Below are 114671 nucleotides of genomic sequence, written 5' to 3'. Positions count from 1 at the left end.
GCGCTGCTGGCGGTTGCCGATGAGAACTCCTCACTGATCATCAGCGGTAACGGTGACGTGATTCAGCCGGAAAATGACCTGATTGCCATCGGTTCCGGCGGGCCTTACGCCCAGGCAGCCGCCCGCGCGCTGCTGGAGAACACGGAGATGGGTGCGCACGATATCGTAGCCAAAGCGCTGAATATCGCCGGTGATATCTGCATCTACACCAACCACAACATTAACTACGAAGAATTACCGTCTAAGGCGTAAGGACCAAAACCATGTCTGAGATGACTCCACGCGAGATTGTCAGCGAGCTTAACCGCTTCATCATCGGCCAGGACGGCGCCAAAAAAGCGGTCGCCATTGCGCTGCGTAACCGCTGGCGCCGCATGCAGCTTGACGAAGAGCTGCGCCATGAAGTGACCCCAAAAAATATCCTGATGATCGGCCCGACCGGCGTCGGTAAAACCGAAATCGCCCGCCGTCTGGCGAAGCTGGCCAATGCGCCGTTCATCAAAGTTGAAGCCACTAAATTCACCGAAGTGGGCTATGTCGGGAAAGAAGTGGATTCGATTATTCGCGATCTGACGGACTCCGCCATCAAGATGGTGCGCAGCCAGGCGATCGAGAAAAACAAATACCGCGCTGAAGAGATGGCAGAAGATCGCATTCTGGATGTGCTGATCCCGCCAGCGAAAAACAACTGGGGGCAGCCGGAGCAGAGCGCTGAGCCGTCCGCTGCGCGCCAGTCGTTCCGCAAAAAACTGCGCGAAGGCCAGCTGGATGACAAAGAGATTGAGATCGATCTGGCTGCTGCACCGATGGGCGTTGAAATCATGGCGCCTCCGGGCATGGAAGAGATGACCAGCCAGCTGCAGTCGATGTTCCAGAACCTCGGCGGCCAGAAGCAGAAACCGCGTAAGCTGAAAATCAAAGACGCGATGAAGCTGCTGATTGAAGAAGAAGCGGCCAAGCTGGTGAACCCGGAAGAGCTGAAGCAGGACGCCATCGACGCGGTTGAACAGCACGGTATCGTGTTCATCGACGAAATCGACAAAATCTGTAAGCGCGGCGGCCAGTCGTCGGGCCCGGATGTGTCACGTGAGGGCGTACAGCGCGATCTGCTGCCATTGGTGGAAGGCTGCACCGTGTCCACCAAACACGGCATGGTCAAAACCGACCATATCCTGTTTATCGCCTCCGGCGCGTTCCAGGTGGCCAGCCCGTCGGATCTGATTCCGGAGCTGCAGGGTCGTCTGCCGATTCGCGTTGAGCTGCAGGCGCTGACGGTCAATGATTTCGAACGCATCCTGACCGAGCCGAACGCGTCCGTGACAGTACAGTACAAAGCGCTGATGGGCACCGAAGGCGTTAACGTTGAATTCACTGAAGACGGCATCCGTCGCATCGCCGAAGCGGCGTGGCAGGTGAACGAAACCACCGAGAATATCGGTGCACGTCGTCTGCACACCGTGCTGGAGCGTCTGATGGAAGATATCTCCTACGACGCCAGCGATCGCCACGGCGAATCGATCACCATCGATGCCGAATATGTTGGTCAGCATCTGGATGAACTGGTGGCCGACGAAGATCTCAGCCGCTTCATTCTGTAATTCCAGTCAATACCCAGCCTTGCGCTGGGTATTTTTTTGCCCGCCCGCCCGCTGCACCCGATTATCCCGTTGCCTCTGTTGTCGCTGCGCTGCAAAAGCGGGCGGATTTGATGTATCCTTTGCCTGTTTTCCTTAATGAGTTTTCCCAATGAAAGAACAAGAAAAAGCCGAGATTAAACGTCTCAGCGACCAGCTGGACGCGCTGAATCGCAAAGAACCGCAGCTGCTTGAAGCGGGCGATGCCGAAAAGCTTGGCGCGCTGCTGAAAGAGAAAGAGACGCTGGTGCAGGAAATTGAACGTCTGCGCAACGTGCGCGAAGAGAAGCTGAGCAAAGAAGCCCAGCAGCTGAAAAAGCTGCCGTTCAGCCGTGAAATCACCAAAAAAGAGCAGGCGAACATGGGCGCGCTGAAGAAAAGCGTGCGCGGCCTGGTGGTGGTACACCCGATGACCGCGCTGGGACGCGAGATGGGGCTGAAGGTGATGACCGGCTACGCGAAGCAGCCATTCTGATTACCGTTACGCGGCGTGGGCCACGTCGCGTTCTGCCCCGGCAGCCTGCAGCACCTGCTGCGCCAGCGTATCCAGCAAGGCATAGCGGCGGCGATACTCCGCGCGCTTCTTGCTGGCAATCTCTTCCAGATCTTTACGTGCCATGCTCAGCGGCAGCGTAAACAGCTCATCACCCCGCATTTCCCCGCCCAGTGACAGCCAGAACTCGCTATAGCTGGCAAAGAATTTATCACCTTTGCTATGACGGTAGCGCAGGCTGCGGAAAACATGGGTGGTATCGCCGACGGCGGTAATGGCCTGTACGCCGCACTGTGCCGCCAGAATAAATACCGCTTCCATCAGCAGACGCTTAGGAAATACGCCGTGCGCGGCTTTGGTGGCATCGCGAATAACGTCACTGGAAATATGTTTCCGCGGCCCCTGCAAGCCCCCAATTAATAGCGTGCGCTGCTGCTGTTCCTGAATAATAGAGAATGACAGCGAGGCCAGCGTCATATCCTGATAATTAAGCAGCAGCGTAATTTCCCCTTCCCGGTCGTAATGGCCGGAGCAGCAATAAATCGCAAACTGCTCCTCGTTTTTGCCGGTGAAACGGGCAAGGAGATTACCGCTCGGGCTCAGCAGCAACTGGCGCAGCTGATTATTCGCCAGCTTATCCATCAATTGATAATGATCGAGAATCGCCTGCGCACGCTGCGCCACGCTGAAACCTGCGCGCAAATACGGGCGATGCGGCTTAGCCGGCAGTAAGCCCTGGCTGTTTAACAGCTGCGGCAGAAAAGAGAGTTTGGCCAGCTGATGGAGATAATTAAAGGTGGTCAGTGGAAATACCGCTGACCTTAAGGCAAATTTCAGGCGAAATTGCTGGCTATTCCACAGCTTATTTGGCCGCAGCTTTCCACTGACTAAAGGTATAAACAGCGCGGCCGACGAAACGGAGTCCGGCTCAGAATGTGTAATAATAGACATGATTATTTTTACGTCGCGAGATAACTGAAGGCTACTGTATGCCCCAAATTATCAACGGCGCGTTAATAACCACTTTAGCCTGGTCATGACGTGGAGTTTGTTGAGCTGCGGTTTAGGATGGCGATAAAAAACCGGTGCACGCAGGCACCGGTTATTCACATAGCGTAAGCCAGAACTTATTTTGCCGAGGCGAAACGTGCCGCTGCTTCGTCCCAGTTCACCACGTTCCAGAACGCTTTGATGTAGTCAGGGCGCTTGTTCTGATACTTCAGATAGTAAGCGTGCTCCCACACATCCAGACCGATGATTGGGAAACCAGACACGCCAGCGATGGCTTCGCCCATCAGCGGGTTGTCTTGGTTAGCGGTTGAAACGACCGCCAGCTTGTCGCCTTTTTTCACCAGCCACGCCCAGCCAGAGCCAAAACGGGTCGCGGCCGCTTTCTCGAACTCTTCCTGGAATTTCTCAACGCTACCGAAATCTTTTTCGATTGCTGCTTTCAGGTCGCCCTGCAGCGTGGTGCCGGTTTTCAGGCCTTTCCAGAACAGGCTGTGGTTAGCGTGGCCACCAGCGTTGTTACGCAGTGGGCCTTTTTTGTCTGCTGGCAGCTGATCCAGTTTGGTGATCAGTTCATCAACCGGCAGGTTTGCGAATTCGGTACCTTCCAGCGCCGCGTTGGCGTTGTTAACGTAGGTCTGGTGATGTTTAGTGTGATGGATTTCCATCGTCTGCTTGTCGAAGTGCGGTTCCAGTGCGTCGTAGGCGTACGGCAGGGATGGCAGTGAATAACTCATGTTCTTCCTCTCCATTTAGTGTTTGGCAGCACAACCTTGCTGGTGTGCCGCATAAGCAGTCGGATCATTATAGTTAAAATCATGATCCGGAAAAGGGTTATCAATGCCTTAGTAATGATAAGGATTTGATCAATCTGGCAAAAGGTGCGCACACACGGCTACACCTTGTGGGTGCTGGCGCGCAGCTTAAGCTGCACCGGCAGCTCGTTGATGGCAGGCGGCTCGTCGCCGTTGAGTGCCGCCAGCAGGCGTTTACCGGCCATGCGCCCCATCTCCTCGTACGGCAGCACAATGCTGGTCAGCGGCGGCGAACATACCGCTGCCAGCGGGCCACCGCCGATGCTGGCAATCGCCAGCTGGCTGGGCACCGAGACGCCCGCCGCGTGACAGGCCATGATGGCGCCGCACGCCACTTCATCGCTGGTACAGATCAGGACGTCGAGTTCCGGCCAGGTGAGACGGATCTCTGCCAGCAGGCTGTGGCCGGCGGCAAAGGTGGGCATTTTTGGTGAGGTCACTACGCGGTGCGGTGCCAGATTCAGCGCCAGCATCCCGCTGTGCCAGCCATTGAGCAGCTGACGGAAAATAGTGCTGTGCGTTTGTGTGCACAGCAGGCCGGGATGGCGATAGCCGCGCTCCACCAGGCTGTTTACCAGCTGACGAATGGCTTTCGCATAGTCCACGCCGATGCTGATGCCGGCAGAATCCTGATGCACGCCGCCGATGTCCATCACCGGCAGACCGGAGTTGCTCAGCAGGCGCTGCGCTTCGGCGGCATTATCGAAATTGAAGTGCACCATTGCGGCCGGGTTGTAAGAGAGCAGCATCTCAATCAGCTCGCTCTCCTCCGCCGCCGAGTGATTGGCTTCGGCCAGCATCATGTTATAGCCCTGCGGCCGCAGCACCTCCTGCAGTGCCTCTGACACAATCGCGCTGCCCGGCGTCGCAAATGAGGGTACCACCATGGTGATCAGCCGCGACGAGGCTGACGCCAGGTTACGCGCCTGCACGTTGGGCACATAGGCCAGTTCCGCGACGGCCGCGTCGATCCTTGCGCGAATTTCGGGCGACACTTTCTCCGGCATACGCAAAGCGCGCGACGCCGTCATGGCGCTGACACCGACCAAACGGGCAACATCGGCCAGCGTGCTTTTGCCGGTACTGCGCCGTCGTTTTTCTGTCATGCGTTCTCCTGTCTCTACCCTGCTGGTTCCGGGTAGCGCTCGATTTATCCGCACGCAGCTTAAAACCAAAAGCAAATTGGTGCCATGTTAAAAACCACAGAATCGGGCATGTCTCATTGGCTGCGTGATTTTCGCTGGCCTGAGCATGTCACCCCGGCCTCAGCGTGACAAACCGCGCGCGGAAAAATGTTATCGCTAACACACTTTTTAACATCATTCGTGTTAGCGCTAACTTTTGCGAGCAACATCACAGAACCCAGGCGATAAAATCACCTACAGTGCACCGCATCGACGAATAAACAGGAATTACTGATGCTCACTCAATGGCTGACACCGCAACATATCCGGGTAATAGACGACGTTAGCGACTGGCAGGAAGCGGTGCGTTTATCGGCCGAGCCGCTGCTGGCGGAGGGGGCAATTACCCCGGCTTATCTGGATGCGATCTTTACCTCGCATGCTGAGCTGGGTCCCTATTATGTGCTGGCGCCGGGTCTGGCGATGCCACATGCGCGTCCGGAACAGGGTGCGCGCAAAAACGGCCTGTCGCTGCTGCATGTAAAACAAGGCGTGAATTTTGCCGCCGAAGAAAACGACCCGGTATTTGTCGTTATTATGCTGTGCGCCCTGTCTGGCGACGATCATATTCAGATGATCACCGCGCTGGCTGAGGTGTTCAGCGACGAATCCCGCCTGCAGCAGTTGCTGTCGGCATCGACCCTGCCAGCGATTGAAGCTGTCATTAAAGATTAATCACCAGAGAAACCTGAAAATGAAAAAAGTACTGATTGTGTGTGGAAACGGTTTAGGCAGCAGCTTCATTGTGGAAATGAACGTGAAGAAAATTATTAAGGAGCTGGGTAAAGAGGCTGAAGTGGGTCATACCGATTTAACCTCTGCCAAATCTGAGCAGGCCGATATTATCATCAGCGCTAAAGATATCGCTGACCAGCTGTCGAGCCACAGCGCACAGGTATTTGGCCTGAGCAATTTACTGGATAACGCCAGAATCAAAGAAATTCTCGCCGACAACCTGTAATTGACCCGACGAAATTTACTCACACGGAGTAATTTATGCTGCAGTTTATAATTAAGGATGTTCTTGGAACACCCGCTATACTTGTCGGCCTTTTTTCCCTGATTGGTTTATTACTGCAAAAGAAACCGGTATCCGATGTGATTTCCGGTACGCTAAAAACCATCATGGGTTTTGTTATTCTTATCGCCGGGGCCAACTTAATTGCGGCCACCCTGACCATCTTCAGCCAGCTATTCGAGCACTCGTTCAATATTCAGGGCGTAGTGCCGAATACTGATGCAATGGCCGCGCTGGCACAGAAAAACTACGGTACCGAAACCGCGATGATCATGGTGTTCGGTATGCTGGTGAATATTGTGCTGGCGCGCATCACGCCGCTGAAATACATCTTCCTGACCGGGCACCATACGCTGTATATGTCGGCGATGCTGGCGGTGATCCTGTCAGTGGGCGGCGTGCACGGCTTCTGGCTGGTGCTGATCGGCTCGCTGATTCTCGGCACCATGATGGTGGTATGTCCGGCGATTCTGCAGCCGTTCACCCGCAAAATCACCAACTCGGACGACCTGGCGCTGGGCCACTTTGGCTCCACCGGCTACCTGCTGTCGGCGCTGGTCGGCAAAGCGGTGGGCAAAGGCAGCCCGTCGATTGAAGAGCTGAAAGTACCGAAAACCCTCAACTTCCTGCGCGACTCGTCCGTGGCAATTTCGCTAACCATGATGATTCTGTTTGTCGCGCTGGTGCTGGTCGCCGGTAAAGAGTTTACCGAAAGCCAGGTGAGCGGCGGCCAGAACTTCATCGTCTTTGCCATTATCCAGTCGATCACCTTTGCTGCGGGCGTTTACATCATTCTTGCCGGTGTACGCATGGTGATTGCCGAGATCGTCCCGGCGTTCAAAGGCATCGCCGATAAACTGGTGCCAAACGCTAAACCGGCGCTGGATTGCCCGACGGTCTTCCCGTTCGCGCCGAACGCCGTGATCATCGGCTTCCTGTGCAGCTTCGCCGCCGGTCTGATCAGCATGTTCCTGTGCCCGCTGTTCGGTCTGAGCGTGATTGTGCCGGGCCTGGTGCCGCACTTCTTCTGCGGCGCGACCGCTGGCGTCTACGGCAACATCACCGGCGGACGGCGCGGTGCCATCATCGGTTCCTTTGTCCAGGGGCTGCTGATCTCCTTCCTGCCCGCCATTCTGCTGCCGCTGATGGGTGACCTTGGCTTCGCGTCCACCACCTTTGGTGATGCGGACTTCGGTATCGTCGGCATTGTGCTCGGCCATATTATTTCGTTCTTCCATTGATGTCACAGACAGCGCCTGCGGGCGCTGTTTGCGTAATGAGGAAATCAGCATGAACGCCCGCTTTTCACCGTCCCTGATGTGCATGGATTTGACCCGCTTCCGCGAGCAGATCGAAGCGATGAACGCCAGCGCCTCGTTCTATCATGTCGATATTATGGATGGCAGCTATGTTAAGAATATTACGCTGTCGCCATTCTTTATTGAGAACCTGCGTAAAATTACCGATGTGCCGATTGATGTGCATTTAATGGTGAACCACCCGGAAGATATTATTCCGATGTGCATTGACGCCGGCGCGGATATTATCAGTTTCCATCCGGAGACGGCGAATAACAAAATTTTTCGCCTGCTGACGCAAATTAAAGAGGCTGGTCGTCGCTGCGGCGTGGTGCTGAATCCGGCGACGCCAGCCGACAGCATTCGTGAATATGCGCATCTGCTGGATAAAGTGACGGTGATGTCAGTCGATCCCGGTTTCGCCGGACAGAAATTTATTCCGGAAACGCTGAACAAAATTCGCCAGCTGATCGCCATGCGGGAAACGCACGGTTATCACTATCTGACCGAAATCGATGGGTCGTGCAATGCGCGCACCTTTAAGCAGATTGCCGCCTCGGGCGTCGACGTGTTTATTGTCGGCACCTCCGGCCTGTTCAATCTCGATGATGATGTGGCACAGGCGTGGCAGAAGATGGAGCAGATTTTTGCCCAGGAAACTGCCGCAGCGTGATGTCCTTTCACGCCCTGCCAGATGCGCATCAACGCGCGTCTGGCACATTATGCTGAAGGGTCGCCATTCATGGCGACCTGATATCTGAATAATTAACGCCCCAGCTCCGTCAGCGACTTATCCAGTGCTCCCACCAGCCAGTCGATATCACCGCTCTGGAACGCCAGCGGCGGACGCAGTTTCAGCACGTTGCCGTACGGCCCGGCCACCGACGTCAGCACATGGTGATCGCGCAGCTTCTCGATCAAATCCAGCGCCAGCGCTTTGTCCGGCGTCTTACTGCTGCGATCCTGCACCAGCTCAAACCCGATAAACAGCCCGGCACCGCGCACATCACCAATGCAGTCATGGCGATCCATCAGCTTCTGCAGCTCCGCCAGCAGCTGTGCGCCGACCACACGGCTATGCTCCTGCAGCCCCTCTTCCTGAATCACCGTCAGCACCGCCTGCGCAGCGGCCATCGCCACCGGGTTGCCGCCGAAGGTATTGAAATAAGGGATCTCGTCGCTGAACGCGGCCAGCACGTCGCTTTTCGCCAGCAGGCCGGAAACCGGAATACCGTTGCCCATCGGCTTACCGGTGGTGACCACATCCGGCACCACGCCGTGACGGGCAAAGCCCCAGAAGGCATCGCCGGTGCGGGCAAAGCCGGGCTGCACTTCATCAGCGATAAAAATGCCGCCGTTAGCATGCACCACATCCACCGCTTGCTGCAGGAATCCGCGCGGATTAGGCAGCACGCCGTCGGAGGAGAAGATCGAGTCGGCGAGGAAACCGGCGAATTTAATGCCGTGCGCTTTCATGTCATCAATCTGCTGCTGTATCTGATCGGCGAACCATGCCCCGAGGTCGGGCGCATCGACACGATAAGCATCCGGCGGTGGCACCAGGCGGGTGGTCGCGGCCAGCGGCTGACCGCTACCCAGCGCCGGTGACGCGCCAGAGGTCAAATCACTGGTACCGTGGTACGCCTCCTGCGAGACAATAATACCGGTGCCACCGCTCCAGGCGCGCGCCACGCGAATCGCCAAATCGTTGGCTTCTGAGCCGGTACACATATACATGGCGCGATCGATGGCTTCCGGCGTGGTCGCCAGCAACGCTTCGCTGTAGTCAAGAATGCGCTCGTGCAGATAACGCGTGTGCGTGTTCAGCATCTTCATCTGCTGACTCACCGCCTCAATGACCGCCGGATGGCAGTGGCCGATGCTCGCCACATTGTTATACACATCCAGATATTTATTACCCGCCGCATCCCACAAATACTGCCCTTCGCCGCGCACCAGATGCACCGGCTTGCGATAAAACAGACGATACGATTCGCCCAGCACTTTGCTGCGCTTGTCCGTCAGAGTGCGGGTGGCCGGATCCAGCGCGTCGGCGTGTTCGGCGCGAAAACTGTTGGTATCCATGATGGTGGAACGTGTAACCATGGTAACTCCCGTTGCGAAGGTGAAAGGGGGTGTTTGCAGCCTGATCTCTGCGAACATCATGCCTGCTTTAGTGAAAAATGCAACCAAATACACAAATACAACCAAATACACATGACGCCACGATGACACTCAGGTAAGCTTAGGCCCAGCTTCGCTCTGCCACAGGGAAACGTCATGCTGCAGGAAACCCGTTTACATCGCATCCGCGCGCTGCTGAGCACGCAACATCAGCTCAGCACTGAACGCATCATCAAAGAGCTGGGTATTTCGCGGGAAACGGCACGGCGCGATATCATTTCGCTTGAGGCGCAGGGGCTGGCGCGCCGCGTACATGGCGGTCTGGTGGCGCTGGAGAGCCCGCCGGAGCCACCGCTGCAGGTGCGCCGTAACGCACAGGCCAGAGAGAAACGCGCGATTGCCGCCGCGGCGGTACAACATCTGCAGCCCGGCCAGACGCTGTTCCTCGATGCCGGCACCACCACCACGCTGCTGGCAGAAGAGCTGCGCACCATGTCCGGCCTGACCATCATCACCAACAGTCTGCAGGCGGCACTGGCGCTCACCGCGGCCGAAGAGCATGAAACCCTGAATAACCAGGTGCTGCTGCTGGGCGGCATGATGATGGCCGGCGCGCAGCAGACGCGGGGAGAAATGACGGTGGGGGAAATTTATCGATATCGCGCCGACGTGGCGCTGCTGTCACCGGTCGGCATCGACGCCCGAAACGGCGCCAGCAGTTTCCATCCGCATGAAGCCGCCATCGCGCACGCCATGGTACAGCAGGCCAGCCGCACCCTGCTGCTGGCGGATCACAGCAAACTCGGCGTGATCAGCCGTACCCAGTACGCCCCTGTCGGCGATATCGATCTGTTGATTTGCGACGGCGGCGCGGCAAAGCCCGGTGCGCTCAGCGCTCTGCAGCAGGCGTTAGCGGTGCAGGTGGTGTAAGGAACTGCCCGATGCACGGTCACCGTACCGACGGCACGGTGACCTCATCGATTATGGCTGAACCAGCGTGTGGATTTTTTGGCTTATTTTCTCAACCAGCCGTCCGTCATTTTTAAAAACAAACTCATCGGAAAATATCTGATGGCCGTTACTGTAGCCAGGTGACCACAGCTGATTATTTTTCAATGAGTCCTGATAGATGCCAACCAGGGCTTTATTATAAGCCGCCGAGATATGCACCACGGCGGTATCGGGAGTAATCACGCAATCACTTTTCTTAACCGCAGCGAAAGCGTGATACAGCGAGGGAACGCGGTATAACTTCGCGGGGTACAGCGACGCCTGTTCCAGCGCGCCTTTGTGATCGAGCACCACGATATTGGTGGCCGCATTATGCCTGACAATCGCCCCGATTAGCTCATTCAGCTGCTGCTCAGAGAGGTCACGATCGGCATGACTGGCATAAATATTGATTAAAATATTGTGCTCATCAGCGGAAAACATGCCGGACTGGTGAATTTCGGCATCAATGCGCTCAGGGTAAAATATTTCATAATTCAGCCCATCAACCGTCTCAACCTGAAGATAGTCAAGAACCGCACGATAGATATTTTTAACGTGGTTATTAAGGTGATCGAACTGAATGTTGATATCGTAGGGTTTAAGCCAGCCAGGCTTGTTGAAACCCAGCGTCATTTTAGGATTGATATCGGCAATCATTTTGGGCATATACAGCGCGGTTTGCCAGATAGCCGTATCGATCAATAAATCGTAAGCATTGTCTCTCAGGAGGGTAACGACCTCACTCCCGATGGCGGTGTCATATTTATCGCGCTGATGACAATCGCTGAAACTGTCCGAGAGATAGATGTTGTGAATATACGGGTTATGTCGGAAAAGGCTCTCATTCTCCTTTACCGCCAGAATATCTACACGATATCCGGCTTCAAACAGCGCTCTGAGAAAACACGTAGAAACGATGGCATCGCCGATTTTACCTTCATTGCGAACCAGCAGAATGGATTTGATATCCTGTCTATTCGGCTTGTGGCATGAAGACTTTTTCCATTTCCTTGCTGCAAAATAAAGATCAAGAGAGTATTTAATCTCTTTCTTTAAATAATTACGCCTGCGATTCAGCTGCCGCAGCTTTTTAATTAAAGCCATAATGAATATATTATTATTGATTGAGACGTTAATGATAGCGCATCAACTTCTTCATTCCTATCGAAAAGAATGTCACATTAAAAACTATTGCATGCATATTATTTAGCAGGCTAACCAGAAAAAGCGCAGCGTAATAAAAGATTGCCTGACACCTCCCGGTACGCTGCACGCCGTGAACGATGAAATTCCCGGCATGTATCGCACATCAACCGTTAATCAGACGCTGCGGATGGCTGTACACCGTGGCGCGTCCCGGTTTAGAAAAACCGACCAGCGTCAGGTTACAGCGCTCGGCCACTTCAACGGCCAGCTGGGTGGCGGCCGAGACGGCAAACAGGATCTCTACGCCGCACATGGCAGATTTTTGCACCATCTCATAGCTGGCGCGGCTGGAAACCAGCACCGCGCCCTGCTGCCAGTGCTGCTGGCTGCGCTGACCCAGCAGCTTATCCAGCGCCACGTGGCGACCCACGTCTTCGCAGCAGCCCTGCAGTTCGCCCTGCGGCGACATCCACGCGGCGGCGTGCGTGCAGCCGGTCAGATTGCCGATGGGCTGGAAATCGCGCAGCTGTGCCAGCCCGTTATCGAGGCAGGCCAGATCGAAGGTCTGCGTAAACGGCAGCGGCTGCACCGGCTTGCCGATTTGATCCAGCTGCTCCACCCCGCATACGCCGCAACCGGTGCGGCCCGCCATGGCGCGACGCTGCGCCTTCAGCGCCATAAAACGCCGGCTGGAGAGTTCGATCTGCACTTCGAACCCATTGCAGCCCGGCACCACATCCATGCCATAGATCTCGCCGGGTTGCTCAATAATGCCTTCAGAGAGCGAAAAACCGAGCGCAAAAGCCTGCAGATTATCCGGCGTCGCCATCATCACCACGTGTGAAATACCGTTGTAGACCAGCGCCACCGGCACTTCCTGCGCCAGCCAGTCGCTTTCCGCTTCGGTAATCGCGTGGCGCTGCCATACGGTGGTCTGGCTCAGTCCTGCGATCTCATTCACATTCTGGTTACTTTTTTGCTGTTTCGCTTTCACTTCTCTCGTCTCGCATAACAACCACATTAAAGTAGTGGTAATATCAGGTCGCTTTTGACGCAATCCTGCGTGGAGCCATTCTGAACCCCGGCTCCATCCAGCGCAAAAAAATTATTACAGCAATGTCGACTCAAGGATTACCCATGAACGTCAGCCGAAGAAAATTCTTCAAGATCTGCGCTGGCGGTATGGCAGGAACCACGGCAGCACTGCTCGGCTTTACGCCGGAAGCCGCGCTGGCGGAAACACGGCAGTATAAGTTGCTGCGTGCCCGCGAAACCCGTAATACCTGCACTTACTGCTCAGTCGGCTGTGGCCTGTTAATGTACAGCCTCGGCGATGGCGCGAAAAACGCCAAAGAGACCATTTTCCACATCGAAGGGGATCCGGACCATCCGGTGAGCCGCGGCGCGCTCTGTCCGAAAGGCGCGGGCCTGCTTGATTTTGTCCACAGCGACAGCCGTCTGAAATATCCGGAATACCGTGCGCCAGGCTCCGACAAATGGCAGCGCATCAGCTGGGATGACGCCTTTACGCGCATCGCGCAGCTGATGAAAGCCGATCGCGACGCCAACTTTATCGCGCAGAACGCCGCCGGCGTGACGGTAAACCGCTGGCTCTCTACCGGCATGCTGTGCGCTTCGGCCTCCAGCAACGAAACCGGCTACTTAACGCAAAAATTTACCCGATCGCTCGGTATGCTGGCGGTCGACAACCAGGCACGCGTCTGACACGGACCAACGGTAGCAAGTCTTGCTCCAACATTTGGTCGCGGTGCGATGACCAACCACTGGGTCGACATCCGTAATGCCAATCTGGTTGTGGTGATGGGCGGAAACGCTGCTGAGGCGCATCCGGTCGGTTTCCGCTGGGCGATGGAAGCCAAAATTCACAACAAAGCCAAACTGATTGTTATCGATCCGCGCTTCACGCGCACGGCATCGGTGGCAGACTTTTACACGCCTATCCGCCCCGGCACCGACATTGCCTTCCTGTCGGGTGTGCTGCTGTGGCTGCTGCAGAATGACAAAATCCAGCATGAATATGTGCAGGCGTATACCAATGCCAGCCTGATTGTGCGGGAGGATTACCATTTCGACGATGGCCTGTTCAGCGGCTACGACGAAGCCAATCGCAAATATGACAAAACCAGCTGGAACTACGAGCTGGGCGACGACGGCTTTGCCAAACGCGATGACAGCCTGAGCCATCCGCGCTGCGTCTGGAATCTGCTGAAGCAGCACGTCAGCCGTTATACGCCGGAAATGGTCGAGCGCATCTGCGGCACGCCAAAGGCGGATTTCCTGCACGTCTGTGAGCTGATTGGTGAAACCAGCGCGCGCGACCGCACCACCTCGTTCCTGTATGCACTGGGCTGGACACAGCACTCGGTCGGGGCGCAGAACATTCGCACCATGGCGATGATTCAGCTGCTGCTGGGCAATATGGGGATGGCCGGCGGCGGCGTCAATGCGCTGCGCGGACACTCCAATATTCAGGGTCTGACCGATCTCGGCCTGCTGTCGCAAAGCCTGCCGGGCTATATGACGCTGCCGTCAGAAAAACAGACCGATCTCACCAGCTATCTGGCGGCAAACACGCCGAAGCCGACGCTGCCGGGCCAGGTGAATTACTGGGGCAACTACCCGAAATTCTTCGTCAGCATGATGAAAGCCTTCTTTGGCGATAAAGCGCAGGCGGAGAACAGCTGGGGCTTTGACTGGCTGCCGAAGTGGGACAAAGGCTACGACGTGCTGCAGTACTTCGAGATGATGTCGCAGGGCAAGGTCAACGGCTATCTGTGCCAGGGCTTTAACCCGGTGGCGTCGTTCCCGAACAAGCGCAAAGTGATTGATTCGCTGTCGAAGCTGAAGTTCCTCGTCACCATCGACCCGCTCAACACCGAAACTTCGACCTTCTGGCAAAACCACGGCGAGTTTAACGATGTCGATCCGGCGCAGATTCAGACCGAAGTGTTCCGTCTGCCGTCGACCTGCTTTGCCGAGGAGAACGGCTCAATCGTCAACTCCGGCCGCTGGCTGCAGTGGCACTGGAAAGGTCAGGATGCGCCGGGCGAAGCGCTCAACGACGGTGAAATTCTCTCCGGTATCTATCTGCGTCTGCGTGAGATGTATGCGCGCGAAGGCGGTGCACAGCCAGAGCCGGTGCTGAACATGACCTGGAACTACCTGACGCCCGACAATCCGGCCTCGGAAGAGGTGGCGATGGAGAGCAACGGCAAGGCGCTGGCGGACATCTACGATGACAAAGGCACGCTGCTGGTGAAAAAAGGCCAGCAGCTCAGCACTTTTGCCCATCTGAAAGATGACGGCAGCACCAGCAGCGGCTGCTGGATTTTCGCCGGTAGCTGGACACCGGACGGTAACCAGATGGCGCGCCGCGATAACACCGATCCGAGCGGGCTGGGTAATACGCTGAACTGGAGCTGGGCGTGGCCGCTGAACCGCCGCATCCTGTATAACCGCGCCTCCGCCGACCCGCAGGGCAACCCGTGGGATCCGAAACGCCAGATCCTCAAATGGGATGGCAGCAAGTGGGGCGGTATGGATATTCCGGACTACAGCACGGCCGCGCCGGGCAGTAACGTCGGGCCGTTTATCATGCAGCCGGAAGGCATGGGCCGCCTGTTTGCCATCGACAAAATGGCAGAAGGACCGTTCCCGGAGCACTACGAGCCGTTTGAAACGCCGCTCGGCACCAACCCGCTGCATCCTGACGTGGTCTCCAACCCGGCCGCGCGCGTGTTCAAAGACGATCTGGCGGCGATGGGCAAAGCGGAGCAGTTCCCGTATGTCGGCACCACGTATCGTCTGACCGAGCATTTCCACTACTGGACCAAACACGCGTTGCTTAACGCCATCGCGCAGCCGGAACAGTTTGTGGAGATTGGCGAGAAGCTGGCGAACAAGCTCGGCATCGTCCAGGGCGATACGGTGAAAGTGAGCTCCAACCGCGGCTATATCAAAGCCAAAGCGGTGGTCACCAAGCGCCTGCGTCCGCTCAACGTCGATGGCAAAACTGTCGATACCATTGGCATCCCGATTCACTGGGGCTATCAGGGCGTGGCGAAAAAAGGCTTCATCGCCAACACCCTGACGCCATTTGTCGGTGACGCCAACACGCAAACGCCGGAGTTTAAGGCGTTCCTGGTTAACGTCGAGAAGGTGTAACGGAGAACGAAGATGGCTTATCAATCGCAAGACATTATCCGCCGCTCCGCCACCAATGGTTTCACGCCTGCCCCGCAGGCGCGTGACCATCAGCAGGAAGTGGCGAAACTGATCGACGTCACCACCTGCATCGGCTGTAAGGCGTGTCAGGTCGCGTGTTCAGAGTGGAACGACATCCGCGACGAGGTCGGTCACAACGTCGGGGTGTATGACAACCCGGCGGATTTGACCGCCAAATCCTGGACAGTGATGCGTTTCTCGGAGGTCGAGGAGAACGGCAAGCTGGAGTGGCTGATCCGCAAGGATGGCTGCATGCACTGCGCCGATCCCGGCTGCCTGAAAGCCTGCCCGTCAGAAGGCGCGATTATTCAGTACGCAAACGGGATCGTCGATTTTCAGTCGGAACAGTGCATTGGCTGCGGCTACTGCATCGCCGGCTGTCCGTTTGACGTGCCGCGGCTGAATAAAGACGACAACCGCGTGTATAAATGCACGCTGTGCGTCGATCGCGTTAACGTCGGTCAGGAACCGGCGTGCGTGAAAACCTGTCCGACCGGGGCGATTCACTTCGGCAGCAAAAGCGATATGCAGCAGCTGGCTGCCGATCGCGTCGCCGAGCTGAACACGCGCGGCTATGCCAACGCCGGGCTGTACGATCCGGCTGGCGTCGGCGGCACGCACGTCATGTACGTGCTGCACCACGCCGACAAACCGCAGCTGTATCACGGCCTGCCGGCCAACCCGAGCATCAGCCCGGCGGTCACCTTCTGGAAAGGCGTCTGGAAACCGCTGGCTGCTATCGGCTTTGCCGCCACCTTCGCCGCCGCGGTGTTCCACTACGTTGGCGTCGGTCCGAACCGGGTGGAAGAGGACGACGACGAAAACCTGCATGAAAAAGAGGAGCGCGAATGATGAAAAAGCGCGATCGTCTGGTGCGCTACAGCGCGCCGGAACGCATCAATCACTGGATTGTCGCGTTCTGTTTTGTGTTTGCCGCGCTCAGCGGACTGGGTTTCTTTTTCCCGTCGTTTAACTGGCTGATGCACGTGCTCGGCACGCCGCAGCTGGCGCGTATCCTGCACCCGTTCGTCGGCGTGGTGATGTTTGCAGCCTTTATTATCATGTTCTTACGCTACTGGAAGCACAATCTTATCCAGCGCGAAGATCTGGTATGGGCGAAAAATATCCGCAAAATCGTGCGTAATGAAGAGGTGGGCGATACCGGGAAATACAACTTCGGGCAGAAGTGTGTGTTCTGGGCTGCTATCATCAGCTTAGTCTTGCTACTGGCGAGCGGAATTGTCATCTGGCGCCCCTGGTTCGCCGGGTACTTCACCATTCCGCTGATTCGCGCCGCGCTGGTGGTGCATTCGGTCTCGGCTGTGGCACTGATCATGACGATTATGGTGCATATTTATGCCGCCCTGTGGGTGAAAGGCACCATTACCGCCATGGTTGAGGGCTGGGTACCGGCCGCGTGGGCGAAGAAACATCACCCACGCTGGTATCGCGAGCAGCGCCAACGCCAAACACAACAGGAAAAACGTCCCTGATGAGTATTCGCATCATCCCGCAGGAGCAGCTGGAGAAGAGCGAAAAGAACACGGCGGAGCAAGTTCCGCCGTTACTTTTCCCCCGGCTGAAAAATCTCTACAGCCGCCGTGCGGCGCGGTTGCGTGATCTGGCGGCGAAAAATCCGCTGGGCGACTACCTGCGTTTTGCCGCGGTGATCGCGCAGGCCCAGGAAATCGTGCTGTATGACCATCCGCTGCAGATCGATCTGCATCAGCGGCTGGCCGAGAGCGCGCAGCAGGGCAAACCGCCGCTGGATATCCACACTTACCCGCGCGATGTGCACTGGCAGCGGCTGCTGCATTCGCTGATCGCCGAGCTGAAGCCAGAGATGAGCGGCCAGGCGCTGGCGGTGCTGGAGAATCTGGAGAAGGCCTCGTCCACCGAGCTGGAAACCCTTGCCAGCGCGCTGCTGGAAGGCGAATTCGCCCAGGTCAGCAGTGATAAAGCCCCGTTCATCTGGGCGGCGCTGTCAATTTACTGGGCGCAGATGGCGGCGATGATCCCCGGCAAAGCGCGGGCCGAATATGGCGAGCACCGTCAGTTCTGCCCGGTGTGTGCCAGTGTGCCGGTCGCCAGCGTGGTGCACATGGACGTTGGCCAGCAGGGTCTGCGCTATCTGCACTGTAATCTGTGCGAAAGCGAGTGGTACGTGGTGCGCAGCAAGTGCTCGAACTGCGAGCAAACGCGCGATCTGCATTACTGGTCGCTGGACAGCGAGCAGGCCGCCGTGAAAGCCGAAAGCTGTGGCGACTGCGGTACCTACCTGAAGATGCTATACCAGGAGAAAGATCCGGCGCTGGAACCGGTGGCCGACGATCTCGCCTCGCTGGTGCTGGATGCCCGCATGGAGCAGGAAGGATTCGCGCGCAGCAGCCTGAATCCGTTTATGTTTCCCGGGGATTGATGCAGTAAATTTACTCATTCTGCGATTTGTAGCGGCGCGATTTATCGCGCGGTTTTGCACCATCAAACCCTGCGCGATAAATCGCGCCGCTACAATGTGGAGCCTGGCATTTATCGCAACGGAGACATCTGATGAAACTGATTGGCAGCTATACCAGCCCGTTTGTGCGCAAAATCTCAGTGATCCTGCTGGAAAAGGGCCTGGTGTTTGAATTCGTCAACCACTCTCCGTGGGAGCCTGACAGCCACGTCCCGCAGTACAATCCGCTGGGTAAAGTGCCGGCCTTCATTGATGACCAGCAGCTGACCTGGTTTGACTCCTCAATTATTGCTCAGGTGATTGAGCTGCGTGGCGATGCGCCTGCCCTGCTGCCCGACGACGCACTGCGCGCCCTGCAGATCCGCCAGCTGGAGAAGCTGGCCGACGGCATCAATGATGCGGCGGTGATGATCGTGCGCGAACAGATGCGTCCCGGCGATCGGCAATCGGAAGAGGTGCTGCTACGTAATCGCGAGAAAATCGCGCGCGGCCTCGACGCGCTGGAAACCGCCGCCGCACAGGGCGAGTTGCTCAACAGCGGCACGCTCAACCTCGCCGATATCGCTACCGGCTGCACCCTGGGCTATCTCAATTTTCGCCGCGTGCTGCCCAACTGGTGCGTCAATCGCCCGGCGCTGGTTAAACTGGCAGAAACGCTGTTCGAGCGGGAAAGCTTTGCCCGTACGGTTCCGCCCACCCACTAAGTGATGTGATGAAAGCCCTCTACAGTCAGCTCCCTGCCATCGACAGCCTGCTGCGCGATCCGGCGCTGCAGCCGCTGCTGGCACAATCCGGTACCGCCTTTATCACGCGTCAGCTGCGCGGCATGCAGCAGGAGGCGCGCGACCACATTCAGCAACATCAATCGTTACCGCACTGGCACGCCAGCTGGCCGGATGAAGCGCTGCGCCGCGCGCAGCAGCAGCAGCAAAGCGCGCTGCGCCCGGTGTTTAACCTGACCGGCACCGTGCTGCACACCAATCTGGGGCGCGCGCAGCTCAGCGATCGCGCAATCGCGGCGGTCAGCGCCTGCTTGCGCCAGCCGGTAACGCTGGAGTATGCGCTGGACGACGCGGCGCGCGGCCATCGCGATCGCGCAGTCAGCGCACTGCTGTGCGAGCTAACCGGCGCCGAAGCTGCCTGTGTCGTCAATAACAACGCCGCTGCGGTGCTGCTGATGCTGGCCAGCCTGGCAGCGGGCCGCGACGTGATTATGTCGCGCGGCGAACTGGTGGAGATCGGCGGCGCATTCCGTATCCCTGACGTGATGCGCCAGGCAGGCTGCCGTCTTATCGAAGTCGGTACCACCAATCGCACCCATCTGAAGGATTATCGCGGCGCCATCGGCGAGGGTAGCGGCCTGCTGATGAAGGTACATACCAGTAATTACCAGATTCAGGGCTTTACCCATGCCGTGTCTGAAGCCGAGCTGGTGCAGTTAGGCGACGCGCACGGCCTGCCGGTGATCAGCGATCTCGGCAGCGGTTCGCTGGTGGATATGACGGCGTACGGATTGCCGCCTGAACCGATGCCGCAGCAGCTGATTGCGGCCGGCGTGAGCCTGGTGAGTTTCTCCGGTGACAAACTGCTGGGTGGCCCGCAGGCCGGGATTATCGTCGGCAAAAAAGCGCTGATTGACCAGCTGCAACAGCATCCGCTGAAGCGCGCACTGCGCGTCGATAAAATGACGCTGGCGGCACTGGAAGCCACGCTGCAGCTCTACCGTCAGCCGGAAACCCTGCACGAGGCGCTGCCAACACTGCGCCTGCTGACGCGCAGCGCGCACGATATTCTGCAACAGGCTGAACGTCTGATGCCGGCGCTGGAGCACGCCTTCAGCGCCGATTTTTCGCTGGCGATCGCCGCCTGTTCCTCGCAAATTGGCAGCGGTTCGCTGCCGGTCGAACGTCTGCCCAGCTTTGCTATCACCTTCACGCCACGCGACGGTCACGGCAGCCAGCTCAACGCCCTGGCGCAGCGCTGGCGCCAGCTGGCACGCCCGGTGATTGGTCGCCTGCAGGAGGGCAAACTGTGGCTGGATTTACGCTGCCTTGATGACGAAGCCGCCCTGATACGGACCTTAGTACCATGATTATTGCCACGGCCGGACATGTAGATCACGGTAAAACTGCGCTGTTGCAGGCCCTGACCGGTATTGATGCCGATCGCCTGCCGGAAGAGAAACGGCGCGGCATGACCATCGATCTCGGTTATGCCTACTGGCCGCAGCCCGATGGCCGCACGCTGGGCTTCATTGATGTGCCTGGCCATGAAAAATTTCTCGCCAACATGCTGGCCGGCATCGGCGGCATCCATCATGCGCTGCTGGTGGTGGCCTGTGACGATGGCGTGATGCCGCAGACGCGTGAGCATTTACAGCTGCTGAGCCTCGCCGGACAGCCGCCGCTGAGCGTGGCGCTGACCAAAGCCGACCGCGTTGACGCCGCACGCATCGCGGAGGTGCAGCAGCAGGTCGCGCAGCTCACGCAGCAGCTCGGCTGGCCAGCGGCAGCGCAGTTTGTTACCAGCAGCCATACGCAGCAGGGCATTGAAACGCTGCGCCAGCACCTCAGCAGCCTGAACGCACCGGCGTTTGAGCCTGGTCGCCGTTTCCGCCTCGCCATCGACCGCGCTTTCACGCTGAAAGGCACCGGGCTGGTGGTCACCGGCACCGCGCTGAGCGGTGAAGTCAGGGTGGGCGACACGCTGTGGCTCAGCAGCCTGAACCTGCCGCTGCGCGTGCGGGCGCTGCATGCGCAGAACCAGCCGGTGACGCGCGCCCAGGCGGGCGAGCGCATCGCGCTGAATATCGTCGGTGACGTAGAGAAAGCACAGATTACGCGCGGCGACTGGCTGCTGGCGCAGCCACGTCCCGCCGGCACGCAGCGGCTGATCGTTGCACTGAGCCTGCTGCAACCGCTGAAAACGGCCTCACAGCCGGTGCATCTGCATCACGCGGCCAGCCACGTCACCGGCCGCTTAACGCAGCTCACGGACGATGTGGCTGAACTGGTGCTCAGCCAGCCGCTGTGGCTGGCGGAAAACGATCGGATAATTATTCGCGACAGCAATGCGCAGCACACGCTGGGCGGCGGACGCGTACTGCTGTGCGACAGCAAAAAGCGCGGTAAACGCCAGCCGGACTATCTGCAGTGGCTACAGCAGCTGGCCGCGGCGCGCGATGACAGCGCCAGCCTGCAGGCGCATCTGGCGTATCAACCGGCCGCGTATGACGAGCTCGGCTGGGCGCGTCAGCTCACTGCGCCGGCGCTCGACGCGCTGCTGCTTCCACTGGATCCGGTGCGGCTGGGGACCAGCCTGATGAGCGACACCATGGCCAGCGCCTGGCAGCAGCGTTTACGGGAAGCGCTGAGCGCCTTCCACCAGCAGCATCCGGAGCTGCCGGGCATCGGCCACGATCACCTGCGCCGTGTGGCGCTGCCGCATGCGCCGGCACCGCTGGTGCCGGGATTAATCGACCAGATGCTGGCACAAGGCGAGCTGCGGCAGAAACAGGGCTGGCTGCACCTGCCCGACTTCGCGCCGCGCTTTAATCCACAGGAAGCCACGCTGTGGCAGCAGGTCGAGCCGCTGTTCAGCGACCAGCCGCTGTGGGTGCGCGACATTGCCGATGCGCTGCAGCAGGATGAAGAGCAGATTCGCGGTTTATTGCTCACCGCGGCGCGTCTCGGACATATCACAGCGATCGTGCGCGATCGCTACTACCGCAGCGCGCAGATCCAGATCTTCGCCGATCTGATTCGTCAGCGCGCGGCCGCCGGAGGCAGCACCAGCGCCGCCGACTTCCGCAACCAGCTGGGTACCGGTCGCAAAGTCGCGGTGCAGATTCTGGAATTCTTTGACCGCAGCGGCTTTACCCGCCGTCGCGGTAACGATCACCTGCTGCGCGACGCGCGCCTGTTCACCTCTTCTGCCGCCTGAAACAAAAAAAGGGACGATTGCTCGTCCCTTCGGTTCACTTCTGCCCATCGCTTACTGCAGCAGCGAAATGTCCGCCACCTGCAGGAACAGCTCGCGCAATTGCGCCAGCAGCGTCAGGCGATTGACACGCACCGCGTCGTCATCGGCATTCACCATAACGTTATCGAAGAAGTTATCCACCGCTTCGCGCAGCTGCGCCAGCTCAACCAGAGCATCCTGATAGCGGCCTTCCGCAAAGTACGGCTGCAGTTTGTCGCCCAGCGCGGTGACAAAGGTCGCCAGCTGAATTTCAGCGTTCTCTTTCAGCAGGGACGCCTGCACGCTGTCGTTCAGGGTTTCGGTGGCTTTCGCCAGGATATTCGACACGCGCTTGTTAGCCGCCGCCAGCGCCGAAGCCGCTTCCAGCGTACGGAAGTGCGAAACCGCCTTCATACGTGCATCGAAATCGGCCGGACGGGTTGGACGACGCGCCAGCACCGCCTGAATGGTGTCAACGCTGTGGCCCTCTTCCTGATACCAGGCGCGGAAACGACCCAGCATGAAGTCGATGACATCATCAACCACGTTGGCGTTGCTCAGCTTGCTGCCGTACAGGCGCACCGCTTCTTCCGTCAGGGTTTGCAGATCGAGCGGCAGGTTCTTCTCAACGATGATACGCAGCACGCCCAGCGCGGCACGACGCAGCGCAAACGGGTCTTTATCGCCTTTCGGATGCTGTCCGATGCCGAAGATACCGGCCAGGGTATCCATTTTATCGGCAATCGCCACGGCGCAGGCCACCGGGCTGGACGGCAGATCGTCACCGGCGAAACGCGGCTGGTACTGCTCGTTAAGTGCAACTGCCACATCTTCCGCTTCACCATCGTGGCGCGCGTAGTGCATGCCCATCACACCCTGGGTGTCGGTGAACTCGAACACCATATTGGTCATCAGGTCGCACTTCGACAGCAGGCCAGCGCGCGTGGCGTGATTGACATCAGCGCCAATCTGCGCGGCAATCCAGCCGGCCAGCGCCTGAATACGGTCGGTTTTGTCACGCAGCGTACCCAGCTCTTTCTGGAACAGCACGGTTTCCAGACGCGGCAGGTTATCTTCCAGACGCTTTTTGCGGTCGGTGTTGAAGAAGAACTCGGCATCGGCCAGACGCGGACGCACCACTTTTTCATTACCGGCAATGATCTGCTGCGGATCGCGCGATTCAATGTTGGTGACGAAGATGAAGTTGGGCAGCAGCTGGCCATCTTCCGCGTAAACCGGGAAGTACTTCTGATCCCCTTTCATGGTGTACACCAGCGCTTCAGCCGGTACCGCGAGGAACTTCTCTTCAAACTTCGCCGTCAGCACCACCGGCCACTCCACCAGCGAAGCCACCTCTTCCAGCAGGCTGTCGCTCAGGTCGGCTTTACCGCCCAGCTGCTGCGCGGCGGCTTCGGCATCGGCTTTGATTTTGGCTTTACGCGTGGCGTAATCGGCGATCACTTTACCGCGCTCCTGCAGCAGCTGCGGATATTGATCGGCATTATCCAGCGTCAACTCCGGCTCGCCCATGAAGCGGTGGCCGCGAATGACGCGATCGGACTGAATACCGAGGATGGTGGCCGGAATCAGCTCATCACCCAGCAGCAGCGTCACGGTGTGCACCGGACGCACGAACTGCACGTCGCTGGCGCCCCAGCGCATCAGTTTTGGAATCGGCAGCTTGCTCAGCGCGGTCGCGACCATCGCCGGCAGCAGCGCCTGCGCGCTTTCGCCTTTTACCGCAGCACGATGCACCAGCCACTCGCCTTTGTCAGTGCTGAGACGCTCAGCCTGCTCTACGGTGATGCCGTTGCCACGTGCCCAGCCTTCTGCCGCTTTAGTCGGCTTGCCTTCGGCATCAAATGCCGCAGCGACGGCCGGGCCGCGCTTTTCTACTTCGCGATCGGGCTGTGCGGCCGCCAGCTGTGCCACCTTCAGCGCCAGACGACGCGGTGCCGCAAACCAGCTGACGTCGCCATGCGCCAGACCGGCGCTGTCGAGCTCAGCGGTAAAGTGCGCAGCAAAGGCTTCTGCCAGGCTGCGCAGGGCTTTCGGAGGCAACTCTTCGGTGCCAATTTCCACCAGGAAAGTTTTATCGGTCATGGCTGCCTCTTACTTATTACGGTTGCACATAGGGAAGCCGAGCGCCTCGCGGGAGGCATAATAGGCTTCCGCCACGGCTTTCGTCAGGGTGCGGATACGCAGGATATAGCGCTGGCGCTCGGTGACCGAGATCGCCTTGCGCGCATCAAGCAGGTTGAAGCTGTGCGCGGCTTTGAGAATGCGCTCATAAGCCGGCAGCGGCAGCGGTTTCTCCAGCGCCAGCAGCTGCTGTGCCTCTTTTTCATACTGCTCGAAGCAGCTGAACAGGAAATCGACGTCGGCGTACTCAAAGTTGTAGGTCGACTGCTCCACTTCGTTCTGGTGGAACACGTCACCGTAGGTAGTTTTGCCGAACGCGCCGTCGCTCCAGGTGAGATCGTACACGCTGTCCACGCCCTGGATGTACATCGCCAGGCGCTCCAGACCGTAGGTGATCTCGCCGGTCACCGGCTTACACTCCAGGCCGCCGACCTGCTGGAAGTAGGTGAACTGCGTGACTTCCATGCCGTTCAGCCACACTTCCCAGCCGAGACCCCAGGCACCCAGCGTCGGGTTTTCCCAGTTATCTTCGACGAAGCGAATGTCATGCACGCCAGGGTCGATACCGAGCTCTTTCAGCGATCCGAGGTACAGCTCCTGAAGGTTGTCCGGGTTCGGCTTAATCACCACCTGGAACTGGTAGTAGTGCTGTAAACGGTTCGGGTTTTCACCGTAGCGGCCATCGGTGGGACGGCGCGATGGCTGCACGTAGGCGCTCGCCATTGGCTCTGGCCCGAGAGCACGCAGGCAAGTCATAGGGTGAGAAGTGCCAGCGCCCACTTCCATGTCCAGCGGCTGGACGATGGTGCAGCCCTGACGCGCCCAGTAATCCTGCAAGGTCAGGATCAGGCCCTGAAAGGTCTTGGTATCAAACTTTTGCATGTTGAATTCGCACGCGATACGGGTGGATTTAAAAAGAGTGCGACAGTATACCCTTTGACCGCGCATTGTGCAGCCGGAAATCCTGGCGCAGGCGGCCACGGTTGTGCGGCGGTTAACAGAGAGCTCCGAAATCCAGGCTGCGGGGGTTGTTGGCCCGCTGTGCACTGGCTACCCTTCTTCGCACGGAGTACGCACGAGGAAGCCATGTCGCAAAAAATCTGCTGGATTGATAACTTACGCGCGGTCGCCTGTCTGATGGTGATCGTCATTCACACCACCACCTGGTACATCACCGGACCGATGGCTGTCACCGGACCCAGTTGGGACGTCGCCAATCTGCTTAACTCGGCTTCGCGCGTCTGCGTGCCGCTGTTCTTCATGATTTCCGGTTATCTGTTCTTTGGCGAACGCAGCGCGCAGGGCCGCCATCTGCTGCGCATTGTGCTGTGCCTGCTGTTCTACAGCGCCGTCGCGCTGGCCTACATCACCTGGCTGACGCCAATCAGCGAAGGCCGCTCACTGCTCAAGCTGTTGCAGAAGCCGGTGTTCTACCATCTGTGGTTCTTCTTCGCCATTATCGGCATCTACCTGCTGTCTCCGCTGATTCAGGTGAAAAACGTGCCGCCGCGCTATGTGGCGCTGCTGGTGCTGGTCCTCGCGGTGATCGCCAATCCGAACACCGTCAGCCAGTCGCTGGGGCCGTTCCACTGGCTGCCGGTCAATCTGTATGTCAGCGGCGACTCGATTTACTACCTGCTGTACGCGCTGCTTGGACGGGCGATTGGCGTGATGGATACCGACAGGCGCGGCATCAGCTGGCTGGCCGGGCTGAGTTTTATCGCCTGCGTCATCGGTATCGCGCTCGGCACCAGACAGATGCTGAAGATTAACGGCGCGTTTAATGACACCTGGTATCTTTACTGTGGCCCACTGGTGTTTATCGCGGCGATAAGCCTGCTGGTGCTGTTTAAAAATGTGCTGAACCACCGGCCGCTGCCGCTGCTGGCAACCATTTCACGCTATTCGCTGCCGATTTATGGTTTCCATGCGCTGTTCATTCACTATCTGCGTACCCATCATTACGACGATATGTCGCGGCCGTGGCTCGATCTGCCGTGGGTCTTTGGCGTAACCCTGCTGGGCAGTCTGCTGCTGGCGATGTTGCTGAAACGCGTGGACAAGTATCATCTGGTGAGCTGATCGTCCCAGCGCTGCCGGGCGCGGCGCAGCTGGCGTGCCGAGGAGAAGCCGGCGGCCAGCGCCGCTTTTTCCGCCGCTTCCCCCTGCTGCTGGCGCTGGCGCGCAATCACCAGCCGCAGCTGCTCGTGATATTCCCGCACGCTGATACCCAGATGCTGGCGAAACAGGCGCGTCAGATGGCGCTCGCTGACGTGGGCACGTTCGGCCAGCGCGCCCAGCGACCAGTCATGTTCCGGATGTGCAATCATCGCGTCCTGCGCGCGATGAATCGCCGGATGCAGATGATTACGATAACGCAGCCATGGCGACAGTTGCGGATCGTCACCCGAGCGGCGGAACCACACCACCATCTCCCGCGCCACCGTCAGCGCCTGCCGCGCGCCGCACAGACGGTTGATCAGGTGCAGCGCCAGATCGATACCCGCAGTAATCCCCGCGCTGGTCCAGATGCCGGCATCTTCCACAAACACACGGTTGTCTTTCACCAGCGCAGCCGGCGCGGCGGCTTTCAGGCGCGGCAACACATCATGGTGCGTGGTGCACTGTACGCCATCCAGCAGACCAGCCTGCGCGGAGAGCAGCGCGCCGGAGCAAATACACACGAGGGTAATGCGCCGCGTATGAATCGCGCTGCGTTGCTGGCGCAGCCAGTCGCGCGCCTGCCCGGCAGCCCCGGTATCGAACCAGATGCGGGAATCGAACACGCCGGGCACAATCAGCAGACTGTTATCGGGTAGCGTGGCGGGCAGCGGTGCAATATCAGCAATGGTCATGCCGGTCGAGCAGGTGACGCTCGCCTGCGGGCCGATGTAGTGCAGCGCAAAATGTCCGCCCGCCAGCTGCAGCGTCTCTGCCGGCCCGGTGAGGTCGAGCGCCATGACGCCCGGCAGGACAAGAAAATAGACGGGCTGCGGCATGGTGGGTTCCTCAGGCGATGAAGGGTAACGATGGGCGAAGATGCGCAGCCAAATCCGGCCACGTATCTTCAGCGATTCTTCCCATCATACCCGACTCTGTTCACGCCTTGCGACCTCATCCGGCCATGCGTCAGCCAAATCAGGACATCAGTGGTAACAACTGCTGGTATAGCTGCGCAAAGCGCGCACGGCGCGGCTGATAAGCCTGATGCTGCGCGGCGTCCGGCTGATGGCGCTGCACTAACGCCGGTGCCGGCCATTCGCTGGCCGGTTCCACTGCCAGCTGCGCCAGACGTGCGGCACCGAGCGCCGGCCCCACCTCGCCGCCGTGACAATAATCCAGCGTCAGTCCGCTGATGTCCGCCAGCATCTGCCGCCAGTACGCGCTGCGCGCACCGCCGCCAATCAGCATCACCGTGTTGGGCAGTACGCCACACTCATGCACCGCATCCATGCCTTCCGCCAGCGCAAAGCCCACACCTTCCAGCACCGCGCGCGCCAGTTCCGGCCGGCCGTGCTGGTGCGTCAGGCCAAAGAAAGCCCCCTGTGCCTGCGGATTATTGTGCGGCGTGCGCTCGCCGGAAAGGTAAGGCAAAAACCACACAGGCGTGGCCTGCGCGCTGGCGCGTTCAGCTTCGGCCAGCAGGTGCGGCACATCATCACAGCCGGTCAGCGCAGCGGCCCAGTCCAGACAGGCGGCGGCACTCAGCATCACCGACATCAGATGCCAGCGCTGCGGCAGCGCATGACAGAAACTGTGCACGGCGCGTTGCGGATTGCTGAGATAGCCTTCGCTCACCAGAAAATAGACGCCGGAGGTGCCGAGCGACAGCATGCCCTGTCCTGGCTCAACCATGCCAACGCCGACGGCGCCAGCCGCATTGTCGCCGCCGCCGGCCACCAGCGGCACCGGCTCCATCCCCCAGCGTGCCGCAATTTCCGCCAGCAGCGTGCCGGTAATCTGGTTGCCTTCAAACAACTGCGGCATGTGGCTGCGGTTCAGCCCGCACGCCGCCAGCATTGCATCGCTCCAGTCGCGCTGTGCCACATCCAGCCACATCGTTCCGGCCGCATCTGACATATCGGTGGCGAAATCGCCGCTCATCCGCCAGCGCAGATAATCTTTCGGCAGCAGCACTTTTGCTACCTGCGCAAATATCGCCGGTTCATGCTGCTGCACCCACAACAATTTGGGCGCGGTAAAACCCGGCATCATCAGGTTGCCGGTAATCTGACGCGACGACGGCACGCGCTGCTCCAGCTCGTGACACTGCGCGCTACTGCGCCCGTCGTTCCACAATATCGCCGGACGCAGCACCTGATGCGCGGCGTCCAGCAGCGTCGCGCCGTGCATCTGGCCGCTAAAACCGATGGCGCTGACGTGGCGTAAATCGTGCTGCTGCGCCAGCGCCTGCATGGCACTATCGGTGGCCTGCCACCAGCTTTCGGGATCCTGTTCGCTCCATAGCGGCTGCGGACGCGTCACCTGCAGCGGCGCGCTGGCCGTTGCCTGAACCTGGCCGTGCGCATCCAGCAGCGCCACTTTGACGCCGGAGGTGCCTAAATCGATCCCGATAACCATGCTTCGCTCCCGATGGATTAGAAATTATACAGATAGTGATTCACCAGATTTTCCAGCTGCTCCTGGCGTCCGCTGCGATGCTGCGGATTGAGTTGCTGTTGCTGAGCATGCGCCGCCAGCGAGGCAAGAGAAAACTCACCTTTCAGAATTTGCTGGCCGAACTCACCATTCCAGCCGCTATAGCGCTGCGCCACGCGCTTATCCAGCTCACCATCGCTCACCATACGTGCCGCCACTTTCAGCGCCAGCGCCATGGTATCCATCGCGCCGATGTGGCCATAAAACAGATCATATTTGTCGGTGCTCTGGCGTCGTACTTTGGCATCAAAGTTTAAGCCGCCGGTGGTGAACCCGCCCGCTTTGAGGATTTCGTACATCACCAGCGCGTTTTCTTCGACGCTGTTCGGGAACTGGTCGGTATCCCAGCCGCACTGGCTGTCACCGCGGTTGGCATCGACCGAACCGAAGATGCCCAGTGCAATCGCCGTCGCAATTTCATGATGGAAAGAGTGACCCGCCAGCGTGGCATGGTTGGCTTCCACATTCACTTTGATCTCTTTTTCCAGGCCAAACTGCCGGAGGAAACCGTAGACCGTCGCGACATCAAAATCGTACTGGTGTTTAGTCGGTTCCTGTGGCTTCGGCTCAATCAGCAACATCCCCTGGAAACCGATTTTATGCTTGTGCTCCACCACCATCTGCATGAAGCGCCCGATCTGCTCGCGCTCCTGCCGCAAATCGGTATTCAGCAGCGTCTCGTATCCTTCGCGTCCGCCCCATAGCACATAGTTTTCACCGCCCAGCGTCTGCGTCGCCTGCATCGCGCTGCACACCTGGCTGGCTGCCCAGGCGAAAATTTCCGGATCCGGGCTGGTCGCCGCGCCGGCCGCATAGCGGGGATGCGTAAAGCAGTTCGCGGTGCCCCACAGCAATCTGACGCCGGTTTCCTGCTGTTTTTCCAGCAGCTTATCGGTCATTACCGCCAGGTTTTCCCGGTAGCTGCGCAGCGAATCACCTTCCGGTGACACATCGACATCATGGAAGCAGTAATAAGGCACGTTGAGTTTGTAAAAGAACTCGAACGCGACATCCGCTTTGAGCTTCGCCAGCTGCAGCGCATCGCCATTTTTCTGCCACGGGCGATCAAAGGCCCCCACGCCGAACATATCCGCCCCGTTCCAGCAGAACGTGTGCCAGTAACAGGCGGCAAAACGCAGGTGTTCCGCCATGGTTTTACCCAGAATCACTTCCTGCGGATTGTAATGACGAAACGCCAGTGCGTTAGTGGTATTGGCCCCTTCATAACCAACGCGCTCAAGCTGGTCGAAATAAGCGTGCATGTTGTGCTCCTTAGCATCAGACCCGAATGGTCAGCAGTGAAGCGTTATTTTGCGGAGGCGTAAGCGTTCAGCTCAATTACGATATTTCACACTGAACTTAAGATAATTATTATTTGTGCGGCAGCTCGCAAATCCATGTATTTAATTACATCGCGTACCGGCGCGCAGCGCCGCTGCAAGATTTAACATATGGCCGCGTAAAATTTCGATCGCGCTCAAAGAATCACAAATAAACAAAAAAACGTAATAGCAGGATAAAAATCAGTAATTGATGTTGTTCACGTCGCGGGGCAACAATTCATCCGCCCTGGTTCATAGCCTTACAACGACAATAGCCTCAACCTACAGGATGACCATGATGAAAATGAGACACACGCTGTTAGCCCTCAGCGCTGCACTGGCCCTGTTCAGCCACGCCGGGCTGGCGAAAGAAGTGAAAATCGGTATGGCGATCGATGATTTACGTCTGGAACGCTGGCAGAAAGACCGGGACATTTTTGTCAGCCAGGCGGAAAAGTCTGGGGCCAAAGTATTTGTCCAGTCGGCCAACGGCAATGAAGAGACGCAAATCTCGCAGATTGAAAATATGATCAACCGCGGTGTCGATGTGCTGGTCATCATTCCTTATAACGGTCAGGTATTGAGTAATGTGGTGGCCGAAGCGAAACGCGAAGGCATTAAAGTTCTCGCTTATGACCGCATGATTAATAATGCCGACATCGATTTTTATATCTCGTTTGATAATGAAAAAGTCGGCGAACTGCAGGCCGAAAGTCTGGTTAAACAGGTACCTAAAGGGAACTACTTTTTGATGGGCGGATCGCCGGTGGATAATAACGCGCGTCTGTTCCGTGCCGGCCAGATGAAAGTGTTAAAACCTTACATCGATAACGGCAGCATCAAAGTGGTGGGCGATCAGTGGGTTGATGCCTGGCTGCCAGAGAATGCGCTGAAAATCATGGAAAACGCGCTGACCGCTAACAGCAACCACATTGATGCCGTCGTTGCCTCCAACGATGCCACCGCCGGTGGGGCCATTCAGGCGCTGAGCGCGCAGGGACTGGCGGGCAAAGTCGCCATTTCCGGTCAGGATGCCGATCTCGCCGCCATCAAACGCATCATGAACGGCACGCAAACCATGACGGTGTACAAACCCATCACCGAACTCGCCACCGAAGCGGCAAAAATTGCGGTGGAACTGGGCGATGGCAAAACGCCCGCCAGCAACAGCAAGCTGAATAATGGCCTGAAAGAGGTGCCGTCGCGCCTGCTGAAGCCGATTCCGGTCAACAAAGACAACATCGAAAGCACCGTAGTGAAAGACGGCTTCCATAAACAGAGCGAACTCTAAGCGCCTGAAACGCGAAGGAGCAGATCGATGCTGCTGGAAATGAACAACATCACCAAGCGCTTCGGCGCGGTGAAAGCGCTGGACGCCGTCAGCCTGCGGCTCGAAGCCGGTGAAGTCATGTCGCTGTGCGGTGAGAACGGCTCGGGCAAATCGACGCTGATGAAAGTGCTGTGCGGGCTTTACCCGCACGGCGAATTTGACGGCGAAATTCGCTTTGCCGGCGATCGCATCGAGGCGCAAACCATTCGCGACACCGAGCGCAAAGGCATTGTGATTATTCATCAGGAGCTGGCGCTGGTGCGGCAGCTTACGGTCATGGAGAACATTTTCCTCGGTGCCGAGCTGGGTCGCTTCGGTATGGTCGATGATGAAACCATGACGCTGCGCTGCCAGCAGCTGCTGGAGCGGGTCAAACTTAACGTTTCGCCTGCCACTAAGGTTGGCGAGCTCGGCCTCGGCCAGCAGCAGCTGGTAGAGATCGCGCGGGCGCTGAATAAGCAGGTGCGATTGCTAATCCTTGATGAGCCGACCTCGTCGCTCACCGAACAGGAAACCGAAGTGCTGCTTGGGATTATCACTAACCTGCGCGAGCACGGTATTGCCTGCATCTACATCTCCCACAAGCTTAATGAGGTCAAAGCGATTTCGGACACCATCTGTGTGATCCGCGATGGTCAGCACATCGCCACGCGGCCAGCAGCCGGGCTGAGTGAAGATGACATCATCACGATGATGGTGGGCCGCGAGCTCACCGCGCTCTATCCGCACCAGCCGCACGAGATCGGCGAAACGGTGCTGAAAGTGGAAAACCTTACCGCCTGGCATCCGGTCAACCGCCACGTGCGCCGCGTCAATAATGTGTCGTTCAGCCTGAAGCGCGGCGAAATTCTCGGTATTGCCGGGCTGGTGGGCGCAGGACGCACCGAAACGGTCCAGTGCCTGTTTGGTGTCTGGCCCGGTCGCTGGCAGGGCGAAATCTGGATTGATGGCCAGCAGGTGAAGATCGACGATTGCCGGGCAGCGATTGCGCACGGCATCGCCATGGTGCCGGAGGACCGGAAAAAAGATGGCATCGTGCCACTGATGGGCGTGGGGAAAAACATCACGCTGGCCGCGCTGGATCAATACAGCCATCGCTTCTCCACGCTGGATGAAGCCCAGGAGCAGCAGGCGATCAACGATGCTATCCGCCGTCTGCGTGTCAAAACCTCCTCACCCGAGCTGGCGATTGGCCGACTCAGCGGGGGCAATCAGCAAAAAGCGATCCTCGCCAAATGCCTGCTGCTCAATCCGCGCATTTTGATTCTGGACGAACCGACGCGCGGCATCGACGTCGGCGCTCGCCAGGAGATCTATCTGCTGATTAACGCGCTGGTGCAGCAGGGCATCGCGGTGATTGTTATCTCCTCCGAACTGCCTGAAGTGCTGGGTCTGAGTGACCGCGTATTGGTGATGCACGAAGGGCAAATCAAAGCCGATCTGATTAACGACAACCTGACTCAGGAGCAGGTCATGGAAGCTGCCCTGCGGAGCGAACATTATGCTTAAAACTGAAAGTAGCCAGAGCCTGTCCGGTACCCCGGGCAAGCCAGCGCCGGGCAAGTTTCCGCGCTTCAATCTGCAGGTGCTGGTGATGCTGGGAGCGATTGTGCTTATCGCTCTGTTCTTCACCTGGACCACCGACGGTGCCTGGCTTAGCCCACGCAACGTCTCTAACCTGCTGCGCCAGACCGCCATCACCGGCATCCTCGCGGTGGGCATGGTGTTTGTCATTATCTCGGCGGAGATCGACCTTTCCGTCGGTTCGATGATGGGCCTGCTGGGCGGTGCCGCGGCCATCTTTGACGTTTGGCTCGGCTGGCCGCTGCCGCTGACCATCGTGGTAACGCTGGTGCTTGGCCTGTTGCTGGGCACCTGGAATGGCTGGTGGGTCGCGTACCGTAAGGTGCCCTCGTTCATCGTCACGCTGGCGGGCATGCTGGCGTTTCGCGGCATTCTGGTTGGTATTACCGATGGCACCACCGTTGCGCCAACGACGCCGGCGATGTCGCAGATCGGGCAAAGCTATTTGCCCGGCGGCGTCGGCTTTGGCTTCGGCTTCGCCGGTCTGGCACTGTTTATTCTCTGGCAATGGCGGCGGCGGCTGCGTCGCCAGCAGCTGGGGTTATCACAACCGGCCGCCAGCGGCACGGTGGCACGCCAGGCGATTACCGCTGTTCTGGTGCTGGGTGCCATCTGGTTACTGAACGATTACCGCGGCGTGCCGACACCGGTCCTGCTGCTGGCACTGCTGCTGCTCGGCGGCATGTTTATGGCCACGCGCACCGCCTTCGGACGACGGATTTACGCCATCGGCGGCAACATTGATGCAGCGCGCCTGTCGGGCATCAACGTGGCGCGCACCAAGCTGGCGGTGTTCGCCATCAACGGTGTCATGGTGGCTATCGCCGGCCTGATCCTCAGCTCACGTCTTGGTGCTGGCTCGCCCTCGGCGGGCAATATTGCCGAACTGGATGCCATCGCTGCCTGCGTGATTGGCGGCACCAGCCTGGCGGGCGGCGTCGGTTCGGTGGCCGGCGCGGTGATGGGCGCCTTCATCATGGCGTCTCTGGATAACGGCATGAGCATGATGGACGTACCGACCTTCTGGCAGTACATCGTTAAAGGGGCGATTTTACTGCTGGCGGTGTGGATGGATACGGCCACGCGCCGCCGGGTGTAATCGCGTGGGCGATCACAATGTGGCGCAAACAATTTCTGCTGCCTTTTCCGCCGTGCTATGCAATGCGCAACAGGTTTAAGGGAGCGCGCCACGATGCACGAAAAACGTTACCGTATTACGCTGCTGTTTAACGCCAACAAGGTGTATGACCGCCAGGTAGTGGAAGGGGTCGGCGAGTATCTGCAGGCTTCACAAACCGACTGGGATATCTTCATTGAAGAGGATTTCCGCTGCCGCATCGACAACATCCGCGAATGGCTGGGCGACGGTGTCATTGCGGATTACGACGACAGCTCGATCGAGAGCCTGCTCAGCAATGTGCCGGTGCCGATTGTCGGCGTTGGTGGCTCTTATCACCGGCAGCAGGATTATCCGCCGGTGCACTACATCGCCACCGACAACGCTGCGCTGGTGGAGAGTGCCTTTCTGCACCTGAAAGAGAAAGGCATTCATCGCTTCGCGTTTTATGGTCTGCCCGCCGCCAGTGGCAAACGCTGGGCGCAGGAGCGCGAGCAGGCGTTTCGCCAGCTAGTGATGCGCGAGCGCTACCAGGGTGTGGTGTATCAGGGGATGGAAACCGCGCCGGAAAACTGGCAGCACGCGCAAAACCGCCTCGCCGACTGGCTGCAAACGCTGCCGCCGCAGACCGGCATTATCGCGGTGACCGACGCGCGTGCACGTCATTTGCTGCAGGCTTGTGAATACCTGAAAATTCCGGTGCCGGAGAAGCTCAGCGTAATCGGCATCGATAACGAAGAGCTGACGCGCTATCTGTCCCGCGTGGCGCTCTCTTCGGTGGCCCAGGGCACGCGCCAGATGGGTTATCAGGCAGCCAAGCTGTTGCATCGCCTGCTCGATCGGCAAACGCTGCCGTTGCAACGTATTCTGGTGCCGCCGGTAAAAGTCATTGCCCGCCGCTCTACCGATTTTCGCTCGCTGCGCGATCCGGCGGTGATTCAGGCAATGCATTACATCCGCTTTAACGCCTGTAAAGGCATCAAGGTCGAACAGGTGCTGGATGCGATTGGCATGTCGCGCTCCAATCTGGAAAAGCGTTTTCGCGATGAGACCGGCGACACCATTCACGCCATGATTCACCGGGAGAAGCTGGAGAAAGCGCGTGAACTGCTGGCCTGCTCTTCATTGAATATTAATGAAATTTCGCAGATGTGCGGCTATCCTTCCCTGCAGTACTTCTATTCGGTGTTTAAGAAAAGCTACGCCACCACGCCAAAGGAGTATCGGCAGCATCACGGCGAGAAGGTGCAGTAACGGCCCGATGCGATCAAGATTTTGCCGCCAATTGCCGCTATACTGCGCGGCATCTTCAAAGGAAGATCGTCGTCTCCGGTGAGGCGGCCGGATTTCAAATCCGGTTGGGGCCGCCAGCGGTCCCGGGCAGGTTCGACTCCTGTGATCTTCCGCCACTCACCACTCAGGCCCAGCCATGCTCATCCATCCATCCGACAACCTTCCGTTCTCTGGCGATCCGCGTAAGGAAGAGCTGCGCCAGCGGCTGATGCGGCCGGATGCGCCCAAAGTCATTGCCGTGTCACTGTCGAAGGAGCTGGATCGCGAGCGACGCACGCATCGTCATGCCGCCGGTCAGCTGTTTTGTCTGCGCCAGGGATTGATGACGGTGAACACCTCGTCGGGCATTTTTGCTAATCCGCCGCGGCTGGTCGGCTGGATTCCGCCGTGGTTTGACCATGCCCTGGTCGGGCCGGGGCGCGTGCTGGGCTGGACGGTACTGATTGACGAAGCGCTGGCTGCGCCGCTGCCGGATCGGCCGGTGCTGCTCTCCTGCCCGACCGTGCTGGAGCCGCTGGCTGAACGGCTGGCGGTGCTGGAGCCTGAACTGTGGAGCAGTGCGCGCTATGCCCGGCTGGGTCAGGTGTTTCTTGATGAACTGTACGAATCCACGCCGCAGGAACTCACCCTGCCGCTGCCGGAAGAGCCGCGGCTGCGGCAGATTGCACGCCTGCTGATGGACGATCCGGCTGATACACGCACCGGGCCGGAGCTGGCGCAGTGGGCTGGTTTGAGCGCGCGCAGCCTGAGTCGCCACTGGTCGAGCGCGGTTGGCATGAGCCTGAGTAAATATCGTCAGGTATCGCGCCTGCTGAAATCGCTGGAAGGGCTGGCGGCAGGCCACAGCGTGCAGCAGGTTGCCTGGCAGGTGGGCTTCGACAGCGTCAGCAGCTATATCAGCGCGTTTCGCGCCGCCTTCGGCTCAACGCCAGGCAAATACTTTACGACGCCAGCCGACTCTACGAATGCAGCATCAGCAGGCTAGCCGGACCGTCAATCGGTGGCAGGCTGTGCCGGTATTTGCGACGAAAAGCGCCCGGCGGCAGGTCAAACATGCGCCGAAAGGTGCGGCAGTAGGTTTGCTGTGAATCGAAGCCAAACTGCAGCGCAATCTGCATCAGCGACGTGTTACTGCTGAGCAGGGTGATGACGGAAGCCGTTAGCTTCCGTTCACGGATATAGGCTCCCAGCGCCACGCCAGTATAGCTGCGGAACAGCCGCTGCAAATGCCACTGCGAATAACCGGCCCGCCGCGCGACCGTCTCCAGCATGAGCTTTTGTTCAATATTCGCCTCTATCCACATCATCAGCTGATGCATAAAGGCTGCGTGAATATCCATCCTCTCCTCCTGATGCCGTGGTGCGACTCAATCTGGGACATTGTAAAAACAGGACGACTGGCTGTGTTTGCGCATAAAGCCAATAAATAGCGATAACTCGCCAATTTACATATCACTACTCTGCCGGGGAGAACACGCTGTTGCGTCAGCGCACATCATGTAATATCGTAAGTTACATGAAAGATAAGCCGCCGTTCTTTCCGCTGCGCCAATCGTCACAAAGGAGAAAATCTATGCATGCCTTTTTACTCTCTGACATGGGTGTGTGCCTGGCGATTGCGCTGGCCTCAGCCAGCATCGCGATGACCATGACACAGACCGAACTGTTTGCCGGTTTGCGCGCCTGGACCGCACGCAAACACGCCTTGCTCGGCCATCTGTTTCACTGTTTCTATTGCCTGAGCCATTGGGTGGTGTTTGCCGCGATGCTGATTTACCACCCGACGCTGCTGAACAGCGGTTGGCCGCTGGTCGACTGGATCATGACAGCCTTCATCACGCTGACGCTGACCACCTTTGTCAGCGGTATGATGTTTAAAGTGTTTCAGGCCGCCGTCACCACGCATGTGATGAAGCATGACGCGCAGATCAAATTGCAGAAGCAGGATTAATGGCCGCGCGGGTTAGTCGCTGCAGCGCGGAAAGATGTGCGGATCCAGCCCAAGGCTGGCCATTTTTTGCAGGTAATCGTCGGCGATGTCCGCCACGGTAATCTGGCTGAAGCGCTGCAGCAGTAACGCTTCGGCTTCACCCAGCGCCTGGTCAAGCCGGGCGTCCACCGCATGTTCCACCAGGCAGGGCGAAGGATCGGCCGCCGGGCCAATGCTGAACAGCGCCGGGGAGCCGATGGCCTGGTACACATCCAGCAGCGTGATATCGCGCAGGTCCGCGCGCAGCTCCCAGCCGCCGCCGTGCCCCTTTTCCGACACCAGATACCCCTTTTCACGCAGCCCTGACATCATACGACGCACCACCACCGGATTGGTGCCGAGCATTTTTGCCATGGCATCGGAAGTAGCGCGTTTAACGTGACGATCAAGATGAATGAGCGCGTGCAGCGAGCGGGACAGGCGGTTATCGCGTGGCATGGACGTTTCCTCTGAAATTCCCGCTACTGTAGCAAACCACGCTGGCGGCAACAATTTATCCCGGCTGAGCGTAGATGGCGCCCTGACCAGACATCCGCGTTAATCATGCTGCCAATAGGAAAAGGCAAACCGCCACAGTAAAAGAAATTACGATGAAAAGACGATTGGGCATCGGTTAATTAATTAATGAACTGAGTGACAGAAAGGGAATATTTATTTCCCACCAGGAAAGATAACTCCTCCAGGCGGAATAACCATTTCCCTTTTATAATTAATTTAATCTTGTAGGACATAGACTACAAATAATTATTTTATTGTTCTTGATCATACGCAATATATATAATTCAACGAGCGGCTAAAGTTTGACCTGTCATTCACTCATCAGGAAAAGGTTAACTATGGCTCAGGTCGTTGTGGTTGATGACCATCCGATCGCGCGGATGGCCGTTCGTTATTTGCTGGAACAAAATGGACATACAGTGCTGGCCGAAAGCGCCGATGGCCGGGAAGCGGTAACGTTGATTCAGCAGCAGCAGCCGGATATCGTCATCATTGATATCGACCTGCCGTCGCTGGACGGAATTGAAGTGGTTAAGTCATTGCGCGAGCAGTATTTTCCAGGAAAAATCATCGTTATCTCCGGGAAAAATGAAAACGTGTATGCCGTGCAGAGCCTGCGCAGCGGCGCCAATGGCTTTGTCAGTAAAAAAACCGATATGCCAGAGATCGCCAGTGCTATTCAGGCGACACAACGTGGTTACGGTTATTTCCCGCTGGGCGGTTTTATGCAGCAAATGGAGCAGGAAAGCACGCTGGCGGAGAAAAAAATGATTGAATCATTGTCACCACAGGAGTTTCAGGTTTTTCATCACATTATTAAGGGCCTGAATAATATGCGCATCGCGGCGCGGATGGGCGTCAGTAATAAAACCGTCAGCACTTATAAAAGCCGGTTAATGGATAAACTGCACTGCAAAACCATGAGTGATTTATTTGCTTTCGTACACCGCAATCAAATGGAAGCCTCATGATCCGTCTGCTGATGTTTATCGGACTGGTGCTGTGCTGCAGCCCCACGGTGGCGCAGCCGATGCCACAGCTCTATATTCCGCTGGAGCGGGAACCGCTGGCACCGCTGATACCGCAACTGTCGCAGGACGACTGGCAGGTATTGCGTCAGTTGCCCACGCTGCGCATTGCGCTGTGGGCGCCTGATATTCCGCCTTATCTCACCTTCCTTGATATGTCATCCGAGGAAAAAAACGTGGAAGGCGTATTTGCTGATTACGCCCGGCTGATTAGCCAGGCACTTGGCATGCGGATAGAGATGCTGCGCTATGCCGATCGTGACGCGGCGCTGGCCGCTATCGCTGCCGACCAGGCTGATATGCTGTTTAGCAAAGCCGGGAACACTGTGCCTTCCAACGCCCAGCTGGACGCCTCACAGAATCTGCTGATCAACCGACCGGTGGTGGTAACCCAGCGCGATCGTGCCATGCAGCCGGTGCCTTATGCAGCGCCAGTCAGACTGGCGGTGGACCAGCACTATCTCAGCGACAGCGTAATCCGGGCGCAATTTCCTCAGGCGCACATCATGCGTTATGCCTCCAGTCGCGTCGCACTGTCGGCGCTGGCGACCGGCGAGGCGGATTACGCGCTCGATAATCTGACCTCCGCCAGCTTTTTAATTGAACGCAACTACCTCAATCAGCTGGCGCTGGCCGACATTCTCGCCCCACGCGCACAGGATGCCAGTCGCCTACTGGTCAGTCAGCGCAGGCCGGTATTGCTGCGTGCCATAAATCGCGTCATCGCGGCGATCCCCGCAGAGCAGCATCGCGCGATCTCACGCCAGTGGACACAGCGCCCGGACATCTGGCGTCTGCAGCAACCGCTGGCACTTACGGCTGCTGAACAGCGCTGGCTACAGCAGCACGGTAGCGTGCGCGTGGGTTTTAATCCGTTTTTTGCGCCACTGGCACTGCTGGATGGGCGTAACCAGTTTCAGGGCATCAGTGCCGAATTGCTGCACCAAATCCACCTGCGCACCGGTATCAATTTTGTCGCCGTGCCGGAGTATCACGAAGACACGCTCCTGATGCAGCTTCAACAGCATAAAATCGACATGGTGGCCGCACTCTCCTATAACGCGCAGTGGCCAGGCCGTTTTACCCAGCCGTGGCTGCACACGCCGTTTGTGCTGATTACTGCCGCTACCGCGGGTGCACCCGCCGCGCTGCACTCGGGCTTACGTATCAGCGTAATGAAAGGCAGCCCGGTCATTGGCTGGCTGCAGCAACACTATCCTGAAGTACAGCTACAGCTGGTGGACAACGCCAGTCTCGGCATGCAGCAAGTGGTGGAAGGCAAAGCCGATGGCATGGTACATAACCAGCTGGGCGCCGCTTACCTGATCAAACGCTATTTTTCCGGACGGATGCGCATTGTCCAGCGCGTCGGCACCCAGCCCGCTCACATCAGTTTCGCCGTGCACGCTGGCGATCCCGAGCTGCTCAGCATCATGAATAAGGCCCTGAATGAAATATTACCCAGTGAGATCTCGCAGCTCACCAGCCGCTGGCAGGGTACGCCCGAGGTGACGGCCAGCAGCTGGCCACTGTATCGCACGCCATTTTATGCGCTGGCGGGCGTGGCAGCCGTCGTCTCCCTCGCTTGCCTGCTCTGGGTGTATCAGCGCGGCCGGGAAATCCGCCGCCGCCGCCGGGCGCAGCGGCAATTGCAGATCGCCCGCGATCGTGCCGATCGTGAAAATCAGGCCAAAAGCCGTTGGGTTGCTACCGTGAGCCATGAGATTCGCAATCCGGTCAACGCGATCATCGGCCTGCTGGCGCTGGAAGCGCGCAAGGCCGGTGCCAGCGAGGCGCTGCTGACTGCATGGCAATCGGCACAGGCATTAAGCGGCCTGGTGGGCGATATTCTGGATATGGCGAAGATTGAGCGCGGGCAGCTGACGCTGGCACCGCAGTGGCATAGCATCGCGACCCTGTGCCAGCCGGTACTGCAGCTCTATCAGGGGCTGGCGCATGAAAAAAACCTTACGCTTACCTATCACACTACGCTGCCTGATCTTGAAGTCTGGGTTGATGCGCCGCGCCTGCGTCAGGTGATCGCCAATTACATCAGCAACGCCATTAAATTCACGCCGCAGGGAAACGTGGCGGTGTATCTCAGCGGTGAGCAAAACGCCACTGGCGAACTGGTGCTGGAAATTGAAGTGCAGGATAGCGGCATTGGCATCAGTGAACAGGAGCAGCAACAGCTGTTTCAGCCGTTTGCGCAGACCACAGCCGGTCGTCAGCAAACCGGCTGCGGACTGGGACTGGTGATCAGCGCGCAGCTGCTGCAACAGATGCAGGGCAGCATGCGCCTGCACAGCGAGCCGGGTGAAGGCACCCTGGTTCACGTCACGCTGCCGCTACCGAGTCGCGCACCGCCGCCGGTAACCCTGTGCGCGACTGATGCGCCGCCCGCCGTGCCGGCACTGCATATCCTGGTGGTTGACGATCATCCGGCGAATTGTTTGCTGCTGACCCGTCAGCTGGAAGCGCTGCAGCATCGTGTTACCGCGATCGGCCAGCCTGACCTCGCAGCTGAGATCATCGCAACACAGCAGATTGACGCGGTAATCACCGATTGCCATATGCCGCAGATGGATGGTTTTACGCTGACCAGTGTGTTACGTCGCCGTGGTTATCGTCACAAAATCATCGGACTTACCGGCAGTGCACTGGCTGAGACGCGCGAACGCGGCCTCGCGGCTGGTATGGATGCGTGCCTGTTTAAGCCGCTGCATCCGGATCAGCTTAACGCTGCCCTGGCGCAGCCTGCTGCCCTGCCGGCATTGCTGTCTTTGCCGCAGCTGCGCGCCATGGTGCACCACGATGACGTTATGGTGGCAAAACTGCTGCTCAGGGTATGCGAAGAGAATCAGCGCGATTTGCAACAGGCCCAGCAGGAACTGGCGCAGCAGCAGTGGCCCGCGCTGGCACGCACGCTGCACCGACTGGCCGGCGCAGCTCAAATTATCTATGCGGCAGATATCAATCAGCTTTGCCAGCAGCTGGAGCAAGCCTGCGTCGATGCGCACGATGGCGACCTGCTCAGCGTGGGTCTGGCTGGCCTGACTACGCGTATCGAGCAGCTACAGCTGGCCATTGATTGCTGGCTGCCGTTCAATCGTGTTGTAAAGCAATAAACATCCCGCTTACCGCTTCACCAGGCTGCTTTGCCAGGCGTGGAACAGGGTGAGCCAGTTTTGCACCGGCAGATGTTGCTTCTGGCCGGTGCCAAAGCCGTGACCGCCCTGCTGGAACAGATGCAGCTCCACGTTGACCTTGTTCTGCCGCAGTGCGCTGAACATGCCCAGCGCGTTTTGCGGTGAGGCGGTGCCGTCGTTCAGCGCCTGCACCAGAAAAGTCGGCGGCGTGTGTGCGCTGACGCGATCTTCCTGCGAAAACTGCGCCATTTGTTGGGCATTGAGATCTTTTCCGTACAGCGCCGCGCGCGTGCCTGGATGGGTCACGCCCTGTTTCAGCGACAGCACCGGATAGATAAGCGCGCTGAAATCCGGGCGCGCCGACACCTTATCCTGCGCATCGACCGCCTGATAGTTAGCTTCATCGGGAGTGTTGCTCAGATTGGCGGCGAGAAAGGCACCGGCGGAAAAGCCCATCACGCCAATGCGGTCAGGCGCTACCTGGTACTGCTGCGCATTGGCCCGAATCAGCCGCAGCGCTCGCTGGGTATCGGCAAAAGCCTGCTGGCGATACTGCGCTGAACCGTCGTGTGGCAGACGATAAATTAACACAAATGAAGCATAGCCCTGCTGGCTGAGCACATTGGCCACGTCCAGCCCTTCAAGATCTTTCATAATATAAGAAAAACCCCCACCGGGAATGATTAGCACCGCCGCATGATTATTTTTTCCTGTTGCCGGAACATAAATCATTTGTGGCGCATCGACGTGGGTAACAGCCCGGTTATTAATGGCCGGGTTTTTACTAAAATTAATAAATTTATTATTTGCTGACACTTCATCTGGCCAGATCGGAATTTCCTTATTGGCAAACGCGGCCGGAAGATACAGTAAAAAAAACAGGCTAAATATCCGCAACCCTCTCATCGCACTGGCTCCAAATCCTGAATAAAAACAGTAACAAAAGTCAAACTGAGCGGATAAAATCGCTCAGTGACGCTCCGGCTCCCCGCGAGATAATGAAAAAAACATACTCATCGAAAAATGTCTGTGGAAACGGTAGCAAATAAATATGGCAAAACCTATTCAATATAATATCGGACCAGGAAAAATTAGACTTTTCTCATGTTTACGTTAACAAGGCCGTATGTTATAAGTGAATTTTAAACTATAAGAATCTGTGACCATGGGAATTTACTGGATCATAAGTCTTAGCCTGACTTTCGTCGCTATTGTCGAAATCATGTTAAGTAAAAATGAAAACACAGCGCAAATCAGGACGTGGCTTTATTTTGTTGCCGTTGTAGTACTTTTTACTTTTGGCGGTATTCGTGGCCTGGGAACCGGCCTTGATGACTTCCAGTATCGCGACTTCTATGCCCAGTTTATCGATAAAATTATTATCGAAGGTTTCTGGCGTGCGGTCGTGGAATTCCGTTATGAACCAGCCATTTACGCCATTGCCGGTGCGACACGCATCTTTACCGCTAATCCGGACATTTTCATCTTTGTCTTCGCGGTCATCGCTGTTGGTGTCAACGCGCACTACTTCCGTAAGCTGACACCGCTGCCGCTGGTGGCCCTCGCCGTCTACTCTGCGCACCTGTTTATCAACAAAGACATGAACCAGATTCGCTTCGGTTTATGTTCGGCGTTTTTAATGGGCTTCGTCTGGCACATGTCGCGGCGCAGCAAGTCTGGCATGATCACCACCTTCATCCTGTCGTTTATCAGCCACGCCACCGCGATTGTCGCGCTGCTGATTCCGCTGGCGATGATTGTGCGTAAAAACAAATACATCCCGATTGCTATCGTGGTCGCCAGCCTGCCGCTGGCGTTTCTCGGCAGTTCAGCGCTGATCGCCGCGCTCTCCAGCCACCTCGGTGCGCTGGGCGACAGGGCCATGGGCTATGCCGATGCCGATTCTCGCCAGGAACAGGGTATTCTGACGCTGTCTAACCTGAAGAACATCGGCTTCGTGTTTATCTTCAGCTACATGCTGCTGAGCGACAAAATTAAAAATTTCGACCCGGAAAAGTTTAATACCTATTACATTCTGGTGATCACTTTTGCCATCGGCAGTGGCCTGAGGATGGCGCTACAGGATTACGCTTCTGGTGGTCGTCTGGCGAACTATTTGCTGCAGGTGGAGCCGGTGCTTATTTCGCTGTGTATCTGGGAAACCAGAAAGCTGAAGAAGGTGCTTGCCGTGGCTGTCACCATTCTGATGGTGCTGTACTATCTCTACTACAACACCGTATCGAGCAAGCAGTCGATTGTCGGCTATGAGGTGTCACGCACCTTCCAGCTGTTCCGTTAGGTCCAGAAATAACGCTAGCCAACTGGTTAGCGTTTTTTCATTAATAAGCCCTTTCTCATCGTCATCCAGGGAAAATCCGAATATTTTACTGGTCCTGAACATTGCTTGCTTTTTATGAGGATTAAAATTCTAATAGATTGCATCTGCTCACGCAGAACACCTGTGATAAGAATATTCCGAAGCAACCATGCAAAGTCTTTCATGGCTTTTCCTGGCACGTCGTCACTCAATGAAAGAATGCTGACATGAACGAAAAAAACAATTTTGACATCGTACGACTTTCCCTCGCCTTTATCGTAATGCTGGTGCATTCCGCTGAGGTGACGAGAAACGCCGATATCCGTTTTCTGGCGCATTTTCTCAATAGTGATTTTGCCGTCAAAGGATTTTTCGCAATAAGTGGTTTTCTTATTGCAAAAAGTTACTTAAGAAGTAAATCGCTGACATCCTATTTTATTAAGCGCGCGCAACGTATATTGCCGGCTTATATTTTCACCATCATCATGTGTTTTGTGATTGGCATGTGTCTTACCACTCTGCCACTGATGGATTTTCTGAAAAATAAAGAAACCCTTAAATATCTGGTCGCCAACTTCTCGTTTCTTAACTTTATTCAGCCGTCGCTGCCGGGCGTGTTTACCGACAACCCAAATCAGCCGCTGGATGGTTCACTGTGGACCATCAAAGCCGAGCTGACGCTCTACGTGCTGCTGCCCTTTATCGTGCCGTTGCTGAAGCGAAGCCCGCTGAAGGTGTGGAGCGTGATTTTTATTATCTCCTGCGCCTGGTACTTCTACTTCACCGCGCTGTACGGCGGGCCGAAAGCCGATACGCTGGCCAAGCAGTTTATTGCGCTGTCGTCCTACTTCTTCTTTGGCAGCCTGCTGGCGGTGCATCAGCCAACCTTTGACCGCCTGAAAGAGATCACCATTGTGTCGCTGGTGGTGTTCCTGCTGTTCAAGAGCACAGATTACGCGTTTATCGTTGAGCCGGTGGCGTTTTCGGCGGTAGTGATTCTGTTCTGCACCAGCCTGTGTAAAGAGATTAAAATCAGCCAGTACGGCGATCTCTCTTACGGCATGTACCTCTATCACTGGCCGATTATTCAGGTGCTGCAGCATTTCGGTGTGTTCGATGCCAACGCGTTTGCTGGCCTGGGGCTGACAATTGTGATGACGCTGGCGCTGGCTTACACCTCGTGGAATTTGCTGGAGAGCCGTTTCCTGAAGCGCACCCATCACGCTCAGCCGTCGATTGTGCCGCCCACCGCTGCACGCGACTAAGCGTTAATTATGCAGGCGCACGTCGCGCCTGCACCAAAGCGCCACCGATCAAATGGTGGCGCCCATCGACAGCTGATAATGCAAATCCACCTGTTCAATGGTGGGCTGCTGGTTAATTTTCTTCAGCACAATTTCCGTTGCCACTTTGCCCATCTCGAAGCGCGGTGTAATCACACTGGCCAGCCGCGGCGTTGTCGCCTGACCAATCTCCAGTCCGTGGAATCCGGCAATCGCCAGCGCCTGCGGCACAGCAATGCCTGCCGCCTGACACTCCTGCAGCACGCCGACCGCCAGATCATCGTTGGTACAGAGAATGGCATCCATCTGCGGATAGAGCTGGCGCGCCAGCGTCATCATGCCGGTGCCAATCGACACCGAAGAGACTTTGTTCGGAACGATGCGTCCGGCCGGCAATCCGGCCGCCGCCACGGCATCGCAATAGCCGGCATAGCGCTGCTGGTCACGGCGGTCGGACATTGAGCCAAAATAAATCACCCGCTGTTTGCCGCTGGCCAGCAGCATCGCGGTCATGTCGTAGCCGGCACGGTAATTATCAAAGCCGACGTTGATGCGCCCGCGCGTCTCGCTCAGTCCCATCACTTCGGCGACCGGAATGGTAGCCGCGTTGAGATACTTTTCCGCGCGCACGGTATGCACCGACTCGGTCAGGATCAATCCCTGCACGTTAAAAGCCAGTACCGTGGCAATCTGCTCCTCTTCGCGCTGCGGATTGTAGTCGTAGTTGACCACCAGCGTCTGATAGCCGTGGGCGCTGGTGACCGATTCGATACCGGCCAGCAGATCGGCAAAGATTTGATTATTGAATGTGGGGATCAGTACGCCGATGCGCGGCGGCGGGTGCCGCGACGCCGCGGTGTTTTCCTGTTCGGCGACGTAGCCGATTTCGGCCATGACGCTGGCGATTTTCGCCGCCGTTTCCGCCCTGACCTTTTCCGGCGTGCGCAGATAGCGGCTCACCGTCATCTTGGTGACCCCTGCGAGAGTCGCAATATCGTCCAGAGTGATGCGCTGCGTTTTCATTGCGCGTTCCGCAAAGAGAGCCTGTCAATCAACGTATTATGCCCGCTGGCGAGTCAAAAAAGAAACGCTGCTCCGCCGGTCATACCGCTCGTTCGTAGTGCTCAATCACCGCCAGCGCCAGACCGTTGGCCGGATCGATGCGCTGCGGCAGAAAGTGCAGCGCGGTATGGGCAAAGGTAAACGCCAGCGTGCCGGCCTGTGCCGCCTGCTGTACCGCCTGCACAAACGCCGGTTGCGCATTCCACGGGCCGTCAATGATGATGCTGGCCGGATTGACCAGCTGCATCACCTGGCTCAGCGCATGGCCGAGATAGCGGCCGGTCTGCGCCATCAGCTCATACACGATCTCTGGCTCGCTGTCGCCGGACTGCCAGCGTAAGCCGGGCTTACGCCGGGCCAGCTGCTGCTGGATCGCCGGCAGGCTGACCAGCGTCTCCAGACAACCCTGTCGCCCGCAGCTGCAGCGCGCGCCGTTGGGCTGCACGCTCAGATGGCCAATCTCACCAGCGGTCCAGCTGCTGCCGCTGAACACCTCACCGCGCTCCACCAGCGCGCCGCCCACGCCGTCGGCGATGCGCAGATAAAAGTGGCTTTGCGCTTTATTGAGCTCCAGCTGCTGCACCGCAAGCAGCGCGGCCGCTTTGACGTTATTCATGATGCGCAGCGGCAGCTCAACGCCGCGCCGCAGCGGCGTCAGCACATCGACATCCTGCCAGCCGAGCGGCGCAGAAAAGTGCACCCGCCCGCGCTGAGAATCAATGATGCCGGGAAAACCGATGGCGACGCCCAGCAGCGCCGGATGCGCCGCGCGCAGCGTCTGACACACTTCCGTCAGCTCGTGCAGCAGCCCGTCGGCATCGGCCGTTTCGGTGCGCCAGGTTTGCTCGGCCACCACGCGCGAAAAGTAGTCGCACACCCGCCAGTGAATCGCCTGGCGCTCCACCATGATGCCCGCGCTTTTCAGCTGACCCGCGCGCAGTTCGATCTCAATTTTGGGCCGACCGGCCGCAGCCACGCTGACCGGGCCAAGCTCGTGAATCAGCCCCTGCGCCAGCAGGTCATCGATAATCAGGGAAACGGTGTTTTTGCTCAGGTCGAGCGCCAGCGCCAGATCCTGGCGGGAAGTGATGCGGGTGGTGCGCAGCTGCGTCATCACCCGTTTGAGGTTGTTCAGTCGAAGTACCGCTGGTCCTTTCCCGGCTGCTTTCATCGCACCCTCACCTGACAAAGAGTAATAGGTGTAAGTTTAGCAGCCCGCACCGGCGGTTAATCGCCGGTAAAACCGGGTTTTTACCGCTTCTGCCGCGTATCAATACTCGTCGCCGCGCACGCGGCTGCGGTAACTTTCCCAGTCAAAACGCACCCACAGGCTATTACCGAGGCGCATGCGATCCATCACCCGTTCGCCAAGCAGCGTATTCATGCCGGCCGGATCGAGGTTGGAGAGCATGCCGGTCGGCCGCTTTGACGACGAACGGCGATCAACAATCTGATTGATGATCACTTTCTCGTAGCGCGATTCGCTCTGCATGCCGATCTCATCGATCACCAGCAGATCGACATGGCTGAGATCCTGCAGCAGCCGCTCTTCGGTCAGGTCGCTGCCGCCGCTGAAGGTGCCTTTCATGCTCGACATCAGATCGGCCACTGTGACAATCAGCACGCTTTTACCGCGCAGAATCAGATCGTTACCAATCGCCGCCGCCAGATGGTTTTTACCGGTGCCAGGACGGCCGGAGAAGACAAAGCTGGCGATGCTGTTCTCAAACCCGGCGGCGTATTCACGCGCCAGACTGAGCGCCTTGCGCTGGCCGTCATTTTCGACGCGGTAGTTGTCGAACGAGCAGTTCATGTGCAACTCACGGATGCCGGAGCGGCCCATGATGCGCTGCATCTTCATGGCGCGGTTTTCGCGCACAATCGCTTCTGAGCGCAGCCGGCCCTGCTCCTGATTCCACGCCAGCAGCTCGGCGCCGTTTTTAAACTTTGGCTGCACATCCGCGGGCATGATTTTTTTCAGGCGACTGAAAAGATCGTTCGGCGTTTTCATTACTCACCTCGGAATCCATCGGGAATATCATAATCAGTATTGCTGATCTGGGTGATATCGCGCTTTGGCTGACCGCCGTTGGCGGCGCGGTTCATCTGCACGCTGCGCGCCAGTTTCTGCTGCCACTGTACATGGTGAAACAGCCGGCCTTCCGCCTGCCAGTAGGCGACGAAAGCCGCCAGCTCTGCGGCGGTCACCGGCTCGCTCAGCGCCACGCCCCAGATCGCCGCCTGGCGCTGGAAGTCGCTGTCCGGCTGCCAGCCCGGATACATGGCGAACTTGCCCACCGGCACGGCGATTGGCGCGGCGTCGCTGTGAAACAGGCTGTCGTCCAGCGTGACATCATTCGGCTGCTGCGCCGCTGCTTCCAGCGCCAGCAGGTGCGCGAGGCGCTGCGGCGTGATCGCGTAAAAGGCCGGAACATTGTTGTGCAGCACCGCCAGCGTGCCGTTATCGGCCTGCTGCAGCGTGGTGAGGGGATCGTGGCAAAAGCCGTCCAGCCCCACCAGCGTTGAAGATAAGATTTTGACTGACATGAAGAAACCTGACGTTGACTCACCCGGTGCACCGGCGACCCGGTGCTAAGCGGTCAGTGTACCTGTTTTAGCACCGGGGATCGCCATAAAACCGCGCGGATTTAGCGCGAGGCGAAGTGCGCTTCAGCCGCCTCAATGCTGACCACGCGACGGCTGGCGCGGGCCGTTGCCAGCGCCGGGCGGGTTTGCCACAGATAGCGCAGCGATGCCACCAGACACAGGCTGTAGCCAAACAGCTCGCTGCCCTCTTCCGCCATGTTCTTCACCACGCGGTTATAGCCATCCAGCATCAGTTGCTGCCACAGCTCATGCATGCCAAACAGCCGCGAGAACACCAGCACCGCCAGCAGCCCGGCGGCCATCATTTGCCAGCTGCGATGCTGCAGCAGTGCCGCCAGGCCCGGCAGGATTTGCCGCGGCTGACGCAGCGCCATCGCCAGCGAGGCCGCGGTCGTTGCCAGCGCAAACCACAGCCATGCGCCGTGTTGCACCACGTCGAACAGAAAATCCATTTCACGAATCAGCATGCAGCTGAAGAAGCCACCGACCAGGATCAGCGCGCTGCGCTGCTGCGGTCGCTGCCAGGCGGCGAGGAAGAACAGTGCGGCAATGGCCGCCAGCATCAGCTCCTGTGTCGCTTCGGTGAAAGAGGTTTCGTGCAGTGCATCGTTCATCCAGTTGACGTCGATGTAGACCATCGCCATACAGAAGACCAGCACCAATCCACTGATGATAAAGGCCGCCAGTTCGCGGCTAATAAGAATAATGTTTTCGCGCATTGTGATACCAAATCAGAAAATAATTAGCGCGCTTATTATATTTCCGCTGGCTGGCACCACTTCTCATTTCATGCCGCTTCAGAAGCTGGCGCTGACACCGAGGTTGTAAATGAACTGTTCGCCGCTGCTGACCGCGCCGGTCTGGGCAAAGGAGGCGAACGCTGCCATGTTCTGGCCGAGCGGCAGACGGGCACCGACGCTGACATCCATCCAGTTCGTTTCCCGGTTCATCTCTTCCGGCCGATCGCGTGGCGCGGCCGTGCCGTCGAAGCTGAGCTGATGGCTGTAACTCACCTGCGCCCACGGCGATATCCAGCCAAAACTGGAATCCACGCGCCAGCCCAGTGAAGCGATGTGTTCGGCGTTATTACGATCGACCGGCGCGCAGGCGGCGCAGCTCAGGGTGGAATCATCGACAGCAAACTGCGCCACCGGACCGGTGCGCAGGCGGTCATTCATCGGCAGGTTCCAGCCTGCCGAGTAGCGGTTCACCAGCGGCGAGTTGCCGACGCTGGCCGTTTCGCTGTGCAGCGCCATGCCGCCGCCGGGCGGATTGAGCGCGGCATCAAGCAAATCGCTCTCGCGGTTTTCTGTCAACATCAGATGATTACTGGAAATTTTTTCGGCAAGTATCGCATTGTAATCCGGCGCGCTGCTCTCGCTGGCCTGATCCCAGGCGTGCGCCGGCAGGGCCGCCACCAGTAGCCACCCACCGCTAAAGGCCAGCGCAAGGAGACGCTGGCCGGTCCGCTGACTGTTCTGCCACATGAAAGACTCCTGACGAGCCGGAAGGGATCGGGTTGGCCTTGAAATTGATGATGATCCTGAAGCGTTCACCCGGTTGCAGCGCGAACGTCCATGACGTTATTATCGGCACCCATTGATTAACTATTAATCGATTCTTTCAAACGTCAAGCGACTGACCGCTTTTTCCTCATGCTTAGGGAGTGATGCAATGCAGCGATGTGGCTGGGTAACACAGGATGCGCTTTATCTGGCGTACCACGACATGGAATGGGGCGTGCCGCAGACCGATAAGCGCGCCTTATTTGAGATGCTGTGTCTGGAGGGGCAACAGGCTGGTCTGTCATGGATCACCGTGCTGAAAAAGCGCGAGAACTACCGCCAGGCGTTTCATGATTTTGATCCGCAGGCGGTGGCGCTGATGGATGAGGCCGATCTGCTGCGCCTGCTGCAGAACAGCGGTTTGATCCGCCATCGCGGCAAGCTGGAAGCCATCATCAATAATGCCAAAGCGCTGCTGGCGCTGGAGGCCACCGGCGAAGACTTTTCCCGCTTTATCTGGTCATTTGTCGATAACCAGCCGATTTTGCACCGTTACGCGGATTATAAACTGGCGCCCACCACCTCCGAACCGGCTATTGCGCTGTCTAAAGCGCTTAAGAAGCGTGGTTTTAAATTCGTCGGGCCTACAACCTGCCACTCTTTTTTACAGGCCTGTGGGCTGATTAACGATCATCAAACCAGCTGTTTCTGCCATCCCGATAATCTTTAAGGCAAAAGTTTACAAATTAAGACTGCGCCTCACGAATTTCCCCATCATTGAACGGCATAATAGTGCCGTTTTGGGGCATTTTCCCCGTTTCCGTATGAGGGACTTTTTCATGAAAAAGCGTGTACTGGCGCTGGCCTTGTTAATGAGCGGCAGCGTGGCGCTGTCGGGTTGTACCACCAATCCTTATACCGGCGAATCGCAGGCCGGGAAATCGGGCATCGGCGCGGGTCTGGGCGCGGTGCTGGGCGCTGGCGTGGGCGTGCTCTCTTCGTCGAAGAAAGATCGCGGTAAAGGTGCGCTGATTGGCGCAGCGTCCGGTGCGGCACTGGGCGGCGGCGTCGGCTATTACATGGATGTGCAGGAAGCCAAACTGCGCGACAAGATGCGCGGCACCGGCGTCAGCGTAACGCGTCAGGGCGATAACATCGTGCTGAACATGCCGAATAACGTGACCTTTGACTCGAGCAGCGCCAACCTGAAACCGGCCGGCGCGAATACGCTGACCGGCGTGGCGATGGTGCTGAAAGAGTATCCGAAAACCGCCGTCAACGTGGTCGGCTTTACCGACAGCACCGGCACGCGCGCGCTGAACATGCGCCTGTCGCAGCAGCGTGCAGAAAGCGTTGCCAGCGCGCTGATCGTGCAGGGCGTGGCGCAGAACCGCCTGCGTACCCAGGGCATGGGCCCGGATAACCCGGTCGCCAGCAACAGCACCGAAGCCGGTAAAGCACAAAACCGTCGCGTCGAAATTACCCTGAGTCCGCTGGGCTAAGGCACAGGCCGGTCTGCCGCTGCAGGCCGGCTTTTGACGCGTTTTACGCGCTTATTGACGCGCAAAGCAGCAGATAACGCGTAAACGTCGCCGGACGATAGAGCCAGCGATGACTTTATGCTAGCGTGATCAAAATTTGATCAGTGGAAAGCCATCATGTCACTCAAAGCTATCGCCTCCGCCCTTGGCCTCTCTGTGACCACCGTGAGCCGCGCGCTGAATGGGTTTGATGATGTCGCCGCTGCTACCCGTAAACGCATCGAAGAGGAAGCCGACCGGCGCGGTTATCGCCCGAATGCCGCCGCGCGTCGCCTGAAGACCGGCCGTGCCAATGCGGTCGGGCTGGTGTTCCCGGTCAGCAATGCCTCACTCAACGACAGCTACTACAGTGAAATGCTGCTGACGCTCGATCAGCGTCTCGCCCTGCACGAGATCGATCTGCTGTTGCTCCCCGACAAACCGCAGGATCAGCAGCGCAATTTGCTGCGTATGCTGCGCAGCGGCGTGCTGGACGCGCTGATTGTCACCCATACCACGCCGCAGGATGTGCGATTGCAGCGCCTGCAGCAGAAGGGTTTTCGCTTTCTTACGCTGGGGCGCAGTCAGCTGCCGCAGCCTTACGCCTGGTTTGATTATGATAACCATGCCGGAACGCTACTGGCGGCGCAGCACTGCCAGCAGCAGGGCTATACGCGCATCGCTTATCTCGGTGGTAACGAGCCCAGCACCTACATTCTTGACCGCCGGCAGGGGTTTATCGACGCGCTGCCCGCCACGCCATGCGCGCAGCAGGCTGGCTGGATGGCCGCGCTGCCGCCCTCGCGCCGCGCGGGCTATCAGCAAACCCGTGCCTGGCTGGCGCACGTTATCCAGCCTGACGCCATCATCACCGACTGCAGCCCGCTCGGCGAAGGCGCAGCGATTGCCCTGCAGCAGGCCGGGCGTCTGAGCGGCGCGCAGGCAATTCCCCTGTACGTGTACGATGGTCTGCCGCACGACTCCATTATCACGCAACCGGTCAACGCGATTCTGCAATCATCACAGCAGCGGATTGGCGAACGCGTCGCCGAAATGGTGCTGCAGCTGCTGGAGGGCGCGCCGCCCGCGCAGTTACAGACGCTGTGGCAGCCAATGCTGCGCCTCACTTCTGACGCACAGTGATTGCGCGAGTGCCGCGCTGTGATAGTCTTCGCCTGATGCAATTAATCAGGTGTATGTGATGAAAACCAGGCCGCCACGAGCCACAATCAGTGACGTTGCCCGCACGGCAAAAACCGGTAAAACCAGCGTTTCCCGCTATCTGAATGGCGAAGTTCATCTGCTTTCGCCGGATCTGAAAGCCCGTATCGAACAGGCGATTGCCGACCTCAACTACCGCCCCAGCCAGATGGCGCGCGGACTCAAACGCGGCCGCACCCGGCTGATAGGCCTGATCATTGCCGATATCACCAACCCCTACTCGGTGGATGTGCTGAGCGGCATTGAAGCCGCCTGCCGCGCGCGCGGCTTCACGCTGCTGATGTGTAACACCAACAACGAAGTTGACCTCGAACAGCACTACCTGCAGCTGCTCAGCAGCTATCAGGTGGAAGGCATTGTGGTGAATGCGGTCGGGATGCACGAAGAGGTGCTCAACCGTCTGCAGCAGTCGATGCTGCCAATGGTGCTGATTGACCGCAAAATTCCCGACTTCGCCTGCGACGTGGTCGGGCTCAACAACCCGGAGGCCGCCCGCATCGCCACCCGGCATCTGCTGGATAACGGCTATGAAGCGCTGCTGTTTCTCAGTGAACCGCTCGGCAGCGTCAATACCCGCCGCGAACGTCTCGCCGCCTTCTTTGATACCATCAGCGGCGCGCCACAGGTGGTGGCAGAGAATGCCGAAGTGGTGTTGCATCAGCCGGCGCAGCTGGAACAGGTGCTGCAGGCGTTTCATCAGCGCCATCCGGGCAAACGCTGCGCGGTGATGGCCGCCAACGGTGCGCTGACGCTACAGGTGGCGCGGGCGTTACAGCGCCTGACGCTGCGCTGGGGCGAGAGCATTGGCCTGCTGGGCTTTGACGAACTGGAGTGGGCGGCGCTGGCTGGCGTCGGTATCACCACGCTGAAGCAGCCCACCTGGCAGATCGGCTATGCCGCGCTGGAGCAGGTGATCGCGCGTATCGAAGGCAGCGAACAGCCGATTCGCGAGCAGGTTTTCTCCGGTGAACTGATTGTGCGCGGCTCCAGCCAGCCGCTGCGCTAATCCCGCTTTTCACGGCTCACTTCGTGAGCAGGATCATAATTCCGCACTCTGCTACTTTCCTTTGGAACCGGTTCCATTAAGCTTTTTACAGCACATTAACGTGCTGTCCGGCGCATAACGGTGCGGCGGGCAGCACAGCGAGACAGGCTGGAGGAAAGATGTCGAAAGCGGAAATTATTGTGGTCACGGCCGCCTACGGCGCGCACAAGGTGGCAGAACTGGGCGGCCAGGCAGCGCTGCTGCCGCTGATTAAAGCAGCCGGTGCCGATGGCGTCGAGATCCGCCGCGAGCTGTTCAGCGACGACGAATTGTGCCAGCTGCATACGCTTAGCGACGCGCTGCGTCAGCATCAGCTCAGCGTCAGCTATTCAGTGCCGGAAGCGCTGTGGCAGGCGGACGGTGCGCTCAATCCGCGTCTGGCGCAGTTCCTGCAGGAAGCTGAGCTGCTGGGCGCTCAGCGCCTCAAGCTGGCATTGGGTCACTATGTCTCGCTGGCCGATCGCCAGCTGGTCGAGGTGCTGGCCGCCTCGCGCGTCACGCTGGTCATCGAAAACGATCAGACGCCGGACAGTAAGCTGACGCCAATGCTGCACTTCTTCCATCACGCCTGCGATGCCGCGCTGCCGCTGGATATGACCTTCGACATGGGCAACTGGCGCTGGACCGGCGAAGACGCCCTGCAGGCAGCGGCGCAGCTCAGTCGCTACGTGAGCTACATTCATGTTAAGGCGGCGGTGCCGCACGGTGACAGCTTCCGCGCCATTGCGCTGGATGACGCCGACGACAGCTGGCGCACGCTGCTGCAGGCGCTGCCGGCCGATGCACCGCGCGGTATTGAGTTCCCATTAGCCGGCGCAGATTTACTGGCGGTGACCCGCCACTACGTCGATCTGCTGCGCGCGGTGTAAGGAGTTGAGCATGACACACACCTCTCAGCTGGATGTCGTCACCATTGGTGAGGCGATGGCGATGTTTATTGCCGGGCAAACCGGCGATCTCGCCGCAGCCGATCAGTTCACGAAGCGCATTGCCGGTGCCGAGCTTAACGTGGCGATTGGTCTGGCGCGCCTCGGTTTGCAGGTTGGCTGGGTCAGCCGCGTCGGCGACGACAGCTTTGGCCGTTTTACCCTGCAGCAGCTGGCGAAAGAGCACGTTGACCACCGCTGCGTGACCATTGATAACCGCTATCGCACCGGTTTTCAGCTCAAAGCGCGCGTGGACGACGGCTCCGATCCGGAAGTGGAGTATTTCCGTAAAGGCTCCGCCGCCAGCCACCTGTCACCGGATGATTTCGACGAAAGCTATTTCGGCAGCGCGCGCCATCTGCATCTGAGCGGCGTGGCCGCCGCGCTTTCCGATAGCTCGCTGGCGCTGGCTAAACATGCGGCGAAAGAGATGCGCGCCCGCGGCAAAACTATCTCCTTTGATCCTAATCTGCGTCCGGTGCTGTGGCGCAGTGAAGAAGAGATGCGTAAGCAGCTGAATTTGCTGGCAGAATACGCCGACTGGGTGCTGCCAGGTGAAAAAGAGGGGCTGATTCTGACCGGCTACCGTCAGCCTGAAGCGATCGCGGATTTCTACCTCGATAAAGGCGTGCGGGCGGTGGTGATCAAAACCGGCAGCGACGGCGCCTGGTATAAAACCGCCGCGGGCGAACAGGGCCAGATTGCGCCGATCCACGTGGAGAATGTAGTGGATACCGTCGGCGCGGGCGATGGCTTTGCGGTCGGGCTGATCAGCGCACTGCTGGAAGGGAAATCGCTGCCGCAGGCGATTCTGCGCGGTAACAAAATTGGTTCGCTGGCGATTCAGGTTGCCGGCGACAGCGAAGGTCTGCCGACGCGCGCAGCGCTCGGCGATTATTAAACAAACGCACGGACCCGTAGCGGCGCAATTTATTGCGCACATGCAGGACGCAACGTCGACAACGCGCGATGAATCGCGCCGCTACGATACCGTGCCAATACGTTAAAACTGTCTCTACACCCTAATTTCGAGACGCATCCACAGAATGCGCCCGCCTCAACCAGAGGAGTCACCCATGAAATCGCAGACAATCGCGCCAAAACGCTGGTGGTATATCATGCCCATCGTGTTTATCACCTACAGTCTGGCGTATCTGGACCGGGCGAACTTTAGCTTCGCCTCTGCCGCAGGGATAAATGAGGATCTCGGTATCACCAAAGGCATGTCATCGCTGCTCGGTGCCCTGTTCTTCCTTGGCTACTTCTTCTTTCAGATCCCCGGCGCGGTCTATGCCGAACGCCGTAGCGTAAAAAAACTGATTTTCTGGTGTCTGATTCTGTGGGGCGGCTGTGCCTCGCTGACCGGTATCGTCAGCAATATTCCGATGCTGGCCGCCATCCGCTTTGTGCTCGGCGTGGTGGAAGCGGCGGTGATGCCGGCGATGCTGATCTACATCAGCAACTGGTTTACCAAATCCGAGCGCTCACGCGCGAACACCTTCCTGATCCTCGGCAACCCGGTGACGGTGCTGTGGATGTCGGTGGTATCCGGCTACCTGATTAACTCCTTTGGCTGGCGCGAGATGTTCATCATCGAGGGCTTCCCGGCGGTGATCTGGGCGATTGCCTGGTGGTTTATGGTGCAGGATAAACCGGCCCAGGCCAAATGGATGAGCGACGAAGAGAAAGCGGCGCTGCAGGCGCAGCTGCAGAAGGAGCAGGAGAACATTAAAGCGGTGCGCAACTACAGCGAAGCCTTCCGCAACCGCAACGTTATCCTGCTGTGCCTGCAATATTTTGCCTGGAGCATCGGCGTGTACGGTTTCGTGCTGTGGCTGCCGTCGATTCTGCGTAACGGCACGCAGATGGGCATGGTCGAAGCGGGCTGGCTGTCGGCGGTACCGTATCTGGTGGCGACCATCGCCATGCTGGTAGTGTCGTGGGCGTCGGACAAGACGCAAAACCGTAAGCTGTTTGTCTGGCCGCTGCTGCTGATTGGCGCACTGGCGTTCCTCGGCTCGTGGATGGTGGGCTCCAGCAACTTCTGGCTGTCGTATGCGCTGCTGGTGATTGCCGGTGGTGCGATGTACGCCCCGTATGGCCCGTTCTTCGCCATCATTCCGGAGATGCTGCCGCGCAATGTTTCCGGCGGTGCCATGGCGCTGATTAACAGTATGGGCGCACTGGGTTCCTTCATCGGTTCATGGATCGTAGGCTATCTTAATGGGGCGACCGGCAGTCCTGCCGCCTCCTATGTCTTTATGGGTGCTGCGCTACTGGCGTCGGTGTGGCTGACGCTGATTGTTAAACCGGCGGCCAACAAAACGCCGCCGCCGATTCACGGGGCGAAGCACGCCTGAAAGCGTAAGCGATGACTTTTCCGGGCGACTCAGGTCGCCCGTCACACGTTCTACAGGGAGCAAATAATGAAACCTGCTGTGATTCTGTATAAGAGCCTGCCCGATGACCTGCGTGCCAAGCTGGACCAGCACTTCAGCGTCACGGAAGTGAAAGATGTCTCGCCGGAGACGGTGAAACAGCATGCGGCGCAGTTCGCCGCAGCGCAGGGTCTGCTGGGCTCCGGCGGCAAAGTGAATGATGAGCTGCTGGCCAGCATGCCGGCACTGCGTGCCTGTTCTACCGTCTCCGTCGGCTATGACAACTTTGACGTTGATGCGCTCAACCAGCGCAACGTTCTGCTGATGCACACGCCCACCGTACTGACCGAAACCGTGGCCGATACCATGATGGCGCTGGTGCTGAGCACCGCGCGTCGCGTCACCGAGCTGGATAAGTGGGTCAAAGCCGGTGAGTGGAAAAAGAGTATTGACGCTGAGCACTTCGGTATCGACGTACACCACAAGACGCTGGGCATTCTCGGCATGGGCCGCATTGGTCTGGCACTGGCGCAGCGCGCCCACTTTGGCTTCGGCATGAACATTCTGTACAACGCCCGCCGCCAGCATGAAGAGGCGGAAACCCGCTTTGGCGCGCGCGCCTGCGATCTGGAAACGCTGTTGAAAGAGAGCGATTTTGTCTGCATCAGCCTGCCGCTGACCGAGCAGACGCACCATATGATCGGTGCGGAACAGCTGAAACTGATGAAGCCGAGCGCGATTCTGATCAACGCCGGACGCGGTCCGGTGGTCGATGAGCAGGCGCTGACCGCCGCACTGAAAGACGGCACTATTCACGCCGCCGGGCTGGATGTGTTTGAAGTCGAGCCGGTGCCGGCCGATGCGGAAATCCTCACGCTGCCGAACGTGGTCGCGCTGCCGCACATCGGCTCCGCCACGCATGAAACGCGCTACGGCATGGCGCGCGATGCGGTCGACAACCTGATCGCCGCGCTGAGCGGTAAAGTGGAGAAAAACTGCGTTAACCCGCAGGTCCTGGCTTGATCGCACGGCTTTAGCCATTGCGCCTGCCGGTTGCGGGCGCTATGGTGGTCTTCCCCCTGATAACAATGTTTTTACCTCCTATGGCTTTTTCTCAGTTCGGTGACAAATTTACGCAACATTCCGGCATCTCTCGTCTGATGGAAGATATGGGCGAAGGGCTGCGCACGCCTGGCACGATCATGCTGGGCGGCGGTAATCCGGCGCAGATTCCGGCCATCAATGATTATTTCAGTCAGCTGCTGCTGCAGATGCATCAGGACGGCAAGCTGAACGAAGCGCTGTGCAACTACGACGGCCCGCGCGGCAAAGCGCTGCTGCTGGAGGCGCTGGCTACGCTACTGCGCGAGGAGCTCGGCTGGCCGGTAACGCCACAAAATATCGCGCTCACCAACGGCAGCCAGAGCGCGTTCTTTTACCTGTTTAATCTGTTCGCCGGCCGCCGCGCCGACGGCAGCAAAAAGCGCGTGCTGTTCCCGCTGGCACCGGAATACCTCGGCTATGCCGATGCCGGGCTGGAGGAGGATCTGTTCATCTCCGCCAAACCCAATATTGAACTGCTGCCGGAAGGCCAGTTCAAATACCACGTCGATTTCGACCATCTGCCGCTGAATGATGAGACTGGCCTGATTTGCGTGTCGCGTCCGACCAATCCAACCGGCAACGTCATCACCGACCACGAACTGCTGCAGCTGGATGCGCTGGCACAGCAGCACGGCGTCCCGCTGCTGATCGATAACGCCTACGGCGTGCCGTTCCCCGGCATCATCTTCAGTGAGGCACGTCCGCTGTGGAACCCCAACACCATTCTGTGCATGAGCCTGTCGAAGCTGGGCCTGCCGGGCGCACGTTGCGGGATTATCGTTGCCGATGAGAGCACGATCAGTGCCATTGGTAACATGAATGGCATTATCAGCCTGGCGCCAGGCAGCATCGGTCCGGCGATTGCTACCGAGATGATTGTGCGTGGCGATCTGCTGCGCCTGTCGCAGGAAGTGATTAAACCGTTCTATCAGGCCAAGGTTAGCGAAACTATCGCGATTATTCGCCGCTATATCAGCGAAGATCGCTGCCTGATCCACAAACCGGAAGGCGCTATCTTCCTGTGGCTGTGGTTCCGCGACCTGCCGATCAGCACCGAAGCGCTGTATCAGCGTCTGAAAGCGCGCGGCGTGCTGATGGTGCCGGGCCACTTCTTCTTCCCGGGGCTGGAACAGGCCTGGCCGCACACCCATCAGTGCATGCGCATGAATTACGTACCGGACAGCGACACGATTGAGCGTGCGGTACAGATTCTGGCGGAAGAGCTGGATAACGCCTGGAACGCTTAATTCGCGCTTAACGACAGCTGGCACCACTGCGCCAGCTGCTGAATCGCCTGTTCGACTTCGGCATTCCAGCCAAAACCGGCGTTGAGCCGGAAGCAGTGATCGTAGCGGTGATCGGTGGCGAAGATGTGCCCAGGCGCGATGCCGATGCCCGCGTTGCGCGCCTTGAGAAACAGCGCGCGCACGTTCAGTGCCTGTTGCGGCATTTCCACCCACAGCACGTAACCGCCCTCCGGATCCGACACACGCGTGCCCGCCGGGAAGTAGCGCAGCACCGCCTGGCGCATATGGTGGATCTGATTTTTCAGCTCGCGCCGCAGCTTGCGCAGGTGCGCATCGTAACCGCCGCTGCGCAGCAGTTCGGCAATCGCCGCCTGCGACAGCACCGACGTGCCCATGCTGGTGGTGTACTTCAGCGAGGCGATTTTGCGCATGTACTTGGTGCTGTGCACCCAGCCAATACGGATGCCAGGCGCCACGGTTTTGGAAAAGCCGCTGCACAGAATGGCATTGGGGCTGAAGGCGCGCATCGGAAACGGCCGGCGCTCGCCGAAAGCCGTATCGCCAAAGATATCGTCCTCAATGATCACCACATCATTCTCATCGGCCTGGCGCGCGATATACGCCTTGTGCTCGTTGGGAATACTTTTGCCCAGCGGATTATTGATGTTGTTGATGGTGAGATAGGCCTGCACCGCTTTACGCCGGAACAGCCCGGTGAGTTTCGCGACGTTGACGTAACCCTCCGGCCCGGCTTCCACTTCAATGACGCGCAGGTTGAGGTTGTGCAGCATCTGTAGCAGCACGAAGTAGCACGGCGACTCCACCGCCACGATATCGCCCGGCCGCGTGGTGGCGCGCAGCGCCAGCGAAATCGCCTCAATGCAGCCGTTGGTGACCAGGATGTCATCAGCGCTGATATTGCAGCCATAATCCACCGCGCGCCGGGCAATTTCCGCCTTGAGCGGCGCATAGCCGGTGCCTTTCACCGTATTACCGAGCAGCGCCGGTTTGCTGTAACCCATCTGCCGCATCAGCAAACCAATTTTTTTCACCGGATAGAGTGAGATGTCGCCGTTGGCCAGATCGAGCCGCACGCGGCAGTCCGATCCCAGCATCGCCAGGTGCAGTTCGGTTTGCTCATCCAGCGGCGCTACTTCGCGCGGCTGCTCGCTGAATACCGCCGGCACTTTTTTCTCTGTGGGACGCGGTGCGACAAAAAAGCCGGACTTCGGCCGTGCCACCGCGTAGTGCTCATCCTCCAGCGTGCGTAATGTTTTCAGCGCAGTGGTCATGCTGACGCGATACTGCGTCGCCAGCGTGCGCACCGACGGCAAACGGCTGTCGGGCGGCAGCGATCCGCTGTGAATGGCCTGTTTTATCTGCTCAGCGATCTGACGGTAACGACTGCTCTGACTCTCCTGTTCCTGCGTTTCACCCGCCATCTGTTCCACCCCATATCGTGCTGATCTGTGCGTATTCATCAGATTACATTCAAAGTACTTTAGGCTGCATCTGTTAATTCAGCTTCACGCAGCACCTTCGTGGCCCGTTTTCCAGCCCGTTGTCGCCCGCACGGCAGCGGCGATTTTATTAGCCAAAGGATGAAGTGAAAAATGAATAATCTGTCCGCGATGATGAGTGAAATTGAAGAATACCTGACGCCCGCGATTCTCGATTCCGCCCAGCACTGTGCTCAGCGACTGCTCGCCGCCCTGCCCGATCCCGACCATCCCGAACGTAACCGCGTACTGCTGGCCTATGGCGGCGGCAAAGACAGCAGCTATATGGTGGCCTACGTACGTTACATTCAGGGGTTAATCTGGCAACAGCGCAACAGCACGTTTCAGCTGCGCATCAGCACTAACCGCCATGCCGCCATGAACGATAGCGTGATGGAAAACATCGATCGCGTCTATCGTGCGCTGCGTATCCATGACGACGCGTTCACCGAGTGCCTGGTGACCGACGGGCTGCAGATTCGTCTCTTCGATCGCCATTTGCCGATGCCGCAGAGCGTGCGCCAGCAGAACCGCGACGATGTGCTGATGAATGGCCACCGCTTCCGTGCCGACGCGCGCTCCACCTTCTGCAACGCCTGCAACCTGAGTATGGTGAATTCGTTTGGCCTGGCGGCGCACTACGATGGCGGCGTCGATGTGATCATCACCGGCGATTCACCGCAGGAACAGACCGCTTACCTTGCGTGGGCGCGCCACCTGTCAAAACTGTTTGATGCGCCGATGGCCGATAAGTCGCGCGGCTTCAGCGGCTTTCTCCACACGCTGGACGGCGTGGCGGCGCGCTATTTCGCCGACATTTATGGCGCTGACCAGGTCACGCCGGCACATCGCATTACCTGGCAGCTGGCGCGCGACCCGCTGTTCTTCAACATCTATCAGGACACCGCTTATGAGGCTGGCGCGCACTGGGCGCTGCTGACCGAATTCATGCATTTCCGCTTCGACGAACTGATGTTCAGCTTCTCCGAGTCGGACTGCGGCAATCCGACATTAATGGCACATATTCGCGGTCTGCGTGCGGAGACGCTGTTGCAGCGCAGCTACGCCGAAGGCATTCGCGAATATGTGCGCTTTGCGCTCGGCCTGATGGTGCAGAAGGACTTTCCGCCGCAGCTGATCGATGAGATGGCCGCGCGCTATCAGGACGATGCCGCGATTGCCCGCGCACGCCAGCGCGCCGCGCAGTTCGCACTCGACGCTTTCGGCCTCAGTGAAACCCAGCTGGTATGCATGATCTATTCACCGTTTATCGCCGCCGGCCAGCAGCTGAAAGCCTGGCTGCTGCAGCTGCCGGCCGCGCCGGAAGAAGCCGCAGTGCGCGCCTTGCTGAGTGGAGAGAGCGAGGATGTGGCGCTGGCGCAGCAGCTCACGCAGCTGTCGGGCCTCAGCGTGGCGCAGATGCGGCACTGCTGGCGCAGCGCGGCGGTGAGTTCGCTGCTGGACGGCGCACGCGGCGATGCGCTGTCGCGCGTGTTGCGTTTCGACCCGCACAAAGCGGTGATTCAGGTTAACAACGGTGCGTTACAGGACATCGTTACTGAAGTGATTTCCGGGCGTTAACCCGGTAAGGCGACGCGATGAGAAAGATTTTTCTGCAGATTGGCGCCACGCGCGACGGGCAAAATCCCTACTGCGCGGTGGCAAAACGCGAAGGCTATTTTACCGTACTGGCCGAAATGGGGGATTTTGTCGACTATCAATCGCTCAGCATCGCCCTGCCGTTCGATCTGATTGTGCGTCTCGATCGCCCGGAAAATCCGTGGGATGTTCTCAATGCCTGTCTGCACGCCGGTTTGCTGGAGCATCCACAGGTGGTGCTGGCCGGTTTTGAGGCTTACAACGCCAGCGCTGGCCGGGTGCGTGAACTGCTGGCCGGCCCGGATGCCGGTCCGGGCTTCATCCCGCCGGATAAATATGCACAGCGCATGGCGCTACGCAAAGCCTGGCCGCGTTTTCCACAGCCGGAGTTTCGCTTCTTTGCCTCACCGCTCAGCATTGGCGACGCGCGGGATGCGCTGCTCTACCCCTGCGTGATCAAACCGGTCGACGGCGGCGGCGGGCTGGGCATCTGGCTGGTGGAAGAGGCCAGCCAGCTGGATGCGGTGATTGCCCGGCTGCTCGACACCATGAACTATGGCGGACGTGGCTTTACCGGCTTTATCGTCGAAAGCTGGCTGGCCGGCGACGAATATTCGCTGCAGGGCGTGGTGGAGAATGGACACGCGGTAGCGCTGACCTGCTGCCAGAAGGTGATTGAGCAGCATACCGAGGCCGACGGCTGTATCAGCTTTTACGAATCCGGCCATGTGGCGATGGCGGCGCAGCAGCTGCCCGCCGCCTTCACCAGCCTGATGAGTTTCTGCTGTGAAACCTTCGGCTACCGGCGCGGCGCTTTCCACATCGACTTTATTATGGTGAATGGCGAACCGCACTTTCTCGAAATGGGCTTTCGCCTGTCCGGCATGGGCGTGGTGAACCTGGTGGAAGAGGTCACCGGCATCAACTGGGCCGAGGTAGCCTTTCAGGTTGAAGCCGGACGCGGCCTGCCTGAACTGCACTTCGCCGCACCGTCACAGGCCGTCGGCCGGCTGCGATTGCGCCAGCGGCTGCAGTATGACGCCGCCGGGCGCTGGATTGCCGACCACCAGCGCGGCCAGCTGTTGCCACCGCTCAACTTACCGGCGCTGGAGGTCTCGCCGCGCTCATCGCTGTACGCCGATCTGACGCGCCACGCCGGGATTCTCGCCACGCTGCGTCTGCCTGCCGCCAGCCGCGACGAAATTCTGGCGGTGTTTCACGCCCTTCTTGCTGTTCCCGCTTTGACCTCACGGAGAGATTTACTATGTGCAGAATGATTCTGGCACACGGCCAGTTTGACGCCGCTGCGGTACTGGACGCCGCACGCGCCATGAGCTGCGGTGAAACCGCCGCGCACGATGGCCCGATTAAACAACATCCCAACGGCTGGGGCTGTCTGTGGCTGGAGCACGGTCAGATCCGTACGCTGCATGGCAGCGGCACCTTTGCCGAAGCACTGCCAGGCATTGACGTCACGCGCATGCAGCACAGCCGCTTTCTGGCGGTGCACGTGCGTCACGCCACGCTCAGCAAAAACCAGGGCATTGCGTTCTCCCATCCGCTGCGGCGCACCAGCGGCACCACCCAGTGGTACATGATGCACAACGGCTTTTTGCCGACCGTCTATGCGCAGCTCGGCATGGCGCAGTCGCGCTTTGATTCCGCTGAATATCTGGAATATATCGTCGACCGTGTGACGCCCGCCGATTTCACCCGCGACTATCTGCGCGAAAAAATGGCCCGGGTGGCGCCAGGTGGCAGCGCGGCAAACGCCATTTTCGTCACCCGCGAGAAAGCATGGGCGTGGCAATGGCATCCTGATGACACACCTTACCCCGACTATTTCACCCTGCATCGTTGTCAGCAGAACAACAGCACCTTTATCTCCTCTGAACCTGTTTCAACACTGGGCACGGCGTCAGCATGGCACCGTATGAGCAACCATGAACTTCATGAAATTCCTTTTGGAGAGTGAACCCATGGCCATTTTCAATCAGATTCGCGTCATTAACCCCAACATGTTCGTCGAAAGCACCTGGCTGGATGACATCGTCACCGCGCGCGTGCCGCTGCTGGTGCTGCGCAATTTCCTCACGCCAGAGGTGCGCAACGCGGTGGTGGCTGATCTCCAGCAGTGCCGCGAGCAGGTACGGGTTTCTCACTATCCAAATGGCGCGCTGACCACGCTCGGCCCGTATCTGGCGAAGCACACCGCCGCGCCGGAAAACTATTTCACCGAACTGCGCGACATCCAGCCGGCGCTGCCGGCCTCGCTGCACGCCCTGCGCGCGCAGATTTACCACTGGGTGCAGCATGCGCTGCGCCTTGAGAGTCTGCAAACCGCCACCGAACCGGCACTGGGTGATTACGCCGGCTCGATTGTGCGTTTCCACGCTGACGGCGTCGCTAATCCGCTGCATAACGACAACATCGTGCGCGATGCCGCTGGCAGCGGTCTGGCGGTGACGCACATTCTGCATCAGCTGAGCTGCGTGGTGTGCCTGCAGGAGTGCAACGCCGGCGGCGCGCTGCGCATCTTCAATAAGAAATGGCAGCCGGAAGACGAGCGCTTTAAAACGCCCGGCGAACTGGGCTACCAGAGCGGCGTCATCGCCGGCAGCGAGACCTGCGAGTTCGCGCCGCGCAGTGGCGATATCTATCTGTTTAATCCCGCGTTTTATCATGAAATCGATCGCGTAGAGGGCGACACGCGCATCACCATGGGCTTTTTCTTTGGCCTGACCGACAAAAAAATGAAGCACGCCATTGCCTGGAGTTAATCCCGGCCTTAGACGAGGAAGACAGTATGACAACCTATGACAAAGTGATTGCGCTGCTGGATGCGCAGCAGGCCCGCTACCGCGTGGTGGAGCATGAGGCCATCGGCCAGACCGAGGTGATCAGCGCTATCCGCGGAAACGATCTCCAGCAGGCGGCCAAAGCCATGGTGCTGGAAGTCACTATGCCGGACGGTGCCGCGCCGCGCTATCTGCTGGCGATCGTACCCGGCGACTGCAAAATCAACTTCAAACACGCCGCGCGTGCCATTGGCGGTAAGAAGTCGACGTTTGCCACCCCTGAGCAGGCACAAGTGCTGACGCAGTGCGTGATGGGCGCGGTGCCGCCGTTTAGTTTTGATGACCGACTGGCGCTGCGCGTGGATGCGCGACTGCGTGATGTCGGGACGCTGTGGTTTAACGCCGGCGCGCTGGACCGCTCGGTAGCTTTGGATGTGGATGATTATTTTCGACTGATCGGCGACGACTGCGGTGCAGAGATCGCCACACCGGTGACGGCAACCGCCTGATTGCCGCGCTGAGGAATGCGTATGTCCGTGAAAGATATGTTGTTAGCCCTGTGCGTCGTGGTGGCGTGGGGCGTAAATTTTGTGGTGATTAAGCTGGGTTTGCAGGGCATGCCGCCCTTTTTGCTGGCGGGACTGCGTTTTACGCTGGTGGCGTTTCCGGCGATCTTTTTCGTGCGTCGTCCGGCAATTCCGCTGCGCTGGCTGGTGGTGTATGGCATGACCATCAGCTTTGGTCAGTTCGCGTTTCTGTTCCTCGCCATCAAGCTCGGCATGCCAGCCGGGCTGGCTTCGCTGGTGCTGCAGGCGCAGGCATTTTTCACCCTGCTGCTCGGCGCGCTGCTGCTGGCCGAGAAGCTGCGCTGGAACCACATCGCCGGCATTCTGGTCGCCACGCTCGGCATGTTTATGCTGGCAACCGCCGGTATGGAGGGCCAGACAACCGCGGGCATCACGCTGACCACCATGATGCTGACGCTGGCGGCGGCGCTGTCGTGGGGGCTGGGCAATATCACTAACAAGATTATCCTGCGCAACCGCAAGGTGCCGGTGATGTCGCTGGTGGTATGGAGCGCGCTGGTACCGATTGCGCCGTTCTTTGCCTGTTCGTGGTGGTTCGAGGGCGAATCCGCCATTGTCACCAGCCTGCTGGATATTTCGCTGCAGACGGTGCTGGCGCTGCTCTATCTGGCGTTTTTCGCCACCATCATTGGCTACGCCATCTGGGGCAATCTGCTCAGCCGCTACGAAACCTGGCGCGTGGCGCCGCTGTCGCTGCTGGTGCCGGTGGTCGGTATTCTCAGCGCCGCGCTGATCCTCGGCGAAACTCTGTCGGCACAGGAGATTCTCGGCGCGTCGGTGATCATTCTCGGGCTGCTGGTGAATGTGTTTGGCGGTATGGTGAGCCAGCGCCTGCTGGTACGTACCTGATGATGCAGCCATAAAAAAACGCCGCGTTGCAGCGGCGTTTTTCTTTACTTCGTTAGCCTTATTTCAGGATTTCAATCCGGCGTGGTTTCGCCTCTTCCGGGACGATGCGTTCCAGATCGATACTCAGCAGGCCCAGTTCGAGACGCGCATCGCGCACCACGATGTGATCGGCCAGCTGGAATTTGCGTTCGAAGTTACGTTCTGCGATGCCCTGGTACAGGTATTTACGTTCCTGCTGCTCTTCAGGGTGGGCGCCGCGTACCACCAGCATGTTGTCATGGGCGGTGATATCCAGTTCGCTCTGCGCAAAGCCAGCGACGGCAATGGTGATGCGATAGTGGTTTTCGTCTACCAGCTCGACGTTGTACGGAGGGTAGCCGCCGTTAGCCTGGTTTTGGTTGGACTCAAGCAGGTTAAACAGACGGTCGAAACCAATAGCAGAACGATAAAGCGGAGAGAGATCAAAGTTACGCATAATAAGACTCCTGATAATCAGCAAGTTTTGGCAACCTTCCACCATGGACAGGTTGTCCGGCCCGTCGGTGTCCCTGTCGGCGACCGCGTCGTGACCGTAGCTTAAAGATGGGTGCGCTCAGGTCGCTTTCAAGGGGCAATGCGCTTTTTTTTGCAGCAATTCTGACGATATGGCATACACTCAGGGGACGCTTCGCCTGACGGGAAGGACATAACCACAGAGTTATGCGGATGTCAGGTGACACACTCCAGCCAGGGCCATGCCATGACTGTAGGGATGATGATGATGAAAATGATGAAACGCTTTCCGCTCACCGGCCTGCTGGTCTGCTGCGCCTGTGCCACATCAGGCTGCTCCAGCGTGATGTCCCATACCGGTGCCAGCCAGGGTTACTACCCCGGCACGCGCGCCAGCGCAGAGATGCTGACCGATGACAATACCAGCTGGGCGATTAAACCGCTGGCGCTGATCGATCTGCCCTTTTCGGCAGTGATGGATACGCTGCTGCTGCCGTGGGATTACTTCCGCGCCGACGACGATAAAACCAAAGATTCGCCGCGCGAACGCGTGCTGCAGAGCGAGAAGATGGCTGGCACCCAGGCCAGCCTGGCCACTGCGGCGGCTATGCCGGCGGAATCACACTGACGCAGAACAGCTGTCGCCAGCCGTCAACCTCGCGCATGTAGGCGATCTGCTTCCCGTCCGGCGACCACACCACCGCGTCGCCGCCCGGCGGTTGCGCGCTGCGCGCGGTAAGGCGCGTACACTGTCCGCTGGCTATCTCACAACGCATCACGCTGTTATCACAGATAAAGGCGATGGCTGCGCCGTCCGGCTGCCAGCTGAAAGCAGACTGAATGCTGCTGCGCAGAGAGGTGATCTGACGCGCCGCGCCACCGTTGGGTGAGACTGTCCACAGCTGCACAATGCCCTGCTCGTCAGCCTGCAAAAAGGCGATCGCGCTGCCATCCGGCGCAGCGCGCAACCAGTGGCGCGGCTGCAGCGCCAGCCCTTTACCGTACGTGATGCGCCGCTGCTGCACGCCAGCCGGCGGTGCCGGCAGCTGCTCTGCCGTGCCCTGCAGCGGCGCATTGCCGGCTCTGGCATAGTCCGCCAGCTCCTCAGGCAGATCGACCACAAACACTTCCGGCACCTTCTCACCACTTGCATTGCGCGTATCGCCGATAAAGGCGATGGCCCAGCGCTGCCAGCTGCCGTCCGCTTTCTGATAGCCACGCTCACCAATCCAGCACTCTTCATAGGCGCGGTCAATCTGATCGCTGCCCGGTTGTGGATCGCGCCGGGTGTGGCTTACCAGCACGCAGTAGTGGCTGCCGTCATATTCGCGCGGATGCTGCTTCGGCGGGCACACCGGATGCAGCGGCACCGCCACGCCGACGTTGCGCAGGTCGTCACGCACATCGCGCTCATGCATCACGTGATCGTTATAGGTAAAGCTCAGCCGCGAGCCATCCGGACTGAACACATGCACGTGCGAGCCACCACGCAGCGCACCCGGCGTATAGGGCGCGGTGATATCGCAGGCGTCGAGGTTCTCTGCGATGCCCTGCTGAACAATCACGCCGCGCCGGTGATGAAAGTCATAGTGCCAGTGCGCATCGGGATGCTCCGGCCCATGAATACAGACATAGCGCGGCGGCAGATCCGGACTCACGGTCACCACGCCGACGTGCGCGCCATCGCGCGCCTGATACAGCACCTCGACCGCGCCGCTGTGCACGTTGACGCGCTCAATGGTCAGGCTGGTAAACGAGGCGCCGGACGGCCGCACATCAAATGCCAGCCACTGGCTGTCGGCGGTCCAGACGTTGATATTGGTCAGCTGATGATGGCGCTGAGTAAAGGTGAGTTGTTTTTCTGACATGGGGCAACCTCAGATGTAACCGTTGCCGGACAAATTACGTGATGCCGTTCAGTTAAGCAAAAGCTGAGCAGCTAATGCGGGTGCGCAGGCATGCGCACCCGGAAGCTTAGCCCACGCGCTGCACATCCCCCACCAGCAGGATGTAAGAGAGCGCGCCAATCAGCGCAACGGCGGAGATGTACACCAGCGCGGGCGCAAAGCCGTAATCCTGCGCCAGATACCCCACCACCAGCGGTACCGTGATGCCACCGAGGCCGCCGATAAAGTTAAACATGCCGCCAGTCAGGCCAATCAGGCGTACCGGCGCCAGTGACGAGACCAGCGACCAGGTGATGGACGCGAACCCGTTGCCGAAGAAGGCCAGCGCCATCAGCACCATAATCCACAGCGGATCGTTGGTGTAGTTTGCGCCCATAATGCAGGTGGAGATCAGCAGGCCGCAGATGATCGGCGTCTTGCGGGCAAAGCCGAGCGAGCGGCCGCTGCGCACCAGACGATCGGCCACCATCCCGGAGAGGATCACGCCAACAAAGGCGGCGAGAAACGGCACGGTAGTCATAAAGCCGGCCGTCAGCGCGGCAATATGTTTCTCCTGCGTCAGGTAGTTGGGGAACCAGGTAAGGAAAAACCACAGCGTTGAGGTCACCGCGAACTGGCCGAGATACACACCGCACAGCTTGCGATGAAACACCAGTTTCCAGTCGGCCGCGGTGAGTTTAACGCGTGCTTTTTTCTCGCCGGGTGCATCGCCGTCGACCATCGCGCCACCGGCACGAATGTAATCCAGCTCGGCCTGATTGATGCCTTTGCTCTGGCTCGGCGCCTGATAAACCTTCATCCACACCAGCGACCAGACAATGCCAATCCCGCCGGTGATGATAAACACCCAGTGCCAGCTCAGCAGTTCCTGAATCCAGATCAGCAGCGGCGTGAGAAACGCCAGGCCGACAAACTGACCGGAGGTGTAAAAACCGACGGCCGAAGCGCGCTCCTGTTCCGGGAACCAGCTGGTAACCAGGCGGTTATTGGTCGGGAAAGCCGGCGCTTCAAAAATACCGGTAATGGCGCGCAGACCTATCAGCGATAATAAGCCGCTGGCGAATCCCTGCAATAATGTCGCCACCGACCAGCCGAGAATAGCGATAAAATAGGTTAGGCGTGAGCCTACGCGATCGAGAAACCAGCCGCCGGGAATCTGGCACAGCGTATATAACCAGGCAAAAGCAGAAAACACATACCCCATTTCTGCTTTGCTGATGCCAAATTCCTGCTGAATATGCGCCGAGGCCACGGCTAAATTAGCGCGATCGACATAACAAATGACCACCGTAATAAAAATCATCAGCAGCGTAATATAACGGCGACGCGTAGGTTTCGCCTGAACAGCAGAGAGATCCATGGTGTTTCTCCGTCAGATGTCAGCTGGCGGACGTGCCGAAACACGCCGCAGCCAACGCAGGGTAAGGTTATCGAAGATAAAAGCCGCAGCAGCGGTAAACTGGCAGCGCGGTGAAAACAGGTTGAGCGCTGCCCTGTGCCTTATATATCCCGCACATGGTTTAAATAGTCAGATGTTTAATCGCCTGATAATCGGCGCTGTTATAAAGCGGTAAACGCAGCGACCGGGCGCAATACCACCGCCATTACCACTCGGCTACCGATCCATCCGGAAAGCGCCATAATGGGTTGCGCCAGTCTGGCGCATTTTTACTGCGCGCAATCACCAGCTCTTCATTAATTTCCACACCGAGACCGGGTTTATTTAATGGATAGAAATGGCCGTCATCCATTTTAAAATCATCTTTATTGATCACGTAATCGAGCAGTTCAGCGCCCTGATTATAGTGAATGCCCATGCTCTGCTCCTGGAACACCGCATTACGCGACACGAAGTCGACATGCAGACAGGCAGCCAGCGCAATTGGCCCCAGCGGACAGTGCGGTGCCAGCGCCACGTCGTAGGACTCGGCCATCGCCGCGATTTTGTAGCATTCGGTGATGCCGCCGGCGTGCGACAGATCCGGCTGCAGAATCGCCAGCCCACCGGCTTCCAGCACGCGCTTGAACTCGAAGCGGGAGAACATGCGTTCGCCTGCGGCAATCGGCAGATGCGTCTGCGCCGCCAGGCGCGGATAGTATTCTGCCTGCTCGGCCAGCACCGGTTCTTCAATAAACAGCGGACGATACGGCTCCAGCTCTTTGATCAGCACTTTGGCCATCGGCGCGCTGACGCGACCGTGGAAATCGAGGCCAAACTCAATGTCATTGCCAAAGGCTTCGCGGATCTGCGCTACGGTGTTAACAGCGGCATCGACCTGACGAGAATTGTCGATGATGCCCATCTCTTCGCAGCCGTTGAGTTTGAAGGTGTCAAAGCCGATACCACGTAATTTCTTAATGCCATCAATCACTTCAGCCGGACGATCGCCGCCTACCCAGCTGTATGCTTTGATGCTGTCACGCACCAGACCACCCAGCAGCTGATACACCGGCACGCCCAGCGCTTTGCCTTTAATATCCCACAGCGCCTGATCGATACCGGCAATGGCGCTCATTAAAATCGGGCCGCCACGATAAAAACCGCCGCGATACATCACCTGCCACAGATCATTAATCCGCGCCGGATCCTGCCCAATCAGATACTCCGACAGCTCGTGCACCGCCGCTTCGACGCTGCGCGCGCGCCCTTCAATCACCGGCTCGCCCCAGCCGATGATGCCTTCATCGGTTTCAATTTTCAGGAACATCCAGCGCGGCGGCAGGCGATAAGTGGTCAGTTTCGTAATTTTCATTGTACAGCGTCCTTATAGGCAGCAATAAATGCGCGGGCCTTCTCCACGGTGCGCGACAGCGGCTGACCGGCGCGATAGAGATCGCTGCCCAGGCCAGCCCCGACGCAACCGGCGGCGATAAATTCATGCAGGTTTTCCGGCGTGACGCCACCCACGGCAAAGACCGGCACCTCCGGCGGCAGCACCGCTTTCAGCGCTTTGATGTAGCCCGGACCAAACGCCGACGACGGGAAAATTTTCAGCGCCTGCGCCCCAGCCTGCAACGCGGTAAAGGCTTCGCTGGCGGTGGCACAGCCTGCGGCAACCAGCATGCCGTGCGCCACGGCCTGGCGAATCACCGCAGCATCGGTATTGGGCGTCACCACCAGCTTGCTGTTGAGCGCCGCCAGCTGATCGACCTGCGTCGCCTGCAGCACGGTGCCGGCACCGATCAGCGCTTTATCGCCGAAGGTTTGCACCATCGCGCCGATACTTTTCGCCCACTCTGGCGAGTTGAGCGGAATTTCAATCGCATCGAAACCGGCATCGATCAGCGCCGCGACGTGCGCTTCAGCTTCATCCGGCGTGATGCCACGCAGAATGGCGATCAGCGGAAGTTTAGTGGGCCAGGACATGCGCAATACTCCTTATTCCGTGCTGGAAAGCGCGATCGCCCTCCAGCGTGACTGAATCTGTTCCGATAAAGGCCAGCGCCTGCTGATAACGCTGTGCCAGCGCGCTGCCGGCGATAATGACAATCGGCTGGCGGCTATGCGTTAACTGCTGCGTCATCTGCGCCACTTCATGGCCGATTAACAGGCCAGAGAGAAAATCACTGATATGGCGCCGATCGCGCGCGCCGAGCACGTGGGCGGCACGCACTTCAAACAGGCGCGCCAGAATTGAGCGGTCGTGGCTGCCAATCTGCAAACCGTCCCGGAACGCGTCCGGACTGGCTTCCTGCGCAGGTAAACCGGCGCCAATCAGCGACTGCTTCAGCAGTAAATGGTGCAGCTCGCCGGTCATCACGGTGCGAAAATCGATGACGCGATCCTGTTCCATCTGTACCCACTTAGCGTGCGTGCCCGGCATGACATACAGCGGCGCGGGCTGCAGCGTGACCGCGCCGAGCAGCTGGGTTTCTTCACCGCGCATTACGTTGTAGTTGTCGTCACGTTCGACGCTCAGTCCCGGCACAATCCACGCTTTTCCTTCCACGCAGGTCAGGCGATCGCTTAATGCATTGAGCGCCACCGGGCAGGCGAGATAAGGCACTGCCAGCCAGCCAGCGTTGCTGCCCACCATACCGGCCATAATCACCGGGACTTCGGCCACCGGCCAGCCGTCGGTAATGGTGGCAAACACCTGAGCAGGCGTGCGGTCGCCGAGGCGCGTCACGCCCGCTTCCGAACGGCGCTCATCGACGCATTCACCGGCGCGGTAATACCAGGCGCGCAGGTTGGTGGAGCCCCAGTCAATGGCGATATAACGCGTCACAAAATCTCCTTGAGTCGGGCGGTTGAGCTGGCAATCATCGCCTTCGCCGCCTGTTCCGCCGCATCGCCATCCTGGTGGCGAATGGCATCGAACAGCGCTTTATGTTCGGCTAACGTGCGCGGCATGTTGCCGGAGTCCGCCATGTAGGTTTGCGCAAACACCGCTTTTTGCAGCTGGCTGATCGCCACATTGAGCTGCTGCAGCACCGGGTTATGCACCGAGGCCATCACCGCTTCGTGATAGCGGATATCTGCGTCGTTAAAGGCATCACGGTTGAGGTGGTTGGCCACCATCTCGTTGTAGGCCAGCTCAATCGCCGCCAGATCGGTCGACGTTGCCCGCTCGGCCGACCAGCGCGCAATCTGCGGTTCCACCAGCACGCGCACCTCATTCATGGCCGCAATCAGGCGCGGATCGTGATCGTGCGCCAGCGCCCACTGCAGTACATCGCTGTCGAGATAGTTCCACTGGTTACGTGAGGTGACAAACGCGCCGCGGTAGCGCTTCATCTCCATCAGGCGTTTAGCCATCAGGGAGCGATACACTTCGCGGATAATATTGCGCGATGTTGAAAATCGCTCGCACAGCTCCGCTTCCGCCGGCAGCGCGGCGCCCGGCACATATTTTCCCGCAACAATCTCTTTACCCAGCGTCTGGATGATGCGCTCTGTTTTACTTAGTGGTTCCTGCGTCATAGTGTTCGATTCCATGAAAGGCGTGAGAAATCAGATTACTGCTTTCGTAGTGCAAAGCCCAATCCCTGACGCATCCTGTAGCGGCGATTGTAGTACCATATATATTGTTTGTACTACAATATGGATCACAAAACAGACAACCCATCGGCGCACTGGCAGTAAAAAATTCAGCAGAGAAGTGACGGGCAGCAGAACGCCGCCCGCATCAGAGGAGGGTTACAGCACCAGCTCTTCAATGGCGTGCGCGACACCATCTTCCATATTGGTCTTGGTCACGAACTGCGCAATCTGCTTCACGGAATCAATCGCATTGCCCATCGCCACGCCGGTGCCGGCGTATTCAATCATCGCCAGATCGTTTTCCTGATCGCCAATCGCCATCACTTCTGACGGCTGCAGGCCGAGTTTCTCCGCTAGCATTTTTACGCCGTAGCCTTTGTTGACCAGCGGATTAAGGATTTCGAGATAGTAAGGTGCACTTTTCAGAATGGTATAACTGTCGCGGGCGCGCGCCGGTAAGGCGGCGATGGCTTTATCCAGCAGCTCCGGTTTGTCGATCATCATCAGTTTCGGGAAGCGCGTCGCCGGGTCCATCTCCTCTACGGCGCGATAGCGCACCGGAATGCCTGTCAGGCTGGCTTCGTGAATGGTGTATTCACTGATGTCTTTATTTGGCGTGTAGAGGAAGGATTTGTCGAACGCCTGAAAATGTACCCCAAGGTCGCGCGCCAGCTGTTCCAGGTAGAGATAGTCATCAAAGCCAAGCGTCTTCTCGGCAACCACCTCACCGCTGTCCGCTCTGTGCGCCAGTGCGCCGTTGTTGCTGATGCAATACTGCCCCGGCTGACGCAGATCCAGCTCCATCAGGTAGCGCTCCACACCAACAAACGGGCGTCCGGTGGCCAGCACGATCGACACACCTTTATCCCGCGCCCGGCCAATCGCCGCTTTGACGCCCGCCGTGATTTCGTGCTGCGGATTCAGCAGCGTGCCGTCCATATCGATCGCAATCAGTTTTATCGCCATAACGTCCTCGGTTAATTCAGGGTCTGGCTTTAATGCTAGCGCGATTCAGCTCACATTGACCAGTTAATCGGCAGCGGAAGATGCGTTGCGAACAAAGAGGTTGGTGCTCAGGAGGGAATTCATAACGGCGATCAAAACAAAAAACCCTTCCCGTTTGGGAAGGGTTTTGCGATATCAGATATCGATGTTGGCGGCTTTCAGCGCGTTCTCTTCGATGAAGGCGCGGCGCGGTTCAACCGCATCGCCCATCAGCGTGGTGAACAGCTGGTCGGCGGCGATGGCGTCTTTGATAGTGACGCGCAGCATGCGGCGGCTGTCCGGATCCATGGTGGTTTCCCACAGCTGATCCGGGTTCATCTCGCCCAGACCTTTATAGCGCTGCACTGACAGACCGCGGCGCGACTCTTTCACCAGCCAGTCAATCGCCTGCTCGAAGCTGGCAACCGGCTGACGGCGCTCGCCACGCTCAATGTAGGCATCCTCTTCAATCAAACCACGCAGGTGCGCGCCGAGTGCACAGATTTTGCGGTATTCCGCGCCGTCAATGAACTCGCTGTCCAGCGGATAATCGGTATCAACACCGTGAGTACGCACGCGCAGCACCGGCTCAAAGCGCTGCTGTTCGCGGTTTTCCCGCACCTGTGCCACATAGCTGCTGCCATGCGCTTCGCGCTCGTTCAGGTAAGCCACCAGGCTCTCCAGCCATGCGGTCACTGCAGCCTGATCGCTGAGATCGCTCAGGGTCGGATGATAAACCAGCGCGCGCAGCAGCGCAGACGGGAAGCGGCGCTCCATACGCTTGATCATCTTCTGGGTGCTGTTGTATTCCGCCACCAGGCTTTCCAGCGGCTCGCCGCCCAGCGCCGGTGCGCTGGCGTTGGTGTGCAGCGTTGCGCCGTCCAGCGCGATGGCAATCTGATACTGGTCCATCGCGTCGTCATCTTTAATGTACTGCTCCTGCTTGCCCTTCTTCACCTTGTACAGCGGTGGCTGCGCGATGTAGACGTGGCCACGCTCGATGATTTCCGGCATCTGGCGATAGAAGAAGGTCAGCAGCAGCGTACGGATGTGCGAACCATCGACGTCCGCATCGGTCATGATGATGATGCTGTGATAGCGCAACTTGTCCGGGTTGTACTCATCGCGGCCGATACCGCAGCCCAGCGCGGTAATCAGCGTGGCGACTTCCTGTGAAGAGAGCATTTTGTCGAAACGCGCTTTCTCCACGTTAAGGATTTTACCTTTCAGCGGCAGAATCGCCTGGTTCTTACGGTTACGTCCCTGCTTGGCGGAACCGCCTGCAGAGTCACCCTCCACCAGGTAGATTTCAGACAGCGCCGGATCGCGCTCCTGACAGTCTGCCAGCTTGCCCGGCAGGCCCGCCAGGTCCAGCGCGCCTTTACGGCGGGTCATTTCACGTGCACGACGTGCGGCTTCACGCGCACGCGCGGCATCGATGATTTTACCGACCACGATTTTGGCGTCAGACGGATTTTCCAGCAGGTATTCGCTCAGCAGTTCGTTCATCTGCTGTTCCACCGCCGATTTCACCTCGGAAGAGACCAGCTTGTCTTTGGTCTGAGAGGAGAATTTCGGATCCGGCACCTTCACCGAAACCACTGCCACCAGCCCTTCACGCGCGTCGTCACCGGTAGCGCTGACTTTGGCTTTTTTGCTGTAACCTTCTTTATCCATGTAGGCATTGAGCGTACGCGTCATCGCCGCGCGGAAACCGGCAAGGTGCGTTCCGCCGTCGCGCTGCGGAATATTGTTGGTGAAGCAGTAGATGTTTTCCTGGAAACCGTCGTTCCACTGCAGCGCAACTTCGACGCCGATACCGTCTTTTTCGGTGGAGAAGTAGAACACATTCGGGTGAATCGGGTTCTTATTGCGGTTGAGATATTCAACGAACGCTTTGATACCACCTTCGTAATGGTAGTGATCGTTTTTATCGTCGCGCTTGTCTTCCAGGCGAATCGACACGCCGGAGTTAAGGAATGACAGCTCGCGCAGACGCTTCGCCAGGATTTCATATTCAAAATCGGTGACGTTGGTGAACGTATCGTGGCTCGGCCAGAAACGCACGCGCGTACCGGTAGCGTCGGTATCGCCGGTCACCGCCAGCGGCGCCTGCGGCACACCGTGCACGTAGGTTTGCTGATGCACTTTGCCGTCGCGACGAATGGTCAGTTCCAGCTTCTGCGACAGGGCGTTCACCACCGATACGCCGACGCCGTGCAGACCACCGGAAACTTTATAAGAGTTGTCATCAAACTTACCGCCGGCATGCAGTACGGTCATGATCACTTCGGCAGCAGAGACGCCCTCTTCCGGGTGGATACCGGTCGGAATACCACGGCCGTCATCCTGTACGGAGACAGAGTTGTCGGCATGGATGGTGACCACGATATCACTACAGTGGCCGGCGAGCGCTTCGTCGATGGCGTTATCCACGACCTCGAATACCATGTGATGCAGACCGGTGCCGTCATCCGTATCGCCGATGTACATACCCGGGCGTTTGCGTACCGCATCAAGCCCTTTCAGGACTTTGATACTTGAGGAGTCATAAGAATTCGACATCAACGTTTCTCGCTCATTTAATCTTCAGGTTGAACCGCTATTTTACCCTGTTCCACGCGGAACATCTTGCCCTTTTCGTCACTCATATCGATTACATGCTCGACACCAATGGCGCTGACAAACACCTGAGCCTGCGTGGCTTTCAGGCGTTCCGCCAGCAGGCGACGACGGGTGTCATCCAGCTCGGAGGCGAAGTCGTCAATCAGGTATAAACAGCGACGTCCGCTGCTGCGCGTCAGGTACTCGCCCTGCGCTAACCGCAACGCACACATCAGCAGCTTTAACTGACCGCGTGAGAGTAAATCTTCCACCGGCGTGCCTTCAGCACGAATCCGAAAATCGGCTTTGTGCGGACCGCTGGCGGTGTAGGTGAGCGCACGATCGCGCTCGAAGTTGCGCTCCAGCAGCTCGCCGAAGTCGCTCTCTTTGTCCCAGCCACGCTGGAAGGAGAAGCTCAGCGCAAACTCCGGTAAAAACTGGCTGCAGGTGACGGTGATTTCGCTGGCAATGGCTGCGCTGTATTCAGCGCGCCAGGCGCTGATCTGTTCTGCCAGCGGCACCAGCTCCTGATCCCATGGCCGGATCTGGCTGTAGCGCGCGACCTGGCGCAGCGCCGCGTTGCGCTGTTTCAGCAGGCGACGCAGATTGCTCCAGGCCAGAAAGAAACCGGGATAAGCATGAAAGCAGCCCCAGTCGATGTAGGCTCTACGGTATTTGGGGCCGCCGTTGAGCAAAGTAAACCCCTCTGGCGTAATCAGCTGCATCGGCAGCAGCTGCGCCAGCTCGGCGACTTTGTGGCCGTCGCTGCCGTCGATGCGGACTTTGCTGTCGCCGGCGCGGTTTTTACTCAGGCCGACCGCCAGCTCGCGCTCGCTGCCTTCAATCCGCCCGTGCAACACAAACGCGTCCTGATCGTGACGAATTACGCGTCCGGCCTGCAAACTGCGGAATGCGCGGCCGTGGCCCAGCGTATAAATCGCCTCCAGCACGCTGGTTTTACCGCTGCCGTTGGCGCCCACAAGAAAATTAAAGCCCGGCGCCAGCGTGAGATCGGCCTGCTCAATATTACGAAAATCTTTAATCAGGAGGCGGGTTAAAGCCATGAACGAATCCAGCTGCGCATTAAGAAGTGGTGTTCACCTAACCCTGCAATCGAGGGCGTTAACGGCGAAGCTAGTTTGCGCACGGCCAGCGCACAGACCCTGGGAGCATACTGAAGTATGTGACCAGGGGCGAGCACTGCCCGGGTGCAAAATAGCGAGTAAGTTAGCCCGCCAGACGATCACAGGCGCATGGGCATCACGACGTAGGCCGCAGCCGGACTGGCTACATCTTCAATCTGCACGCTGGAAACCGAATCCGTCAGCAGCAGACGCACGTTTTCGCACTTCAGCGCGTTCAGCACATCCAGCACGTAGCTGACGTTAAAACCAATCTCCAGCTCGGTGCCGCTGTACGACACATCCAGCATCTCTTCCGCCTCTTCCTGCTCCGGGTTATTGGCGGTGATGCGCAGCTGATTTTCGGTGATATAGATGCGAACACCACGGAACTTCTCGTTCGACAGGATTGCCGCGCGGGCAAAAGCCTGTTTCAGCAGATCGCAGCCCGCTTCCAGCGCTTTGTCAGGATTCTTCGGCAACACGCGGCGATAATCCGGGAAACGGCCATCAACCAGCTTCGACGTAAAGATGAAGTCGCCAACATGCGCACGAATGTTGCTGCTACCAATCTGCACCTGCAGCGGCGTTTCACCGCCGTCCAGCAGACGAACCAGCTCAATCACACCTTTGCGCGGTACGATCACCGAATGGTTCGGCAGCGCCTGCCCGACAGGCATCGAACAGACCGCCAGGCGATGGCCGTCGGTGGCAACGGTGCGCAGCTCTTCGCCTTCGGTCTCGAACAGCATGCCGTTGAGATAGTAACGCACATCCTGATGCGCCATGGAGAATTGCGTGGCCTCAATCAGGCGTTTGAGCGTGGCCTGCGGCAACGTGAATTCCACTTCGCTCTGCCAGTCGTCGAGATTCGGGAAGTCGCTGGCTGGCAGCGTCGACAGCGAAAAGCGGCTGCGGCCGGAGCGCACCAGCATGCGGTCACCTTCCAGCGTCAGACTGATCTCTGCGCCTTCAGGCAGACCACGGCAGATATCAAGAAACTTACGCGCCGGGACGGTTGTCGCGCCTGGTTCGTGCGGCTGGGTCAGCGCCACGCGCGCTACCATCTCCATCTCAAGATCGGTACCGGTCAGCAGCAGCGTGCCTTCATTCACCTGCAGCAGTAAATTTCCGAGGATCGGCAGCGTCGGGCGTCCGCCAAGCGGGCCACTCACCTGTTGCAGCGGCTTCAGCAACTGCTCACGTTCAACAATAAATTTCATATGCGTCAGGAAGATAATGTTCGAATGAGGTTAGAGAAATCTTCTTTGATGTCGTGGCTCTCTTCACGCAGCTGCTCGATTTTACGGCAGGCATGAAGCACGGTGGTATGGTCACGGCCACCAAACGCATCGCCAATTTCCGGCAGGCTGTGGTTGGTGAGCTCTTTGGCCATCGCCATCGCCATTTGACGCGGACGCGCCACCGAGCGCGAACGGCGCTTCGACAGCAAATCCGCCACTTTAATTTTGTAGTACTCGGCAACCGTCTTCTGGATGTTGTCGATGGTCACCAGCTTTTCCTGCAGTGCCAGCAGGTCGCGCAGCGCTTCGCGCACAAAATCGATGGTAATGGCACGCCCGGTAAAGTTGGCATTGGCAATCACGCGATTAAGTGCCCCTTCCAGCTCACGCACGTTAGAGCGCAGACGCTTGGCAATAAAGAAGGCCACTTCGCCCGGCAGACGGATGTCGTTTTCGTCCGCCTTTTTCATCAGGATCGCGACACGCGTCTCCAGCTCAGGCGGCTCGATCGCCACGGTTAATCCCCAGCCAAAGCGTGATTTCAGACGATCTTCCACCCCGTTGATCTCTTTCGGGTAACGATCCGAGGTCAGGATGATCTGCTGATTACCTTCCAGCAGCGCGTTGAAGGTGTGGAAAAACTCTTCCTGCGAGCGCTCTTTATTGGCAAAGAACTGAATATCATCGATCAGCAGCGCGTCCACCGAACGGTAGTAGCGCTTAAACTCCTCGATGGCGTTGTTCTGCAGCGCTTTCACCATATCCTGCACGAAGCGTTCAGAGTGCATATAAACCACTTTGGCATTCGGCTTGCGCGCGATGATGCCGTTGCCCACCGCGTGCAGCAGGTGCGTTTTGCCGAGGCCGGTGCCGCCATACAGGAACAGCGGGTTGTAAGCGCCACCAGGATTATCCGCCACCTGACGTGCCGCCGCGCGCGCCAGCTGGTTGGATTTACCCTCAACGAAGTTGTCGAAGTTGTGGCGGTTATTCACGTTCGAGCGGTAGGTCACATCAGCCGGTGCCGGAACCGAATCCCAGCTCGGGCGCAGCGGCTGTGCCGGTGCCGGACGATTCTCAGCCGGCGCGGGCGCGCTGACGCTGCTGGCCATAGCGGGTTGCGTAGCAGCGACCGGCGCAACCGGGCGCGTGCCGACCTCAAAACGCAGCAGCGGCACGTTCGCACCGCAGAATTCATTCAGCAGCCCATTGATACTATTGAGATATTTATCCCGAACCCAGTCGAGTACAAACCGATTTGGTGCATACAAGGCCAGCGTATTGTCGTTCAATTCAGCCTGCAGCGGACGAATCCACATGCTGAATTCGGTGGCAGGAAGCTCATCCTGCAAACGGGCAAGACACTGTTGCCAAAGCGTAAGTGACACGGCGGACTCCACTCGTACAAAATCGATAAGAATTTCAGGCGCTAATAATAGAAACTGTCTTTTTTGACACAGGCGGTCAGAAAGCGCCTGCGACCGCTATCCGCGGTAGTCATCCCCGGCGATCGCAAGGAGGATCGTCAGCGGAAGGGCGGATCATAGCGCAAAGCGCCTCAGAGATCTTCCCTTTCTACACAGTTTTGATCCATTTTATCCACAGGGTGTCCAGGCATGCATCAGTTTACGCCGTCTGCGGAAAAAGCGAGCGGGGATCAGGCTGAAAGCGAGAAATTTTCCACCGCGCTCGCATTTTTGCCGTTACGATCGGCGCGGCGATCGCAAGAAGATCCTGGACGATCCTTGCGCTTTCCTTTATAGCCCGTATAATTCCCCACCCGGCATTGGCGCGTGAAGCTTTGATGCCCGGAATTAGCGGGCTGTATCAGAGTTTTCAGGTCTCGCGCCCAGCGAAGTAAATTGACTCCGGACTGTACAATTATTACAATCCCGCCTCTTTATTAAAGACACATTGAGGCGTCGGTCGTTTTACTGGCCCGAAAACGCGTCACCCAGTGAAATTTTTCAAGTTTAGGTAGAAATCGCCATGAAACGCACTTTTCAACCGTCCGTACTGAAGCGCAACCGTTCTCACGGCTTCCGTGCTCGTATGGCTACTAAAAATGGTCGTCAGGTTCTGGCACGTCGTCGTGCTAAAGGCCGTGCTCGTCTGACCGTTTCTAAGTAATAAAAGCTAACCCTCGTGGTTAAGCTCGCATTTCCCAGGGAGTTACGTTTGTTAACTCCCGCTCATTTCACTTTCGTCTTCCAGCAACCTCTTCGGGCTGGCACGCCGCAAATCACCATCCTCGGCCGCCTTAATTCGCTGGGGCATCCCCGCATCGGTCTTACCGTCGCCAAGAAGCACGTGAAACGCGCCCATGAACGCAACCGGATCAAGCGATTGACCCGCGAAAGCTTTCGTTTGCGTCAACACGAGCTGCCGCCGATGGATTTTGTCATCGTGGCGAAAAAAGGGATTGCTGACCTCGATAACCGTGCACTGACGGAAGCGTTGGAGAAATTATGGCGTCGTCACTGTCGCCTGGCGCGCGGCTCCTGATCGCCCTGATACGCGTTTATCAACGCGCCATCAGCCCACTGCTGGGACCTCATTGCCGGTTCCATCCCACCTGCTCGCAGTATGGGGTGGAAGCTGTACGCCGCTTCGGCATGTTAAAAGGCAGTTGGTTGACGATTAAACGCGTATTAAAATGCCACCCTTTGAACCCGGGTGGCGACGATCCGGTGCCGCCAAAAACCTTTGATACCAGAGAACATTAACGATGGATTCGCAACGCAATCTCTTTCTCATCGCTTTTCTGTTCGTGTCTTTTATGATCTGGCAAGCCTGGCAGACGGACCACGCTCCGCAGCCACAGCAGACCCAGACCACGCAGAACACAAGCAGCGCAGCGGGTGATGCCGCCTCTTCCGGCGTGCCGGCTAGCGGCCAGGGCAAAACGATCACCGTTAAGACTGATGTCCTGTCACTCAACATTAATACCCGCGGCGGTGATATCGAGCAGGCACAGCTGCTGACTTACCCGGACAAACTGGGTTCAGACGCACCGTTCCAGCTGCTGGAAACCACTCCGGCCTTCGTTTATCAGGCGCAGAGCGGCTTAACCGGCCGTAACGGTCCGGATAACCCGAACAACGGCGCACGTCCGCTGTATACCGCTTCCCAGGATCACTTCGAGATGGCCGATGGCCAGACCGAGCTGCGCGTGCCGCTGAGCTGGACCGGTGAGAACGGCGTGGTTTACACCAAAACCTTCGTGTTCAAACGTGGCGAATTCGCGGTTAACGTCGACTACAACATCAATAACGCCTCGCAGCAGCCGCTGGAAGTGGCGATGTTTGGTCAGCTGAAGCAGACGATTGATCTGCCGAAGCATCGCGATACCGGCAGCAATAACTTTGCGCTGCACACTTTCCGTGGTGCCGCTTACTCGACCAGCGATGCGAAGTATGAAAAATACAAATTCGATACCATCGCTGATAACGAGAACCTGAACACCACCACCAGCAACGGCTGGGTGGCGATGCTGCAGCAGTACTTTGCGACCGCATGGGTGCCGCGCACTCAGGGTAACAATACGCTGTACACCAGCAATCTCGGCAACGGTGTGGCGGCAATCGGCTATAAGTCGGCGCCTGTGACCATCGCCGCCGGCGCGCAGCAGGATCTCGGTGCCACCCTGTGGGTCGGTCCGGAAATCCAGGACAAAATGGCCGCTATCGCGCCGCACCTCGATCTGACCGTGGATTACGGCTGGCTGTGGTTCATCTCTCAGCCGCTGTTTAAGCTGCTGAAGTTCCTGCACAGCTTTATCGGTAACTGGGGCTTCTCCATTATCGTTATCACCTTCATCGTGCGTGGCATCATGTACCCGCTGACCAAAGCGCAGTACACCTCGATGGCCAAGATGCGTATGCTGCAGCCGAAGATTCAGGCCATGCGTGAGCGTCTGGGTGATGATAAGCAGAAGCAGAGCCAGGAGATGATGGCGCTGTATAAGGCGGAGAAAGTGAACCCGCTGGGCGGCTGTCTGCCACTGGTTATCCAGATGCCAATCTTCCTGGCGCTGTACTACATGCTGTCCGGTTCCGTTGAACTGCGTCATGCTCCGTTTGTACTGTGGATCCATGACCTGTCCGCGCAGGACCCGTACTACATTCTGCCGGTCATCATGGGTATCACCATGTTCTTCATTCAGAAGATGTCACCGACCACCGTGACCGATCCGATGCAGCAGAAGATCATGACTTACATGCCGGTTATCTTTACCGTGTTCTTCCTGTGGTTCCCGTCAGGTCTGGTGCTGTACTACATCGTCAGCAACCTGGTAACCATTCTCCAGCAGCAGCTGATTTATCGCGGGCTGGAAAAGCGTGGTTTACACAGCCGCGACAAGAAGAAAGCGTAACGCCCGGCAACGCTGAGCAGGACGCAACATCTCCAGGGGCGGCATTTATGCCGCCCTGTTTTTTTTGGAAGAAGGTACTTATGAGCCACAGTGACACTATTGTTGCCCAGGCGACGCCTCCCGGCCGTGGTGGCGTCGGTATTCTGCGTATTTCCGGTGCCAAAGCGGCTGAAGTGGCGCAGGCTGTGCTGGGCAAGCTGCCGAAGCCACGCTACGCCGACTATCTGCCCTTTAACGATGCTGATGGCAGCGTGCTGGATCAGGGTATCGCGCTGTGGTTCCCGGGTCCGAACTCCTTTACTGGTGAAGATGTGCTGGAGCTGCAGGGCCACGGCGGTCCGGTGATTCTCGATCTGCTGCTGAAGCGCATTGTGGCGCTGCCGGGTGTGCGTATTGCGCAGCCGGGCGAGTTCTCGGAACGCGCCTTTCTGAATGACAAACTCGACCTGGCGCAGGCAGAAGCGATTGCCGATCTGATTGATGCCAGCTCCGAGCAGGCCGCCCGCTCCGCCGTCAACTCGCTGCAGGGTGCTTTTTCACTGCGCGTTAATGCGTTAGTGGAAGCACTTACTCACCTGCGCATCTATGTGGAAGCGGCGATTGATTTTCCGGATGAAGAGATCGACTTCCTTTCCGACGGCAAAATCGAAGCGCAGCTGAATGCGGTGATCGGCGATCTCAACGGCGTCCGCGCCGAAGCGCGCCAGGGCAGCCTGCTGCGTGAAGGGATGAAGGTGGTGATTGCCGGTCGTCCCAACGCCGGAAAATCGAGCCTGCTCAACGCACTGGCTGGACGCGAAGCGGCGATTGTGACGGATATCGCCGGCACCACACGTGACGTGCTGCGCGAGCACATCCACATCGACGGCATGCCGCTGCACATCATCGATACCGCCGGTTTGCGTGAAGCCAGCGACGAAGTGGAACGTATCGGCATTGAACGCGCCTGGCAGGAGATTGAGCAGGCGGATCGCGTCCTGTTCATGGTGGATGGCACCACCACTGACGCCACTGAAGCCGCCGCCATCTGGCCTGATTTCGTGGCGCGCTTACCAGCCGCGTTGCCGATTACCGTGGTACGTAATAAAGCGGACATGACCGGTGAAACGCTGGGCCTGACAGAAGTAAATGGCCACTCACTTATTCGCCTGTCGGCGCGCACTGGCGCTGGCGTCGATACGCTGCGCGAGCACCTGAAACAGAGCATGGGCTTCGCCGGCAATATGGAAGGCGGCTTCCTCGCGCGTCGCCGCCATCTGCAGGCGCTGGAGTTAGCAGCCACTCACTTACAGCAGGGCAAAGATCAGCTGCTGGGAGCCTGGGCGGGCGAACTGCTGGCCGAAGAGCTACGGCTGGCGCAGCAGGCGCTGAGCGAAATCACCGGCGAGTTTACCTCCGACGATCTGCTGGGCCGGATTTTCTCCAGCTTTTGTATTGGTAAATAGTCGCCGTCACAGGTCGCCATAAATGGCGCCCCTACAGGGGATTCATGCGATGCTGCAGGGTGCGCATTTAGGCGCACCGGGATCGCTACCAACATACATCTTTGTTATTTGGCGCGCCTTCGCCTTTGTCGTATAACGGTTGAGGGTCGCCGCGTAAACGCAGCGGCCACATCCATTATTCATGCTAAAAATCAGGCGCAGGTTGTTGCCTGAACAGGAGAGAAACATGAGTACACCGCTCGACAGCGTGGCGCTGAACGCGCTGTTTACTGAAGCCCGCACCCATAGCTACTGGCAGGATAAACCGATTTCGCAGGAGGTGCTGAAGCAGCTCTATGCGCTGACGGCGCTGGGGCCGACCTCAGCCAACTGCTCGCCGGGCCGCTTTGTGTTCGTGACGTCTCAGGAAGGTAAAGAGAAGCTGAAACCGGCGCTCTCCTCAGGCAATGTGGATAAGACCATGGCGGCACCGGTGACGGTGATTGTGGCGTGGGATCCGACCTTTTATGAAGCACTGCCAAAACTGTTCCCGCATGGCGATGCACGCAGCTGGTTTACCAGCAGCCCGGATTTGGCCAAAGAGACCGCGTTTCGCAACAGCAGCCTGCAGGCGGGCTATCTGATTCTGGCGGCCCGCTCGCTGGGACTGGATGCCGGCCCGATGTCCGGTTTTGATCCGGCTAAAGTTAACGCCGCGTTCTTCAGCGAAAATAACTGGCAGGTCAACTTACTGATCAACCTTGGCTATGGCGAAGCCAGCAAGCTGCATCCGCGCCTGCCGCGTCTGAGCTTTGACGAAGCCAGCAAATTTGCCTGATACGTTAAGCAGCGCAGCCGCACGACTCGCTGCGCCATGACTTAGCCCAGCGAGTGAAAACCGCTGTTGAAGTAGACCATCGGCGCTGTCGCTTCGCCCGGCAGCGCAATACCAACGATACGCGCCAGCAGCACGCTGTGGGTGTTCCACTCCACCGTTTTTTCCAGCTGACAGTCGAAGCTCACCAGCGCATCAGCCAGCACGGGCGCGCCCGTATTAAGGGTTTGCCATTCACCACTCTGGAAACGCTCAGCGCGGCGCGTCGGCGAGCTGAACTGCGCGCACAGGTCATCGTGCTGCTCGCGCAGAACGTTCACGGCAAAGTAGCCCGCCTGCAGAATGGCATCGTGGCTTGATGCGCTGCGGTTAACGCAGACCAGCAGGCTGGGCGGTTCCGCCGCCAGTGAACTGACCGAGGTGGCGATCAGCCCGAACTTTTCTCCGCTGGATGAGGTGGTCACCAGCGAGACACCGGCAGTGAGACGGCGCATGCCGTGACGAAATTCATCCAGCGAGATCGATTCCTGGCGAGCAAGAGAGGTAACAGACATAACAACTCCGACGTGCATGGTTTGCGATGCGCACGATTGGCAGATAGGTGAATAATTTAAGCACTTCATTGTGCAGCTCTTTCCTGTCCAAATCCTACACCACATCCGCCGCTTCGGCACCCCATCCGACACCAATGTGCAAAAGCCTCATATTCAATTGCAGCTCATGGCAATGAGATTCGCCTCGTCCTTATCTGAATTTACTGGCTATCCAGCGTAAGCCGGATGCAAACCCATGAGAAAATTCTTACAATAGCCCTGATGATTATCCGACCATTTTCACGGAGCGACAGATGGCTAGTCATTTTGTTCGTTGGGTGGTTAACCCGCCCCTCACCCCAGAGACCATGCGGGTTCCACAGGATGTGATGACCAGCGCCGGGCACCTGCCTGATAAGCGCCGTGGCCGCTTTCTTGCCGCACGCGCGCTGCTGGCCCAGCTGATGCTGCGCGTCTATGGTATTCGTGACCTGCCGCCGCTGATCGCCAGCAGCAGCGGTCGTCCCTGCTTTGCCGATCCTAATCTGCCTGACTTCAGTATCTCCTATGCCGGTAATATGGTCGGCGTGCTGCTGGCGGAAGAAGGCGGGCGCGCTGGCCTGGATATGGAAATCGTTCGGGCGCATAGCCGTCAGGCGCAGGATGCCCTTACGCAGGGGCTGTCATCGGGTGAAAAGGCGTGGATTAACGCCCAGCAGGATTTTATGGAAGCGGTGACGCAGATCTGGACGCTACGCCAGAGCATCCTCAAACTGACCGGCGAAGCCAACAGCGGTATTGATGCGCTGCGGCTGCATCCGGCTGCGGGTCGGCTGCGATCCAGCGTCTATCCCGATATTCAGGCGGTGTGTGATGCCGAGCCGACGCTGGTGTGGTCCTGCGCGCTGTCGCCCGGCACTGAGCGTTTACGGCTGTGGGAGATTGATGCGCAGCAGCAGTGGCAGTCGCTGCGCGATGTGGAGATGAGCAAACCCAACATCGGGCCGCGCACCCTGCGCCTCACCAGCCTGCCCGGCGAGCGTGTCGCCAGTCAGCCGGAAGTCAGGCATCCCGGATAACCAGGCCGCACCCGCGGCCTGTTGCGTTTAGTGCGCGTCGATAAAAGCGATTTTCAGCACAAATAGCAGCGCCACCACCACCACGCACGGGCTGATTTCACGCCAGCGTCCGGTACCGAGTTTCATCACGCAGTAAGAGATAAAACCGAGCGCAATACCTTCGGTGATCGAGAAGCTGAACGGCATCATCGCCGCCGTGACAAACGCCGGCACCGCTTCGGTGAGATCGTCCCAGCGCACGCGCGCCAGCGAAGCCGTCATCAGTACGCCAACATAAATCAGCGCACCGGCCGCCGCATAGGCGGGCACCATAGCAGCCAGCGGCGACAGGAACATCACCAGCAGGAACAGGATGCCGGTCACTACCGCCATCAGGCCGGTACGGCCACCAATCGCCACGCCGGATGAGCTTTCGATGTACGCCGTCACCGAAGAAGTGCCGATCAGCGAACCGGTGACGGAGCTGATGCTATCCACGTACAGTGCCTGTTTCATGCGCGGAAAAGTACCTTTCTCATCGGTCAGGCCCGCTTTATCGGTTACGCCAATCAGCGTACCGGATGAGTCAAACAGATTGACCAGCATGAAGGCGAAGATCACGCCCGCCATGCTCACGTTGAACGCGCCTTTGATATCGACCTGGCCGACCACCGAGGTGATGGCCGGCGGCGCGGCGAACAGCCCGGTAAACTTCACGTCGCCCAGCAGCAGACCGATCGCGGTGGTCACTACAATAGAAACCAGCACCGCCGCGTGGATGTTGCGCGACGCCAGAATCGCAATGATAAAGAAGCCGAGCGCGCCGAGCAGTACGTTGTGCGAGGCCAGGTTGCCGACGGTCACGATGGTGTCCGCGTTGGGCACAATAATGCCGGCGTTTTTCAGCCCCATCATAGCGATGAACAGACCAATACCGGCGGTGATGCCCACGCGCAGGCTGAGCGGAATATTGGCGATCATCCAGTAGCGTACGCGCAGCAGCGTCAGGATCAGCAGCCCCAGCGCGCCCCAGAAGATTGCACCCATGCCAACCTGCCACGAGTAGCCCATCGCACCCACCACCACAAAGGCAAAGAAGGCGTTGAGGCCCATGGCCGGTGCCAGCGCCACCGGCAGATTGGCCACCAGTCCCATCAGGATGCTGCCGAACGCAGCAATCACGCAGGTGGTAACAAACACCGCCTGGGTGTCCATGCCTGCGGCACCAAGAATCTGCGGGTTAACGAAGACGATGTACACCATCGTCAGGAAAGTAGTGAAACCGGCAATCACTTCGGTGCGCGCTGTGGTTCCGTGTTCCTGCAGCCTGAAAATACGCTGCAAAAGGCCCTGCTCGTTCATTTCGCTGTTCCGATGAAAAATTTATCGCCGCGTATCCTATAGACTTTAGCGCCGCAAAACACTGATTTTTCGCAACCGGTTGCCTGGGGTCGCTTTCTGCGCTGAGTGCGCTAGAGTGACAGCTTATTGTTTACTAAAAGGATGAGGCGCGATGTCAGTTGAATGTATCTTTTTTGATTGCGACGGCACGCTGGTCGACAGCGAAGTGATCTGCACGCAGTCCTACGTCAACACCTTTGCCCGTTACGGTATCGAACTCTCGCTGCAGCAGATGTTTGAGCAGTACAAAGGGGTGAAGCTTTACGACATCATCCGCGATGTGACGGCACAGCATCAGGTGACACTGCCGCTGGCTGAGGTGGAGAGTGCCTACCGCGCGGAAGTGGCGCGCCTGTTTGATCTTGATCTGCAGCCGATTGCCGGCGCCAGAGCGCTGGTGGAGCGCGTGAAGGTGCCGATGTGCGTGGTGTCGAACGGTACGGTGAAGAAGATGGAGCATTCGCTGGGGCTGACCGGCATGCTGCCGTATCTGAGCGGACGCCTGTACAGCGGCTATGACATCAATCACTGGAAGCCGGATCCGGAGCTGATGTATCACGCGGCGGAACAGATGCAGGTGCCGATTGAAAAGTGCATTCTGGTGGATGATTCAGAGGCTGGCGCGCGGGCTGGCATCGCCGCTGGCATACCGGTGTTTTACTACTGTGCTGATGCACACAATCCGGTGATTGATCACCCGCTGGTGACGCGTTTTGACGATATGGCGCAGCTGCCAGCGCTGTGGCGGGCGCGTGGCTGGGATTTGGTCAGGTAAGTGCGCGCAGCCCCCTCATCCCAGCCTTCTCCCGCCAGCGGGAGAAGGGGCTGATCGAGCGGGTGTTATGGTGAAGCACAGGTTTGTGAAACCTCACTGAGCGGTTCTCTCTCCCGTTTGCGGGAGAAGGGGCCGATCGAGCGGGTGTTAAGGTGAAGCACAGGTTTATGAAACCGCACTGAGCGGTTCCCTCTCACGTTTGCCGAAGAAGGGGCCGATCGAGCGGGTGTTAAGGTGAAGCACAGGTTTGTGAAACCGCACTGAGCGGTTCCCTCTCCCGTTTGCCGAAGAAGGGGCCGATCGAGCGGGTGTTAAGGTGAAGCACACGTTTGTGAAACCGCACTGAACGGTTCCCTCTCCCGTTTGCGGGAGAGGGTTAGGGTGAGGGGAAAAAATCACCCAATCGCGCCCAGCGAATCCTCATTGCCCTGGCTTTTTGGCAGCAGGAACAGCGTGGCGACAATATCCAGCAGGTAAATCAGCGCCAGCAGCGTAATCGCAGCGGTGAACGAAATATGCGTGGCCAGCATGCCGATCACCAGCGGACCGAAACCGCCGACGCCGCGGCCGAGGTTGAACAGCACATTCTGCGCGGTGGCGCGCGCCTGCGGTGGGAAAGTGTCCGAGATTAGCGCGCCGTAACCACCAATCATGCCGTTAACAAACATCCCCATGATGGCACCGGTAAACAGCATCACCGTCGGGTCGCGCAGCTGGGCGTAAACCACCACCATCGCCACGGCACCAAACTGGTACAGCAGGAAAATCTTCCAGCGCGCAAAGCGGTCCGCCAGCACGCCGAACAGCCAGATGCCGAACGTCATGCCCACTACCGTAACGGCCGTCCACAAGCCGGATTTGGTCAGGCTGAAGCCGAAGCTGGAAGAGAGATAACTTGGCATCCAGATCATCAGGCCGTAATAGCCAAAATTCTGCACTGAACAAAGAATCAGAATGCCGAGGCTGGCTTTGCTGGTGGCGCGATCGGCAAACAGCAGTTTAATGCGCGCGGAAAAGGAGAGCTGCGGGGTTTTTTCCACATGGCGGGTGAAGGCTTCCGGCTCGCCCATGCTGCGGCGAATCACAAACGACACCAGCGCCGGCAGCAGGCCAACCAGGAACATACCGCGCCAGCCAATCACGCTCAGCAGCGGCGGCGTGATAAAGGCCGCCAGCAATACGCCGAGCTGCCAGCCGATACCCACCCACGCCGAGGCGCGGTTACGCTTCTCCTTCGGCCAGGCTTCGGCAATCAGCGCCATGCCGATGCCAAACTCACCGCCCAGCCCCATGCCGGCCAGCGTACGATACGCCAGCAGATCCCAGTAGCCCTGCGCCACGGCGCACAGCCCGGTGAACAGCGAGAACATCAGGATCGTCACGGTCAGAATGCGGATGCGGCCGTAGCGATCGCTCAGATGACCAAACACAATGCCGCCGACCACCGCACCGATCAGCGTCCAGGTCACCAGCGAACCGGCCTGCGACGCATCCAGCGCCAGCGACACGCTGATCGCCGGCAGCATAAAGCCCAGAATCAGCAGATCAAATCCATCCATGGCATAGCCGCTGACGGCAGCCACCATCGCTTTCGCCGGCGTAACGGCGGTTTTGTTGTTATTTGCAGAGGACATAAAACAGCACCTGGCAGAAAAATGTGCGCCAAGTATAAAGAGAGCGGCAGGTTGAGAACAGGCAGAAATCAAGCGCACTGCCTGTCAGCCTCAGCGCTAACAGGCAGTCATCACGTCAATCAGGAGGGTTTATTGCTGCCGTCGTCGCCCGACAGCAGTTCATCCAGCTTGTCACCGCCAACGTGACGGAAATCCTGACCTTTCACGAAATAGAAGATAATTTCGCAGATGTTCTGGCAGCGGTCACCGATGCGCTCGATGGCGCGCGCGCAGAACAGCGCGGTGAGCACGCTGGGAATGGTGCGCGGATCTTCCATCATGTAGGTCATCAGCTGGCGCACAATACCTTCGTACTCTTTATCCACCTTTTTGTCTTCGCGGTAGATCTTGATGGCTTCGTTGAGATCCATGCGCGCGAAGGCATCCAGCACATCGTGTAGCATCTGCACGGTGTGATGCCCGAGCGACTCGAGGCTCACCAGCAGCGGCAGATGCTGCTGACCGAACTTCTCCAGCGCGGTACGGCTGATCTTCTCCGCCACGTCGCCGATGCGTTCCAGCTCCGAAATGGTTTTGATGATCGCCATCACCAGACGCAGGTCGCTGGCGGTAGGCTGACGCTTGGCGATGATGCGCACACAGGCTTCATCAATCTCCACTTCCATCATGTTGACCTTCTGGTCACCGTCGATCACCCGGCGCGCCAGTTCGCCATCCTGGTTGTGCATCGCAGTGATGGCATCGGTAAGCTGCTGCTCAACCATGCCGCCCATGATCATCACCTGGGTGCGAATGTGCTCCAGCTCCGCATTGAACTGACCGGAGATATGTTTGTTCAGATTTAAATTATCCATGTTTCTCTCCTGAATCAGCCGTAACGACCGGTGATGTAATCTTCTGTCTGCTTCTGCGCTGGCTTGGTAAACAGCGTGTCGGTGTCGCTGAACTCAATCAGCTCGCCCAGATACATAAACGCAGTGTGATCGGAACAGCGCGCCGCCTGCTGCATGTTGTGGGTCACGATGACCACGGTGTAATCCTGCTTCAGCTCGGTGATCAGCTCTTCGATGCGTCCGGTAGAGATCGGATCCAGCGCCGAACATGGCTCATCCAGCAGCAGCACTTCCGGGCGAATCGCGATGCCGCGCGCGATGCACAGGCGCTGCTGCTGACCGCCGGAGAGACTGTAACCGCTCTGGTGCAGCTTGTCTTTGGTTTCATTCCACAGCGCGGCTTTGCTCAGCGCCCACTGCACGCGCTCATCCATATCGGCACGCGACAGCTTCTCAAACAGCCGCACGCCAAAGGCGATGTTGTCATAAATCGACATCGGGAACGGCGTCGGCTTCTGGAACACCATGCCTACGCGCGCGCGCAGCAGGGCGATATCCTGATGCGATGCCAGAATGTTGTCGCCATCCAGCAGAATTTCACCCTCAGCACGCTGCTCCGGATAGAGCGAGTACATTTTGTTGAAGGTGCGCAGCAGGGTGGATTTGCCGCAGCCCGACGGACCGATAAACGCCGTCACCTGGTTTTTGGCGATATCCAGATTAATGTTCTTCAGCGCGTGGAACTTACCGTAGTGGAAGTTCAGATTGCGCACCTGAATTTTACCGGCAGAAGGAGTTGCCATACTCATTGCTCATCTCTCATGTGCAGCGCCGCCGAAGCCGCGCCGGAAAATTAGTGTTTGCCTTTGGCGAAAATCACGCGCGCCACGATGTTCAGCAGCAGCACGCACAGCGTAATAATCAGCACACCGGCCCACGCCAGGCTCTGCCATTCGGCAAACGGGCTCATGGCGAATTTGAAGATGGTCACCGGCAGGTTGGCCAGCGGCTGCATCATGTCGGTGCTCCAGAACTGGTTCGACAGCGCGGTGAACAGCAGCGGTGCGGTTTCACCGGCAATGCGCGCAATCGCCAGCAGCACACCGGTAATGATGCCGGAGACCGAGGCTTTCAGCGTAATCGCCGAGATCATCTTCCACTTCGGCGTGCCCAGCGCATAAGCCGCTTCACGCATGCTGTCCGGCACCAGCCGCAGCATGTTCTCGGTGGTACGAATCACAATAGGCACCTGCAGCAGCGCCAGCGCTATCACACCGGCCCAGCCGGAGAAGTGCTGCATCTGCGCCACCACGATGGTGTACACGAACAGGCCGACCACAATTGACGGTGCGGACAGCAGGATGTCGTTAATGAAGCGAATCACTTCCGCCAGCCAGTGCTTGCGACCATATTCTGCCAGGTAGATACCCGCCAGAATGCCCAGCGGCGTGCCAAAGAAGGTGGACCAGAAGATCAGCAGGCCGCTGCCCGCCAGGGCGTTCGCCAGACCACCGCCCGCGGTGTTGGGCGGCGGCGTGGATTCGGTAAACAGCGTCCAGCTCAGGCCATCGATCCCTTTCGTGACGGTGGTGAACAGGATCCAGATCAGCCAGAACAGGCCGAACGCCATGGTCAGCAGCGAGAGCGTCAGGGCAATTTTGTTTTTGGTGCTGCGCCACGCCTGCATTTTACGGCGCGAGGCTTCCAGCTCGGCGCGCGCCTGCATTTCAATTGCTGTCATGAACGGGCTCCTTCACTCTTCGCCAGACGCAGGATCATCAGTTTGGAGATCGCCAGAACGATAAAGGTAATCACGAACAGAATCAGGCCCAGCTCCATCAGCGCCGCCACGTGCACGCCGGATTCGGCTTCGGCGAACTCGTTCGCCAGCGCCGAGGTGATACTGTTGCCGGGCATAAACAGCGACGCGCTGTCCAGCTGGTAGGTATTACCGATGATAAAGGTGACCGCCATGGTTTCGCCCAGCGCGCGGCCGAGACCCAGCATCACGCCGCCGATCACGCCGTTTTTGGTGAACGGCAGCACGATGCGCCAGATAACTTCCCATGTGGTACAGCCGATGCCGTAGGCCGACTCTTTCATCATCACCGGCGTCTGTTCGAACACATCGCGCATCACCGAGGCGATGTAAGGGATGATCATGATGGCGAGGATCACGCCCGCCGCCAGAATGCCGATGCCGAAGGCCGGACCGGAGAACAGCGCGCCGACGATCGGGATATTTGCCAGCACCTCGCCAACCGGCGTCTGGAAATACTCCGCGAACAGCGGAGCAAAGATAAACAGGCCCCACATGCCGTACACGATGCTGGGAATGGCCGCCAGCAGCTCAATCGCGGTACCCAGCGGACGGCGCAGCCAGTTTGGCGCCAGTTCGGTCAGAAACAGGGCGATACCGAAACTCACCGGCACCGCGATGATTAAGGCAATCAGTGAGGTTACGAGGGTGCCGTAAATCGGCACCAGCGCACCAAATTCTTCGTTTGGCGCATCCCAGGTTTTGCTCCACAGAAAGGAGAAGCCAAATTTCTGGATGCTCGGCCAGGAGGAGAAAATCAGGGAGACGATAATGCCACCCAGCAGCAGTAACACAATCAGCGCGGAGAGCTTCACCAGCGCGCCGAATATCATGTCGCCTTGCTTGCCCGGTGCTTTAAACGTCGGCTTAGTGGCAGCCATAGAATTCTCGATCTCAGAGGGTAATCAGGGCGGCAACAAGGCCGCCCATCAGGCTGGCCAGCGCGGACGCTGGCCGGGTCATACACTTACTGGTACAGCGCTTTACCGGAACTGTCTTTGATGTTGGCTTTCCAGGCAGCACGAATCTGATTCGCTACGCTCTCTGGCAGCGCTGCGTAATCCAGCGCCGTAGCCGTTTTGCTGCCGCCTTTGTACGCCCAGTCAAAGAACTTCAGCACTTCACTGCCCTTCTCCGCATTCGCCTGCTCTTTGTAGATCAGGATGAAGGTGGTTGAGGTGATCGGCCATGCATCGTTGCCTTTCTGGAAGGTCAGATCCTGGGCAAAGGATTTGCTCCAGTCAGCGCCTTTAGCGGCGTTCGCAAAGCTGGCTTCGCTCGGTGCCACTGGCTTGCCATCGGCATCAACCAGTTTGGTGTAAGTCAGGTTGTTCTGTTTGGCGTAGGCGTACTCTACGTAGCCAATCGAGCCTGGCAGACGCTGTACAAACGCGGCCACGCCGTCGTTACCTTTACCGCCCAGACCGGTTGGCCAGTTGACGGTGTTGCCTTTACCGATTTTGCTGTTCCAGGTCTCGTTCACTTTAGACAGGTAGCTGGTGAAGACGAAAGAGGTGCCGGAACCATCCGCGCGGCGCACCACGTTGATGTTGGTGTCTGGCAGCTTCACGCCCGGGTTCAGTTTGGTGATCGCCGGATCGTTCCACTTTTTGATGGTGCCGAGATAGATGTCGCCGACCGTTTTACCGTCGAGCGTCAGCTCACCAGATTTAACGCCGGGAATGTTCACCGCCAGCACCACGCCACCGATCACCGTCGGGAACTGGAACAGGCCATTTTTCTGCAGATCTTCTTCTTTCATCGGCGCATCGGACGCACCGAAATCCACGGTTTTGGCGATGATTTGCTTCACGCCACCCGAGGAACCAATACCCTGATAGTTGATTTTGCTACCGGTGGCTTGCTGATACTCTGCTGCCCACTTGGCATAAACCGGTGCCGGGAACGTCCCGCCTGCGCCTGTCAGGTCGGTGGCTGCAAAAGCAGAAACCGCGCTTACTGCGAAGGTGGCGGCGAGAATTCGGGCTACGGTGCTACGCATCAGTGTCATGTTCCCTCCAGGGGATTAAAAATCAGGCTTGACGCCGTTTTAGTAAGAGTCATTGATTGCTGCTGGAGGCAAAATAGGACAGTTTGATGACAGTGAAATGTACGAATTGTGACAGTTATATGACAACCGGGTCGGCTGGCAAATCAGAGGTAATTAATGAAAACCACCGTGCTGCCGGTAAAGTTACCGGGACTGGGGGTTGTTGAGGAGAGCGTCGAAATCAGCGTGAACGGCGTCGTCACGTTAGCCCGCACTAATTGCGGTTTATTCAGGCTCCCGTCAGCCAGTGATAACAGCGTACTGATGTTGTTGCTCAGTTTGAGGATATTGATCCCACCGGCAAGCGCAAAACTGATATTCACATCACGGTTGCAGAAAAGCGAGAAGTTAACGCTGGCTTTGGCGCCATTAACGGCGGCCGGGGCCAGCGTACCATGATTAATATTCAGCGCGGCTCCGCTTACCGAACAGGATACCGGCACCACCGGAATGTTGACGCAAGGTGCCCAGGGCGCAACCATTCCGGAATAGTCAGTTACGGTCGCGGAGGCTGTCACAAAGCTGCCGCAGTATGAACTGTAATAACGGGTATCTGAGTTACGCAGAAACTTGCCACCCCGACCATTAAAACGGATAAAACGTTCAGCCACCGAGGCCAGGCTCTCGCCCTGATCGACGTAAATTTGTGGCCCGCCCGCAGCGCTGAATACGGTGCCATGCCCGATAAACCAGGCGCTGACACCGATGCCTGCTGCGCAGGTTCTCTCTGAAGAGTTACAGCGGGCATAGCCGGATATCATACCGACATCCACCACTGACCAGGTAATTTCAACCTGGCTTGCGTTGACCCAGCGAATGCCATCCACGCGCGGGGCTTCCATCGCTTGCGCTGAAAAGAACAGCAGCAGGCCAGCAAAAAAAGCCAGATAGCGGAAAACAAGCCCTGTTAGCATTGGTCTAATCCTGTGGTTGCGTCAACGCCGATCATCTACTGGTACTCAACCACCAGCGCAGCAAAAGCAGAAAAGTCACCGCTGGTTAACACCGCGGCGTTTTTTTTCACCGGTACCACCTGAATGACGGGCAGCGCAGGAAAGGTAAACGGCAGCCAGTTATTCAGTGCCAGGGCGTTTTCGCCATTTTTACCGCTTAATATCTGAATCGCCAAATCACGCTGGCTGGTCGCCAGCAAAGCAGAATTAAATGCGCTTCCGGTGCCACTGATTTGTACACGCATACTCTTATCGGGATTATTGCTACAGGTTAACGTCCAGGAGACAGGTTTTCTGTAGCTGTCGCCATTGATTTGGGAAATAACCACTGAACCAAACTCCACCATAATTGGCTTTTCGCCGTTAATCTGACATAACGGCGGCTCGATGAGTTTTCCACTGAAGTTAGCCTGCACGCTGAAAGCAGCCACTGCGCTATACTTCAGCATAGCGGGCAGCAATAGTGCCATTAACCACGTACGTTTCATTTATTGCAGTTCCACTACCAGTGTTGCCGCTGAAGTAAAACTTCCACCCGTTAAACTACTGCTGTTATCTTTCACCGGGACGGCCGTAATAACCGGCAGCGCGGGATAAGTAAAGTTTACCCAGCTGGTATTAATATTTAACCTTTCAGCGTTAGACTTAAAAAACGCAATACCTAAACCGCTGACTGATGCGCGTAACGCACCGCTATCAAAGCTGGCTGCATTCCCCTGTAGCTGGAGTTTAAGCGCATTAGGGGGAAGATTAGTGCAGAAAAGCGTAAATGACACAGGTTGCTGATACGCTTTCCCATCTATTTTATCGGTGCGCACATCGCCGAAATTAACACTAATCGGCATACCATTATTTATTTTACAGTCGGCAGGTACCATCACGTTACCGGAAATATTCACACTGAATGACGATGCCAGTGCATCGGATAAAAGCATCAGACACAAAAAAGTAAATATGAAATAACGCGCCATAAATTCCTACATGCAGAGAACGAGTTTGGCTTGCTACATGCATCAGAAAGCTTATGACTGAAAGGTTAAATTAAAGTTAAACAAAAAAGAAGTGAAGGACAGCCAGCGAATTATGAAAGTTGATTTCACATATCAGGGAAAAATTAATTCACAACGTTCACAGAATTCACGATCAATTTAATCGGAACAACAATGAGTTAAAAAACCCGGCCTGTTTCCAGACCGGGCTACGCTTATTCCACCGTAACCGATTTCGCCAGGTTACGCGGCTGGTCGACGTCGGTGCCTTTGATCAGCGCCACGTGGTAGGAGAGCAACTGCAGCGGCACGGTGTAGAAGATTGGGGCAATCACCTCTTCAACGTGCGGCAGCGGGATGATTTTCATGCCTTCGCTGTCGCTGAAACCGGCATCCTGGTCGGCAAACACATACAGCAGACCGCCGCGCGCGCGCACCTCTTCGATGTTGGATTTCAGCTTTTCCAGCAGTTCGTTGTTCGGTGCCACCACAATCACCGGCATATCGGCATCAATCAGCGCCAGCGGACCGTGTTTCAGCTCGCCCGCCGCATAGGCTTCGGCGTGGATGTATGAGATCTCTTTCAGCTTCAGCGCCCCTTCCATGGCAATCGGATACTGATCGCCACGGCCGAGGAACAGCGCGTGATGCTTGTCAGAGAAGCCTTCGGCGAGATTCTCGATCACTTTATCCTGCGCCAGCATCTGTTCAATGCGGCTCGGCAACGCCTGCAGTGCATGAACAATCTCATGCTCGGTTTCAGCGCGCATGCCGTGCAGACGGCCCAGCTTCGCCACCAGCATCAGCAGTACCGTCAGCTGAGTGGTGAATGCTTTGGTCGAGGCCACGCCAATTTCGGTGCCGGCTTTAGTCATCAGCGCCAGGTCTGACTCACGCACCAGTGACGAACCGGCCACGTTGCAGATGGCCAGCGAACCGAGATAGCCCAGCTCTTTGGACAGGCGCAGCGCTGCCAGCGTATCGGCGGTTTCACCGGATTGCGACAGGGTGATCAGCAGGCTGTTTTTACGCACCGCCGATTTGCGATAGCGGAATTCGGAGGCGATCTCCACGTCACACGGGATGTTGGCCAGCGACTCAAACCAGTAACGCGACACCATGCCGGAGTTGTAAGAGGTGCCGCAGGCGATGATCTGGATATGTTCCACCTGGCTCAGCAGCGTTTCCGCGTTAGCGCCCAGTTCGCTGAGATCAACAATGCCGTCATGGAAGCGGCCGGCCAGCGTGTTTTTGATGGCATTCGGCTGTTCGTAAATCTCTTTCTGCATGTAATGGCGGTAGACGCCTTTGTCGCCGGCATCGTACTGCGCATTGGATTCGATCTCCGCGCGCTGTGCCTGGTTACCGTGGCGATCGATAATCGTCACTTCGCGGCGGGTAATTTCGGCAATATCCCCTTCTTCGAGGTAGATAAAGCGGCGGGTCACCGGCAGCAGCGCCAGCTGATCGGAAGCGATAAAGTTTTCGCCCACGCCGCGGCCAATCACCAGCGGGCTGCCGGAACGCGCAGCCACCAGCACCGACGGATCGCGGCTGTCCATGATCACCATGCCATATGCCCCGCGCAGTTGCGGGATCACCCGCAGTACCATTTCGCGCAGCGTACCGCCCTGTTTCTGCTCCCAGTGCACCAGGTGCGCCACCACTTCGGTATCGGTTTCGGAGGCAAAGCGATAACCGCGTGCGATCATCTGCTCACGCAGCGGTTCGTGGTTCTCAATGATGCCGTTGTGCACAATAATAATGTGCTCTGAGACGTGCGGGTGCGCATTGGCTTCCGACGGCTCACCGTGCGTCGCCCAGCGGGTGTGCGCGATGCCGGTTCCGCCAATCAGTGGCTGCTGCTCCGCCGCTTCCGCCAGATTGGCCACTTTACCCAGACGACGCAACCGCGTCATGTGGCCCTGGCGATCGACAACCGCCAGACCGGCAGAGTCATAACCGCGATACTCAAGACGACGCAGCCCTTCCAGCAGAATTTCTGCGATATCACGCTGCGCTACTGCACCAACAATTCCACACATAGTAATTTCCTGACGTCATGGCTTTCGGCCATTGCGTTGTCATCTGACCTGATTGTTCCCCGAGCCTTGTAGAGAGTGGGGGATAGCCCTTCATATTCCAGGTTGCAGGTGCGTTAGCTGCCTGAAAGCAGGTATATTTCGGGTTTTTAATACCGGGCCGATCTTTGCCGGCCCTGACATTTATTTTTTCTTAACCGGACGCTGCCAGCCAGACTTCTGATTTTGCTCTTTGCGGTTATAGACCAGATCGGCAGCGGTAACGTCTTTCATCACCGTCGTGCCGGCGGCGATGGTGGCGCCCGCTGCCACGCTGACCGGGGCCACCAGCTGGGTGTCCGAGCCGACAAACACGTTGTCGCCGATAATGGTTTTAAACTTATTGGCACCGTCGTAGTTGCAGGTAATGGTGCCGGCACCGATATTCACGCCCGCGCCAATCTCCGCATCCCCGAGATACGACAGATGGCCGGCCTTTGAGCCTTTGCCCAGCGTCGCTTTCTTCATCTCGACGAAGTTGCCGACGTGCGCCTGTTCGGCCAGTTCGCTGCCCGGACGCAGGCGCGCAAACGGCCCGACGGTGCAGGCGGCGGCCAGCGTGGCATCTTCAATCACCGAATAAGGGCTGATTTCGCAGTCATCGGCAATCACGCTGTTTTTGATGATGCAGCCAGCGCCAATTTTTACCCGATGGCCCAGCGTGACGTTGCCTTCAATGATCACGTTAGTATCAATATCGACATCACGACCGTGCTGCAGCGTACCGCGCAGATCGAAGCGCGCCGGATCGCGCAGCATGACGCCAGCCAACAGCAGCTTTTCTGCCTGCTCGCGTTGATAAGTGCGCTCCAGAGTGGAAAGCTGCAGACGATTGTTCACGCCGTCGGTTTCGCTGATACGCGTCGGGTGCACTGCGTTGATCACGCGGCCTTCCTGATGCGCCATGGCGATGATATCGGTGATGTAAAATTCGCCCTGCGCATTGTGATTGTTGAGCTGCGCCAGCCAGCGCTTCAGGTCGGCACCGTTGGCGATCAGGATGCCGGTGTTGATCTCCTGAATCTTCAGCTGTTCGGCTGACGCATCTTTTTGCTCCACAATGCCGGTGATGGTGCCATTTTCGCGCACGATGCGTCCGTAGCCTGTGGGATTATCCAGCACCACAGTGAGCAGCCCGATGCCGCCAGCGGGTTTGGCGTCGCGCAGACGCTGCAGGGTTTCCTGGGCGATCAGCGGGACATCGCCGTACAGCATCAGGATATCTTCGTCATCGGCGAAGAACGGTGCCGCCTGCTGCATGGCATGGCCGGTGCCGAGCTGTTCCGCCTGCAACACCCAGTTCAGCGGGTTATGCGCCAGTTTTTCCTGTAGCAATTCACCGCCGTGGCCGTAGACCAGATGCACCTGCTGTGCGCCGAGGCCGGTAGCGGCATCAATAACGTGTTGCACCATCGGTTTACCTGCCAGGCTGTGCAGCACCTTGGGCAGATCGGAATACATGCGGGTGCCTTTGCCAGCGGCGAGGATCACCACGCTCATTGCGCTTGTCGACATAACTATCCTGACTCAATTTAGCTTTCGAAAGTGTAAGGTTTACCCCTGAGATTACTACATTTTTCTCCGTGCGAAATTAGCGGAAGAGGATGAGTGGCGGTGAGTGGCCAGCACGGGTCGCCGGGGAGGGCATAAGGTAAGGGCGTTGCGCCATTTTCGGTCGCCATCAATGGCGCCCCTACGGGTAATTGTGCGGTTTTGGACAGCGTGTGCATTTATGCGTACCGACATTTGGTCGCCATGAATGGCGCCCCTACGGGGTAATTGTGCGGTTTTGGACAGCATGCGCATTTATGCGTACCGACATTTGGTCGCCATGAATGGCGCCCACTAGCATAGCTATTCGTAGGGTGCGCATTTATGCGCACCGGCAGCAGGCAAAAAAAATGCCAGCCCGGGGGCTGGCATTTCGTGACGCATAAAGCCTGATTACATCGCTTTTTTGGTCAGCTCGATGACGCGCAGTTTCGCGATAGCTTTCGCCAGCTCCGCAGAGGCCTGAGCATAGTCCACGTCGCCGTGGCTGCTGTTCATGTGCTCTTCTGCTTTACGTTTCGCTTCCAGCGCGCGCGCTTCGTCGAGGTCTTCACCGCGAATTGCAGTGTCGGCCAGAACGGTCGTGCTGCCCGGCTGTACTTCCAGCACGCCGCCAGAGAGGTAGATATACTCCTCTTCGCCGTGCTGTTTAACGATGCGAATCATACCAGGCTTGATGGCAGTCAGCAGCGGGGCGTGACCCGGGTAAATCCCCAGCTCACCTTCGCTACCTGACACCTGGATACGCTGCACCAGACCGGAGAACATTTGCTGCTCCGCGCTGACCACGTCCAGATGATAAGTCATAGCCATACCACTCCTCCTGGGAAACCGTTATTACAGTTTCTTCGCTTTTTCGACAGCTTCTTCGATCGCGCCGACCATGTAAAACGCCTGCTCTGGCAGGTGGTCGAATTCGCCTTCCATGATGCCTTTGAAGCCACGGATGGTGTCTTTCAGCGTCACGTATTTACCCGGAGAACCGGTGAAGACTTCTGCTACGAAGAACGGCTGAGACAGGAAGCGCTGAATCTTACGCGCACGTGCCACCAGCAGTTTGTCTTCTTCAGACAGCTCGTCCATGCCGAGGATGGCGATGATGTCTTTCAGCTCCTGGTAACGCTGCAGCAGCGACTGAACGCCACGCGCGACGTCGTAGTGCTCCTGACCGACGATCAGCGGATCCAGCTGACGGCTGGTAGAGTCCAGCGGGTCAACGGCCGGGTAGATACCCAGTGACGCGATCTGACGGCTCAGCGTAACGGTTGAGTCTAAGTGAGCAAAGGTGGTTGCTGGTGACGGGTCAGTCAGGTCATCCGCAGGAACGTAAACGGCCTGTACGGAGGTGATTGAACCGGTCTTGGTGGAGGTAATACGCTCCTGCAGCACACCCATCTCTTCAGCCAGCGTTGGCTGATAACCTACCGCCGATGGCATACGACCCAGCAGTGCAGAAACCTCTGTACCGGCCAGGGTGTAACGGTAGATGTTGTCGATGAACAGCAGAACGTCACGGCCTTCATCACGGAATTTTTCCGCCATGGTCAGACCGGTCAGTGCTACGCGCAGACGGTTACCCGGCGGCTCGTTCATCTGGCCATACACCAGCGCTACTTTATCGATAACGTTGGAGTCCGTCATTTCGTGGTAGAAGTCGTTACCCTCACGAGTACGCTCACCCACGCCGGCAAAGACCGAATAACCTGAGTGCTCAGCCGCGATGTTACGGATCAGCTCCATCATGTTTACGGTTTTACCTACACCCGCACCACCGAACAGACCGACTTTACCGCCCTTCGCGAACGGACACATCAGGTCGATAACCTTGATGCCGGTTTCCAGCAGTTCCTGCGAGTTTGACTGATCTTCATAAGAAGGCGCTGCGCGGTGAATAGAGGAAACCTCTACAGCGCTGCTGTCTTCTTCTTTCAGGTCGCCTTTCATGTCGATTGGCTCACCCAGCACGTTCATGATACGGCCGAGTGTTGCTTTACCAACCGGAACCTGGATAGGTTTTTTCAGGTCGGTGACTTCCAGACCGCGCTTCAGGCCGTCAGAAGAACCCATGGCGATGGTACGCACCACGCCACCGCCCAGCTGCTGCTGAACTTCCAGCACCAGACGAGCATCACCATTTTTTACCTCGAGAGCGCTGTATACCTGCGGTACCGCGTCCTGAGGGAATTCGACGTCAACTACGGCGCCGATAATCTGGACAATCTTTCCAGCTGCCATCTTGAATCCTCTACCTAATACGAGAATATCCGGCCGCGCTCGCACGACGGGATATATGCCTGGTTAAACCGCGGAGGCTCCCGAGACGATCTCGGTAAGTTCCTGAGTGATGCTGGCCTGACGAGCTTTGTTGTACACCAACTGCAGCTCTTTGATCAGGTTTCCGCCGTTATCGGTTGCCGCTTTCATGGCCACCATACGTGCAGCCTGCTCACTGGCCAGGTTTTCCACCACACCCTGATAAACCTGCGATTCGACATAACGACGCAGCAGGGTATCCAGCAGCGCTTTCGGATCGGGTTCGTACAGGTAATCCCAGGTCTTCGCCTTCATCTCTTCTTCACCTTCCGCTGGCGGTAACGGCAGCAGTTGGGTAATGGTCGGAGTCTGAGACATGGTGTTATTAAACTTATTGCTGACGATATACAGCTTGTCGATGCGGCCTTCATCATAAGCCTGCAACATCACTTTTACCGGGCCGATCAGGTCGGACAGCGCAGGCTTATCGCCCATGCCGGTAACCTGAGCCACGACGTTGCCACCTACAGAACCGAAGAAAGAAACGCCTTTGGAACCGATAATCGCCAGATCGCTCTGCACGCCTTTATCAGACCAGCCTTTCATTTCTGCCAGCAATTTTTTGAACAGGTTAACGTTCAAACCACCACAAAGCCCGCGGTCAGTCGAAACGACCAGGTAGCCGACGCGCTTAACGTCGCGCTCATCCAGGTAAGGGTGCTTGTATTCCAGATTACCCAGAGCAAGGTGACCAATCACTTTGCGCATGGTATCTGCATACGGACGGCTGGCCGCCATGCGTTCCTGCGTTTTACGCATTTTGGAGGCGGCGACCATTTCCATCGCTTTGGTGATCTTCTGCGTGTTTTTCACGCTTCCGATCTTGGTACGTATTTCTTTTGCGCCGGCCATTAGCTTCTCCTCAAAGCCTTGCGGCCTGCCTTTTCAGACAAGCCGCCAGACATTACCAGGACTGGGTTGCTTTAAACGTTTCGAGGAGGCCTTTCAGCTTCTCTTCGATTTCGTTGTTGTAGTTACCCGCCTGGTTGATTTCAGCCATCAGCTCCGCGTGTTCGCGATCGGCGAACGCCAGCAGAGCGGCTTCGAAGCTGCCGATTTTCGCCAGTTCAACGTCGTTCAGGAAGCCGCGCTCGGCAGCGAACAGTACCAGACCCTGTTGTGCAACAGACATCGGTGCATACTGTTTCTGCTTCAGCAGCTCGGTCACTTTCTGACCGTGGCTCAGCTGTTTGCGCGTTGCATCGTCCAGATCGGAAGCGAACTGAGAGAACGCTGCCAGTTCACGATACTGTGCCAGCGCGGTACGGATACCACCGGACAGTTTCTTGATGATCTTGGTCTGTGCAGCACCACCAACACGGGATACCGAAATACCCGGGTTAACGGCTGGACGGATACCGGAGTTGAACAGGTTCGATTCCAGGAAGATCTGACCATCGGTAATCGAGATTACGTTGGTCGGAACGAACGCAGAAACGTCACCCGCCTGGGTTTCGATGATCGGCAGCGCGGTCAGAGAACCGGTCTGGCCTTTCACTTCACCGTTGGTGAAACGCTCAACGTAGTCAGCGCTAACGCGTGATGCACGCTCCAGCAGACGAGAGTGGAGGTAGAACACGTCGCCCGGGAATGCTTCACGACCCGGCGGACGGCGCAGCAGCAGAGAAATCTGACGGTAAGCAACAGCCTGCTTAGACAGGTCATCATAAACGATCAGCGCATCTTCACCGCGGTCACGGAAGTATTCACCCATTGCGCAACCGGCATACGGAGCCAGGTACTGCAGCGCAGCGGATTCAGAAGCGGAAGCGACAACCACGATGGTGTTAGACAGCGCACCGTGCTCTTCCAGCTTACGTACCACGTTAGAGATGGTAGAGGCTTTCTGACCGATCGCGACGTAGACACACTTGATGCCAGAATCGCGCTGGTTGATGATGGCGTCGATGGCCATCGCAGTTTTACCGGTCTGACGGTCACCGATGATCAGCTCACGCTGGCCACGGCCGATTGGAATCATCGCATCGACAGATTTGTAACCGGTCTGAACAGGCTGGTCGACTGACTGACGGTCGATAACGCCTGGTGCAATCACTTCAACTGGTGAGAAGCCATCGTTGTCGATAGCGCCTTTACCGTCGATCGGTGCACCCAGGGTGTTAACCACGCGGCCCAGCAGGCCACGGCCAACCGGCACTTCCAGGATACGGCCAGTACACTTCACCTTCATGCCTTCGGCGAGGTCAGCGTACGGACCCATCACTACTGCACCTACAGAGTCACGCTCGAGGTTCAGTGCGATAGCGTAACGGTTGCCCGGCAGAGCAATCATCTCACCCTGCATTACATCGGCCAGGCCGTGTACGCGGATGATACCGTCACTTACAGAAACAATAGTACCTTCGTTGTGAGCTTCGCTCACGACATTGAACTGAGCAATGCGCTGCTTGATCAGTTCGCTGATTTCGGTGGAATTCAGTTGCATATGCTCCAGTCCCCTTAAGACTGCAAGACGTCTGCCAGACGGTCAAGACGGCCGCGCACGCTGCCATCAATCACCAGGTCACCCGCACGGATAACCACACCTGCCATTACAGACTTATCAATTTTGCAATTCAGCTTAACTTTGCGTGACAGACGTTTTTCCATCGCGGCGCTGATTTTACTCAGCTGGCTGTCACTCAGCGCACTGGCGGAGATCACATCAACTTCGGCTGTCGCTTCATAAGCGTCACGCAGTTGAATGAACTGTTCCAGTACCGCTGGAAGCGCTGTCAAACGTCCGTTCTCCGCCATAACCTTAATCAGGTTCTGAGCGTGTTCATCAAGTTGATCACCACAGACTGCGTTGAAAGAAGCAGACAAGGCTTCCGGTGCTAATGCACCGGAAAGGAGTTCTGCCATCTGTTCGTTGCGAGCCACTTCTGCGGCAAACGCCAGCATGGTCTGCCAGCGGTCGATACTTTGATGCTCAACAGCAAAGTCAAAAGCTGCTTTGGCGTAGGGGCGAGCTACAGTAATCAGATCAGACATCAGCCCCTCCCTCCTTACAGTTCAGCGACCAGTTTATCAACGATGTCGCTGTTAGCAGCTTCATCCACGGAACGTTCGATGATCTTCTCGGCGCCAGCTAAGGCCAGCAGCGCGACTTGCTTACGCAGCTCTTCACGTGCACGTGAGCGCTCGGCTTCGATTTCTGCCTGCGCCTGAGACACGATGCGGTTACGTTCAGTCTCAGCTTCAGTTTTGGCTTCGTCCAGAATCTGGGCACGGCGTTTGTTCGCCTGCTCGATAATGACCTGAGCTTCTTCTTTGGCTTTTTTCAGCTGGTCGGTCGCATTGGCCTGCGCGAGATCCAAATCTTTCTTCGCGCGTTCAGCAGAAGCAAGGCCTTCAGCAATTTCTTTCTGGCGCTTTTCGATGGCAGCCATAATCGGCGGCCATACGTACTTCATGCAGAACGCGACAAACAGGATGAACGCGATGGCCTGGCCGAGGATTGTTGCATTAATGTTCACAGCACAATGCCTCTTATTAAGTTAACTTGCTCTGCCGCTATCAGCGATAAACGGCAGAATCCGTTCCTCATCACACTGCGTGCCATGAGTGAACCACGGCTACAGGCTTTAGGCGACAGCAAACATCACGTAGAGACCCAGACCAACAGCGATCATTGGGATTGCATCCACCAGACCCATTACAACAAAGAACTGCGTACGCAGCAGAGGAATCAGATCCGGCTGACGCGCTGCGCCTTCCAGGAATTTACCTCCGAGGATGCCGATACCGATCGCAGCACCGATTGCCGCCAGACCCATCATCACAGCGGCAGCCATGTACAGCAGATCCATATTCAGGTTTTCCATGACAGTCTCCAGTTTGTTTCAGTTAAAAGCTAAGTTGTTGAGATAAAAATCAATGCTCTTCAGATGCCATCGACAGATAGACAATCGTGAGGACCATGAAAATGAAAGCCTGCAGCGAAATAATCAGGATGTGGAAAATGGCCCATGGCACATTCAGCACCCACTGCGACCACCACGGCAGCAGACCGGCAATCAGGATAAAGATCAGCTCACCCGCATACATGTTGCCGAACAGTCGCAGACCGAGCGAAACCGGTTTAGACAGCAGGCTAACACCTTCAAGAATCAGGTTGATGGGGATGAAGATCGGGTGATTAAAAGGCTGCAGCGTCAGCTCTTTGGCGAAGCCACCTACACCTTTCATTTTGATGCTGTAGAACAGAATCAAAATAAATACGCCCAGCGCCATAGACAGCGTGATGTTCACGTCTGCAGACGGCACGACGCGCAGCGCCGGCAGGCCCAGATAGTGCTCGCCGATAAACGGCAGCAAATCGATAGGCAGCAGATCCATGAAGTTCATCAGGAAGACCCAGACGAAAATCGTCAGAGCCAGCGGGGCGATAACTTTACTCTTACCGTGGTACATGTCGCGGACGTTGCTATCAACAAAGCCAACGACCAGCTCGATAGCCGCCTGCATTTTCCCTGGCACACCGCTGGTGGCGCTTTTCGCCACTTTACGGAACAGCACCAGGAACACCAGTCCCAGTACAACAGAGAAAAACATGGAGTCCAGGTTTAACGTCCAGAACGTTGCTGGCGCGTCGTGTGCATTCACCAGCTCGAAAGTACGCAGGTCCATCTGAAGATGTGTCAGATGATGACCTATGTATTCCTGCGGCGTTGAGATCTCTCCTGCGGCCATGATGCCTCTTACCCTTTGTTGTTAATTACAGCCGGCGCGACGATTTGTACCACCAGCACCGATAACCAGGTGATTGCGAGTGGCCAGAAGACCGCTCCAAATCCACCTAACGCCACAACGAGAAAAACAACGGTGGCAAACACCTTGAGCACTTCACCAAAGGCGAAGCTCCAGGCGACACGCCCTTTTGCCGGAGTTTGATCCTGCAGGCGCCAGGCTAAAAACATAAACAGTACGTTTGGCAGCCAGGCTGCCGCACCACCCGCGATGGCAGAGGCGCCCCAGGTGACATCTTTCAGGGCAAACAGCGCACCGATTACGACAAAGGTCACCAGCTGGATCACCAGCACGGTTCGGGCTAATTTCACACTGTAAAGAGACACTGACATGACGCTTAACTCTCCTGCCCCGAACGGGGTATGTCGCGTGTCGTATAAGACTGCCTTTACTCTTTTGAGTCAAGCAGCAAAAGCCGTGCAAATTATACGGGCCGCACCTGCGATTTCAATCGGTAAGTAGCGAAAAGGTGAACAATTATTTAAATTTCTTTCTGGAGGGCTATTTTTCAAAACATCCGCTTCGGCCTGCCTGACGAAACAGGCTTGAAATTGCCCGGCAGACTTGCTTTTAAAGCGTGCTTCAGATCACATTATAAGCACCCCCGGCAGCGATAATTTGCTTTTTAACCCCTGCCGCGCAATTAATGAAACCCGTAATTTACTTTTCTATCAGTAAGATAGAATTATTGCTCCAGGATTAGCGCCAGATTTTCGATAAAAACACTCTATTGACATCACCCACAGCAATAAAAACGTAAAACTGATATTACGTCCGCCGATTTATTGCAGAGTTATATTTTCCGCCGTGACTATTCGTCACAGTAAATACAGCGGTTAAAGTGATGTAACTGATAATGAAATGTGAATTATTCGTTAAATGTAACAGAGGTTTTCGGATAATTTCCGCGGCGGATGTTAACCCGCTTCCCCTGCCCTGTTGAATAAAAGCGTTTATCGTGACGCGTTCAACCGCTGTTTTTTTAGCCGGCTGCTGCGCTAAGCCAAACGGCATGAATCACGATAAATCCACACCGTTTGCGCGACTATTGCCGCCTGATCACCACCAGATGACGCTCACCTTCCAGTTCCGGCACCCGCAGTGGCTCAATTTTTTCGATGGCGAAGCCGGCAGGCAGCGCGGCAATTTCGTCATCCGGCCTGACGCCTTTCAGCGCATAGAAGTGGCCTGTTGCTCCCGGCAGATGGTGGCACCAGTTCAGCATGTCTTCCAGCGATGCAAAGGCGCGGCTGATTACTCCGTCAAACGGCGGCTCAGCCGGAAACTCTTCCACCCGGCTCTGAACCGGCGTGACGTTAGTGAGTCCTAACTCATGTTGCACCTGACGCAGGAAACGCACGCGTTTCCCGAGGCTATCCAGCAGCGTAAAGTGCGCCTGCGGGCGGACAATCGCCAGCGGGATCCCCGGCAGGCCCGGTCCGGTACCGACATCAATAAAGCGCTCACCCTGCAGGTGGGGTTCTACCACGATGCTGTCGAGAATGTGGCGCACCAGCATCTGCTGCGGATCGCGCACCGAAGTCAGGTTGTAGGCTTTATTCCACTTGTGCAGCAGTTCGACATAACCCACCAGCTGCTGTTTTTGCTGATCGGAGAGGGAAATGTTTGCCGCTTGCAGCAGCCGGGAGAGTTTATTAATCACGACGAGAATTCCATTAACAGGGGCGAGCATGCCCGCCCCGGGGGTCGATCAGGCGCTTTTACGCAGCAGGCCCTGTTTTTTCAGGTAAATCAGCAGAATTGAAATCGCCGCCGGCGTGATGCCGGAAATACGCGATGCCTGGCCAATGGAGGTCGGTTTGTGGTCGTTGAGTTTGGCGATCACTTCATTCGACAGTCCATTCACCTGGCGATAGTCGAGGTCGGCCGGGAGTAAGGTGTTTTCATTGCGCTGCTGGCGATCGATCTCCTCCTGCTGACGCGCGATGTAACCTTCATACTTCACCTGAATCTCTACCTGCTCTGCGGCCTGCTCATCCGCCAGCGCCGGACCGTAGCTCGGCAGCGACATCAGCAGTTCGTAGGTCATCTCCGGACGACGCAGCAGATCTTCCGCGCTGGCCTCTTTGGTGAGCGGCGCGCTGATTACCGTGTTCACTTCGCTGACGTTTTCAGACTTCGGATGCACCCACAGGTCACGCAGACGCTGACGCTCCTGCTCAATCGCTTCCAGCTTCTGGTTATAGCGAGCCCAGCGCGCGTCGTCGACCAGGCCGAGTTCACGTCCGGTTTCGGTCAGGCGCAAATCGGCGTTGTCTTCACGCAGCATCAGACGATACTCGGCGCGCGAGGTAAACATGCGATACGGCTCTTTGGTGCCCAGCGTACACAGATCGTCGACCAGCACGCCAAGATAGGCCTGATCGCGACGCGGCGCCCAGCCCTCTTTGTCCGCAGACTGACGCGCAGCGTTAAGGCCGGCCAGCAGTCCCTGCGCTGCCGCTTCTTCATAACCGGTGGTGCCGTTGATCTGGCCGGCGAAGAACAGGCCGTGGATAAATTTACTCTCCAGCGTCGGCTTGAGATCGCGCGGATCGAAGAAGTCATACTCGATGGCGTAGCCCGGACGCACGATCTTCGCGTTCTCCAGACCTTTCATCGAGCGCACGATCTGCATCTGCACATCAAACGGCAGGCTGGTGGAGATGCCGTTCGGGTAGATTTCGTTGCTGGTCAGCCCTTCCGGCTCAAGGAAAATCTGATGCGCGTTACGATCGGCAAAGCGCATCACTTTGTCTTCGATCGACGGGCAGTAGCGTGGCCCGATCCCCTCGATGATCCCGGCATACATCGGGCTGCGATCGAGGTTATTGCGGATCACTTCATGTGTCTGCTCGTTGGTGTGGGTGATCCAGCATGGCACCTGCTGCGGATGCTGTCCGGCATGGCCCATAAACGAGAACACCGGCATCGGGTCATCCCCGTGCTGCGGCGTGAGCACCGAAAAGTCGATGGTGCGGGCATCGATACGCGGTGGCGTACCGGTTTTCAGACGGTTTACGCGCAGCGGCAGCGCACGCAGACGTTTAGCCAGCGGAATTGACGGAGGATCGCCTGCACGACCACCGCTGTAGTTATCGAGGCCGATGTGGATTTTGCCGTCCAGGAAGGTGCCGACCGTCAGAACGACGGTTTTCGCCCGGAACTTCAGGCCCATCTGGGTCACGGCGCCGACAACGCGATCGTTCTCCACAATCAGATCGTCAACCGCCTGCTGGAAGATCATCAGGTTCGGCTGGTTTTCCAGCGCAGTGCGTACCGCCTGGCGATACAGTACCCGGTCTGCCTGTGCACGCGTGGCGCGCACCGCCGGGCCTTTGCTGGCGTTTAGTATCCTAAACTGGATACCGGCCTGATCGATCGCGCTGGCCATCAAACCGCCTAAGGCATCCACTTCCTTAACCAGGTGTCCTTTCCCGATGCCACCGATCGCCGGGTTACAGGACATTTGTCCCAGCGTATCAATATTATGGGTGAGTAACAGGGTTTGCTGACCCATTCGGGCAGCGGCCATCGCGGCTTCTGTGCCCGCATGACCACCACCGATTACGATGACGTCAAAAGGATCTGGATAAAACATGAAGTGGGTCCTCGTTAGTGTTCGGACAGGGATCGTTGCCCTGGGCGGTGGATTCTACTGAAATTCTGTTCAGGGCGAAAGTCGCGGGATCCTGCGGTTTAAAAGAAAGGATCTTAAGTCTTTTATATGATCCTCTGTTAGATCTCTTATTAGGATCGCCCCTGGCTGTTGATAACCCGGAAAAGCGTTGTGGCAACAGGGGATTAGCGAGGATCGTTTACTGTGAATGATCGGTGATCCTGATCCGTATAAGCTGAGATCAACTTTGCTACTTATGCACAGCGTAAAAAAGCATCAGCGGTTGTTCTTTGGATAACTACTGG

Annotated in this window: 108 protein-coding genes and 1 tRNA gene (1 of these 109 running past the window's edge); 51 read left to right on the top strand and 58 right to left on the bottom strand. The window is 57.8% G+C overall.

What is annotated here, in order from left to right; genetic code table 11:
* From hslV to AC6I7J_RS00535, 3 genes are all read left to right on the top strand, one after another.
* Window positions 1-252, top strand: the final stretch of a protein-coding gene (hslV, locus tag AC6I7J_RS00545) for an ATP-dependent protease subunit HslV (RefSeq protein WP_031279590.1). Its footprint begins 279 nt before the window's first position; 252 of the gene's 531 nt are visible here — the last part of the coding sequence; its start codon lies off the left edge, out of view; it ends in the stop codon at window positions 250-252.
* A gap of 11 nt (window positions 253-263) precedes the next feature.
* Window positions 264-1598, top strand: coding sequence for an ATP-dependent protease ATPase subunit HslU (gene hslU / locus AC6I7J_RS00540; protein ID WP_021506842.1), 1335 nt, complete (start codon window positions 264-266; stop codon window positions 1596-1598).
* A gap of 148 nt (window positions 1599-1746) precedes the next feature.
* Window positions 1747-2109, top strand: a complete 363-nt coding sequence (locus AC6I7J_RS00535; RefSeq protein ID WP_021506843.1) for a YibL family ribosome-associated protein — start codon at window positions 1747-1749, stop codon at window positions 2107-2109.
* Window positions 2110-2115: 6 nt separating this feature from the next.
* Here AC6I7J_RS00535 and AC6I7J_RS00530 read toward each other — a convergent pair whose 3' ends face one another.
* The 3 genes from AC6I7J_RS00530 to AC6I7J_RS00520 all read right to left on the bottom strand — a co-directional run bounded on the left by AC6I7J_RS00530 (window position 2116) and on the right by AC6I7J_RS00520 (window position 5056).
* Window positions 2116-3078, bottom strand: coding sequence for a VirK/YbjX family protein (locus AC6I7J_RS00530; protein WP_498006493.1), 963 nt, complete (start codon window positions 3076-3078; stop codon window positions 2116-2118).
* Between the two features lie 176 nt (window positions 3079-3254).
* The gene (gene sodA, locus AC6I7J_RS00525) at window positions 3255-3872 is read right to left on the bottom strand and encodes a superoxide dismutase [Mn] (RefSeq protein WP_021506845.1); all 618 of its coding nucleotides are present in this window, start codon (window positions 3870-3872) and stop codon (window positions 3255-3257) included.
* Window positions 3873-4030: 158 nt separating this feature from the next.
* A complete protein-coding gene (locus AC6I7J_RS00520) occupies window positions 4031-5056 on the bottom strand; it encodes a LacI family DNA-binding transcriptional regulator (protein ID WP_021506846.1) in 1026 nt (341 codons plus the stop codon).
* A 312-nt stretch (window positions 5057-5368) separates the two neighbouring features.
* Between AC6I7J_RS00520 and AC6I7J_RS00515 the strand changes: the two genes are divergently transcribed.
* From AC6I7J_RS00515 to alsE, 4 genes are read left to right on the top strand one after another with little or no spacing between them, the layout of a single operon-like run.
* Window positions 5369-5809 (top strand): PTS sugar transporter subunit IIA, encoded by a 441-nt coding sequence (locus AC6I7J_RS00515; RefSeq protein ID WP_498006491.1) that lies wholly within the window; start codon window positions 5369-5371, stop codon window positions 5807-5809.
* Window positions 5810-5828: 19 nt separating this feature from the next.
* Complete coding sequence (locus tag AC6I7J_RS00510) at window positions 5829-6095, top strand: PTS sugar transporter subunit IIB (protein WP_021313417.1); 267 nt, start codon at window positions 5829-5831, stop codon at window positions 6093-6095.
* Window positions 6096-6130: 35 nt separating this feature from the next.
* Window positions 6131-7393 carry a PTS ascorbate transporter subunit IIC gene (gene ulaA, locus AC6I7J_RS00505; protein ID WP_058758148.1) on the top strand — a complete coding sequence of 421 codons (1263 nt, stop codon included), beginning with the start codon at window positions 6131-6133 and terminating at the stop codon, window positions 7391-7393.
* A gap of 49 nt (window positions 7394-7442) precedes the next feature.
* Complete coding sequence (alsE, locus tag AC6I7J_RS00500) at window positions 7443-8123, top strand: D-allulose 6-phosphate 3-epimerase (protein ID WP_021506849.1); 681 nt, start codon at window positions 7443-7445, stop codon at window positions 8121-8123.
* Window positions 8124-8215: 92 nt separating this feature from the next.
* Here alsE and AC6I7J_RS00495 read toward each other — a convergent pair whose 3' ends face one another.
* Window positions 8216-9556: an aspartate aminotransferase family protein gene (locus AC6I7J_RS00495; RefSeq protein WP_132466968.1), complete on the bottom strand. Its 1341-nt coding sequence runs from the start codon at window positions 9554-9556 to the stop codon at window positions 8216-8218.
* A gap of 174 nt (window positions 9557-9730) precedes the next feature.
* On the opposite strand from AC6I7J_RS00495, the gene AC6I7J_RS00490 reads away from it, so the two are divergent.
* A complete protein-coding gene (locus AC6I7J_RS00490; RefSeq protein WP_211727333.1) occupies window positions 9731-10504 on the top strand; it encodes a DeoR/GlpR family DNA-binding transcription regulator in 774 nt (257 codons plus the stop codon).
* A gap of 51 nt (window positions 10505-10555) precedes the next feature.
* Here AC6I7J_RS00490 and AC6I7J_RS00485 read toward each other — a convergent pair whose 3' ends face one another.
* Window positions 10556-11671 (bottom strand): glycosyltransferase family 9 protein, encoded by a 1116-nt coding sequence (locus AC6I7J_RS00485; protein ID WP_498006489.1) that lies wholly within the window; start codon window positions 11669-11671, stop codon window positions 10556-10558.
* Window positions 11672-11876: 205 nt separating this feature from the next.
* Window positions 11877-12707 carry a formate dehydrogenase accessory sulfurtransferase FdhD gene (gene fdhD, locus AC6I7J_RS00480; protein ID WP_498006488.1) on the bottom strand — a complete coding sequence of 277 codons (831 nt, stop codon included), beginning with the start codon at window positions 12705-12707 and terminating at the stop codon, window positions 11877-11879.
* 143 nt (window positions 12708-12850) lie between these two features.
* Here fdhD and fdnG point away from each other — a divergent pair, with 143 nt between their 5' ends.
* The 7 genes from fdnG (at window position 12851) to selB (ending at window position 22358) form a co-directional block, all read left to right on the top strand.
* Window positions 12851-15898, top strand: coding sequence for a formate dehydrogenase-N subunit alpha (gene fdnG / locus AC6I7J_RS00475; RefSeq protein WP_498006487.1), 3048 nt, complete (start codon window positions 12851-12853; stop codon window positions 15896-15898).
* A gap of 12 nt (window positions 15899-15910) precedes the next feature.
* Window positions 15911-16810 carry a formate dehydrogenase subunit beta gene (gene fdxH, locus AC6I7J_RS00470; protein WP_021506856.1) on the top strand — a complete coding sequence of 300 codons (900 nt, stop codon included), beginning with the start codon at window positions 15911-15913 and terminating at the stop codon, window positions 16808-16810.
* Window positions 16810-17451 (top strand): formate dehydrogenase cytochrome b556 subunit, encoded by a 642-nt coding sequence (fdoI, locus tag AC6I7J_RS00465; protein ID WP_125311334.1) that lies wholly within the window; start codon window positions 16810-16812, stop codon window positions 17449-17451. The genes fdxH and fdoI overlap by 1 nt, the downstream gene beginning before the upstream one ends.
* Complete coding sequence (gene fdhE / locus AC6I7J_RS00460; protein WP_058770768.1) at window positions 17451-18377, top strand: formate dehydrogenase accessory protein FdhE; 927 nt, start codon at window positions 17451-17453, stop codon at window positions 18375-18377. Before fdoI ends, fdhE begins: the two co-directional genes overlap by 1 nt.
* Window positions 18378-18508: 131 nt before the next feature.
* Complete coding sequence (locus tag AC6I7J_RS00455) at window positions 18509-19120, top strand: glutathione S-transferase (RefSeq protein WP_021506859.1); 612 nt, start codon at window positions 18509-18511, stop codon at window positions 19118-19120.
* An 8-nt stretch (window positions 19121-19128) separates the two neighbouring features.
* Window positions 19129-20508 (top strand): L-seryl-tRNA(Sec) selenium transferase, encoded by a 1380-nt coding sequence (selA, locus tag AC6I7J_RS00450; protein ID WP_498001683.1) that lies wholly within the window; start codon window positions 19129-19131, stop codon window positions 20506-20508.
* The gene (gene selB, locus AC6I7J_RS00445) at window positions 20505-22358 is read left to right on the top strand and encodes a selenocysteine-specific translation elongation factor (RefSeq protein ID WP_498006486.1); all 1854 of its coding nucleotides are present in this window, start codon (window positions 20505-20507) and stop codon (window positions 22356-22358) included. Before selA ends, selB begins: the two co-directional genes overlap by 4 nt.
* A 51-nt stretch (window positions 22359-22409) precedes the next feature.
* Here selB and glyS read toward each other — a convergent pair whose 3' ends face one another.
* Together glyS and glyQ are read right to left on the bottom strand one after the other, a co-directional pair.
* The gene (glyS, locus tag AC6I7J_RS00440; RefSeq protein ID WP_498006485.1) at window positions 22410-24479 is read right to left on the bottom strand and encodes a glycine--tRNA ligase subunit beta; all 2070 of its coding nucleotides are present in this window, start codon (window positions 24477-24479) and stop codon (window positions 22410-22412) included.
* A 9-nt stretch (window positions 24480-24488) separates the two neighbouring features.
* Window positions 24489-25400: a glycine--tRNA ligase subunit alpha gene (gene glyQ, locus AC6I7J_RS00435; protein WP_021506863.1), complete on the bottom strand. Its 912-nt coding sequence runs from the start codon at window positions 25398-25400 to the stop codon at window positions 24489-24491.
* Window positions 25401-25604: 204 nt separating this feature from the next.
* Between glyQ and AC6I7J_RS00430 the strand changes: the two genes are divergently transcribed.
* Window positions 25605-26600 (top strand): acyltransferase, encoded by a 996-nt coding sequence (locus tag AC6I7J_RS00430; RefSeq protein WP_059010230.1) that lies wholly within the window; start codon window positions 25605-25607, stop codon window positions 26598-26600.
* Here AC6I7J_RS00430 and AC6I7J_RS00425 read toward each other — a convergent pair.
* The 3 genes from AC6I7J_RS00425 to xylA all read right to left on the bottom strand — a co-directional run bounded on the left by AC6I7J_RS00425 (window position 26585) and on the right by xylA (window position 30439).
* The gene (locus AC6I7J_RS00425) at window positions 26585-27517 is read right to left on the bottom strand and encodes a GlxA family transcriptional regulator (protein ID WP_141496809.1); all 933 of its coding nucleotides are present in this window, start codon (window positions 27515-27517) and stop codon (window positions 26585-26587) included. The genes AC6I7J_RS00430 and AC6I7J_RS00425 overlap by 16 nt on opposite strands.
* A gap of 139 nt (window positions 27518-27656) precedes the next feature.
* Window positions 27657-29099, bottom strand: a complete 1443-nt coding sequence (xylB, locus tag AC6I7J_RS00420) for a xylulokinase (protein ID WP_282955052.1) — start codon at window positions 29097-29099, stop codon at window positions 27657-27659.
* A gap of 17 nt (window positions 29100-29116) precedes the next feature.
* Window positions 29117-30439: a xylose isomerase gene (gene xylA / locus AC6I7J_RS00415; protein WP_498006484.1), complete on the bottom strand. Its 1323-nt coding sequence runs from the start codon at window positions 30437-30439 to the stop codon at window positions 29117-29119.
* A 358-nt stretch (window positions 30440-30797) separates the two neighbouring features.
* Between xylA and xylF the strand changes: the two genes are divergently transcribed.
* The 6 genes from xylF (at window position 30798) to AC6I7J_RS00385 (ending at window position 36808) form a co-directional block, all read left to right on the top strand.
* Window positions 30798-31790: a D-xylose ABC transporter substrate-binding protein gene (xylF, locus tag AC6I7J_RS00410; RefSeq protein ID WP_058758164.1), complete on the top strand. Its 993-nt coding sequence runs from the start codon at window positions 30798-30800 to the stop codon at window positions 31788-31790.
* A gap of 27 nt (window positions 31791-31817) precedes the next feature.
* Window positions 31818-33338: a xylose ABC transporter ATP-binding protein gene (locus tag AC6I7J_RS00405; RefSeq protein WP_058758165.1), complete on the top strand. Its 1521-nt coding sequence runs from the start codon at window positions 31818-31820 to the stop codon at window positions 33336-33338.
* A complete protein-coding gene (gene xylH / locus AC6I7J_RS00400; RefSeq protein WP_498006483.1) occupies window positions 33331-34512 on the top strand; it encodes a xylose ABC transporter permease XylH in 1182 nt (393 codons plus the stop codon). The genes AC6I7J_RS00405 and xylH overlap by 8 nt, the downstream gene beginning before the upstream one ends.
* 93 nt (window positions 34513-34605) lie before the next feature.
* Window positions 34606-35784, top strand: coding sequence for a D-xylose utilization transcriptional activator XylR (gene xylR / locus AC6I7J_RS00395; RefSeq protein WP_058775595.1), 1179 nt, complete (start codon window positions 34606-34608; stop codon window positions 35782-35784).
* A gap of 60 nt (window positions 35785-35844) precedes the next feature.
* A tRNA-Sec gene (locus tag AC6I7J_RS00390) sits at window positions 35845-35939 on the top strand.
* 20 nt (window positions 35940-35959) lie between these two features.
* Complete coding sequence (locus tag AC6I7J_RS00385; RefSeq protein WP_498006482.1) at window positions 35960-36808, top strand: AraC family transcriptional regulator; 849 nt, start codon at window positions 35960-35962, stop codon at window positions 36806-36808.
* Here the strand turns inward: AC6I7J_RS00385 and AC6I7J_RS00380 are convergent.
* Complete coding sequence (locus AC6I7J_RS00380) at window positions 36783-37163, bottom strand: helix-turn-helix domain-containing protein (protein WP_498006481.1); 381 nt, start codon at window positions 37161-37163, stop codon at window positions 36783-36785. The genes AC6I7J_RS00385 and AC6I7J_RS00380 overlap by 26 nt on opposite strands.
* 233 nt (window positions 37164-37396) lie before the next feature.
* On the opposite strand from AC6I7J_RS00380, the gene AC6I7J_RS00375 reads away from it, so the two are divergent.
* A complete protein-coding gene (locus AC6I7J_RS00375) occupies window positions 37397-37774 on the top strand; it encodes a DUF1360 domain-containing protein (RefSeq protein ID WP_211724997.1) in 378 nt (125 codons plus the stop codon).
* Between the two features lie 12 nt (window positions 37775-37786).
* On the opposite strand, the gene AC6I7J_RS00370 is transcribed toward AC6I7J_RS00375, so the two are convergent.
* A complete protein-coding gene (locus AC6I7J_RS00370) occupies window positions 37787-38251 on the bottom strand; it encodes an Rrf2 family transcriptional regulator (protein WP_058758169.1) in 465 nt (154 codons plus the stop codon).
* Window positions 38252-38613: 362 nt separating this feature from the next.
* Between AC6I7J_RS00370 and AC6I7J_RS00365 the strand changes: the two genes are divergently transcribed.
* Complete coding sequence (locus tag AC6I7J_RS00365) at window positions 38614-39282, top strand: response regulator (protein ID WP_249217989.1); 669 nt, start codon at window positions 38614-38616, stop codon at window positions 39280-39282.
* Entirely contained in the window at window positions 39279-42467 is a 3189-nt protein-coding gene (locus AC6I7J_RS00360) for an ATP-binding protein (RefSeq protein WP_498006480.1), read from the top strand. The genes AC6I7J_RS00365 and AC6I7J_RS00360 overlap by 4 nt, the downstream gene beginning before the upstream one ends.
* A gap of 9 nt (window positions 42468-42476) precedes the next feature.
* Here the strand turns inward: AC6I7J_RS00360 and AC6I7J_RS00355 are convergent, their stop codons facing one another.
* Window positions 42477-43220: an alpha/beta hydrolase gene (locus AC6I7J_RS00355; RefSeq protein WP_498006478.1), complete on the bottom strand. Its 744-nt coding sequence runs from the start codon at window positions 43218-43220 to the stop codon at window positions 42477-42479.
* Window positions 43221-43710: 490 nt separating this feature from the next.
* On the opposite strand from AC6I7J_RS00355, the gene AC6I7J_RS00350 reads away from it, so the two are divergent.
* Window positions 43711-44787, top strand: a complete 1077-nt coding sequence (locus AC6I7J_RS00350; RefSeq protein WP_223815726.1) for an EpsG family protein — start codon at window positions 43711-43713, stop codon at window positions 44785-44787.
* A gap of 26 nt (window positions 44788-44813) precedes the next feature.
* On the opposite strand, the gene AC6I7J_RS00345 is transcribed toward AC6I7J_RS00350, so the two are convergent.
* The gene (locus AC6I7J_RS00345; protein WP_215480992.1) at window positions 44814-45143 is read right to left on the bottom strand and encodes a hypothetical protein; all 330 of its coding nucleotides are present in this window, start codon (window positions 45141-45143) and stop codon (window positions 44814-44816) included.
* Here AC6I7J_RS00345 and AC6I7J_RS00340 point away from each other — a divergent pair.
* Window positions 45033-46070, top strand: coding sequence for an acyltransferase family protein (locus AC6I7J_RS00340; protein WP_498006476.1), 1038 nt, complete (start codon window positions 45033-45035; stop codon window positions 46068-46070). The two genes, AC6I7J_RS00345 and AC6I7J_RS00340, sit on opposite strands and share 111 nt — an antisense overlap.
* 48 nt (window positions 46071-46118) lie before the next feature.
* Here AC6I7J_RS00340 and AC6I7J_RS00335 read toward each other — a convergent pair whose 3' ends face one another.
* The 6 genes from AC6I7J_RS00335 to AC6I7J_RS00310 form a co-directional block, all read right to left on the bottom strand.
* A complete protein-coding gene (locus AC6I7J_RS00335) occupies window positions 46119-47111 on the bottom strand; it encodes a LacI family DNA-binding transcriptional regulator (protein WP_498006474.1) in 993 nt (330 codons plus the stop codon).
* A 79-nt stretch (window positions 47112-47190) separates the two neighbouring features.
* Window positions 47191-48321, bottom strand: a complete 1131-nt coding sequence (locus AC6I7J_RS00330; protein WP_021506882.1) for an ROK family protein — start codon at window positions 48319-48321, stop codon at window positions 47191-47193.
* A gap of 99 nt (window positions 48322-48420) precedes the next feature.
* Window positions 48421-49161: a replicative helicase loader DnaC gene (gene dnaC / locus AC6I7J_RS00325; protein ID WP_021506883.1), complete on the bottom strand. Its 741-nt coding sequence runs from the start codon at window positions 49159-49161 to the stop codon at window positions 48421-48423.
* Window positions 49161-49697, bottom strand: a complete 537-nt coding sequence (gene dnaT / locus AC6I7J_RS00320) for a primosomal protein DnaT (RefSeq protein ID WP_021506884.1) — start codon at window positions 49695-49697, stop codon at window positions 49161-49163. The genes dnaC and dnaT overlap by 1 nt, the downstream gene beginning before the upstream one ends.
* 101 nt (window positions 49698-49798) lie before the next feature.
* Complete coding sequence (locus tag AC6I7J_RS00315; RefSeq protein ID WP_059010246.1) at window positions 49799-50476, bottom strand: hypothetical protein; 678 nt, start codon at window positions 50474-50476, stop codon at window positions 49799-49801.
* A 78-nt stretch (window positions 50477-50554) separates the two neighbouring features.
* On the bottom strand, window positions 50555-51244 hold the full coding sequence (locus AC6I7J_RS00310; RefSeq protein WP_058781879.1) for an autotransporter domain-containing protein: 690 nt from the start codon (window positions 51242-51244) through the stop codon (window positions 50555-50557).
* A gap of 187 nt (window positions 51245-51431) precedes the next feature.
* On the opposite strand from AC6I7J_RS00310, the gene AC6I7J_RS00305 reads away from it, so the two are divergent.
* From AC6I7J_RS00305 to AC6I7J_RS00265, 9 genes are all read left to right on the top strand, one after another.
* On the top strand, window positions 51432-51992 hold the full coding sequence (locus AC6I7J_RS00305) for a DNA-3-methyladenine glycosylase I (protein WP_498006471.1): 561 nt from the start codon (window positions 51432-51434) through the stop codon (window positions 51990-51992).
* A 109-nt stretch (window positions 51993-52101) separates the two neighbouring features.
* Window positions 52102-52764: an OmpA family lipoprotein gene (locus AC6I7J_RS00300; protein WP_021506888.1), complete on the top strand. Its 663-nt coding sequence runs from the start codon at window positions 52102-52104 to the stop codon at window positions 52762-52764.
* A 156-nt stretch (window positions 52765-52920) separates the two neighbouring features.
* Window positions 52921-53925, top strand: a complete 1005-nt coding sequence (locus tag AC6I7J_RS00295) for a LacI family DNA-binding transcriptional regulator (RefSeq protein WP_104189516.1) — start codon at window positions 52921-52923, stop codon at window positions 53923-53925.
* A 58-nt stretch (window positions 53926-53983) separates the two neighbouring features.
* The gene (locus tag AC6I7J_RS00290; RefSeq protein WP_058758181.1) at window positions 53984-55009 is read left to right on the top strand and encodes a LacI family DNA-binding transcriptional regulator; all 1026 of its coding nucleotides are present in this window, start codon (window positions 53984-53986) and stop codon (window positions 55007-55009) included.
* A gap of 158 nt (window positions 55010-55167) precedes the next feature.
* Window positions 55168-55917, top strand: coding sequence for a sugar phosphate isomerase/epimerase family protein (locus AC6I7J_RS00285; RefSeq protein ID WP_058781875.1), 750 nt, complete (start codon window positions 55168-55170; stop codon window positions 55915-55917).
* A gap of 10 nt (window positions 55918-55927) precedes the next feature.
* Window positions 55928-56875: a sugar kinase gene (locus AC6I7J_RS00280; RefSeq protein WP_058758183.1), complete on the top strand. Its 948-nt coding sequence runs from the start codon at window positions 55928-55930 to the stop codon at window positions 56873-56875.
* A 175-nt stretch (window positions 56876-57050) separates the two neighbouring features.
* Complete coding sequence (locus AC6I7J_RS00275; protein WP_021506893.1) at window positions 57051-58334, top strand: MFS transporter; 1284 nt, start codon at window positions 57051-57053, stop codon at window positions 58332-58334.
* 66 nt (window positions 58335-58400) lie between these two features.
* On the top strand, window positions 58401-59375 hold the full coding sequence (ghrB, locus tag AC6I7J_RS00270; protein ID WP_058770740.1) for a glyoxylate/hydroxypyruvate reductase GhrB: 975 nt from the start codon (window positions 58401-58403) through the stop codon (window positions 59373-59375).
* Window positions 59376-59455: 80 nt separating this feature from the next.
* Window positions 59456-60703, top strand: a complete 1248-nt coding sequence (locus tag AC6I7J_RS00265) for a valine--pyruvate transaminase (protein ID WP_498006468.1) — start codon at window positions 59456-59458, stop codon at window positions 60701-60703.
* On the opposite strand, the gene AC6I7J_RS00260 is transcribed toward AC6I7J_RS00265, so the two are convergent.
* Window positions 60700-62145 carry an aminotransferase-like domain-containing protein gene (locus AC6I7J_RS00260; protein WP_498006466.1) on the bottom strand — a complete coding sequence of 482 codons (1446 nt, stop codon included), beginning with the start codon at window positions 62143-62145 and terminating at the stop codon, window positions 60700-60702. The two genes, AC6I7J_RS00265 and AC6I7J_RS00260, sit on opposite strands and share 4 nt — an antisense overlap.
* Before the next feature lie 171 nt (window positions 62146-62316).
* On the opposite strand from AC6I7J_RS00260, the gene AC6I7J_RS00255 reads away from it, so the two are divergent.
* From AC6I7J_RS00255 to AC6I7J_RS00230, 6 genes are read left to right on the top strand one after another with little or no spacing between them, the layout of a single operon-like run.
* A complete protein-coding gene (locus tag AC6I7J_RS00255; RefSeq protein ID WP_058775613.1) occupies window positions 62317-63783 on the top strand; it encodes a hypothetical protein in 1467 nt (488 codons plus the stop codon).
* Between the two features lie 17 nt (window positions 63784-63800).
* Complete coding sequence (locus AC6I7J_RS00250) at window positions 63801-65078, top strand: ATP-grasp domain-containing protein (RefSeq protein WP_481657208.1); 1278 nt, start codon at window positions 63801-63803, stop codon at window positions 65076-65078.
* The gene (locus AC6I7J_RS00245) at window positions 65066-65776 is read left to right on the top strand and encodes a class II glutamine amidotransferase (protein WP_058781871.1); all 711 of its coding nucleotides are present in this window, start codon (window positions 65066-65068) and stop codon (window positions 65774-65776) included. The genes AC6I7J_RS00250 and AC6I7J_RS00245 overlap by 13 nt, the downstream gene beginning before the upstream one ends.
* Before the next feature lie 4 nt (window positions 65777-65780).
* Complete coding sequence (locus tag AC6I7J_RS00240; RefSeq protein ID WP_159377278.1) at window positions 65781-66581, top strand: 2OG-Fe(II)-dependent halogenase WelO5 family protein; 801 nt, start codon at window positions 65781-65783, stop codon at window positions 66579-66581.
* A gap of 26 nt (window positions 66582-66607) precedes the next feature.
* Window positions 66608-67108 (top strand): YbaK/EbsC family protein, encoded by a 501-nt coding sequence (locus AC6I7J_RS00235; RefSeq protein WP_166712415.1) that lies wholly within the window; start codon window positions 66608-66610, stop codon window positions 67106-67108.
* 21 nt (window positions 67109-67129) lie between these two features.
* Window positions 67130-68035, top strand: coding sequence for an EamA family transporter (locus AC6I7J_RS00230; RefSeq protein WP_021506902.1), 906 nt, complete (start codon window positions 67130-67132; stop codon window positions 68033-68035).
* Between the two features lie 58 nt (window positions 68036-68093).
* On the opposite strand, the gene ibpA is transcribed toward AC6I7J_RS00230, so the two are convergent.
* Complete coding sequence (gene ibpA / locus AC6I7J_RS00225) at window positions 68094-68510, bottom strand: small heat shock chaperone IbpA (RefSeq protein ID WP_010617843.1); 417 nt, start codon at window positions 68508-68510, stop codon at window positions 68094-68096.
* Window positions 68511-68795: 285 nt separating this feature from the next.
* Here ibpA and AC6I7J_RS00220 point away from each other — a divergent pair, with 285 nt between their 5' ends.
* Window positions 68796-69155, top strand: a complete 360-nt coding sequence (locus AC6I7J_RS00220; RefSeq protein ID WP_040679624.1) for a YceK/YidQ family lipoprotein — start codon at window positions 68796-68798, stop codon at window positions 69153-69155.
* Here the strand turns inward: AC6I7J_RS00220 and AC6I7J_RS00215 are convergent.
* From AC6I7J_RS00215 to dnaA, 11 genes are all read right to left on the bottom strand, one after another.
* Entirely contained in the window at window positions 69133-70395 is a 1263-nt protein-coding gene (locus AC6I7J_RS00215; protein WP_264241077.1) for a YidR family protein, read from the bottom strand. The genes AC6I7J_RS00220 and AC6I7J_RS00215 overlap by 23 nt on opposite strands.
* Before the next feature lie 106 nt (window positions 70396-70501).
* Window positions 70502-71794: an MFS transporter gene (locus AC6I7J_RS00210; RefSeq protein WP_058770733.1), complete on the bottom strand. Its 1293-nt coding sequence runs from the start codon at window positions 71792-71794 to the stop codon at window positions 70502-70504.
* Window positions 71795-72038: 244 nt separating this feature from the next.
* Window positions 72039-73187, bottom strand: coding sequence for a galactonate dehydratase (dgoD, locus tag AC6I7J_RS00205; protein WP_058758194.1), 1149 nt, complete (start codon window positions 73185-73187; stop codon window positions 72039-72041).
* Entirely contained in the window at window positions 73184-73801 is a 618-nt protein-coding gene (locus tag AC6I7J_RS00200; RefSeq protein ID WP_136546220.1) for a 2-dehydro-3-deoxy-6-phosphogalactonate aldolase, read from the bottom strand. The genes dgoD and AC6I7J_RS00200 overlap by 4 nt, the downstream gene beginning before the upstream one ends.
* Window positions 73785-74663 (bottom strand): 2-dehydro-3-deoxygalactonokinase, encoded by an 879-nt coding sequence (locus AC6I7J_RS00195; protein ID WP_058758195.1) that lies wholly within the window; start codon window positions 74661-74663, stop codon window positions 73785-73787. Before AC6I7J_RS00195 ends, AC6I7J_RS00200 begins: the two co-directional genes overlap by 17 nt.
* Entirely contained in the window at window positions 74660-75358 is a 699-nt protein-coding gene (locus tag AC6I7J_RS00190) for a FadR/GntR family transcriptional regulator (RefSeq protein ID WP_498006461.1), read from the bottom strand. The genes AC6I7J_RS00195 and AC6I7J_RS00190 overlap by 4 nt, the downstream gene beginning before the upstream one ends.
* A gap of 216 nt (window positions 75359-75574) precedes the next feature.
* The gene (yidA, locus tag AC6I7J_RS00185; protein WP_498006459.1) at window positions 75575-76384 is read right to left on the bottom strand and encodes a sugar-phosphatase; all 810 of its coding nucleotides are present in this window, start codon (window positions 76382-76384) and stop codon (window positions 75575-75577) included.
* A gap of 174 nt (window positions 76385-76558) precedes the next feature.
* Entirely contained in the window at window positions 76559-78967 is a 2409-nt protein-coding gene (gene gyrB / locus AC6I7J_RS00180) for a DNA topoisomerase (ATP-hydrolyzing) subunit B (protein WP_127833470.1), read from the bottom strand.
* Between the two features lie 17 nt (window positions 78968-78984).
* Entirely contained in the window at window positions 78985-80070 is a 1086-nt protein-coding gene (gene recF, locus AC6I7J_RS00175; RefSeq protein WP_136546224.1) for a DNA replication/repair protein RecF, read from the bottom strand.
* A gap of 179 nt (window positions 80071-80249) precedes the next feature.
* Complete coding sequence (gene dnaN, locus AC6I7J_RS00170; protein ID WP_010617831.1) at window positions 80250-81350, bottom strand: DNA polymerase III subunit beta; 1101 nt, start codon at window positions 81348-81350, stop codon at window positions 80250-80252.
* Window positions 81351-81355: 5 nt separating this feature from the next.
* Window positions 81356-82759 (bottom strand): chromosomal replication initiator protein DnaA, encoded by a 1404-nt coding sequence (dnaA, locus tag AC6I7J_RS00165; protein ID WP_031279599.1) that lies wholly within the window; start codon window positions 82757-82759, stop codon window positions 81356-81358.
* 601 nt (window positions 82760-83360) lie between these two features.
* On the opposite strand from dnaA, the gene rpmH reads away from it, so the two are divergent.
* The 6 genes from rpmH (at window position 83361) to AC6I7J_RS00135 (ending at window position 88008) form a co-directional block, all read left to right on the top strand.
* Entirely contained in the window at window positions 83361-83501 is a 141-nt protein-coding gene (gene rpmH / locus AC6I7J_RS00160; protein WP_000831330.1) for a 50S ribosomal protein L34, read from the top strand.
* A gap of 15 nt (window positions 83502-83516) precedes the next feature.
* A complete protein-coding gene (gene rnpA / locus AC6I7J_RS00155) occupies window positions 83517-83876 on the top strand; it encodes a ribonuclease P protein component (protein WP_040679622.1) in 360 nt (119 codons plus the stop codon).
* A complete protein-coding gene (gene yidD / locus AC6I7J_RS00150) occupies window positions 83840-84097 on the top strand; it encodes a membrane protein insertion efficiency factor YidD (RefSeq protein ID WP_071813586.1) in 258 nt (85 codons plus the stop codon). The genes rnpA and yidD overlap by 37 nt, the downstream gene beginning before the upstream one ends.
* 2 nt (window positions 84098-84099) lie before the next feature.
* Window positions 84100-85746 carry a membrane protein insertase YidC gene (yidC, locus tag AC6I7J_RS00145; RefSeq protein WP_021506916.1) on the top strand — a complete coding sequence of 549 codons (1647 nt, stop codon included), beginning with the start codon at window positions 84100-84102 and terminating at the stop codon, window positions 85744-85746.
* Between the two features lie 80 nt (window positions 85747-85826).
* Window positions 85827-87191, top strand: a complete 1365-nt coding sequence (gene mnmE / locus AC6I7J_RS00140; RefSeq protein ID WP_262256723.1) for a tRNA uridine-5-carboxymethylaminomethyl(34) synthesis GTPase MnmE — start codon at window positions 85827-85829, stop codon at window positions 87189-87191.
* Window positions 87192-87417: 226 nt separating this feature from the next.
* Window positions 87418-88008 carry a malonic semialdehyde reductase gene (locus AC6I7J_RS00135; protein ID WP_021506918.1) on the top strand — a complete coding sequence of 197 codons (591 nt, stop codon included), beginning with the start codon at window positions 87418-87420 and terminating at the stop codon, window positions 88006-88008.
* Between the two features lie 41 nt (window positions 88009-88049).
* On the opposite strand, the gene AC6I7J_RS00130 is transcribed toward AC6I7J_RS00135, so the two are convergent.
* Window positions 88050-88559, bottom strand: a complete 510-nt coding sequence (locus AC6I7J_RS00130; protein ID WP_031279601.1) for a flavin reductase family protein — start codon at window positions 88557-88559, stop codon at window positions 88050-88052.
* A gap of 293 nt (window positions 88560-88852) precedes the next feature.
* Between AC6I7J_RS00130 and AC6I7J_RS00125 the strand changes: the two genes are divergently transcribed.
* A complete protein-coding gene (locus AC6I7J_RS00125) occupies window positions 88853-89617 on the top strand; it encodes a 4'-phosphopantetheinyl transferase family protein (protein ID WP_031279602.1) in 765 nt (254 codons plus the stop codon).
* 27 nt (window positions 89618-89644) lie between these two features.
* On the opposite strand, the gene AC6I7J_RS00120 is transcribed toward AC6I7J_RS00125, so the two are convergent.
* Window positions 89645-90958: an NCS2 family permease gene (locus tag AC6I7J_RS00120; RefSeq protein ID WP_058770726.1), complete on the bottom strand. Its 1314-nt coding sequence runs from the start codon at window positions 90956-90958 to the stop codon at window positions 89645-89647.
* Window positions 90959-91109: 151 nt separating this feature from the next.
* On the opposite strand from AC6I7J_RS00120, the gene yieH reads away from it, so the two are divergent.
* Window positions 91110-91772, top strand: coding sequence for a 6-phosphogluconate phosphatase (gene yieH, locus AC6I7J_RS00115; RefSeq protein WP_058758205.1), 663 nt, complete (start codon window positions 91110-91112; stop codon window positions 91770-91772).
* A 395-nt stretch (window positions 91773-92167) separates the two neighbouring features.
* On the opposite strand, the gene AC6I7J_RS00110 is transcribed toward yieH, so the two are convergent.
* The 22 genes from AC6I7J_RS00110 to mnmG all read right to left on the bottom strand — a co-directional run bounded on the left by AC6I7J_RS00110 (window position 92168) and on the right by mnmG (window position 114348).
* Window positions 92168-93406 (bottom strand): MFS transporter, encoded by a 1239-nt coding sequence (locus AC6I7J_RS00110; RefSeq protein ID WP_136546230.1) that lies wholly within the window; start codon window positions 93404-93406, stop codon window positions 92168-92170.
* A gap of 119 nt (window positions 93407-93525) precedes the next feature.
* Window positions 93526-94260 (bottom strand): phosphate signaling complex protein PhoU, encoded by a 735-nt coding sequence (gene phoU, locus AC6I7J_RS00105; protein WP_021506924.1) that lies wholly within the window; start codon window positions 94258-94260, stop codon window positions 93526-93528.
* Between the two features lie 14 nt (window positions 94261-94274).
* Window positions 94275-95048 (bottom strand): phosphate ABC transporter ATP-binding protein PstB, encoded by a 774-nt coding sequence (gene pstB / locus AC6I7J_RS00100; RefSeq protein ID WP_021506925.1) that lies wholly within the window; start codon window positions 95046-95048, stop codon window positions 94275-94277.
* Window positions 95049-95092: 44 nt separating this feature from the next.
* Entirely contained in the window at window positions 95093-95980 is an 888-nt protein-coding gene (gene pstA / locus AC6I7J_RS00095) for a phosphate ABC transporter permease PstA (protein WP_021506926.1), read from the bottom strand.
* Entirely contained in the window at window positions 95977-96939 is a 963-nt protein-coding gene (pstC, locus tag AC6I7J_RS00090; RefSeq protein ID WP_136546232.1) for a phosphate ABC transporter permease PstC, read from the bottom strand. The genes pstA and pstC overlap by 4 nt, the downstream gene beginning before the upstream one ends.
* Window positions 96940-97025: 86 nt before the next feature.
* Window positions 97026-98069, bottom strand: coding sequence for a phosphate ABC transporter substrate-binding protein PstS (gene pstS, locus AC6I7J_RS00085; RefSeq protein WP_021506928.1), 1044 nt, complete (start codon window positions 98067-98069; stop codon window positions 97026-97028).
* Window positions 98070-98212: 143 nt separating this feature from the next.
* Window positions 98213-99022, bottom strand: coding sequence for an MrpH family fimbial adhesin (locus AC6I7J_RS00080; protein ID WP_021506929.1), 810 nt, complete (start codon window positions 99020-99022; stop codon window positions 98213-98215).
* A gap of 35 nt (window positions 99023-99057) precedes the next feature.
* The gene (locus AC6I7J_RS00075; protein WP_498006454.1) at window positions 99058-99477 is read right to left on the bottom strand and encodes a fimbrial protein; all 420 of its coding nucleotides are present in this window, start codon (window positions 99475-99477) and stop codon (window positions 99058-99060) included.
* Between the two features lie 72 nt (window positions 99478-99549).
* Complete coding sequence (locus AC6I7J_RS00070; RefSeq protein ID WP_498006453.1) at window positions 99550-100032, bottom strand: fimbrial protein; 483 nt, start codon at window positions 100030-100032, stop codon at window positions 99550-99552.
* A 233-nt stretch (window positions 100033-100265) separates the two neighbouring features.
* On the bottom strand, window positions 100266-102095 hold the full coding sequence (gene glmS, locus AC6I7J_RS00065) for a glutamine--fructose-6-phosphate transaminase (isomerizing) (RefSeq protein ID WP_498006451.1): 1830 nt from the start codon (window positions 102093-102095) through the stop codon (window positions 100266-100268).
* 180 nt (window positions 102096-102275) lie between these two features.
* Complete coding sequence (gene glmU, locus AC6I7J_RS00060) at window positions 102276-103646, bottom strand: bifunctional UDP-N-acetylglucosamine diphosphorylase/glucosamine-1-phosphate N-acetyltransferase GlmU (RefSeq protein WP_104189482.1); 1371 nt, start codon at window positions 103644-103646, stop codon at window positions 102276-102278.
* Window positions 103647-104075: 429 nt separating this feature from the next.
* Window positions 104076-104495 carry a F0F1 ATP synthase subunit epsilon gene (locus AC6I7J_RS00055; RefSeq protein WP_021508191.1) on the bottom strand — a complete coding sequence of 140 codons (420 nt, stop codon included), beginning with the start codon at window positions 104493-104495 and terminating at the stop codon, window positions 104076-104078.
* A gap of 24 nt (window positions 104496-104519) precedes the next feature.
* Complete coding sequence (gene atpD / locus AC6I7J_RS00050) at window positions 104520-105917, bottom strand: F0F1 ATP synthase subunit beta (protein WP_498006448.1); 1398 nt, start codon at window positions 105915-105917, stop codon at window positions 104520-104522.
* A 63-nt stretch (window positions 105918-105980) separates the two neighbouring features.
* A complete protein-coding gene (gene atpG / locus AC6I7J_RS00045; protein ID WP_021508189.1) occupies window positions 105981-106847 on the bottom strand; it encodes a F0F1 ATP synthase subunit gamma in 867 nt (288 codons plus the stop codon).
* Between the two features lie 52 nt (window positions 106848-106899).
* Window positions 106900-108441: a F0F1 ATP synthase subunit alpha gene (atpA, locus tag AC6I7J_RS00040; RefSeq protein ID WP_021508188.1), complete on the bottom strand. Its 1542-nt coding sequence runs from the start codon at window positions 108439-108441 to the stop codon at window positions 106900-106902.
* Window positions 108442-108455: 14 nt separating this feature from the next.
* Window positions 108456-108989 carry a F0F1 ATP synthase subunit delta gene (gene atpH, locus AC6I7J_RS00035; RefSeq protein WP_021508187.1) on the bottom strand — a complete coding sequence of 178 codons (534 nt, stop codon included), beginning with the start codon at window positions 108987-108989 and terminating at the stop codon, window positions 108456-108458.
* Window positions 108990-109003: 14 nt separating this feature from the next.
* Window positions 109004-109474: a F0F1 ATP synthase subunit B gene (gene atpF / locus AC6I7J_RS00030; RefSeq protein ID WP_021313757.1), complete on the bottom strand. Its 471-nt coding sequence runs from the start codon at window positions 109472-109474 to the stop codon at window positions 109004-109006.
* A gap of 108 nt (window positions 109475-109582) precedes the next feature.
* Window positions 109583-109822: a F0F1 ATP synthase subunit C gene (atpE, locus tag AC6I7J_RS00025; protein ID WP_003849523.1), complete on the bottom strand. Its 240-nt coding sequence runs from the start codon at window positions 109820-109822 to the stop codon at window positions 109583-109585.
* 49 nt (window positions 109823-109871) lie between these two features.
* Window positions 109872-110690 (bottom strand): F0F1 ATP synthase subunit A, encoded by an 819-nt coding sequence (gene atpB / locus AC6I7J_RS00020; RefSeq protein ID WP_031279833.1) that lies wholly within the window; start codon window positions 110688-110690, stop codon window positions 109872-109874.
* An 8-nt stretch (window positions 110691-110698) separates the two neighbouring features.
* Complete coding sequence (atpI, locus tag AC6I7J_RS00015) at window positions 110699-111079, bottom strand: F0F1 ATP synthase subunit I (RefSeq protein ID WP_021508185.1); 381 nt, start codon at window positions 111077-111079, stop codon at window positions 110699-110701.
* A 713-nt stretch (window positions 111080-111792) separates the two neighbouring features.
* Entirely contained in the window at window positions 111793-112410 is a 618-nt protein-coding gene (gene rsmG, locus AC6I7J_RS00010; protein WP_058758219.1) for a 16S rRNA (guanine(527)-N(7))-methyltransferase RsmG, read from the bottom strand.
* 48 nt (window positions 112411-112458) lie between these two features.
* Window positions 112459-114348, bottom strand: a complete 1890-nt coding sequence (gene mnmG, locus AC6I7J_RS00005) for a tRNA uridine-5-carboxymethylaminomethyl(34) synthesis enzyme MnmG (RefSeq protein WP_021508183.1) — start codon at window positions 114346-114348, stop codon at window positions 112459-112461.
* Between the last annotated feature and the right edge of the window lie 323 nt (window positions 114349-114671).

Source organism: Type-C symbiont of Plautia stali (assembly GCF_059730935.1).
The sequence above is the reverse complement of the archived record's forward strand: the minus strand, read 5'-3'. Positions and strand labels throughout refer to the sequence as shown.

Bases quoted from the DNA above. Each gene is read 5' to 3' on its own strand.
- glyQ (WP_021506863.1), bottom strand. From the start codon at position 25,400: ATGCAAAAGTTTGATACCAAGACCTTTCAGGGCCTGATCCTGACCTTG.
- fdoI (WP_125311334.1), top strand. From the start codon at position 16,810: ATGAAAAAGCGCGATCGTCTGGTGCGCTACAGCGCGCCGGAACGCATC.
- glmS (WP_498006451.1), bottom strand. From the start codon at position 102,095: ATGTGTGGAATTGTTGGTGCAGTAGCGCAGCGTGATATCGCAGAAATT.
- AC6I7J_RS00110 (WP_136546230.1), bottom strand. From the start codon at position 93,406: ATGTCCTCTGCAAATAACAACAAAACCGCCGTTACGCCGGCGAAAGCG.
- AC6I7J_RS00260 (WP_498006466.1), bottom strand. From the start codon at position 62,145: ATGGCGGGTGAAACGCAGGAACAGGAGAGTCAGAGCAGTCGTTACCGT.
- pstS (WP_021506928.1), bottom strand. From the start codon at position 98,069: ATGACACTGATGCGTAGCACCGTAGCCCGAATTCTCGCCGCCACCTTC.
- dnaT (WP_021506884.1), bottom strand. From the start codon at position 49,697: ATGTCAGTCAAAATCTTATCTTCAACGCTGGTGGGGCTGGACGGCTTT.
- yidD (WP_071813586.1), top strand. From the start codon at position 83,840: ATGGCGTCGTCACTGTCGCCTGGCGCGCGGCTCCTGATCGCCCTGATA.
- AC6I7J_RS00200 (WP_136546220.1), bottom strand. From the start codon at position 73,801: ATGTCCTGGCCCACTAAACTTCCGCTGATCGCCATTCTGCGTGGCATC.
- gyrB (WP_127833470.1), bottom strand. From the start codon at position 78,967: ATGTCGAATTCTTATGACTCCTCAAGTATCAAAGTCCTGAAAGGGCTT.
- AC6I7J_RS00295 (WP_104189516.1), top strand. From the start codon at position 52,921: ATGTCACTCAAAGCTATCGCCTCCGCCCTTGGCCTCTCTGTGACCACC.
- recF (WP_136546224.1), bottom strand. From the start codon at position 80,070: ATGGCTTTAACCCGCCTCCTGATTAAAGATTTTCGTAATATTGAGCAG.
- alsE (WP_021506849.1), top strand. From the start codon at position 7,443: ATGAACGCCCGCTTTTCACCGTCCCTGATGTGCATGGATTTGACCCGC.
- xylB (WP_282955052.1), bottom strand. From the start codon at position 29,099: ATGGTTATCGGGATCGATTTAGGCACCTCCGGCGTCAAAGTGGCGCTG.
- AC6I7J_RS00230 (WP_021506902.1), top strand. From the start codon at position 67,130: ATGTCCGTGAAAGATATGTTGTTAGCCCTGTGCGTCGTGGTGGCGTGG.
- AC6I7J_RS00210 (WP_058770733.1), bottom strand. From the start codon at position 71,794: ATGGATCTCTCTGCTGTTCAGGCGAAACCTACGCGTCGCCGTTATATT.
- atpG (WP_021508189.1), bottom strand. From the start codon at position 106,847: ATGGCCGGCGCAAAAGAAATACGTACCAAGATCGGAAGCGTGAAAAAC.
- selB (WP_498006486.1), top strand. From the start codon at position 20,505: ATGATTATTGCCACGGCCGGACATGTAGATCACGGTAAAACTGCGCTG.
- atpI (WP_021508185.1), bottom strand. From the start codon at position 111,079: ATGTCAGTGTCTCTTTACAGTGTGAAATTAGCCCGAACCGTGCTGGTG.
- AC6I7J_RS00080 (WP_021506929.1), bottom strand. From the start codon at position 99,022: ATGCTAACAGGGCTTGTTTTCCGCTATCTGGCTTTTTTTGCTGGCCTG.
- AC6I7J_RS00120 (WP_058770726.1), bottom strand. From the start codon at position 90,958: ATGAACGAGCAGGGCCTTTTGCAGCGTATTTTCAGGCTGCAGGAACAC.
- AC6I7J_RS00405 (WP_058758165.1), top strand. From the start codon at position 31,818: ATGCTGCTGGAAATGAACAACATCACCAAGCGCTTCGGCGCGGTGAAA.
- fdhE (WP_058770768.1), top strand. From the start codon at position 17,451: ATGAGTATTCGCATCATCCCGCAGGAGCAGCTGGAGAAGAGCGAAAAG.
- atpH (WP_021508187.1), bottom strand. From the start codon at position 108,989: ATGTCTGATCTGATTACTGTAGCTCGCCCCTACGCCAAAGCAGCTTTT.
- glmU (WP_104189482.1), bottom strand. From the start codon at position 103,646: ATGTCGACAAGCGCAATGAGCGTGGTGATCCTCGCCGCTGGCAAAGGC.
- AC6I7J_RS00310 (WP_058781879.1), bottom strand. From the start codon at position 51,244: ATGTGGCAGAACAGTCAGCGGACCGGCCAGCGTCTCCTTGCGCTGGCC.
- ulaA (WP_058758148.1), top strand. From the start codon at position 6,131: ATGCTGCAGTTTATAATTAAGGATGTTCTTGGAACACCCGCTATACTT.
- AC6I7J_RS00055 (WP_021508191.1), bottom strand. From the start codon at position 104,495: ATGGCTATGACTTATCATCTGGACGTGGTCAGCGCGGAGCAGCAAATG.
- AC6I7J_RS00380 (WP_498006481.1), bottom strand. From the start codon at position 37,163: ATGGATATTCACGCAGCCTTTATGCATCAGCTGATGATGTGGATAGAG.
- xylH (WP_498006483.1), top strand. From the start codon at position 33,331: ATGCTTAAAACTGAAAGTAGCCAGAGCCTGTCCGGTACCCCGGGCAAG.
- AC6I7J_RS00285 (WP_058781875.1), top strand. From the start codon at position 55,168: ATGTCGAAAGCGGAAATTATTGTGGTCACGGCCGCCTACGGCGCGCAC.
- AC6I7J_RS00345 (WP_215480992.1), bottom strand. From the start codon at position 45,143: ATGCGCCAGAAAACGGATATCGGCGTTTCTCGTCACCTCAGCGGAATG.
- yidA (WP_498006459.1), bottom strand. From the start codon at position 76,384: ATGGCGATAAAACTGATTGCGATCGATATGGACGGCACGCTGCTGAAT.
- AC6I7J_RS00255 (WP_058775613.1), top strand. From the start codon at position 62,317: ATGAATAATCTGTCCGCGATGATGAGTGAAATTGAAGAATACCTGACG.
- AC6I7J_RS00135 (WP_021506918.1), top strand. From the start codon at position 87,418: ATGAGTACACCGCTCGACAGCGTGGCGCTGAACGCGCTGTTTACTGAA.
- AC6I7J_RS00360 (WP_498006480.1), top strand. From the start codon at position 39,279: ATGATCCGTCTGCTGATGTTTATCGGACTGGTGCTGTGCTGCAGCCCC.
- AC6I7J_RS00530 (WP_498006493.1), bottom strand. From the start codon at position 3,078: ATGTCTATTATTACACATTCTGAGCCGGACTCCGTTTCGTCGGCCGCG.
- AC6I7J_RS00370 (WP_058758169.1), bottom strand. From the start codon at position 38,251: ATGCCACGCGATAACCGCCTGTCCCGCTCGCTGCACGCGCTCATTCAT.
- AC6I7J_RS00430 (WP_059010230.1), top strand. From the start codon at position 25,605: ATGTCGCAAAAAATCTGCTGGATTGATAACTTACGCGCGGTCGCCTGT.
- AC6I7J_RS00265 (WP_498006468.1), top strand. From the start codon at position 59,456: ATGGCTTTTTCTCAGTTCGGTGACAAATTTACGCAACATTCCGGCATC.
- atpA (WP_021508188.1), bottom strand. From the start codon at position 108,441: ATGCAACTGAATTCCACCGAAATCAGCGAACTGATCAAGCAGCGCATT.
- glyS (WP_498006485.1), bottom strand. From the start codon at position 24,479: ATGACCGATAAAACTTTCCTGGTGGAAATTGGCACCGAAGAGTTGCCT.
- pstB (WP_021506925.1), bottom strand. From the start codon at position 95,048: ATGAGTATGGCAACTCCTTCTGCCGGTAAAATTCAGGTGCGCAATCTG.
- pstC (WP_136546232.1), bottom strand. From the start codon at position 96,939: ATGGCTGCCACTAAGCCGACGTTTAAAGCACCGGGCAAGCAAGGCGAC.
- AC6I7J_RS00290 (WP_058758181.1), top strand. From the start codon at position 53,984: ATGAAAACCAGGCCGCCACGAGCCACAATCAGTGACGTTGCCCGCACG.
- dgoD (WP_058758194.1), bottom strand. From the start codon at position 73,187: ATGAAAATTACGAAACTGACCACTTATCGCCTGCCGCCGCGCTGGATG.
- AC6I7J_RS00355 (WP_498006478.1), bottom strand. From the start codon at position 43,220: ATGATTTATGTTCCGGCAACAGGAAAAAATAATCATGCGGCGGTGCTA.
- AC6I7J_RS00485 (WP_498006489.1), bottom strand. From the start codon at position 11,671: ATGGCTTTAATTAAAAAGCTGCGGCAGCTGAATCGCAGGCGTAATTAT.
- AC6I7J_RS00190 (WP_498006461.1), bottom strand. From the start codon at position 75,358: ATGACGCAGGAACCACTAAGTAAAACAGAGCGCATCATCCAGACGCTG.
- AC6I7J_RS00340 (WP_498006476.1), top strand. From the start codon at position 45,033: ATGAACGAAAAAAACAATTTTGACATCGTACGACTTTCCCTCGCCTTT.
- AC6I7J_RS00240 (WP_159377278.1), top strand. From the start codon at position 65,781: ATGGCCATTTTCAATCAGATTCGCGTCATTAACCCCAACATGTTCGTC.
- phoU (WP_021506924.1), bottom strand. From the start codon at position 94,260: ATGGATAATTTAAATCTGAACAAACATATCTCCGGTCAGTTCAATGCG.
- AC6I7J_RS00125 (WP_031279602.1), top strand. From the start codon at position 88,853: ATGGCTAGTCATTTTGTTCGTTGGGTGGTTAACCCGCCCCTCACCCCA.
- AC6I7J_RS00235 (WP_166712415.1), top strand. From the start codon at position 66,608: ATGACAACCTATGACAAAGTGATTGCGCTGCTGGATGCGCAGCAGGCC.
- xylF (WP_058758164.1), top strand. From the start codon at position 30,798: ATGAAAATGAGACACACGCTGTTAGCCCTCAGCGCTGCACTGGCCCTG.
- AC6I7J_RS00130 (WP_031279601.1), bottom strand. From the start codon at position 88,559: ATGTCTGTTACCTCTCTTGCTCGCCAGGAATCGATCTCGCTGGATGAA.
- AC6I7J_RS00280 (WP_058758183.1), top strand. From the start codon at position 55,928: ATGACACACACCTCTCAGCTGGATGTCGTCACCATTGGTGAGGCGATG.
- AC6I7J_RS00375 (WP_211724997.1), top strand. From the start codon at position 37,397: ATGCATGCCTTTTTACTCTCTGACATGGGTGTGTGCCTGGCGATTGCG.
- fdxH (WP_021506856.1), top strand. From the start codon at position 15,911: ATGGCTTATCAATCGCAAGACATTATCCGCCGCTCCGCCACCAATGGT.
- selA (WP_498001683.1), top strand. From the start codon at position 19,129: ATGAAAGCCCTCTACAGTCAGCTCCCTGCCATCGACAGCCTGCTGCGC.
- AC6I7J_RS00515 (WP_498006491.1), top strand. From the start codon at position 5,369: ATGCTCACTCAATGGCTGACACCGCAACATATCCGGGTAATAGACGAC.
- sodA (WP_021506845.1), bottom strand. From the start codon at position 3,872: ATGAGTTATTCACTGCCATCCCTGCCGTACGCCTACGACGCACTGGAA.
- rpmH (WP_000831330.1), top strand. From the start codon at position 83,361: ATGAAACGCACTTTTCAACCGTCCGTACTGAAGCGCAACCGTTCTCAC.
- AC6I7J_RS00275 (WP_021506893.1), top strand. From the start codon at position 57,051: ATGAAATCGCAGACAATCGCGCCAAAACGCTGGTGGTATATCATGCCC.
- AC6I7J_RS00335 (WP_498006474.1), bottom strand. From the start codon at position 47,111: ATGAAAACGCAGCGCATCACTCTGGACGATATTGCGACTCTCGCAGGG.
- yidC (WP_021506916.1), top strand. From the start codon at position 84,100: ATGGATTCGCAACGCAATCTCTTTCTCATCGCTTTTCTGTTCGTGTCT.
- atpD (WP_498006448.1), bottom strand. From the start codon at position 105,917: ATGGCAGCTGGAAAGATTGTCCAGATTATCGGCGCCGTAGTTGACGTC.
- xylR (WP_058775595.1), top strand. From the start codon at position 34,606: ATGCACGAAAAACGTTACCGTATTACGCTGCTGTTTAACGCCAACAAG.
- AC6I7J_RS00495 (WP_132466968.1), bottom strand. From the start codon at position 9,556: ATGGTTACACGTTCCACCATCATGGATACCAACAGTTTTCGCGCCGAA.
- atpE (WP_003849523.1), bottom strand. From the start codon at position 109,822: ATGGAAAACCTGAATATGGATCTGCTGTACATGGCTGCCGCTGTGATG.
- AC6I7J_RS00455 (WP_021506859.1), top strand. From the start codon at position 18,509: ATGAAACTGATTGGCAGCTATACCAGCCCGTTTGTGCGCAAAATCTCA.
- xylA (WP_498006484.1), bottom strand. From the start codon at position 30,439: ATGCACGCTTATTTCGACCAGCTTGAGCGCGTTGGTTATGAAGGGGCC.
- AC6I7J_RS00510 (WP_021313417.1), top strand. From the start codon at position 5,829: ATGAAAAAAGTACTGATTGTGTGTGGAAACGGTTTAGGCAGCAGCTTC.
- AC6I7J_RS00220 (WP_040679624.1), top strand. From the start codon at position 68,796: ATGAAAATGATGAAACGCTTTCCGCTCACCGGCCTGCTGGTCTGCTGC.
- atpB (WP_031279833.1), bottom strand. From the start codon at position 110,690: ATGGCCGCAGGAGAGATCTCAACGCCGCAGGAATACATAGGTCATCAT.
- AC6I7J_RS00250 (WP_481657208.1), top strand. From the start codon at position 63,801: ATGAGAAAGATTTTTCTGCAGATTGGCGCCACGCGCGACGGGCAAAAT.
- AC6I7J_RS00350 (WP_223815726.1), top strand. From the start codon at position 43,711: ATGTTAAGTAAAAATGAAAACACAGCGCAAATCAGGACGTGGCTTTAT.
- AC6I7J_RS00070 (WP_498006453.1), bottom strand. From the start codon at position 100,032: ATGGCGCGTTATTTCATATTTACTTTTTTGTGTCTGATGCTTTTATCC.
- mnmG (WP_021508183.1), bottom strand. From the start codon at position 114,348: ATGTTTTATCCAGATCCTTTTGACGTCATCGTAATCGGTGGTGGTCAT.
- AC6I7J_RS00245 (WP_058781871.1), top strand. From the start codon at position 65,066: ATGTGCAGAATGATTCTGGCACACGGCCAGTTTGACGCCGCTGCGGTA.
- AC6I7J_RS00425 (WP_141496809.1), bottom strand. From the start codon at position 27,517: ATGCCGCAGCCCGTCTATTTTCTTGTCCTGCCGGGCGTCATGGCGCTC.
- AC6I7J_RS00300 (WP_021506888.1), top strand. From the start codon at position 52,102: ATGAAAAAGCGTGTACTGGCGCTGGCCTTGTTAATGAGCGGCAGCGTG.
- dnaC (WP_021506883.1), bottom strand. From the start codon at position 49,161: ATGAAAACGCCGAACGATCTTTTCAGTCGCCTGAAAAAAATCATGCCC.
- AC6I7J_RS00215 (WP_264241077.1), bottom strand. From the start codon at position 70,395: ATGTCAGAAAAACAACTCACCTTTACTCAGCGCCATCATCAGCTGACC.
- AC6I7J_RS00305 (WP_498006471.1), top strand. From the start codon at position 51,432: ATGCAGCGATGTGGCTGGGTAACACAGGATGCGCTTTATCTGGCGTAC.
- AC6I7J_RS00535 (WP_021506843.1), top strand. From the start codon at position 1,747: ATGAAAGAACAAGAAAAAGCCGAGATTAAACGTCTCAGCGACCAGCTG.
- mnmE (WP_262256723.1), top strand. From the start codon at position 85,827: ATGAGCCACAGTGACACTATTGTTGCCCAGGCGACGCCTCCCGGCCGT.
- yieH (WP_058758205.1), top strand. From the start codon at position 91,110: ATGTCAGTTGAATGTATCTTTTTTGATTGCGACGGCACGCTGGTCGAC.
- ghrB (WP_058770740.1), top strand. From the start codon at position 58,401: ATGAAACCTGCTGTGATTCTGTATAAGAGCCTGCCCGATGACCTGCGT.
- AC6I7J_RS00385 (WP_498006482.1), top strand. From the start codon at position 35,960: ATGCTCATCCATCCATCCGACAACCTTCCGTTCTCTGGCGATCCGCGT.
- AC6I7J_RS00330 (WP_021506882.1), bottom strand. From the start codon at position 48,321: ATGAAAGCAGCCGGGAAAGGACCAGCGGTACTTCGACTGAACAACCTC.
- ibpA (WP_010617843.1), bottom strand. From the start codon at position 68,510: ATGCGTAACTTTGATCTCTCTCCGCTTTATCGTTCTGCTATTGGTTTC.
- AC6I7J_RS00520 (WP_021506846.1), bottom strand. From the start codon at position 5,056: ATGACAGAAAAACGACGGCGCAGTACCGGCAAAAGCACGCTGGCCGAT.
- pstA (WP_021506926.1), bottom strand. From the start codon at position 95,980: ATGACAGCAATTGAAATGCAGGCGCGCGCCGAGCTGGAAGCCTCGCGC.
- hslU (WP_021506842.1), top strand. From the start codon at position 264: ATGTCTGAGATGACTCCACGCGAGATTGTCAGCGAGCTTAACCGCTTC.
- AC6I7J_RS00315 (WP_059010246.1), bottom strand. From the start codon at position 50,476: ATGCGCGAAAACATTATTCTTATTAGCCGCGAACTGGCGGCCTTTATC.
- AC6I7J_RS00490 (WP_211727333.1), top strand. From the start codon at position 9,731: ATGCTGCAGGAAACCCGTTTACATCGCATCCGCGCGCTGCTGAGCACG.
- dnaN (WP_010617831.1), bottom strand. From the start codon at position 81,350: ATGAAATTTATTGTTGAACGTGAGCAGTTGCTGAAGCCGCTGCAACAG.